Raw genomic sequence first — 92,523 nt, 5'->3', positions numbered from 1 at the left:
GGGGAGCGGTGGACGCGGATGCGCTTTTGACGAACAGCGCGTGAGGCGGACGGTTAAGTCGTGTGGTCCTGATGCCCCGATGCCGGCATCAAGTTCGCGATGATGCTTCGCATCACGCTGGCGACGGTGACAACAAAGCATGGTCTCGCCGGGGAGAGCACGAAACAGACCGTTAAAACCATTGCGCAGGGAAGGCCGGACTGCTTCCGCTGAACCTGTATGCTCGTGTGCGCTTTTTGTTTGCTACTTTTGCACATGAGACCGCGGGTGCAGCGCGCACCCGGTCTTCCCTGCACCCTCTCTTGAGGGTCGCCTGCGCCCTCTCCATTTTTAGGGCGAACGAATTTTGCAAACCTCGGGCGCAGCGCGTCGCGAGATCGCGAAGGCATATTCAGACATCATGACGCTGCCGGAGATAGAGCGCGGGTGCGCTGCCGATCAGTTGCTTGAACATCGCAGTGAAGGCGGCCGGGCTGGAATAGCCGAGATCGAAGGCGACCGTCGTTATCTTGTCGCCGGCCAGAAGACGCGGCAGCGCCCACAGCAGGCAGGCACGCCGCTGCCATTCCGAGAACGTCAGGCCGGTTTCCTGCTTGAACATCCGCGTCAACGTCCGGCGGCTCAAGCCGAGTTCGCCGCACCAGAGATCGACGGTGTCCTGCGCCGTCGGCGAAGCGAGAAAGCGCTGACATCTTGCCGCCAGCCGTGCTTCGGTCGGAAGCGGAAGACTGAGCGGCAATACCGGCGCGGCCGCAATCTCGTCGATCAACAGCGACATGATCTTGCCGTCGCGATCGCCGGGGTCATACTCCGGTGGTAGATCGACCGCTTCGATCAAGAGCTGCCGCAATAGCGGCGATACGCCGACCACCTGACATGATTTCGTCCTGCCGTGGGCGGCATTGTCGTTCAGATAGACGCTGCGGGTCGCGACCCGGCATAACATGGTGATGCTGTGATCGATGCCGGCGGGAATCCAGATCGCCTGCTGGGTCGGGACCAGCCAGGCTCCCTGCGCGGTTCGCACCAGCATCGTGCCGATTTCGGCGAACAGCAGTTGCGAGCGGCCGTGCCGATGCGTGGGATGCAGATGGCCGGCCGGGTAGTCGTTGCCGACGGAGACGATCGGCCTCGGCAGCGCTTCGATTTCCTGCGCGCGAATATTTCGGACCATGGCCCAATTCTATCGCATTCTGACCCGCTTTTGAAAGCGGGCCATCGCAGGCTTCGTATGCTGGGTTCACCGCAACGGCAATCGCGGGCGGGACAGGCATGGGCGGAACGATGACGGACAGCGAGGACACAGCGGGCGATGAAAGTGAAGTCGCATCCCGTGCCGTGAGTAAAAGTGAGCTGTTCTTCGGATTCCTGAAGATCGGCCTGCTTGGATTTGGCGGCATCGCCCCCTGGGCCAGGCGCGTGATTGTCGAAGAGCGGCAGTGGGTGACCGACAAGGAGTTCGCCGCGATCCTCGGCGTCGGCCAGATCTTGCCGGGCCCCCACACCATGAACGCCGCCGTGATGCTGGGAGACCGTTTCCAGGGCGTCACCGGCGTGTTGCTGTGTCTCGTCGGCCAGATGGTGATGCCGCTGGTGATCGTGACGTCGCTGGCGGTGGTCTACCAGCGCTTCGCGTCGATCCCGGAGGTGCGAGCCGCCCTGATCGGCGCCGCCGCGGGCGCCGCGGGCCTCGTGCTCGGAACCGCGCTAAAGATGACGCAAAAGATCAAGCCGTCGCGGCTGGCGCTGGTGGTGGCGGCTATCCCGTTCGTCGCGATCGGGCTGCTCGATTGGCCGCTGGTTCCGGTCGTCGTCACCATGGTGCCGCTGAGCGTCGCGCTCGCGGCAGTGGAGCGACGCGCATGAGTTTTGCCATGCTGTTCCGGATCGCGCATGTGTTCGCCATTCTCTCGCTGGTGTCGATCGGCGGCGCCAACGCGGTGCTGCCCGAGATCAGGCGACAGGTGGTCGAAATCCAGGGCTGGATGAACGACGCCTCGTTCGCCGATCTCTTCGCCATCTCGCACGCCGCTCCAGGTCCCAACATCATCATGGTGAGCCTGATCGGCTGGCAGCTCGCCGGCCTTGCCGGGCTTATGGTGGCGACGCTGGCGATCATGATCCCGTCCTGTTCGCTGGCCTTCATCGCCAGCCGCGCCATTGCAAGATGGTCCGACCGGCGATGGCTTCAACTGGGCAAGGAAGGCATCGTGCCGGTCGCGCTCGGCCTGATCCTGGCGAGCGGTGTGGCGATGATGCGAACCGCCGATCGCGACGGCGTCACGATCGGCATCAGCCTTTTCACCGCCGCGTTCGTCGTCCTGAGCAAGCGCAATCCGCTTTGGGCGCTCGCCGCCGGGACTTGCGCGAGCGTGATCGCGTTGCATTTTGGCGCGTTGAAAATGGGCTGAAGTTCGAGAAAATGCCTCCGCCGACCGCCGATGCGCGAACCAAACCCGGGTCTCAGGCGTTAGTCGGCCGATCGCCGATCCCGGCGAGGGAGCGCCCGGGTGACACGACCGTCGAACGAATTGGCCGCCAAAGCCGTATGGCCGCTGCTGTCGCTGAATTTCTTCATGGCCGACATGCAGGCTGGAATCGGCCCATTCCTCGGCGTGTTCTTGCTGGCGCATGGCTGGAAAAGCGGGCTGATCGGCACCGTCATGACGGTCGGCGGCGTCGCGGGCATGGTCATGACCACGCCGGCCGGCGCGGTCATTGACGCCACCAGGCGCAAAAAACTTTACGTCATCATACCCGGCATCTGCACGGTGATCGCTTCCGGCATCGTGTTGCTGTCGCAAGGCTTCTGGCTGGTGACGCTGTCGCAGGTCGCAACCGCGATCGCGGGGGCTGCGATCGGGCCGGCGGTCACCGGCATCACGCTCGGCATCGTTCGCCAGGCCGGATTCAACCGGCAGAACGGACATAACCAGGCATTCAACCATGCCGGCAACATGGTCGGCGCCGGCCTGTCGGGCCTGCTCGGGTGGCAGTTCGGGTTTACCGCCGTGCTCGCGCTGGCCGCTGCGTTCGGGGTGCTGTCGATCATCTCGGTGCTGATGATCCCGACCGATGCGATCGACGACGACGAGGCGCGCGGGCTCGACAGCGGCAAGGACGATGGCGTCGGCGTGGGCGGCATCACCGTGCTGCTCGAATGCAGGCCGTTGCTGATCCTGGCGGCGGCGCTGGCGTTGTTTCACCTCGGCAATGGCGCGATGCTGCCGCTTTACGGGCTCGCCGTCGTCTCGGCCAAACAGGCCGACCCGGCCGGATTCGTCGCGATCACCATCGTCGTGGCGCAAGGCGTCATGATCTTGGTGTCGCTGATCGCGATGCGTCTCGCCGAGAAGCAAGGCTACTGGATGGTGCTGCTGATTTCGTTCATCGCGCTGCCGATCCGGGGCGTCATTGCCGCGCTTGTGATGAACAAATGGGGCGTGTATCCGGTTCAGATATTGGACGGCGTTGGCGCCGGCTTGCAGAGTGTCGCCGTTCCGGGCCTCGTCGCGCGTATTCTGCAGGGCAGCGGGCGCGTCAATGTCGGGCAGGGGGCGGTGATGACCATCCAGGGTCTTGGCGCATCGCTAAGCCCGCTGATCGGCGGCTGGATCGCCCAGGAGATCGGGTATAGCGCGATGTTTCTCATTCTCGGCAGCTTTGCGCTCGGTTCGATCGCGCTGTGGCTCGGATTTGCTTCGATTCTTCGGCCGGCCTGTGCGCGGCGCGACGGTTCGATGTCCCGGGGCGTGCCGGCAAAATTGGCAGCGGCCGAGTGATATCAACCACCGATGCCGCCACCTGGGCGATCGCCGCGCTCGCCACCTTTGGCGTGATCGCGCGTCCGTGGAATTGGCCGGAATTCATCTGGGCGATCGCGGGCGCTGCGCTGCTGGTGGTGCTCCAGTTGCTGCCATGGCCGGACGCGCTCGCCGCCGCCGGCAAGGGCACCGATGTCTATTTCTTTCTGGTCGGCATGATGCTGCTGGCTGAAGTGGCGCGGAAGGAAGGTCTGTTCGACTGGCTGGCGGCGCAGGCGGTGCGCTATTCGCGCGGTTCGGCGAAACGTTTGTTCCTGATCGTCTATGTCGTCGGCACGCTGGTGACCGTTCTGCTGTCGAACGATGCCACCGCCGTTGTTCTGACGCCGGCGGTTTATGCGGCGACCCGCGCTGCGAAGGTCGAGCCGCTGCCATATCTGTTCGTCTGTGCGTTCATCGCAAATGCCGCAAGTTTCGTGCTGCCGATTTCCAATCCCGCCAACCTCGTCGTGTTCGGCACGCAGATGCCGCCGCTGGTCGAGTGGCTGCGCGCCTTCGCGCTGCCTTCCGCGGCCGCGATCGTCACGACCTATCTGGCGCTGCGGCTGACGCAACGCCGCGCGCTCGATACGTCCGTCCCCGCGATCGATTCGATTGCGCCGCTGACGCGCGCCGGAAAGCTCGCGGCATCCGGCATCCTGATGACGGCGATCGTGCTGCTCACGGCGTCCGCGATGGATCGCGATCTCGGGCTGCCGACCTTCATCGCCGGCGCGATCGTGACGGTGCTGGTGCTGGCGATCTCGCGACAATCGCCGTTGCCGGTGTTGCGGGATGTCTCGTGGTCGGTGCTGCCGCTGGTAGCAGGTCTGTTCATCCTGGTCGAAGGCCTGAACCACACCGGCGTGCTGCCGGCGCTGGCGCGTGTTCTCAAGCAGGCGTCGATCGCGGCGCCGCAGGCCACGTCCTGGGTCGCGGGGGTCGCGGTCGCCGTCGCATCGAACTTACTGAACAACCTGCCGATGGGATTGATCGCCGCGACCACCAGTCAGGCGGCGCAGGTCCCGACCCATGTCACCGGTGCCATCCTGATCGGGGTCGATCTCGGACCAAATCTTTCAGTGACCGGTTCGCTCGCCACGATTCTCTGGCTGATCGTCCTGCGGCGCGAAGGCGAACATGTCGGCGCCGCGCAGTTTCTAAAGCTGGGCCTGGTCGTAATGCCGCCGGCGCTGTTGCTTTCGCTGTTGGCGCTTGCCGTGGTGTCGCCGTAGCACGTCGCCGACGAATTGCGACAGTCAGACCAGAAGCGTCAGATCTGCGGCTTGGTTTCGGTGACCGTCGCCATCGCACGGGTGCGGAAATAATCCAGCACGAAAAGCCTGATCGCGGACGACAGGTTGCCTTGCTGGCGCTTGCTGTCGATCTCGCCCACCAATTCGGACAGCGTCATGTCCCGCAGCCCGGAGATTTCCTTCATGCCGTTCCAGAATGCCTCTTCGAGGCTGACGCTGGTCTTGTGACCGGCAACGACGATCGAACGTTTGACGACGGGCGATTTCATGAGGCGTCCTCGCCGTCGATGTGATGTTGATCGAGATGATCGTTGGCGCGGCTAGCGCGCTGTTCATCGAGCGCGCGTTCGGATTTGGTTCGGCCGAATCGAGCCCGGTTGGTGTCGGCCTGTTTCGCCGCTTGTTCCCGCTCACTGCGTTTCCTGAATCGCTTCAGGTTGACCAGATCCCCCATGGCTGCCCCCATCATCCGGCAAAGCAGGGGCAGGCGGCGCTTTCACGAAGACGTGAGCTGTCGCGTCGGGTGTTGGCCTGTTCGGTCGTCATCTAAGGAAATCCCCGTGGTCATTATCTAGATAGCATCAAAGAATGTGTTTCGCCCTGCGAAAACAAAATATTCTGTGCTGTACCACGCGGACGCGCAGCGGCAATAGCCGATCCGCCTCAGTCTTTAGCTGTTATGAGTCATAATTATATCGGCATTATATCGGCGGTCGTTGCGCCGTGAGCCGCGCCGAAATTACCCCGGATGCGTCATTTTGCTCGGCTGGACCAATCGATCGAATTCGGCAGCGGATACCAATCCAAGGCGTACAGCCTCTTCTTTCAAGGTGGTTCCGCGCGCGTGAGCGGACTTTGCGACCTTGGCCGCGTTGTCATAACCGATCTTGGGTGCCAGCGCGGTGACCAGCATCAGCGAGCGTTCCATCAGTTCCTGGATGCGCTTTTCGTTGGCACGTATTCCCTCGACGCAATGCTCAGTAAACGAGCGTGCGACGTCGGCGAGCAGTTGTAAGGAATGCATCATACAATATGCCAGCAATGGCTTGTAGACGTTCAGTTCGAAATGCCCCTGGCTGCCCCCGACCGTGATGGCGGTGTGGTTGCCGAACACCTGGCAGCACACCATGGTCATGGCCTCGCATTGCGTCGGGTTGACCTTGCCCGGCATGATCGAAGAGCCCGGTTCGTTTTCGGGCAATATCAGCTCGCCGAGGCCGGAGCGCGGCCCCGATCCCAACAGTCGAATGTCGTTGGCGATCTTGAACAGGCCGGTCGCCACCGAATTGACGGCGCCGTGCGCGAAAACATAGGCGTCGTTGGAGGCCAGCGCCTCGAATTTGTTGGCGGCGCTGGTGAACGGCAGCTTTGTGAGGCCGGCCACATGCCTGGCAAAGGCGCGGGCGAATTTCGGTTTCGAATTGAGTCCGGTGCCGACGGCGGTGCCGCCTTGCGCGAGCGGATAAAGATCCTTCACCGCAAGACGCAGTCGCGCGATACCGCTTTCGACCTGCGCGGCATAACCGGAAAACTCCTGGCCCAGCGTCAGCGGCGTTGCGTCCTGGGTGTGGGTTCGCCCGATCTTGACGATCTTGGCAAACGCCTTTTCCTTTGCGCGCAACGCGCGGTGAAGTGTCTCGAGCGCGGGAACCAGATCGGCGAGGATACGCGTCGCGGCGGCGATATGCATCGCGGTCGGAAACGAGTCGTTCGAGGACTGGCTCATGTTGACGTGATCGTTGGGATGAACCGGTTGCTTGGCGCCGAGTTTGCCGCCGAGCAGTTCATTGGCACGGTTGGCGATCACCTCATTGAGGTTCATGTTGGTTTGCGTGCCGGAACCGGTCTGCCAGACCACCAGCGGAAAATGATCGTCGAGCTTGCCGTCGATGATCTCTCGCGCGGCGCGGATGATGGCGCCGGCGCGGCGCTGGTCGATCAGCCCAAGCTCGCGATTGGTTTCGGCGGCGGCCAGCTTGACCATCGCGAGCGCGTGAATGATCGGCATCGGCATCCGGTCCTGGCCGATGCGGAAGTTTCGCCGTGACCGCTCCGTTTGCGCGCCCCAATAGCGATCGGCGGCCACATCGATCGGACCGAAGCTGTCGGTCTCGGAGCGCGTCGGATGTGATGAAGTCGCCGGATGGGCCATGAGGCAATATCCACAGGTGATGTCCGTTGCGCCGTCAACCGATGCAACGTTCATTCTAGGAGTTGAGAGATGTCTGTTGAGAAAGGTCTTGGGTACGGGATTATTTCTTGCGGAAGCGATCCAGCCGAACGACCTCGGCGCCTTCGCTCGGCTTAGCGGGGGCGTCCTGATTTTCGACAGCCGGTTCGGGAACCGTCAATGTTGCCGGCACCTGGGCAGCGGCGGGGACGGCGGGCAGATTTCCAGCCGGGCTCTCGGTCGCGACATCGGATGCCTCGAACGTCAGGCCAAACTGCACCGAAGGATCGAAGAAGCTCTTGATGGAATTGAAAGGTACCACCAGACGCTCGGGAATGCCGCCGAACGACAGGCCGACCTCGAAGCGATCCTCCAGAACCGTCAGATCCCAGAACTGGTGCTGAAGAATGATGGTCATTTCTTCCGGATATTGCGCCAACAGCCGCGGCGAAAGCTTGACGCCCTCGGCGGTGGACAGAAAGGTAATAAAGAAATGATGTTCCCCGGGCAGGCCATGCTCGGCCGCATCGATCAATACGCGCCGCAGCACCCCGCGCAGCGCGTCGCGCGCCAGCACGTCGTATCGGATATGATCGGTCGCCATTGATTGTCCTGTCGCGTTCAGAATGCTGCTGGTGGGATCGGCGGGCGCTGCCCAAGGCATGCCCAAGACCCGACTCGCACGATTTTAGCGATGCTACCCCGGCTGGCGGCCAAGGTCAGCACCGCCGGGGATGAATATTCCAGTACAAAGCCGGGTAAAAGGCCGATTCTTGATGGAATTAGCTTTATTGCGACAGCACTTTATGTCCGCAGCCGGCGAGCCGGCCGAGTAAATATAGGACGCAAAAGGCAGGAAAAACAGGGCCTCGGCAGCTCCCGGGCGAGTATCTCGGCAAGGGTCGGACGAGGACTTGGGCAGGTACGAGGACCTTGGCAGTATGAGGACCTGGGCAGTACGGGGGCCTGGGCAGGTATCTGTGGGCGGCATGGCAGCCACGAAACCGCCAGGCGTGGAAATCGGAGAATATCGGTTGGCCTCGCCTGATCGTCGTTCTAAGTCTGGGCCATGCCACCACCGGATTCAGCGTCGGTCGCCGTTCCTGTCCCAGGCCCTGTCTCTAGTCCTGCGCCGGACAGCCTGACGTCACCGCCGCCCAGCCTGCTCGAGCTATTTGTCGCGTTTGCCAAGATGTCCCTTGCGGGCTTCGGCGGCGTGCTGGTGTTCGCGCGGCGCGCCATCGTCGAGCAGCATCGCTGGATGACGGCGGAAGAATTCAACGAGACCTTCGCGCTGTGCCATTTTTTGCCGGGACCCAATATCGTCAACCTGACGATGGTGTTCGGCTCGCGGTTTCGTGGCCTCGCGGGTGGCCTCGCGGCCTTTACCGGCTTGCTCGGCCCGCCCACGACCATCATGACGGTGCTGGCGACGCTGTATGCGCGATTCGGCGACGTCGATGCGCTCAGGCGCATCCTGGCCGGGGTATCCTGCGTCGCGGTCGGCCTGCTGCTGTCGGTGGTGTTCCGGATGATGATGCCGCTCTTCAGGAAGCGCGATGCGGTCGGACTGGTGTTCCTGCTCGCGGTGTTTGTCGCGATCGGGGTGGCGCGGTTGCCGTTGGCGACGGTGCTGCTGGTCGCGGTCCCGATCAGCCTGGCCGTCACGATCGTGATGCGGCGGCGCGCGACATGAATGGGGAAGGCAATCCGCTTCTGACATTGGCCGCGACGTTCGGGCTGATGTCGCTATTTGCGGTCGGCGGGGCGAATTCCGCCGTGCCGGAAATGCACCGGGTTGCGGTCGAGGTCCATCACTGGCTGACCGACAAACAATTCGCCGATGTGTTCGCGATCTCGCAATTGTCGCCTGGACCGAACGTGCTGATCGTCACCCTGATCGGCTACGCCGTTGCCGGCCTCGGCGGCGCGCTGGTCGCGACGTTGGCGATGTGCCTTCCGACGGCGCTGCTGGCCTATGGCGTCAGCCGCTTTCTCGGGCGGTCGAGCCACGCGCGCTGGCCCGCCATCGTTCAGGCCGCGCTGGTTCCGCTGTCGATCGGATTGATGGCGGCGAGCGGCCTGGTTCTGGGGCTGGCCTCCGACCGGACCTGGGTGGCCGCCGCGGTGACCATCGGCGCCGCGGTTGCGGCCTCGCTGACCCGGCTCAACCCGCTCTGGCTGCTTGCGGCCGGCGGGTGCCTTGGTTTTATCGGCCTGATCGGCTGAGGGAACCGGGGACCGCCTCTTGCCGGACAGGGGCCGGATTTTCATTTTTCAGGGTATAATCCCAGGCGACCGCCGAATCGCCGCTGCCCGCGGCCCGACGGGTCGCTAAAGTTTTCGGCCTCCTCAGGACCGCCCACGCGCCATGAACCAGTATCACGACCTGCTTGAACGGATTCTCTCGGACGGTGCCGAAAAGCACGACCGCACCGGCACCGGCACGCTCTCGGTCTTCGGCCATCAGATGCGCTTCAATCTGGCGGCCGGCTTTCCGATGCTGACCACCAAGAAGTTGCCGCTCAAAGCCATCGTGCACGAGCTGTTGTGGTTCCTCAAAGGCGACACCAACATCAAATACCTCCAGGACAACGGCGTTTCGATCTGGGACGAGTGGGCGGACGCCAATGGCGATCTCGGCCCGGTCTATGGATCGCAATGGCGGTCATGGCCGGCGCCCGACGGGCGCAGCATCGACCAGATCGCCAACGTCATCGACATGATCAAGCGCAACCCGGATTCGCGGCGGCTGATCGTCAGCGCCTGGAATCCGGCCGAGGTCGACAAGATGGCGTTGCCGCCGTGTCATTGCCTGTTCCAGTTCTATGTCGCCGGCGGCAAATTATCGTGCCAGCTCTATCAGCGCTCGGGCGACGTTTTTCTCGGCGTGCCCTTCAACATCGCCTCGTATGCGCTGCTGACGATGATGGTCGCGCAGGTGACGGGTTTGAAGCCCGGCGACTTCGTGCACTCGCTCGGCGACACCCACCTTTATTCCAATCACCTCGAACAGGCCCGCCTGCAACTGACGCGACCGACGCGGCCGCTGCCGGTGATGAAGATCAATCCCGATGTGAAGGACATCTTCGCCTTCCGGTATGAAGACTTCGTGCTCGAAGGCTACGATCCGCACCCGCATATCAAGGCCCAGGTGGCCGTATGAGTCGCGGTGTGACCGCGACGGCCCAGGCTCTTGATGAAATCAGTGTGCGTCCAAAAATCATCCTCATCGCCGCGGTGGCCGAGAATGGCGTGATCGGTGCCAACGGCGCGATACCATGGCGGTTGAAATCCGACATGCAGCGCTTCAAGGCCATGACGATCGACAAGCCGGTGGTGATGGGCCGCAAGACCTTCGTCTCGTTGCGTCGCCCGCTGCCCGGACGTACCAACATCGTCATCACGCGCGATGCGGATTTTCGCACGCCGGGCGCGGTGGTGACGACGTCGTTTGCCGATGCCCGCGCGGTCGCGACCGGCGACGCGCTGCGGCGTTTAGCCACCGAGATCGCCGTGATCGGCGGCGCGGAAATCTACGCGCAATGGATCGGGTTTGCCGATCGCCTGGAGCTGACCGAAGTTCACGCCCGGCCTGCCGGCGATACATATTTCGCCGCAATCGATGCCGCTGACTGGCAAGAGGCCGCGCGTGTTCACAATCCAGCCGGTCCGGACGACAGTGCGGCGTTTTCCTATGTAACTTACATACGGCGGCCGACTTCTCCTATGTGACGTATATAAGGCGAAAGTCGCATTAACCCCGTCCGGTAATCTTTGGATTGACAATTGTAGCCCCAGGCTTAGCTGCTTCGAACCGGAAGCTTGCGTTGTAAGGGCCGGGGCCGTCCCCTATAAAGCCGTCCAGATTGCGAGGCCGGGTGTCGTATCCCGTGGGCCCCGCTGAGGAGAGTGTTGATGCCGTGGAAGAATCAAGGCGGAGGCCCGTGGGGCTCCGGTCCGAAAGGACCATGGGGCTCTGGACCGCAACCGGTGGGACCGAGGCCGCCCGACCTTGAGGATCTGCTGCGCCGCGCGCAGGACCGGCTTCAGCAATTGCTGCCGGGCGGATATTTCAGCGGCGTCGGGATCGCGCTTGTTCTGATTGCCGCGCTGGTGATCTGGGGCTTGTCCGGCTTCTATCGCGTGCAGTCCGAAGAGCAGGGCGTGGTGCTGCGGTTCGGCAAGTATGTCGGAGAAACCTTTCCCGGACTGAACTATCATTTGCCGTATCCGATCGAGACCGTGCTGCTGCCGAAGGCGTTGCGCGTCTCCACCTTGAGCATCGGCATGACGCTGATCGACGATCCGGCGCGGCGCGGCCGCACCATGCGCGACGTGCCCGAGGAAAGCCTGATGCTGACCGGCGACGAAAATATCGTCGATGTCGACTTTACGGTGTTGTGGCGGATCAAGCCGAAAGGCGTCGCCGACTATTTGTTCAACATCCAGAATCCCGAAGGCACCGTGAAGGCGGTCGGCGAAAGCGCGATGCGCGAGGTCGTCGGCAAATCAAACATCCAGCCGATCCTGACTGGCGCCCGAACCACGATCGAAGCAAATGTGCAGGAACTGATGCAGACGACGCTGGACCGATATGGCTCAGGCATCTTGATCCAGCAGGTGCAGATGCAGAAGGTCGATCCGCCGGCGCAAGTGATCGATTCCTTCCGTGAAGTGCAGGCCGCCCGCGCCAATCTCGAGAGCCTGCAGAACGAGGCTCAAGCCTATGCCAACCGGATCGTTCCAGATGCGAAGGGACGCGCCGCGCAAATCCTGCAGGCCGCCGAAGGCTATAAGCAGCAGGCGGTCGCTGAGGCCAAGGGCCAGAGCGCGCGCTTCCTGAAAGTCTATGACGAATACAAGAAGGCGCCCGACGTTACCCGGCAGCGCATCTATCTGGAGACGATGGAGCGCGTCCTCGGCGGTTCCGAGAAACTTATCTATGATGGCGGCGGAGCCTCCGGCGCGCAGGGCGTGGTGCCGTATCTGCCGCTCAATGAACTGACGCCGCGACGTCCGCCCACGGCGACAACGAGCACGGGCCAGCCACAAACTCAGGGCGGGAGCACGCGATGAGATCCCCGGTTACAGGTATTGTCGTGTTATTCTTGCTGCTGGCCGTCGTCATCGTCGGCTACAGCGCGGTGTTCACCGTGGATCAGACCGAACAGGCGTTGGTGGTGCGGCTCGGTGAGCCGGTCGGCGTCGTCACCGATCCCGGGCTGCATTTCAAGGCGCCCTTTGTCGATACGGTAATCCCGATCGACAAGCGTATCCTTGATCTGGAAAATCCGTCGCAGGAAGTCATCGCCTCGGATCAGAAGCGGTTGGTGGTCGATGCGTTTGCGCGCTATCGCATCAAGACGCCGCTGCGGTTTTACCAGACCGTCGGCTCGATCCAGGCCGCCAACACCCAGTTGACCACGATCCTGAACGCGTCGCTGCGCCGCGTACTCGGCGAGGTCACCTTCATCCAGGTGGTGCGCGATGAGCGCGAAGCCCTGATGAACAGGATCCGCGATCAGGTCGACAAGGAAGCCGACGCCTATGGCATCCAGGTGGTCGACGTCCGGATCAGACGCGCCGATCTGCCGGAGCAGAACAGCGTGCCGGTCTATAAGCGGATGCAGACCCAGCGGGAACAGGAAGCGGCCGAATACCGCGCTCAGGGCGCGCAAAAGGCCCAGGAAATCCGCGCCAACGCCGATCGCGAAGCCACCGTGATCGTCGCCGAAGCCAATTCGACCTCCGAGCAGGTGCGCGGCGACGGCGACGGCGAACGCAACCGGTTGTTTGCCGAGGCCTATGGCAAGGATCCGGACTTCTTCGCGTTCTACCGTTCGATGACGGCCTATGAGAACGGCTTGAAGAGCGCGGATACCAGGTTCCTGCTGCGGCCGGATTCGGAGTTCTTCAGGTTCTTCGGTAATGCATCGGGCACTCCGACTGCGGCCCCGCCGACGCCGGCGAAGCCGTAGCGCGCAAGTCGAAGCACCAACGGGTCGAAGCGGGACGCTGCTTCGGCCCCGATGTCAAAAAACAACGTCAAACGGGAGGTTCCAGTCCGATGAGGTCCATAGCGTTCGCCGACTTCCTCATCGGTGTGGGTATTCTGTTTGTGATCGAAGGCCTGATGTTCGCGGCCAGCCCGGCCTGGATGCGCCGGGCGATGAAGAGCGCGCTGGCGACGCCGGACAACGTGCTGCGCGTCGTCGGTATCGGATCGGCGGTCGCAGGCCTGATCCTGATCTGGGTTATCAGGCGCTAAAGCGTTTTCGAGCCAACGGGTCAAGCGAATGCGCGCCCGATGACAGGCTCCGTGGCTACCGGTTCGCATAGCAATCTGCGCAGATTGCGTAGACTTATCTGCGGTAGAAAACGCGTTAAAACAAAAGACCAGAGCCCCGTTCCGATGTATCGGAACGGAAAAGGCTCTGGAGCCCGCTCCGGTTGAAGCAAAAAAGACTGCGGGTTCAAAGCAGGGTGGGCCGCCGCGCCGATTTTTGCCGCATTCGGCCCTGCGCGCATGACGACGAAATGACCCCTCGATGCTTGCGCCGCAGCCCGGTTCGGGCGCACATTGCGCTGCAACGCCGTTCCGTTCTTGAAAGACAGAGAGAGCCCATATGACCGCCGCGATCCCAGCCTTGACTAAAGCGTTTTCGAGCGGAGTGGGAACCGGTCCGCGTGAAGAAAACGCGTCAGAGCGGAAAACTGGTGCGCGCTTGACGCGCTCCAGTCGCCTGCGCCCATGGTTGGCCGCGATCTGCCTCGGCGCAAGCTGCCTCGTGCTGGCGCCGCCGGCATTCGCGCGCGGCCCCGACGGCATCGCCGATGTCGCCGAGAAGGTGATCGACGCGGTGGTCAACATCTCGACCTCGCAGACCGTCGAGGCCAAGAGCGGCCCTTCCGGCGACGGCCGCGGCGCGATGCCGAAGCTGCCGCCGGGCTCGCCGTTCGAGGAGTTTTTTGACGATTTCTTCAAGAACCGCCGCGGCGGCCCGGGTGGCGGAGGCGGCGACCTGCAGCCGCACAAGACCACCTCGCTCGGTTCCGGCTTCATCGTCGACACTGCCGGCATCGTCGTGACCAACAATCACGTCATCGCGGATGCCGACGAGATCACCGTGATCATGAACGACGGCAGCAAGTTCAAGGCCGATCTGGTCGGCGTCGACAAGAAGACCGATCTCGCGGTGCTCAAGTTCACGCCGAGCAAGCCGCTGATCGCGGTCAAGTTTGGCGATTCCGACAAGCTGCGGCTGGGCGAATGGGTGATCGCGATCGGCAATCCGTTCAGCCTCGGCGGCACCGTGACGGCCGGCATCGTGTCGGCGCGCAACCGCGATATCAGCCAGGGCCCGTACGATAACTACATCCAGACCGATGCCGCCATCAACCGCGGCAATTCCGGCGGTCCACTGTTCAATCTCGATGGCGACGTTATTGGCGTCAACACGCTGATCATCTCGCCGACCGGCGGCTCGATCGGCATCGGCTTTGCCGTGCCCTCCAAGACCGTTGCCGGCGTGGTCGATCAGTTGCGGCAGTTCGGCGAGCTTCGCCGCGGCTGGCTCGGTGTCCGCATCCAGCAGGTCACCGATGAAATCGCCGAAAGCCTCAGCATCAAGCCCGCGCGCGGCGCCCTGATTGCCGGTGTTGATGACAAGGGTCCGGCCAAGCCCGCCGGTATCGAGCCCGGCGACGTCGTCGTTACGTTCGATGGCAAGGAGATCAAGGAGCCAAAGGACCTGTCGCGCGTCGTGGCTGACACCGCGGTCGGCAAGGCGGTCGACGTCGTCATCATCCGCAAGGGTGCCGAGCAGACCGTCAAGGTCACGCTCGGCCGCCTCGAGGACACCGACAAGCCGGTGCAGGTTTCCAACAAGACGCAGGAGCCGGCGGACAAGCCGGTGACGCAAAAGGTGCTTGGCCTCGACCTTGCGACCTTGAGCAAGGATTTGCGCGGCAAGTACAAGGTCAAAGACAGCATCAAGGGCGTCGTCATCACCAATGTCGACGGCAGTTCGGACGCCGCCGAAAAGCGCCTCAGCCCGGGCGAGGTGATCGTCGAGGTGGCACAGGAAGCGGTCAGCAACACCGCCGACGTCAAGAAGCGCATCGACCAGCTGAAGAAAGACGGCAAGAAATCCGTCCTGCTCTTGATCGCCAACTCCGACGGCGAACTGCGCTTCGTGGCGTTGAGCGTGCAGTAGCCTGCTCAGTGGAGCTGGTCGTTCGTGCCAAATAGGTTCGTCGTCCCCGCGCAGGCGGGGACCCATACCCCTGGCGCTTACGATGACGATGCGTCGTTTCAACAGGCACACTGACGCTGTTCGGAACATCGCCGACACGGCGTATGTGTCCCCGCGTTTGAGCCTGTGAAGCTATTTCGACGTCATCCCTGGGATGAACGCAATTGCGTTCACCCGTGAGGTGCGAGCTCTTGCGAGCCTCGAAGGATGGCCGCAAGCACCGAGCTGAACATCATCCTTCGAGACGCGGCCAAGTGGCCGCTCCTCAGGATGACGGTTCCGGTGGGTCCCGGCCTTCGCCGAGACGACACGAACCTATCCCCCGACAAACTCCTCGCGCCGGTAGCCCTGCGCATACAGCAATGCGGTGAGGTCGCCGTGGTCGATCCGCGCGGCGGCGGCCGCCGCGACCGCGGGCTTGGCGTGGTAGGCGACGCCGAGGCCCGCGGCCTCGATCATGCCGAGATCGTTGGCGCCGTCGCCGACCACCAGCGTGTCGAGATTGTCGAGATCGAAGGACTCGCGCAGTTCAATCAGGGTTGCGAGCTTGGCGGCGCGGCCCAGGATCGGCTCGGCAACCTCGCCGGTGAGCTTGCCGTCCAGAACCTTCAACTCGTTGGCGCGGTTCTCCTGAAAGCCGACCATGGCCGCGATCGCATTGGTAAATAATGTAAAGCCGCCCGAGATCAGGCAGGTATAGGCACCATGGGCGCGCATGGTCGCGACCAGTTCGCGGCCGCCCGGCGTCAGCGTGATGCGTTGCTTGAGGACCTCGTCGACCACGCCGACGGCCACGCCCTTCAGCAGCGCGACGCGTTCGCGCAGCGCCGGCTCGAACGCGATTTCGCCGCGCATCGCGCGTTCGGTGATCGCAGCGACGTGGGTCTTGAGGCCGGCGAAATCCGCCAGTTCGTCGATGCATTCCTGGCCGATCATGGTGGAATCCATGTCGGCCAGAAAAAGCTTCTTGCGCCGGTCGATCTGCGGCTGCACCACGACGTCGATCGGCAGATCGCCGCGCGCCTGCTTGAGCCGGGTGACGATGGCAGCGATTGGTTCGTCGCTTGCAAAGGGGATATCGACGGCGACCTCGTGAAACAGCCAATGCGCCGGGCCGGCTTCGCTAAGAATGGCGCGCGCGCCGTCGACGACCGTGCTATCGAGCGCGGGATTGGCGGGATGGCAGATCAGCGTGGCGACGAGAGACATGCGCGGCAATTCGCTTCAGGAGGCAGGCCAGACGGCAGACGGGCTTGCGCTGCTTATCGCAGGGCCGACCGCCAGCGGCAAGTCGGCGCTGGCGCTGGCGCTCGCCGAAAGGGCCGGCGGCGTCGTCATCAATACCGATTCGATGCAGGTCTACCGCGACCTCCGCATCATCACCGCGCGGCCGACGCCGCAGGAAGAAGCGCGTGTGCCGCACCGGCTCTATGGCCATGTCGACGCCGCGGTGAATTGCTCGGCGGGAAGTTGGGTGGATGACGCGGCGGCCGCGCTCAACGAGGCGCGCGCACAAAGCCGCTTGCCGATTTTCGTCGGCGGTTCGGGTCTTTACTTCAAGGCGCTGACGCGCGGGCTGTCGGCGGTGCCGCCGGTTCCATCCGGGATTCGCGACAGCGTCCGCGCCCGGCTCGAACAAAACGGCGTCGAGGCGTTGCATGCCGAACTGGCGCGGCGCGATCCGGCCAGCGCGGAACGCCTGAAACCGCGCGATCGCACGCGCGTCGCGCGCGCGCTCGAAGTGGTCGAGGCCACCGGGCGTTCGCTGACCGATTGGCATCGCGATGGTTTGCCGCCGCTGTTGCCGCAGGGGGCATTTCGCGCACTGTTTCTCGCGCCGGAACGCGATGCGTTGTACGCACGGATCGATGCGCGGTTCAGTGCGATGCTGGAAGCGGGTGCGCTGCAGGAGGTCGCGGCGTTGGCGGCGCGCGGTCTCGATCCGCTGCTCCCGGCCATGAAGGCGCATGGCGTGCCGGCGTTGATCCGCCATCTTGCGGGGGAGATCACGCGGGAGGAAGCCGCCGAGATCGGCCGCGCCGATACCCGCCACTACGCCAAGCGGCAATTCACCTGGTTCCGGCACCAACTGCCGGAATTCGAGTGGGTAGCGCCGGAGACGGCGCGGGGGTGGGCGGACGGGCTGTTCGCGTAGCCCGGATGACTCTTGCGATGTCCGGGATGAAGCGCATCCCCGGATGTCGCAAAAGCTCATCCGGGCTACGGCGTCTCAGCCATGCGCAGTACACGCCCGAAAAACACTCGCCCAACGCCCGGAACCCCGCTAAGCTCCCAAAATCGCGTTGAGCGAGCGCCTTGCCTTGACTTCTGGGGTTTCGGCGTTATGTTCCGCGCAACCTTCGGGAAGCTTGAGCCGCAAAATGCGTAATATTATTACCAAACTCCTTATCGTCGTCGTACCCAAGCGCACCGCCGGGGATGGCTAAGGCCATCCAAAATCGGGCGGTGTGCAGGGGTCCTTTCGGGCCCCTTTTTATTTTCCACCTCTTTGTATCGTCCAAGCTGACTGATCGAGACAACCCAACTGAAGAAAGCCGCTGACGTCTTGCGGATCCGGAGCCAGCCATGAGTGACAACAGCCACGACCCGAGCCAGATGACCGGTGCCGCCATGATCGTGCGCGCGCTGATCGATCACGGCGTCAAGCATATCTTCGGCTATCCGGGCGGCGCAGTGCTTCCGATTTATGACGAGATTTTCCAGCAAAGCGAAGTCGAGCACATCCTGGTTCGGCACGAGCAGGGCGCCGGCCATGCCGCCGAGGGTTATGCGCGCTCCACGGGCAAGCCGGGCGTCGTGCTGGTGACATCGGGACCCGGCGCCACGAACATGGTGACGCCGCTGACCGACGCGCTGATGGACTCGATCCCGCTGGTCTGCATCACCGGCCAGGTGCCGACACATCTGATCGGCAATGACGCGTTCCAGGAGTGCGACACCGTCGGCATCACGAGGCCCTGCACCAAGCACAACTGGCTGGTGCGCGACGTCAACGATCTGGCCAAGGTGCTGCACGAGGCGTTCTACGTCGCGAGCACCGGCCGCCCGGGCCCGGTCGTCGTCGACGTGCCCAAGGATGTGCAGTTCGCGACCGGCACCTATCATCCGCCGCGCAAATCCGACGTGCATATTTCGTATGCGCCGCGGGTCAAGGGCGATGCCGGGCAGATCCGCAAGGCCGTGGCGTTGCTCGCCTCGGCCAAGCGTCCGGTGATCTACAGCGGCGGCGGCGTCATCAATTCCGGGGTGGAGGCCTCGAAGCTGCTGCGTGAACTGGTCGAGGTTACGGGCTTTCCGATCACCTCGACCCTGATGGGCCTGGGAGCATATCCGGCGTCGGGCAAGAGCTGGCTCGGCATGCTCGGCATGCACGGCACCTACGAAGCCAACATGGCGATGCATGATTGCGACGTCATGCTGTGCGTCGGCGCGCGTTTCGACGACCGCATCACCGGACGGACCGACGCGTTTTCGCCGGGCTCGAAGAAAATCCACATCGACATCGACCCGTCCTCGATCAACAAGAACATCCGGGTCGATATCCCGATCATCGGCGACGTCGGCAACGTGCTCGGGGATCTGTTGCAGGTGTTCAAGGCGGAAGCCAAAAAGCCGGACATCAAGCCGTGGTGGCAGGAGATCGCGAAGTGGCGCGCGCGCAATTCGCTGTCCTACAAGAAGAACAGCGATGTCATCCTGCCGCAATACGCGATCCAGCGGCTGTTCGAACTGACGCGCGGGCGTGACACCTACATCACGACCGAAGTCGGCCAGCACCAGATGTGGGCCGCGCAGTTCTTCGGCTTCGAGGAGCCGCATCGCTGGATGACCTCCGGTGGTCTCGGCACCATGGGCTATGGATTGCCGGCAGCACTCGGCGTCCAGGTCGCGCATCCCGATAGTCTGGTGATCGACATCGGCGGCGATGCGTCGGTGCAGATGACGATGCAGGAAATGTCGACGGCGGTTCAACATGAACTACCGATCAAGGTTTTCATCCTGAACAACCAGTACATGGGCATGGTGCGGCAGTGGCAGCAACTGCTGCACGGCAACCGGCTGTCGCACAGCTATTCGGAAGCATTACCGGATTTCGTCAAGCTGGCCGAAGCCTATGGCGCGGTCGGCATCCGGGCCATCAAGCCCGGCGATCTCGACGGCGCGATCAAGGAGATGATCTCGGTCAAGCGTCCGGTGCTGTTCGATTGCCGGGTGGCGGCGCTGGAGAATTGTTTCCCGATGATCCCGTCCGGCAAGGCGCACAACGAAATGCTGCTGCCGGCGGAAGCCAATGACGAAGCCACCGCTGCCGCCTTCGCCGGCGGCAAGGCGCTGGTGTGAGGATGGCAACGACACAGACGTATCCTTCACCTCTCCCCGCGCGCGGCAGGGCAATCGCGTCTGGTACTAGCCGTCGCCGCGTCTCGTTCTCACCCTCCCCTGGAGGGGGAGGGTCGGCTCGCATCGAGCGTAGCGAGCTGCGAGGCGGGGTGGGGTGGGTTGCGGATGAACAAATCGCCACCCCACCCCGACCGCTTCTATCGAAGCGATCGACCCCAGAGAGCGAGCTTCGCTCGTCTCGACCCCTCCAGGGGAGGGTGAAAGGGAGGCGAGCAGATGTTTGACCTCGCCGAACTGGAGCGTGCGCAGCAGGTGGTCGGCCGTTCGATGCCGCCGACGCCCGCGCATGCATGGCCGCTGCTGTCGCAACGGCTCGGCGCCACCGTTGTCGTCAAGCATGAGAACCACACGCCGACCGGCGCCTTCAAGGTGCGCGGCGGACTGGTCTATGTCGATCGCCTCAAGCGCGAGCGGCCCGCCGTCGCAGGGCTGATTTCGGCGACCCGCGGCAATCACGGCCAGAGCCTGGCGTTTGCGGCGAGCCGCCACCGCCTGCCGGTGACGATCCTGGTGCCGCGTGGCAATTCGGTCGAGAAGAACCGCGCGATGCAGGCGTTTGGCGCCGACCTGGTCGAGCACGGCGACGATTTCCAGGCCGCGCGCGAAGAGGCCGGCCGCCGCGCCGAGGCCAGCGGATTCGAGATGGTGCCGTCGTTCCATTCCGATCTGGTGCTCGGTGTTGCGACCTACGCGCTCGAACTGCTGCGCAGTGCGCCCGACCTCGACACGATCTATGTGCCGATCGGGCAAGGCTCCGGCATTTGCGGCTGCATCCTCGCCCGCGATTTGCTTGGACTGACCACCGAGATCGTCGGCGTGCAGTCGACCCTGGCGCCGTCTTATGCGCTGTCGTTTGCCGCCGGCACCATCGTCACCACCGAGACCAGCAACACGCTGGCCGACGGCATGGCAACGCGAATCCCCGATGCGGACGCGCTCGAGATCATCCGCAAGGGCGCCTCGCGTATCGTGCAGGTCACCGATGCGGAGATCGCCGCGGCGATCCGTGCCTACTGGATCGATACCCATAACCTGGCAGAAGGCGCCGGCGCCGCAGCGTTGGCGGCAGCACTTGTGGAAGTTGCGAAAAACCGCGGCAAGCGCGTCGGCCTGATCCTGAGCGGCGGCAATATCGATTTCGATCTGTTTCGTCGATGGGTCGGGATGGATGTCGCCGTGGACACCGAACGACGGGTGGCGGTGTGATGAGTTCGAGAAAAAAAGCCGTCATGGCCGGGCAAAAGCGCGAAGCGCGTCTTCGCGCTGGACGTCCCGGCCATCCACGTCTTCCTTCTCGCTGAGAGTTAAGACGTGGATGCCCGGCACAAGGCCGGGCATGACGAACGAGAGATGAACGAGGATTTGAGATGAACCAGCCCGCATCCGCCTATTTCATGGAAGAGCGCCGTGATCCGGTCGAATCCCACACGCTCTCCATTCTGGTGCAGAACGAGCCGGGCGTACTCGCGCGGGTGATCGGGCTGTTCTCCGGCCGCGGCTACAACATCGAAAGCCTCACGGTCTCCGAGACCGAGAGCAAGAAGCACGTTTCGCGCATCACCATCGTCACCACCGGCACGCCGATGGTGATCGAGCAGATCAAGCATCAGCTCGACCGCATGATCCCGGTCTACCGCGTCGTCGACATGACGCTGACCGGCCGCTCGATCGAGCGTGAGCTTGCGATGGTGAAGGTGCGTGGCGGCGGCGACAACCGGGTCGAGGCGTTGCGGCTTGCGGATGCCTTCCGCGCCCGGGTGATCGATGCCACCACCGAAAGCTTCGTGTTCGAGATCACGGGAAATTCAGCCAAGATCTCCCAATTCATCGACCTGATGCGCCCTCTCGGCCTTGTCGAGGTGTCGCGCACGGGTGTTGCCGCGATCGGGCGTGGGCCCGAGGGGATGTGAATCATGCTGGCGCGCGACTGGTACTATAATGAACGGCGGCAGATCGGCCTCGATTCCGCGGTGGCTTCGATCTACGATTTGGACGACGACCGCGACAGCCGCGCCCGCGCGGCGCTGACCATGCTGGGCGTACAGCCCGGCTGGCGCGTCGCCGATATCGGCTGCGGCAACGGCGTGCTGGCCTGCGAGGCCGCCCAACTCGGTGCCGAAGTTGACGCCATCGATATCTCGCCGGCCATGCTCGCGCTGGCGAAGATCCAGGCCGGCGACCGCAAGGTCGCGATCCGCACCCAGTCGGCGGGGCTGCTGAGCTTTGCCTATCAGCCCAATTCCTACGACCTGATCGTCAGCGAGTTCACGCTGCATCATCTGCCGGATTTCTGGAAGGCGGTGGCGCTGTCGCGGATTTATAACGCGCTGAAACCGGGCGCCAGCTTCTTCCTGCGCGACATCGTCTTCGTCAGCACGCCCGATGGGTCCGAGCGCGACGTCGAGGCGTGGGCGGATTTCAATATCAAGAACCACGGCTTTTCGCGCGACAGCGTCGTCACCCACATGCGTGACGAGTATTCGACCTTCGGCTGGGTGATCGAGCGTATGCTGACCGATGTCGGCTTTACGCTGGTCTCGGTCGATTATCACGCGCCACTGCACGGCACATATTTGTTGCGCAAGCCCAAGCCCGGCGAGCAAAGCTGAGTGAGCATCGCATGTCGCAGCCGCTTCTGATCGCCTTTGTGGTGTTTGCCGTGGTGATGTTTTTCACGCCGGGGCCGAACAACATCATGCTGTTGTCGTCCGGGCTGACCTATGGCTTCCGCCGCACCTTGCCGCATATCGCGGGCATCACCGTCGGGTTCGCCTTCATGGTGGGCGCGGTGGGAGTAGGGCTTGGAACCATTTTCATCGCCTATCCGGTGCTGCAGACCATCCTGAAATATGCCGGCGTTGCCTATCTGGTCTACCTCGCCGCTGCGATCGCGATAGCCGAGCCGGTGATGCCGGAGCAGGATAACCGTCGGGGCCCAATGACGTTCTGGGGCGCGGCGATGTTCCAGTGGATCAACGCCAAGGGCTGGGTGATGGTGATCGGCACCATCACCGCCTATGCGGCGATCGCGACCTATCCCTGGAACATTACCATCCAGGTGGTGCTGAGCCTCATTCTGGGCGCGCTGTCGTGCACGGCCTGGGCGATGTTCGGCAGCTCGCTGCGGCCGATCCTGAGCTCCCGCAGGACGGTACGGGCCTTCAACGTCATCATGGCGGTATTGCTGCTGGCTTCGCTCTACCCGGTATTCATGCACGCATGATGCCGCAACGCGCCATGCGAGATGAGGGTTTCCCCTGAGGCCGAAAATGGACTAGACAACGCCGGAAATTTACCAAGCACATCGCTTAACCCCCTGACTTATAGGCCGATTGTGGCCGCTGAAGAGGAAACGACCATGCGTGTTTATTACGATCGCGACGCCGACCTGAACCTGATCAAGGGCAAGAAGGTCGTCATCGTCGGCTACGGCAGCCAGGGCCACGCCCATGCGCTGAACCTGAAGGATTCCGGCGTCAAGGACGTCGCCATCGCGCTGCGCAAGGGTTCGGCCTCGGCCAAGAAGGCCGAAGCCGCCGGCTTCAAGGTGATGGAAGTCGCCGAAGCCGCGAAATGGGCCGACCTCGTGATGATGCTCACCCCCGACGAGTTGCAGGGCGACATCTATCGCGAGCACCTGCACGACAACATGAAGAAGGGGTCGGCGCTGGTGTTCGCGCACGGCCTCAACGTGCATTTCAATCTGCTCGATCCGCGCGCCGATCTGGACGTGCTGATGATCGCGCCGAAGGGCCCCGGCCACACCGTGCGTTCGGAATATCAGCGCGGCGGCGGCGTGCCCTGCCTGATCGCGATCGCCAAGGACGTCTCGGGCAACGCCCATGATCTCGGGCTGAGCTACGCCTCGGCGATCGGCGGCGGTCGCGCCGGCATCATCGAGACCTCGTTCAAGGAAGAGTGCGAGACCGACCTGTTCGGCGAGCAGGTGGTGTTGTGCGGCGGCCTGGTCGAGCTGATCAAGGGCGGCTTCGAGACGCTGGTGGAAGCCGGCTACGCGCCGGAGATGGCGTATTTCGAATGCCTGCACGAAGTGAAGCTGATCGTCGACCTGATCTATGAAGGCGGCATCGCCAACATGAACTATTCGATCTCCAACACCGCCGAATATGGCGAATATGTCACCGGCCCGCGCATCGTCACCTCGGAGACCAAGGCCGAGATGAAGCGCGTGCTCAACGACATCCAGTCCGGCAAGTTCGCGCGCGACTGGATGCTGGAAAACAAGGTCAACCAGACCTCGTTCAAGGCCACCCGCGCCAAGCTCGCGGCCCATCCGATCGAGGAAGTCGGCGAGAAACTCCGCGACATGATGCCGTGGATCAAGAAGGGCGCGCTGGTCGACAAGAGCAAGAACTAAGGCCTGTTTCCCGGATGCAGCGCAGCGCGCCGCTTTGCGGCGTGGTGCGTTGCTGATCCGGGGTCCGTGAGCCGACGATGAAAGTTTGGACCCTGGCTCTGCGGAGCAGCGCTATGCGCTGCACCGCGTCTGGGACATGAGACGGTTCCAGCCCGCTCCCGCTACAAACCCTAGTTTTCAATTTTATTTGGCACGTGCCAGAAGCGCACGATGCGCTGGGCGGTTTCCGCCGACAGCTTACCGAAATCCTTCCAGGCGAGCTTCAGCGTTTGTTCGTCGATCCGCTGCTCGAGTGGCCGGCGGCGAAGGATGGTTTCGACCGTCAGCCAGTTCAATCGAACGTCACGCCGATCCGGTATCCCTTACGCCACATGATATGGCAGGGCAGATGCAATCCATCGCCGGGCACAACCAACGTGAATTTCTCAGGGATCCCGATTTGGTTGGACACCTCGATCGCCGCTCCGGTATTCGACAGGTTGCGGACAGTGCAATCGATTGCGCCTCCGCCAAAATCGATCTTTCCGGCCTTCAACACTCGATGACGTGGCGCGCGCCGCGTTTCGACCATCACGCTAGCTCCGCACGGCTGGACGCCGTCCAAAATCTATAGCCATGGCCGGTTAATGACTCCAACCCCCGCAGCCCCGTAAGACTACCGGAGTCAAGTCAGGCCAACCGGGAGCTTAATGCGTATCTTCGTTATATTATGTGCGAAATATTAATGATGCGGGGCGACGGTGAGCCGGTACTCGTTGTAACGCGGATTTGTGATGCGGGAAATCTATCGAAGGCTGGCCAGATCACCGGGATCGTCGCTGACGGTGCTTGGCGTCCTGCTTTCAGCCGCGACAATCGTTCTATTTCTCACGGACCTGGAAGCCCGGTACCGTGATACGATCGCGGCCGCAAAAACCAATGCCCAGAGCTTTGCGGCGATTCTCGCCGAGCACACCGCGCTGACATTTGAAGATGTCGATCGTGTTCTGCTTGAAGCGGCAGCCATTCGCAGAAATAGCCTGTCCGGAGAGTATGCCGCTCCCGGTGCAGCCAATGCTGCCCTGCGTCAGTTGCAAAAAGGCTCGCCCGTCCTCGTCGCCGTCGGATGGACCGACGCGTCAGGGGAGGTACTCGCTCATTCCTATGACCATGCGCTGCCACGCAGCAATATATCCGGAATGTCGCATTTCGTCGCGCAACGCGATAGCGCCAGCGATCGGCTATTTATTGCGCCACCCTATCTTTCAGCGGCTGGCGACAAATGGTTCACCGCGGCATCGCGGCGGCTAAGCAACGCCGACGGCCGTTTTGCGGGTATCGTCACCGCGCCGCTCGATCAATCGTATTTTACAAAGATCTACCGCTCCATCGATCTGGGTTATAACGGTTCAGTTCTGTTGTTGCATCGCAATGGCCAACTTCTTGCGCGCGAACCGGCGCTGGAGAGCGCGCTTGGAAAATCGTTTGCAAATGGCGCGCTTCTTACGGAATATTTGCCAAGATCGGAAGCGGGATCCTACGAGACGGTAAGCATTGTCGATGGAGTGCACCGTGTCGCTGGATACAAGGCGGTGCGTGGCCTGCCGCTGGTACTACTCGTCAGCTTTGCCCGCTCGGATGTTTTGGGTCCTTGGTACCGGCACCTCTATACATTCGGTCCGCTGGTTGTTGCGATCATCGTCGTCATACTATTCGGTACGTTTCTGCTGGTGCGGCAGACCAGTGCTCTCGCGGTGAAGACTCGTGCCCTGGCGAGGACGAATGACCGCTTCGACGTCGCCATCAGCAACATGTCGCAGGGGCTTTGCCTGTTTGATGCGGACAAGAGACTGGTGATTGCGAATAGCCGCTTCCAGCAGATGTATAGCCTGCCGGACGAACTGGTGATGCCGGGCACACCATTGAGCCGGATTTTACAACACTATGTTGACCGCGGTGAAACCAGCGAATTGACTGTCGATCAACATACCCAATTGATGCCAACGGAACCGAAGCAGAATTACGAACCGGCCGATGGCCGCAGGATATTTATTCAACGCAAACCGCTGCCGGACGGTGGCTGGGTTGCGACCCACGAGGACGTCACGGAACAGAGACGTGCCGAGCAATTGCTGGCCGAGAAAGCCACCGAACTTGAGGGGATCAACGAGCGCTTCGATGCCGCGCTGAACAATATGTCCCAAGGGCTCTGCATGTTCGACGCGGAGCAGAAGGTCGTGGTCTCAAATGCCCGCTATGCAGAAATCTATCATCTCAGCCTTGATCAGATAGAGCCGGGTACGTCACTGCGGCAAATTCTCGAATACCGCCGCGAGAAGGGCACCAATTTCGAGGTGGCTGCAGACACCTATGTCAAAAAAAACGTGAAGGAGGCGAAAGAAATCCAGGAACTCGCCGATGGCCGCGTGGTCGCGATCGCGCGGCATATGATGCCAAACGGCGGCTGGCTTACCACTCACGAGGACATCACCGATCGGGCGCGGAGTGAGGAGAGGATCGCCTTTCTTGCGCAGCACGATCTGCTCACCGGTCTGGCAAACCGCGCGCTGTTCGCCGAGAAACTCGACGACGCCGCGAAGCGGCTTCAGCGTCACGGCACCACGTTTACAGTCCTGGTGCTGGACCTGGACAAATTCAAGAATGTGAATGACACGCTGGGACATCCGGCCGGCGATCGGTTGCTGGTCGAGGTCGCGCGACGCCTCACGTCGTCGCTTCGCGATGCCGATGTGCTGGCTCGCCTGGGCGGCGACGAATTCGCAATCATCCAGGAAAACGAACGGAACCAGAGTGAGGGCGCCGCCGCGCTAGCGTTGAGAATCATAAAGACCATCGAAAAGCCATTCGATCTCAATGGCCATCGCATCGGCGTCGGGGCCAGCATCGGAATTGCCTTCGCTCCGGAGCACGGCGCCGACGCCGCTTCTCTCTTGAAAAGGGCGGATCTTGCACTTTACGCGGCAAAGTCCGGTGGGCGAAACGGCTTCCGCATATTCCAACCCGAACTTATCGAAGCGGCAGAAATTCTGAAGTCGACGGAAAGTGAGCTGCGTGAGGCGATATCGCAGAATGAATTCGAGTTGCATTATCAGCCCTTGATCAATATCAAAACGCGTCGGATGTGCGGGGCGGAGGCATTTGTTCGCTGGCATCATCCGTCGAGAGGCCTTCTGGCTCCCGATCAATTCCTCCCGCTCGCGGAATCCACGGGTCTGATGCTGCCGCTTGGAGAATGGATTCTGCAGCAGGCTTGCGCGGATGCCGCCGCCTGGCCTCCGCATATCAGTATTGCCATCAACATCTCCGCTGTTCAATTCAACAAGGGAAACCTTTTCGAGGTAATAACGCGCGCGCTGATTGAATCCGGCCTGCCGCCGCAGCGACTGGAGCTTGAAATCGCAGAGCTCTCGCTTCTGGAAAAAAGCCAGGCGACGCATCTGCAGACACTCAGGCAATTGAAAAATCTCGGTGTCTCGTTGGTCCTCGACAATTGCGGGGCGGGATACTCCTCCGCGGGTTACTTGACCGACTTTCCGTTCGACAAGATCAAGATCGACAAGGCTTTCACGCAAGGTTTTGCAAACCGCCGCGATTGTGCGGCGGTCATTGCTTCCGTGCTCGCATTGGCGCGCGGCCTCGATATCGCGACAGCGGCCAAGGGCGTTGAGAGTAGCGAACAGTTCGAGTCGTTGCGGGCCACGGGGATCGATTTTGCCCAAGGCTATCTGTTCGGCCATCCCGTTCCGCATTGCGAATTCGAAGTGGATGCAGCGGTACCATCGGCAAGGTATGTCGCCTGATCCGGGGGCTATGGCCGCACACCACGAAAAGTTGCGTCCCGGCTCGGCGGAGCGGTGCAAGCGCGCTACACCGGCCTTGCTTTACTCCCCGGTCTGCTTACCCTCCAAGCGGGAAAGTGTGCAGAACGATCTGCAGTCTCCCGGGGGTAAGCATCATGAGATCCGTTGTCATTACCGGGGCGTCCACCGGCATCGGCTGGGCTACCGCGAAAATGTTGCTCGATCGCGGATTTCGGGTGTTCGGCAGCGTGCGCCAGCAGGCCGACGCCGACCGTTTGAAAAGTGAATTCGGCGCCAATTTCACCCCGCTGCTGTTCGATGTCACCGATGAGGCGGCGGTATTGTCCGCCGCGCGCGAGGTTCGCGCGGCGCTCGGCGGCGAGACGCTGGCCGGCCTCGTCAACAATGCGGGCATCGCGGTGGCCGGTCCGCTGCTCGAATTGCCGATCGAGCAATTCCGCCAGCAGATGGATATCAATGTCATCGGGCCAATTCTTGCGGTCCAGGCCTTCGGTCCGCTGCTCGGGTCCGATCCGGAGTTGAAGGGACCCAAGGGGCGGATCGTGATGATCTCGTCGGTCGCCGGCAAAAGCGGTAATCCGCTGACCTCGGCCTACTCGGCATCGAAACATGCGGTCGAGGGACTTTCGGAAAGCCTGCGCCGCGAGCTGATGCTGTTCGGTATCGATGTGATTATTGTCGCGCCCGGCGCGGTGAAGACGCCGATCTGGGGCAAGAGTGGCGCAGCGGCTGCTCCCGTTGACAGCAACTCGCCGTACCGTGTCGCCCGGGCGAAGATGCTCGATTTCGCCAAGGAACTCAGCGAAATCGGATTGCCGCCGGAGAAAATTGCTGAGCGGATTCTGGAAGCCCTGACATCGCCGAATCCGAAAGTACGCTACCAGATCGCGCCCGATCCGATGCGGCAGCTGATCGTCTCGACGCTGCCCAAGCGCATGGTCGACAAGATCATCGCCAAGCGCCTCGGCCTGATGCCGCCGGCATGAGGCTGTCGAAGAAGATATTGCGGCTATTGTGACGACGACCGGCAAAAACAGCGCGGAGCTGACGCAGCTCGCGAACGAGGCGTTGCGCGATCAGCCGGGATGCGAAACCGCATCGGTTCCGGGTGTCCGGCGGCTTCCCGATGTCCGCGCGGGGCGTAACTGGGAAATGCCCAACGTCATCATCGGCGATAGTCTCATCAGCGACGTCGATCGGGCCGTGATCACCGTACACCATCGGCTGGGTCGGCAATTTCATTTAACGACGGAGGAGTAGCGCTATCTTGCGCCGCCGCGCCGGATCACTCCGCCGCCATCATCGGCCGCAGGCGTGACGACATCGCGATCAACCTGAGCGCAAAGACCGCGAAGAGCGGGACCAGAAAAAGCGCGTAAAGCGGCATGTCCGGGATCCGCTTGCCGAACGACACCGTGAACTGCAGCAGCAAATAATAGCCGCCGGACAGGTGCAGGATACGCCAGGTGCGCGCGCCGATCGCCGCGGCGCTGCGGTCGAACGAGGTCGCCGACATCGCGATGATGAAGGCGTAACCGATGCCGCCGAAGATGAAGGAGGCGGCCGACGTCGCTTCCCGGAACAGCGGCGGGGACATCACCGCAAAGCAGACGATGGCTGCGGCATGAATCGCATGCGAGGCGGCGAAGGTGACGCCGAGAAAGCGCCGGTTGCGGCGCTGCCATCGTGTCCAGGCATTCGGCCACAGCCGGGCCAGCGCGCCGGCGCTGAAAGCCAGGCAAAAGAAGAACAGTGAGGTCCGTGCCGTGAAGCGGATCACCATCCGCACGCCATCGACCTCGAATTCCCGCATGCCGGCAATCCAGACCGACAGGCCGACCAGAGTCAGCGCCAGCACCGCGAACAGCCGCCAGCCTTCGAACCAGTTTTGACGATGCGACGGCATTGTTTCCTCCGTGTCTGACAATGTAATCATCAGTTACATTTCACGGGGGCGTTACGTCAATCGTGTATGCAGTGCTTACATTCACGATCGGGTGATGCTATGGAGGCGGATGCCGAATTCCCGTAAGCCTGCCTCCAGCAAGTCCGTGCCTGCCAAGTCAGTTTCGGCCAAATCAGCTTCGGTCCGGCCGAAACGCCCGGCGGCCGGCCGCGCGGCGGCCGCGAGGCCCTACCACCACGGCGATCTCAAGCGCGTCCTGATCGACGCCGCGCTGGATCTGGCCGAGGCGGGCGGTCCTGAAGCGGTCAGCGTGCGCGAGGCCGCACGCCGAGCCGGGGTGTCGCCGGGGGCGCCGTTCCGGCATTTTCCAAGCCGCGACGCGCTGATGAATGCGGTGGCCGAGGAGGCGCAGCGGCGCTTTCGGGTCGAGCTGGAGGCCGCATTGGCGCGGGCGCCGGCGAGCGATCCGCTGGCACAGTTCCGCGGCCTCGGCCTCGGATATCTGCGCTGGGCGATGCGCAACCCGGCACATTTCGAGATCATCTCGACCGCGCGGCTGTTCGACCACGACGGGGCTGAGCAGTTGACGCGCGACAATGCCGAACTGATCGGAATGACCGAGCGGCTGTTGGCGCAGGCGTTCGCCGACGGCGTGCTGCGTGCTGCCGACCTGAAGGCGGTGCAGATCGCCGGCCGCGCGCTGGTATATGGCTTTGCGCGGATGAATATCGACGGTCATTTCGCGCGCTGGGGCGTCGCCGATGCCGAGGCGACCGGCGAAGCCATTCTTGATCTCTTCATCGACGGCATTGCCCGGCACCCGCGGCAGGGGTGAGGCGGCCTGGAAGCGTCAAATTTACCCGGCCGCGCAGGCCCACGGCAAATTCATTGCGCGTTCATGACAGTTGAATTACGTTTTTATGACACACCGCAGTCTCCGGCTGCGGCGTCGGCCTCCTGGCCATCGCCAGCCCAGGCTCAAGCTCCGCGCCGGGTCGTGTTGCGTTTAGCCCATGGCGCTCGCGCCAATTCCAGGCCCATCTGCGACGACGGCGACCGGCGGTCTGGCCTCGGTCGGGGTCTGGCGGTTGCTTGCCGTCGCGGCTCCGCAATTGGCGGCGCTCGCCGTGATGTTTCAGACTGAAACCGACCTCAGCTCGCGCACCGGCTTTCTGTTGTCGTGGGGCATCCTGAACTTCTTCTGGATCGCCTTGCTGCGGCGTCCCGCATTGTCGGGTGCGCTGTCGCTGACCCTGGTGGTGGTGCTGGTGCTGCTGTCGCGGCTCAAGCACGACGTCGTGCAGATGACGGCGAACTTCGTCGACCTGATGGTGATCGACCGCGACACCGCGGCATTTTTGTTCACGATCTTCCCGCATCTGCGCTGGTCGGTAATCGCTGCCGCCGTCGTCATCCTTCCCTTGATGTATGCGCTGTGGTGGCTCGATCCGTTCCGGATTCGTCGTCTGCCGGCGGTGGCTTGCGCGCTGGCGTGCCTGGCGGCGCTGGTCGGCTATGCCTTCGCCTGGCCGGATGAAGCCTGGCGCGGTTATTACGACGACGGCTATCTGTCGAAATTCTCCCGCTCCGGCGTCACCGCGGTATCGGATTTCATCCAGTATGGCTTCATGGAATCCGGCGTCGAGACCGGCGAGCATCTCAGCGTGCCGTTGCTGGATTCCTGCCACCCCGCCGGGCGGCGGCCGAACATCGTCATGATCCACGACGAATCCAGTTTCGATATTCGCCAGGCCGATGGCATCAAGGTGCCCAAAGGCTATGGCAGCTACTTCAATTCGTTCGACGGCAAGGAACGTAGATTCCTCGCCGAAAGCAATGGCGGTCCGAGCTGGTTCACCGAATACAACGTGCTCGCCGGACTGTCGTCGCGCTCGTTCGGCCGGTTCGCTTACTTTGTCACCCGCATCGCGTCGGGCAGGGTCGAACGCGGTCTGCCGCTGGCGCTGCGGCGCTGCGGCTACAGCACGCTCTCGCTCTATCCGGCCTACGGAGCTTTCATGAGCGCGCGCAGCTTCCAGGCCACCACCGGCATCGAGCGCTTTTACGACGCCCACGATCTCGGCGCCCGGGATGTCGAGCCCGACAGCTTCTTCTACGATAAGGCCTTGAACCTGATGTCGGAATACACGCCGGCGACGCCGCTGTTCGCGTTCGTCTATCTCGGCGCCAATCATTTTCCGTGGGAAACGAAATATCGCCCGGACCTGATGCCGTTCTGGCACAGCCCCGGCAACGGGCCCGTGGTCGACGAATATCTGCGCCGACAGGCGATGAGCGTCGGCGATTACACCGCGTTTGTCGCCGGGCTGAAGAAGAAATTTCCAGGCCAGCCGTTCCTGATCGTGCGCTATGGCGACCATCAGCCGGAGTTTTCGCCGCACCTGCTCGATCCCGGCCTGGACGAGGCCGCGATCGGCAACAAGCTGATGAATTACGACCCGCGCTATTACGCGACTTATTATGCGATCGACGCGGTCAATTTTGAACCGGTCAAGAGCCCGACCGAGATGGACACCATCGATGGCGCCTATCTGCCGCTGGTGATCCAGGAAGCCGCCGGCATTCCGCTCGATCCGTCGTTCGAGGAGCAGAAGAACATCATGCTTCGCTGCAACGGCGTGTTCTATGCCTGCAAGGACGGCGCGGAAGCCCGCCGCTTCAACCGGCTGCTGATCGATGCCGGCATGATCAAGGGATTGTAGCGTTCGTCAAACTTCTTCCGGCCAATACAGCCGCATCGGGTTGTCGACCAACAGCTTGCGTTGCAGTTCGGGCGTGGTGGCGATGTGCGGGATGAAATCGACCAGCAGGCCGTCGTCGGGCATGTGGCCCTTTAGATTCGGATGCGGCCAGTCGGTGCCCCACAGCACGCGGTCGGGAAACGTCTCGACGATGCGCCGGGCGAACGGGATCACGTCGCGGTAGGGGTGTCGTTCGCCGCCCAGCGCTGGTGGTCCCGCGATCGACAACCGTTCCGGACAACTGACCTTGGACCAGACATTCGGGTGCTGCTCCATGAACTTCACGAACAGGCCGAACTCCTCGCCATCGATCGGCTTGCCGAGATCGGGCCGGCCCATGTGATCGACCACGATGATGGTCGGCAGCGCGGTGAAGAAATCCCACAATTCAGGCAGATCGACCGCCTCGAAATAGATCACGACGTGCCAGCCGAGTTTGGCAATGCGGCCGGCGATCTCCATCAGTTCGTCCTTCGGCGTGAAATCGACCAGCCGCTTGACGAAGTTGAAGCGCACGCCACGCACGCCGGCTTCATGCATCGCCAGCAATTCGGCATCGCCAACGCTTTTTCTGACAGTAGCAATACCGCGCGCGCGACCATTGGAATGGGTCAGCGCGTCGACCATGGCGCGGTTGTCGGCGCCGTGACAGGTCGCCTGCACCACCACGTTGCGCGCGAAGCCGAGATGGTCGCGCAAGGCATAGAGCTGCCGCTTCGAGGCATCGCACGGGGTGTATTTACGTTCGGCCGCGAACGGAAATTCAGCGCCGGGACCGAACACATGACAATGCGCGTCCACCGCGCCGGCCGGCAGCTTGAACCGCGGTTTTGTCGGGCCCGCGTACCAGTCGAGCCAGCCGGGGGTCTTCTCAAATGCCATCGCCGCGACCGCTCACTTCTCGGGCTTGTTCGATTTGACCATGGCCAGGATACGATCGGCTTCGGTGCGCCAGTCGGCGCTGCGGGCAAAGCCTTGCGTGCCTTTTTCGCCGAACAGGCCTTCATCGGCGAGGTCGGCAACCCACGCCTGGCGTTCCGCGGTGCCCTGTGCCGACCACGGCGTCAGGCCGGCCTCGCGCACGGTTTCGGCGACTTCGCGGACCTCCTCGCTGCGCCGCCGGCCGTGTTCGATCACGCGCTGGAAGAAATAGGCGCCCTGTTTCTCCCAGTTGATGCTGGGAAAGGTTTCCGCCAGCGAGGCCAGCACCGCGTCCTCGACGCCATAGGCCCGCGCGGTGGTAAAGCTCTCGATCACCATCGCCTCCAGGCCCTTGATCATCACGCTGCGGCACATCTTGACGGCGGAGGCGACGCCGAGTTTATCGCTCGCGACCTTGGCGTCGAAGCCGAGCTCGACCAGCAGCGGCGCCAGTTCGCCGGCACCGGCGCCGCCCAGCAGCAACGGCACCTTGATCCGGTAAGGCGGGATCGACGTCATCACGGCGCCTTCGACGTAGCGGCCGCGGTTGCCATCGACGAGCGCGGCCGCGCGGGCCTTGGCGCCCGGCGAGGACGAATTGAAATCGAGGAAAAACGCGCCCGGTCGTATCGCCGGCGCGCAGGCCTGCGCGACCGGCACCGCCTGGCTCGCGGTGACCGCGGAGACGATGAAGTCGGCTTTTGCCGTGAGGTCGGCGTGCGACGCCGCCAATCCGACGCCGTGCGCTACGGCATGATCGCGCAGGCCCGCGGCCTGGTTGTTGCCAAGCTTGAGGTCGTAGGCGGTCACCTTGACGTCCTGCTTGCGCAGGTCCTCGGCGAGAATGCGGCCGACCTCACCGTAGCCGACGAGACCGATATTCCAGCGTTTTGGATGGGGCGAACTCTCGTTCATTCGAAACGATCTCCGGATCAGGAATGGTGTCCGCGAATTTTGGCGCGGTTACTGCTTTGGAATGCCGGCCTTCTCGATCACGACCCGCCATTTGTCGATATCGGATTTGAGCCGGGCCGAAATCTCCTGCGGCGTGCCGGCTTTGGCCTCGATACCGAGTTCGATCAGCCGCTTCTTGACGTCGGCGTCGGCGAGGATCTCCTGCAACGCGCCGTTGAGCGTCGCGATGATCTCCGGCGGCGTGCCGGCGCGGGCAAACAGTGCATTCCACGACACCACGTCATATCTGGCAAAGCCGCTCTCCTGCACCGTGGGGATATCAGGCGTGCTTTCCGATCGCACCGGACCCGACGACGCCAGGACGCGGAATTTCCCGTCGGCAAGGTTGCCCTTCACCAAGGAGTAGCCCTCGACCATGAGGTCAATATTGCCTTGCATCAGCGATACCAGGATTTCAGGCGTTGTCTTGTAGGGCACGATGGTGAAGTCGACGCCCGCCGCGGTCTTGAACAATTCGGCGGACAGGTTTTGCGTGCCGCCGACATTGATGGTGCCGACATTGAGCGCGCCGGGTTTGGCTTTGGCCGCGGCGACGAAGTCCGCCAGCGTCTTGAATTTCGAGTTGCCGCCGGTGCAAAACAGAAAATCGAAAAACCCAAGACTGGAAATAGGCTCGAAATCTTTTAACGGATCGAACGGCAGTTTCTCGAACAGGGAGACGCTGACCGCGGTTCCGTTGGAGAACAGCGCCAGGGTATAGCCGTCCGGCGGCGACGATAACACCGTTCGGGCCGCGGTGATGCCGCCGGCGCCAGCCTGGTTTTCGACATAAAAGCGCTGGCCGAGTTTGTTGCTGAGTTTGTCCGCGACGATGCGCGCCGTGATGTCGGCGAGGCCGCCCGCGGCAAACGGCAGCACGATGCGCACCGGCCGGTCGGGATAGTGCGCCTCCGCGTAAGCCGGAAGCTGCGAGCATGGCGCGCAGAGCGCAAGTCCGACGATAAGTCCGGCGAGAGCAATGGCGAATGAGCGGCGGGGGACGGCGCGATCAAAGGGCATGAACGACTTCTTGCTCGAAGTTTTTGTTGGTTGCAGAGGGGGAAGTCTATAGCATGGGGCGGTGCTGATCCAAAGCCTTTGACTCCCGCGCTGGTGGCGCATCCACGTCATTGCGAGCGAAGCGAAGCAATCCAGTGCTCTAAGCAAGAACTGGATTGCGTCGTCGCTTCGCTCCTCGCAATGACGGTTGGGGCCGCTCGCTACTTCCCGACCTGCTCCCACAACCACCGCGCCACCGCGTCCGGCGACGATTGGCCGTCATTGCCGGCGGCGCGCAGATTGGCCTCGCGCATCGCGGAGATGTCGATGCGGCCGAGCAAGGGATGCAGCGCCGCGCGCAACGCCTGATCCTGGGCGCGCTTCGGCGCAACAAGCACGATCGCATCGTAAGGCGGGATCGCGTGTTTGTCGTCGTCGAGCGCGACCAGATCGTACTTCGCGATCAGGCCGTCGCTGGTGTAGCCCGCGATCACATCGACTTCGCCGGAGGCGACCGCGGCATACATGAAGTCCGGCTGCATCTGCCGCTGCGGCCGGAATGCCAGCCCATAGGCTTTCTGGATGCCGGCCCATTCGGGGCGCGAAAAGAATTCATAATCGGCCGCCATCGACATCGCGCTCGCGTGCGACACCAGGTCGCTGATGGAATGAATGCCGAGCGCCTCGGCGCGCTTGCGCGGCATCACCAGCGCGTAGGCGTTGGCAAAACCAAGCTCGCCGAGCAGCGTGATGTTGCGCTGCGCCAGGATCGCTTTGAGTTCGGTGAGCAGTTCCTCGCGCGGCTTGATGTCGCTGTGGTGGAATTGATTGGCCCACAGCGTGCCGGAATAATCGACATAGACGTCGATATCGCCGGTCAGCAGCGCATCGTAGATCACGTTGGAGCCGAGGCCTTCGCGCGTCGAGGCTGACAATCCCGCCGCGCGCAGGCGCTGCGCCACCAGTGCCGACAGCACATATTGTTCGGTAAAGGTTTTTGCCCCCACGATATAGCTCGAGGGCGAGCGCGCCATCGTGGGCACCAGGGTCGCTATCACCAGCGCCGCGATGCCGAGGCCGCCGAGCGCGGTGCGAAGGCGGCTGCGCACGCGAACGCCGGTCTCGATCAGCGCCAGCAATTGATCGACCGCGAGCGCGAGCAAGGCGGCCGATGCGCAGCCGAACAGCACGAACACCCAGTTCTGGGTTTGCAGGCCTGCGAAGATGTAATTGCCGAGGCTGGTCTGGCCGATCGGCGTCGACAGGGTCGCGGTGCCGATCACCCACACCGCCGCGGTGCGGATGCCGGCCATCATCACCGGCAGCGCCAGCGGCAGCTCGACGGTGAACAGCGACTGCGACGGCGTCATGCCGACGCCCTCGGCGGCCTCGAGAATGGCAGGATCGACGCCGCGCAGCCCGGTGATGGTGTTGCGCAGCACCGGCAGCATCGAATAGAGCGCCAGCGCCAGCACGGCGGGCAGAAACCCGAACGCGGAAAAGCCAACGCCGAACCAGGACAGCGACAGCGCGGTGAGCGCCAGCAGCAGCGGATAGAACAGCGCCAACAGCGCCAGCCCCGGCACCGTCTGCACGATGCTGGCAAATCCGAGCAACGTGCTGCGCAGCACCGGCCGGTTGCGCGACGCGACCGCCAGCGGCAGGCTGACCAACAGGCCCAGCGCCAGCGCGGTGACGCTGACCCGCACATGGTTGCCGAGATAATCCGGCAGATGCGTCAACGCCTCGTGCCAGCGCGGATCGGTGAAGAAACTCATGCCGTGCCGTCCCTTGCATCCGGTGGCAACAGCACCTTGAGCCGCTCGGCCTGCCGCCGCGGCGTATGCAGGAGTTCGCCGACATAAGGGTCGTCGCTGCCGGAAAGCTCCGACGGCGTGCCCTGCGCCAGCAGCTTTCCGCTGCGCATCACCGCGATGCGATCGGCCAACAATATCGCCTCGGTCATGTCATGGGTGATCATGACCGTGGTCAGCCCAAGCTTGCGATGCAGCGCGTGATAGTCGTCGCCCAGCGCATCGCGGGTGAGGGGATCGAGCGCGCCGAACGGCTCGTCCATCAGGACGATGCGGGGCTTTGCCGCCAGTGCCCGCGCCACGCCAACGCGCTGGCGCTGCCCGCCCGACAATTCATGCGGTAGACGGTCGCGGTGCTGCGCGCGGTCGAGCCGCACCAGGTCGAGCAGTTCATCGACCCGCGATGAAATTTCGGGAGCCGGCGTACCCAGGAGCTTTGGCGTGATCCCGATATTGCCGGCGACGCTGATATGCGGAAACAGCCCGCCATTCTGGAATACATAGCCGATGCGGCGGCGCAACCGGATCGGATCGGCGGCGCGCACATCCTCGCCCTCGACGGTGATGTGGCCGCTATCGGCATCGATCAGCCGGTTGGCCAGCCGCAGCAGCGTGGTCTTGCCGGAGCCGGAGCCGCCGACAATCGCCAGGAATTCGCCCTCGGCAACCTCAAGCGAGACGTCGCTGACGGCCTGAACCCGCCCACCGTCAAAGCTCTTGCCGACATGCGCGTAGGCGATCAAAGGCGGGGTGGGCATGCAGTGAGGTCTCTATTCTTTCTTACCCTCCCCTGGAGGGGGAGGGTCGTCTCGCATGAGCGCAGCGAATGCGAGACGGGGTGGGGTGGCAAAGCGAGGAATGAGGCGTCAGCGTCACGATCCGTCGCATCGCCACCCCACCCCGCCGCTCATTTCATTCGCGTCGACCCTCCCCCTCCAGGGGAGGGTGAAGATCGGTCCAAACCGGCGACATAGGTAACAGATTAGACCGACGACATAGGTATCACGTCGGCGGCCTGCGTTGAACTTATCCTTCGTAACCGCTAAGGCATCACTCAAACATTGGAGGGGGATGGTGGATACGGTAATGCCAACGGCGGTCGCGCTGGACGATGCGACGGTGGCGTTTCGGCTGGCCGGTGACCGGGTCTATATCGCGGTCGAAAAGGCCAATCTCTCTGTCGCGCATGGCGAGTTCGTCGCCATTGTCGGGCCGACCGGCTGCGGGAAGTCGACACTGCTCAATATCGCCGCCGGGCTGCTCAAGCCGGCCTCGGGGGCTGTGCGGATTTTCGATACGCCTTTGGTCGGCCTCAACCCGCAGGCCGGCTATCTGTTTCAGGCCGATGCGCTGTTTCCGTGGAAGACCGTGATCGACAATGTCGCGATCGGGCTGGAGATCACAGGCACAGCTCGCAGCGAAGCGCTGGCGCGGTCGCAGAAATGGCTCGAGATGGTCGGGCTCGGCGGCTTCGCCGGCCGCTATCCGCATATGCTGTCGGGCGGCCAGCGCAAGCGCGTCGGCCTCGCCCAGGTCTTGATCCGCGATCCCAAGATCCTGCTGATGGACGAGCCGTTCGGGCCGCTCGATGCGCAGACCCGGCAGATCATGGGAAATCTGCTGCTGGAGCTGTGGAACGCGGATCGCAAGGCGGTGTTGTTCGTGACCCACGATCTCGAAGAGGCGATCGCGCTGGCGGACCGCGTGGTGATCATGTCGGCGGGGCCGGGCGCGCGCATCATCGGCGACTGGCGCGTGCAACTTCCGCGACCGCGCGATATCATGGAGGTCCGGCTGGACAAGGAATTTCACTCACTTCATCGTGAGATTTGGAGTGTTCTCAAGGATGAAGTGTTGAAGGGTTACGCGCAATCGGCGACAGGTTGAGTTGCCGGATGTGGCGAAACACCACTCCGATATTCGATAATTCCAACGCTCAGAAACCCCAACATTCAAGAACAAAGGGAGATGTCATGCTGGTACGCGGTTCACTTCTGGCTTTCGCCGTCACGCTCGCCGCCGTTACGCCTGCAGTCTTGGGCGGCACTCACGCTGCCAACGCGCAGGCCGCGTTCACGCTGTCGTCGCCCGACTTCAAGGACGGCACGCGGCTCGCGACCAAGAACGCCGGCAACAACAAGTCCAATCCCAATTGCGTCGGCGAGAATATTTCGCCGGCGCTGTCGTGGAGCGGTGTGCCCGAAGGCACCAAGAGCCTGGCGCTCTTGATGTTCGATCCGGAAGGGCGTCCGCCCGGCGGCGTCAGCCATTGGGTGGCCTATGGCATTGCGCCGACGGTGACCGGTTTCGCCGAGGGCGAAGTGTCGAAAGCGAGCGACAAATATGTCGGCGGCACCAGCACGCAGGGGGTCGGCAATTATTCCGGGCCCTGCACGCCGGCCGGCGCGCCGCATCACTACACGTTCACGCTGATTGCCACCGATCTCGAACCGTCGGCGCTCGCCCCGGGCCTGAAGCGGGACGAACTGATCAAGGCGCTCGACGGCCACGCCAAGGTCGCGACCGGCTTGATCGGGTTGTTTTCGAAGCCGTAAGGAGCTCTGCTCCCCTCCCCCTTGCGGGGAGGGGTCGGGGGTGGGGGTCAACACAGACTGAATCTCGTCAGCCGCCCTTCAGCATCCGAACATGAACGCGTCATACCTGATCGAAACAGATCCGCCATCCTTGTGGACCCCCACCCCCGACCCCTCCCCGCAAGGGGGAGGGGAGCAGAAAGAGCCGTGTCGATGTCACGCCTGATGCTTCTTGCCTGCCAGTTGATGGTCGCCGTGGTCGTGATCGGGCTTTGGCAATTGCTCGCGAGCGTGCCGGTGTTCGGCCGCGTGCTGCTGCCGCCGTTCTTCTTTTCCAATCCGGTCGACGTCGGCAGCCAGATCGTCGACTGGTTTGTCAGCGGCATCATCTGGAAGCATCTGGCGATCACGCTGTGGGAATCGATCCTGGCTTTCGCGATCGGCTCGCTCGGCGGCGTCGCGGTCGGCTTCTGGTTCGCGCGCCAGCCGCGGGTCGCCGCGATCTTCGATCCCTATGTGAAAATGGCCAACGCGCTGCCGCGCGTGGTGCTGGCGCCGATCTTCACATTGTGGCTTGGGCTCGGCATCTGGTCCAAGGTCGCGCTCGGCGTCACGCTGGTATTTTTTATCGTGTTCTTCAACGTCTATCAGGGTGTCAAGGAAGTCTCCCGGACCGTGCTCGATAACGGCCGCATGCTCGGCATGAACGAGGGCCAGTTAATGCGGCATGTCTATTGGCCGTCGGCGCTGTCGTGGATGTTTTCCTCGCTGCACACCTCGGTGGGCTTTGCGGTGGTCGGCGCCGTCGTCGGCGAATATCTGGGATCGGCCGCCGGCCTCGGCTATCTGATCCAGCAGGCCGAAGGCACCTTCGACGTCGCCGGCGTTTTCGCAGGCATGTTCGTGCTGTCCGCGTTTGTCATCCTGATCGATATCGGGGTGACGATGGTGGAGAAGCGCCTTTTGGTGTGGCGCCCGGCGGTCGAGGGCAGGGGGTAGAGACCGTCATTGCGAGGAGCACTTGCGACGAAGCAATCCAGTCTTGCTTGGAGCAATGGATTGCTTCGCGGAGCCTGTCATCGGGCGGGCATTCGCCCGACCCGGTGGCTCGCAATGACGATTAACTTCAGTTCAGCATCTTCGTATCATCCGGCGCCTGTGGCGGGGTCTTGATCGCGATCGCTTTCAGCGGGCGGCCATCCGGCTTGGTGCCGCCATGCGCGGTGCCCTTTGGGATCACGATGAGGTCGCCGGGCTTGACCGAAACTTCCTTGTCGCCGAGCCAGATCGTTCCGGTGCCCTCGAGGATGTACTGGATCTCGTTGGTGTTGGGATGCAGGTGCTTGCCGACATTGCCGTCCTGAATCGAGATGGTGGCGCCCTCGGCCGAGACGAACATCTTGGAATGCATGCCGCCGGCGTTGGCCGGGCCCAGCGCGTCGCCGGAAAAATCGCCGGTATGGATGATCTGCGGCATGATGCTCTCGGCCGCGATGGCCGGACGCAGTAGGTGCGTCACGCCGCAGCCGGCGGCAAACGCAAGCGCGATCGAGAGTGCGGTGGCGGTACGATTCATGGATAGTTCTCCCTTGTTTTATGGTTTCTTGTCGCGAGAGCGTATTTGACCTGACGATGCTTGGCCAGCGCACCAAAGTCGCCTTCTCAAGCCGCACGCGCTGCTCTATCCTGCGGCCGATCGAGTGGAGGAAATCATGAGAGCGATGGTTGGCCGGCTGGCCGGGATGCTGTTGGCGCTGCTGTTGGGTTCAGGGCTCGGCTCGGATCCCGCCGCGGCACAAAGCAAGATCACGATCGCGGTCGGGGGCGGCGCCTGCCTGTGTTATCTGCCGACCGTGCTGGCCAGGCAACTCGGTGAATTCGACAAAGCAGGGCTCGCGGTCGAACTGGTCGATCTGAAGGGCGGCTCGGATGCGCTCAGGGCCGTGCTCGGCGGCAGCGCCGACGTGGTGTCCGGCTATTTCGACCACTGCGTCAATCTCGCGGCCAAGAAGCAGGAACTGAGGGCGTTCGTGGTGTATGACCGCTATCCGGGCCTGGTGCTGGTGGTATCGCCCTCGCATAACGGCGAAATCAAATCGATCAAGGATCTCGCCGGCAAGAAGGTCGGCGTCAGCGCGCCGGGCTCCTCGACCGATTTCTTCCTGAAATTTCTCTTGAAGAAAAACGGCCTCGATCCGGCCGGCACTTCCGTGATCGGCGTCGGCCTCGGGGCGACCGCGGTCGCGGCGATGGAGCAGGGCCAGATCGATGCGGCGGTGATGCTCGATCCGTCGGTCACGGTGCTGCAAGGCAGCCATCCTGATTTACGAATCCTCAGCGATACGAGGACGCAAAAGGATACGCTCGACATGTTCGGCGGCGAATATCCGGGCGGCGCACTCTACAGCACGACGGCGTGGGTTGCCGCCCATGACAAGGAAGTCCAGGGCCTGACCAATGCGATCCTGAATACGCTGGCATGGATTCATTCGCATTCGGCCGAAGAGATCATGGAGAAGATGCCGCCGGAGATCGTCGGCAAGAACAAGGAGCTTTATCTGGCGGCGCTGAAGAATACGATTCCGATGTATTCGGAAACCGGCAGGATGGATCCCAAGGGCGCCGACGCTGTGCTCGCGGTGTTCAGCGAGGGCTCGCCGGAAGTCGCCAAGGCCAATATCGATGTCACCAAGACCTATACCAACCAGTTCGTCGAGCAGGCCAAGAAGACCACGGGGATGAATGCGAAGTAGACATCGTTGATGACGCCGCCGGTCATTCATCGCGTCACGGCGCTTGATCTGCCGGTGCGGCCATGGTCCTGGCCGTTCGCGCAAGCAAAGCGCGCCGAGATCGATGCGCATTTCGCAGCCGAGCAGCGCAAGCGGCCGGCGCTGTGGAACGGCCGCGTGCTGCTGGGACGCCATCCGCATTTTTCGAGCGATCGCCTCGTCGCCGATTATTTCGAGACCGATTTTGCCAGCTTCCTGGCGTGGCGGGACTGGGGCTTTCCGGACAACGGCGTGTTCAACGGGTTTGGCATGGGGGCGCTGCTCAGCAACGACGGGGCGTTTGCGCTCGGCGAAATGGCGGATCACACGTCCAATGCGGGACGGATCTATTTTCCCTCGGGCACGCCGGATCTGGATGATGTACGGGGCGGCAGACTGGATATCGAAGGCAGCGTTAGCCGCGAGATCGAGGAGGAAACCGGTCTTCGGCCGGGCGATTATCGCGCCGAGCCGCATTGGGATTGCGTCGCCACCGGCGTTGCGATCGCTGCGATCCGGATCCTGCATGTCGACATGACCGGCGAGGCGCTGCGCGCCCGCATCGAGGCCAATCTCGCTCGTCAAAAGGAGCCAGAACTGACCAGGATCCATCTGGTGCGTGGACGGGGCGATCTCAGCGCGGCGATGCCGCGCTTCGTCACGGCCTATCTCGATCGGCAATTCTCTTAAGGAAGCGGCTCGTTCACGTCGTCGCGAGGAGCTACACTGACGCCGATTCCGTCCACGCCGTAGCGCTTCGCGAATACAGGAAATTTCAACATGGACAACAAACCTTCACCCGCTTTCGCGGCAGACCTGAAACGCTTCGTGGCGCCGTTTCGCGTCGATGGTTCGAGCGAGTTCCACCTGAAATCGCACAAGACCGCGGAGAAGGGCGGTCTCGACAAGGACAAGGGCTCGAAGATCATCGAGACCAATCGCAAGCGGTTGAATGATTTTCAGGAGAAGCTTTACGCCCAGGATCGCTGGTCGCTGCTGCTGGTCTTCCAGGGCATGGACGCCGCCGGCAAGGACAGCGCGATCAAGAGCGTGTTCGACGGCGTCAACCCGCAGGGATGCGAGGTCACCTCGTTCAAGCAGCCGTCGAGCCACGAACTCGAACACGATTTCCTGTGGCGCAGCACGGTGGCGCTGCCGAAACGTGGCCGCATCGGCATCTTCAACCGCTCCTATTACGAAGAATGCCTGGTGGTGCGGGTGCATCCGGAAACCCTCGCCAAGCAAAAAATTCCGGCAAAACTGGTCACCCGGAACATCTGGCGCGAGCGGTTCGAGGACATCTCCGCGTTCGAGCGCTACCTCGCACGCAACGGCACCGTGATCCTGAAGTTTTTCCTCAACGTCTCGAAAGAAGAGCAGCGCGAACGCTTCCTCGACCGGCTCGACGAGCCCCCCAAGAACTGGAAGTTCTCGATGGCCGATATCAACGAGCGCGGGCACTGGGGAAAATACCAGGCCGCCTATCAGGAAGTCATCCGGCACACCGCCAGCCGCGCCGCGCCGTGGTTCGTGGTGCCGGCCGACCACAAATGGTTCGCGCGGGTGGTGATCGGTTCGGCCATCGTCAGCGCGCTGGACGGGCTCGACCTGAAATTCCCCAAGGTGGACACGGCCATGCTGGAGGAGTTCAGGGTGGTGCGCAAAGCCCTGGAGGACGAGGACAAGAAGCCGGCAGTGGTGAAGAAGGCGGTGGCGAAGACGGCCGGCGCGAAGGAGGCGTCCAAATAGTTCGTCATGGCCGGGCTCGTCCCGGCCATCCACGTTCTTGGGCAACTGTTATTTCCGTAGCCGTCGTCACCAATGCTGTAGCTCCCAGAATCTGACTCAAAAAGAAGCGAATGAAATAGGGCTTTTCCAGCAATCTCGCCCGGGCTTGTCCCGGGCATCCACGCCTTGGGTGCGTCAGACAAGAAGGAAGGACGTGGATGGCCGGGACGAGTCCGGCCATGACGAAAAAAGGAGCGCTTAAATAAATGGAGCAAGGCCGAAAACGCTAGGCGTTTTTCGGCCAGACTTCAGATAATCGTCTCGTACAAATCGTTCCATTCGGGATTGTTGGCCAGTATCAATCTTACTTTCCATTTGCGTGACCAATGCTTCATGTTGTGTTCGCGCTGGATCGCAACCTGAATTGTCTCGTGGTGCTCGAAGTAGACGAGGCGCTTGATCAAATATTTTTTGGTAAAGCCAGTGACCAGCCCGTTTCGGTGCTCGTAAGTTCGCCGCACAAGATCGTTCGTCACCCCGATATACAAGATGCCGTTCGGTGCACTCGCTAGGATATATACGTATCCACCCAACACGCCCCGATAGTGAAGTACGTGGATGCCCGGCACAAGGCCGGGCATGACGGAGAGACGAATTAGGTCAGCCTTTCTGACCATCTTCTGGCCATCTTTTGGCATTGCGGCGGCGGCGCTTTCTCGTCTAGAACGGGGCACGAAACGCGTCGCCGGCAACAAACCGTCAATGGTTTTGGCCGAGAATGCGGTTTCCCAAGGGTCTGGCAATGCTGACGAACAGCGACATGGTTGGAGTTCATGGTGGGGCGGCGCAAGCCGTTGGTCCCCAGAACGCTCCGGCTGCGTTCCTGCCCACCCTGATTATTGGCGGGCTTCTGCTTCTTATCGGCCCCTGAGGGCCGTCTGGGCGCTGTGCGCCTGGGCACTCAGGGGTAGGCGAGACCGACAGAAACCCCTCAGCGCCTGGAACGACGGCGCATCAGCCAAAGGAACTCTCCCATGACTTCAGCGAAAAAGTCCGACAAGGACCGCGTCATCATATTCGACACCACCCTGCGCGACGGCGAACAATGCCCGGGCGCCACCATGACGTTCGAAGAAAAGATCGAGATCGCCGAGATGCTCGACGATATGGGCGTCGACGTCATCGAGGCCGGTTTCCCCATCACCTCCGAAGGCGATTTCCAGGCGGTCAGCGAGATCGCCCGGCGTTCGAAGAATTCGGTGATCGCGGGGCTGTCGCGTGCCAATCCAAAGGATATCGACCGCTGCGCCGAAGCGGTGAAATTCGCCCGGCGCGGCCGCGTTCATACCGTGATCGCGACCTCGCCGCTGCACATGCGCGTCAAGCTCAACATGACGCCGGAGCAGGTGATGGAGCTGTCGATCGCCAACGTCGCCCGCGCCCGCAACCACATCGACGACGTCGAATGGTCGGCCGAAGACGCCACCCGCAGCGAGATGGACTACCTCTGCCGCATCGTTGAGGCCGTGATCAAGGCCGGCGCCACCACGGTCAATCTTCCCGATACCGTCGGCTACACCACGCCGGAGGAATACACCCACTTCATGCGCACCTTGATCGAGCGGGTGCCGAACTCCGACAAGGCGGTGTTCTCGGTGCATTGCCATAACGACCTCGGTATGGCGGTAGCGAATTCGCTGGCCGGCATCGCCGGCGGCGCGCGCCAGATCGAATGCACCGTCAACGGGATCGGCGAGCGGGCGGGCAATGCCGCGCTCGAGGAAGTCGTGATGGCGATCAACGTCCGCAACGACAAATTCCCGTGGTGGAACCAGATCGACACCACCATGCTGACGCGGGCCTCGAAATTGGTGTCGGCGGCGACTTCGTTTCCGGTGCAGTACAACAAGGCGATCGTCGGCCGCAACGCCTTCGCGCATGAGAGCGGCATCCATCAGGATGGCGTGCTGAAGGACGCCTCGACCTACGAGATCATGCGCCCTGAGATGATCGGCCTGAAGAAGTCCTCGCTGGTGCTCGGCAAGCATTCCGGGCGTCATGCCTTCGTGCACAAGCTGGAGGAGATGGGCTACAAGCTCGGCGCCAACCAGCTGGAAGACGCGTTCGTGCGGATGAAGGCGCTGGCCGATCGCAAGAAGGATATCTATGACGAGGATATCGAGGCGCTGGTCGATCAGGAAATCGCGGCCTCGCATGACCGCATCAAGCTGACCTCGCTGACGGTGATCGCGGGCACCCACGGGCCACAGCGCGCCACCATGAAGCTCGATGTCGACGGCCAGATCAAGATCGAGGAAGCCGAAGGCAACGGTCCGGTCGATGCGGTCTTCAACTGCATCAAGGCGCTGGTGCCGCATGAGGCCAAGCTGGAACTCTACCAGGTTCATGCGGTCACCGAAGGAACCGACGCGCAAGCCGAAGTGTCGGTGCGGCTCGCCCATGAGGGCCGCTCGATGACCTCGAAGGCGTCCGATCCGGATACGCTGGTGGCCTCCGCCAAAGCCTATCTCGGCGCACTCAACAAGATCGTCATGAAGCACCAGCGCGACGTGCCGGCGCAAGCGGCGAGCTGATCGCTCGTTCTGCTCGCGGAGTTCAGCCCACCTCTCCCCATCGGGGAGAGGTCGAAATTCGCAAAGCGAATTTCGGGTGAGGGGCTGAGGGAAACGAGAGACCGTAACCCCTCACCCGAATTGCGCCGGACGATGCTTCGCATCGCCGGAGCAATTCGACCTCTCCCATCCAACTCGGGCATGCCCGAGTTGGATGGGAGAGGTGAAGCGAGAATCTGCGCTGCACGGTTCAATCAGAACGACGTGCCGCCGCCGAATTTGAACTGCTGCACGACGTCGTATTTGCCCTGGGTGATCGGGATCGCATAGTCGAAGCGCAGCGGGCCGAACGGAGACGCCCAGATCAAGCCGATGCCGACCGACGAACGGACGACGTTGCTGTCATCATATACCATCGCGCACGAGCAATACTTGCCGTTGACCAGGCCATTGATTTCACCGGTGGCGGCATTCGAGGTCGGCCCCTGATAATCCCACAGCGATCCCGCGTCAGCATAGACCGCGCCCTTGAGGCCGACTTCCTTCGGCAGGAACCAGAACGGCATCTGGAATTCCATTGACGCACCCCAGTATTTGGTACCGCCGAGCGCATCGCCCGTCCCCGTGAAGGGGAAGAAGGTGAGATCGCGCGGCCCGATACCGTTGGGTGCAAAGCCGCGGACCAGATTGGGTCCCATCTGGAAGTTGTCCAGCATGCGAAGCGGGCTGCTACCCACTTGGTTCAGGGTACCGGCCTGCACGTGGACGATGCCGACGATGTCGGCGACCAGCGGCGCGTAATACTTCCCATCGATGGTGGACTTCAGGTAACTGACGTCGCCACCAACGCCGGCGAAGTCCTGCTTGAAGTCGAGCAGCAGGCCGTCGGTCGGGTTCTTGTTGTTGTCCAGCGTGTTGTAGTTCAGCGTGTAGCCGACCGACGAAACCCATTCCGCGCCCTGTGTCAGCTCCTCGCGAACCGGTAGCGACGATTCACCGTCCGCCAAACAGCCCGGCACGAAGCCATTCTGACTGTTGCCGGTCGGGTCGACGCCGCCCAAGACTTGATTGATATAGGTCGGCGTCGGCAGGAAATTCGGTCCGGCCAAATTGTCGCAATTGTCGAGCGTGGACGGCAGCGTGATGGACTGCTGATAGAGCGAATAGCGCAGTTGCAACGACAGATCCTCGCGCAGCGCAAATCCCAATCGCGGCGAGAAGCCGATGGTCGTGGTGCCATACGAAATATCGTCGTTGGCAAGCTGCTGGCGATAGTACACGTCAAGCCCGGCGGCGACGCGGTAGTCCAGGAGATACGGCTCGACGAACGACAGCGACACACCGCGTGCGTATTCGCCGTAGGTGACTGATGCCTTTGCGAACAGGCCGCGGCCGAGGAAGTTCTTCTCGGAAATACTGACCTCGGCCAGCGGGCCGTCGGTGGTCGAGTAACCGCCGGATACCGAGAAGTCGCCGGTGGACTTTTCCTCCAGATCGACAATGAGCACCACCCGATCGCTCGATGAGCCAGGTTCGGTCGTGATCTTGACGGTCTTGAAGAAGTCGAGGTTTTTCAGGCGGCGTTCGGCGCGATCGACCAGCGCGCGATTATAGGCATCGCCCTCGGAAATATCGAATTCGCGGCGGATAACGTATTCTCGGGTACGCGTGTTGCCCTTGATGTTGATGCGCTCGATGTAGGTCCGCGGGCCTTCGTCGATGGTAAAAATGATCGAAACGGTATGTGCCTCGAAATTGCGGTCGCCACGCGGCTTCACCACGGCGAAGGCATAACCGCGTCGCGACGCCTCGATCTGCATTTCCTCGACGGATTTCTCGAGCGCCTCGGCGTTGTAGAGCGATCCGACATAGACCCGCGAGAAACTCGATAGTGTATTGCCGTCGAGCGTGGCGATGCTGGACTGGAAGTTGACGGAGGCAACCCGATACTGCTGGCCTTCCTCGATCTTGAAGCTGACCAGAAAACCCTTCTTGTCCGGATCATATTCGGTCAGCGCGGCCACCACCTGCACATCGGCGAAACCGTGGCTCAGGTAAAAGCGACGGATCAGGTCGCGGTCGGCCTCGATGCGGTCCTGATCGTAGACGTCGTTACCGCCGAGGAAGCTCAGCAGGTTCGACTCGCGGGTCTTGATGACGTCCTTGAGGCGATAGGACGAATAGGCGACGTTGCCGATGAACTCGATCGATTTGATGCCGGTCTTCTCACCCTCGGTGATGGTGAAGATCAGGTCGATCCGATTGTTCGGCTGCTCGATGATCTCAGGCGTAACGTGAACATCATAGCGGCCGGAGTGGCGATAGATCTCTGCGATACGCTCGGCATCGGACTGCACCATCGGTCGCGAAAACGTTCCGCGTGGCTTGGACTGCACTTCCGCCGAAAGCTGCTCGTCCTTGACCTTCTTGTTGCCTTCGAAGGCAACGCGCCCGATCACCGGATTTTCAACGACGCTCACCACCAGATGGCCGTGGACGTTGTTGATTTTGACGTCCTGGAACAGGCCGGTCTCGATCAAGGCCTTCAGGCCGTCATCGATCGTGCCCTGGTCAAGATGTCCATCGGACCCGGGCTTGAAATAGGAGCGGATGGTCTCGACTTCGACGCGACGGTTGCCTTCGACTTCGATCGTGGCCACGGTTTGCGCGGCGGCAGGCGAAGACATCACCATGGCGGCCAGCGTGCCAGCCACCGGCGCGGCGAACAGAAGCAGAGTGGCCAGCAGGCCTCCCCGTACTCGCATTCCAACATTCATCCGCAACGCGCCCTTGCTGCCCCAGATGGCAACTACTGGGCAGTTGTGGCCAAAAAATCTTCAAACGATTTCTGATCGTTTCCGATCGCGTAACGTAATGTTCGCAGCAGCAATGAAGCGACGATCGACATCAAGCTCAACGCGCATTGGAATGAGAAAAGGTCTCAACCGATGGCCGGTCGAACCAGAGCCTGGCCGAGCGAGAACAGCACCGCGGCGAGCGCCGACGCTGCGGCGTCGGGCCGCTTCCTTTCGTAGATCGCAGACTCGAGATCCGGCAAAGCCGGCAAGCCGCTTTCGACGCCGAGCACGCGAAGTCCGGCAGTAACCGCGCTTGCCGGAAGTGGCGTGATCGCGAGACCGGCCAGCGCGGCAGCGCGGACCCCGGTCAGGCTGGGGCTGGTGTAGACGATCTGCCATGTCCATTCGCTGTCGCGTAGCGCCGTCAGCGCCGCGTCGCGTGTGACCGAACGCTCGCGATATAGCGCCAATGGCAGCGCGGCATCCGCGACAAGTTCGAATGTTTCCGCAGCGGCCCATACCATCGGCTCCCGCCACATCAAGCGTCCCCTCGATGTCCCCCGCGGGCGCTTGGCGAGCACCACATCCAGTTTCCCGGCGTCGAGTTGCTCGATCAGCGGCGCGCTGACGCCGATCTGGACTTCAAGCTTCACATTCGGATGCGAACTGGCGAACCGGCCCAGGGCCAGCGGCAACGAACCGCTAGCGACTTCCTCGACCGCGCCAAGGCGCACGGTGCCTGACAGAGGCGGGGCGGCCAGGCGGCGGCGCGCGGCTTCTTCCAGTTGCAACAGGCGGCGGGCATCACCCAGCAGCATCTCGCCGTCATCGGTCAGGGCGACCGTTCGGGTGGTGCGGCGAAACAGCGGCCGCTTGGTGATGAGCTCGAGCCGTTTGATCTGCTGGCTCACGGTGGATTGCGTGAGGTTGAGCTGTTCGGCGGCGCGGTGGAAGCCGCCGCATTCCGCCACCGCAACAAACGAGCGCAGCAGTTCGAATTCCATCATGGCGATTGATCCAATTATACGATCAATCATATTACAAAATATCGCTTCTGTAATCAATCCGGCAGGCCTAGGTTTTGGTCGTGAAATGGCAACGCTAGAGGAGATGACGATGACAGCAGCATCGGGGAAGCGCGCCGCGAACCGCAGTGAACGGTTGGCCAGGGCCGCCGCGATATGCGGCGCCGGCTCGAAGATCTGTCCGCCGCAGCGGACCACGGAATTGCTCGAGGCGGTCATCGAGCCCGGCGACCGGGTCGCGATCGAAGGCGACAACCAGAAGCAGGCCGACTTCCTCGCAGCAAGCCTCGCCAAAGCCGATCCGGCGCGCCTGCATGATCTGCACATGGTGCAGTCGGTGCTGGCGCTATCAGATCATATTGCCGTGTTCGAGCGGGGCATCGCCAACCGGCTGGATTTTTCCTTTGCCGGCCTGCAAAGCCGCAAGCTGGCCGAACTGGTCGCGTCCGGCTCGCTGAAGATCGGCGCGATCCACACCTATCTCGAACTCTATGCCCGCATGCTGGTGGATCTGACGCCGCGCGCGGCGCTGGTCGTCGCCGACAAGGCCGACCGGCACGGCAACCTCTATACCGGGCCGAACACCGAAGACACGCCCGTGATCGTCGAGGCCACGGCGTTCAGCGGCGGCGTCGTGGTGGCGCAGGTCAATGAGATCGTCGACCATCTGCCGCGGGTCGACATTCCCGGCGGCTGGGTGGATGTCGTGGTGCAGAGCCCGACGCCTTATGCGATCGAGCCCTTGTTCACGCGCGATCCCGCCAAAATTCGCGAAGACAAGATCTTGATGGCGATGATGGCGATCGCCGCGGTCTACGAGCCCTACGAAATCCGCCGGCTCAATCACGGCATCGGCTATGCGACCGCGGCGATCGAATTGATCCTGCCGACCTTCGGCGCCGCGCGCGGCCTCAAGGGCAAGGTCGCAACCAACTTCGTGCTCAATCCGCACCCGACGCTGATCCCGGCGATCGAGGCCGGCTTCGTCGAGGGGGTCTATTGCTTCGGATCCGAGCTCGGAATGGAGCGCTATGTGTCGCAACGCGCCGACATCTTTCCCGTCGGCGCAGACGGCAATCTGCGATCGAACCGCGCGTTGGCCCAGGTGGCCGGCCAATATGCCTGTGACCTGTTCGTCGGCGCGACCCTTCAGATCGATGCCCAGGGCAACAGTTCGACGGCAACCAAGGGACGGATCGCAGGCTTCGGCGGCGCGCCCAACATGGGCGCCGATGCGCGAGGGCGCCGGCATTCCAGTCCGGCCTGGCTGCGCGCAGGCCAGCAGGCGGGCGACACGACACGCGGCCGCAAGCTCGTCGTGCAGATGGTCGACACCCGCCAGCCGGACGGCACGCCGAGCTTCGTGGAGCGGCTCGACGCGGTCGACCTCGCAGCGTCGGCGGGATTCGCCGTGCCGCCGGTGATGGTCTATGGCGACGACGTTACTCACGTTATCACCGAAAAGGGCGTTGCAAATCTTTTGCTGTGCCGTTCGCTGGCGGAACGGGAAGGGGCGCTGCGCGCCATCGCGGGCGACACTGAGTTCGGCCAAGCGCAGTCGCCGGACATGACACGCGAGCTGCGCGCACGCGGCATCGTGATGCTGCCATCCGACCTCGGCATCGACGTGAGGGATGCCAGGCGCGAGCTGCTCGCGGCGCAAACCATCGACGATCTCGTGACCGCGTCCGGCGGCCTGTACGCGCCGCCGGCCAAATTCCGCAAGCATGCCACGGCCGGCGCAGAAGCCGGCAAGCCCGGCACGGCCAGTTGAGCCAGAGGAGAGTGAAATGACACCGAATGTTGTGGAAACATCGACCGCTGCGACTGGCCAACTCGGCCGCGCCGAAGCGCTTGCGACGTCGCTGCTGTCGCAACGCGGCGAAGCCTCCGGTGCGGCGATCGCCCGCCAACTGCACGACGTGCTTCGCAAGCTTGCCGCGGAGGATCGCCGGAAGTTTCAGCGATTTCTCGCGACCGGCTTTACGCCCGATGCAACGCACCTTCGTGCTGCGGCGGAGACTTATCTGTCGCAGCCGTCGGCCGAAGCCGCCGCGTCGCTGGCGCAGGCCGCCGATCCGCCGCGGCAGGAACTGTTGCGACGGATGAACATGGCTCCCGGCGGCACCAGCGCCCTGGTGGCCATGCGCAAGGAAATCGACGGACGTTTGCGCGCGGAGCCGGAACTGCGGCCGCTCGACAGCGATCTCAAGCATCTGTTCGCGTCATGGTTCAACCGCGGCTTTCTGCAACTGCGCCGCATCGACTGGCGCTCTCCGGCCGTCGTGCTCGAAAGACTGATCGCCTATGAAGCGGTGCATGAGATCCATGGCTGGGACGATCTGAGACGCCGGCTGGCGCCGGACCGTCGCTGCTTTGCCTTCTTTCACCCGGCACTGCCGGACGATCCCCTGATTTTCGTGGAAGTGGCGCTGGTCGAGGGATTGGCCGGCGCCGTTCAGCCGCTGTTGGTCCAGGAGGGTGACGACGATGCCGCCCGCGAACGGGCCTCGCGCGCCGACACCGCGATCTTTTATTCGATCTCCAATTGTCAGGACGGTTTGCGCGGAATCTCTTTCGGCAATTTCCTGATCAAGCAGGTGGTCGAGGAGTTGAAGGCTGAACTGCCGCATCTTCGTCAGTTCTCGACATTGTCACCGGTGCCGGGATTCCGGCGATGGCTGACCCGGCGCGCCGCAGCGAACGACGATCCCGCGATCGCAGCGCTGGCCCGAACCGAGACCGGTCCCGGATGGCTCGAAATCGCGAGAGGCGATCCATCGCTGAAGCAGACCATCATGCGCGTCTGCGCAAGCTATTTGACCCGCCGCGCCTCGGCCGAGGATCGCGCTGATCCGGTGGCGCGCTTTCATCTGGGAAACGGCGCGCGCCTGGAACGGATCAACTGGCTCGGCAACACCGCAGCCCGCGGCATCGCGGAATCGTTCGGCATCATGGTGAACTACCTCTATGATGTCGCCACGATCGAGCGCAACCATGAGGCGTTCGTCAATGACGGAACGGTGATGCGTGCCGCCGAGGTCGATGCGCTGCTGGCCGCCGATCCGGTTTCGACGCCGAACCAGGGGTCTCACGCAGTCACGACGCCGTGACATTCGCGTAACAATGCTGCTCCGGCTTTCGAACATAGAGACAAGAAAAGCCTGGGCGAGAAGCTCTCATGAAGCGACCGAGGACGGCAAAATTTCAGAGATAGCCAACTCCAACTTGACGCAAAGGATGACTGATATGACGAGCCCAGACGATGTTCGCAACGCGCATGCCATGAACAGACGCGCATTCGTGGGCGTGGTGGCCGCGGGCGCCGCCACCACACTTCTTGCGGGCCATGCCGCTGTCGCCGCACCCGCACCGAAGGCCCGCAACGTCGTTCTCGTGCATGGGCTGTTCGCCGACGGCTCATGCTGGTCCGAGGTGATCGCGCGATTGCAGAAGGCGGGGCTCAATGCCACCGCCGTGCAAAACCCGTTGACGACGCTGCCGGAGGCGGTCGCTTCGGCGGAGCGCGTGCTGGCGCGGCAGGATGGTCCGACCGTGCTGGTCGGGCATTCGTTCTCCGGAATGATCGTGAGCGAGGCCGGGATGCATCCGAACGTCTCGGCGCTGGTTTATGTGGCGGCGCGGGCGCCGGACGCGGGCGAGGATTACACCGCACTGGCCAAGACCTATCCGACGCCGCCGGCGTCCGCCGGCATCGTGTTCGACGGCGACGAAGGACGTCTCAGCGAAGCAGCCTTCCTGCGCGATTTCGCCGGCGACCTGCCGGAAGCCAAGGCGAAAGTGCTCTATGCGGTGCAGCAGCCATTCCAGAAGGCGTTGCTTGCCGGCAAGACCACGCAGGCGGCCTGGCGCTCGAAGCCGAGCTTCTACGCGGTTTCGACCGAAGACCGCACCATCAACCCCGATCTCGAACGCTTCATGGCCAAGCGCATGGGCGCCAAGACCATCGAGGTGAAGGCGAGCCATCTCGCGCTGATCTCGCACCCCGACGAGATCGCGAAACTGATCCTGGAGGCCGCCGGGCAGGGCTAGACGAAGGATGACGCGAACGCGCCGATCCGCAAAGCCTGCGCTATCGGCGCTGTCAGCGGTTTTGAACCGCGCGGCGCCCCGCCTGACATAAGACGATAGCGTTATGATCTGCATTGGTGCAGGTTGCGCCAAAGGCAATGTCGGGAGAGCCATCATGGGACGGAAATATCAGAGTATCCTTGAGACGATTGGCAATACACCGGTGGTGCGGATCAATCGGCTGGCGCCCAAGGGCGTCAATCTTTTTGTCAAGATTGAAGCTTTCAACCCGCTCGGCTCGGTCAAGGACAGGCTGGCTCTGGGCGTGATCGAGGCGGCGGAAAAATCCGGAGAGCTGAAGCCCGGCCAGACGGTGGTCGAGGCCACCAGCGGAAATACCGGAATTGGCCTCGCCATGGTCTGCGCCGCCAAGGGATATCCGCTCGTGATCACCATGGCGGAGCCGTTCAGTGTCGAACGGCGCAAGCTGATGCGGTTCCTCGGCGCCAGGGTGATCGTGACGCCTGCCGCGGAACGTGCCGTGGGCATGATCAACAAATGCATCGAGCTGGCCAAGGCGCACGGCTGGTTCATGACCCGGCAATTCGAGAATGAAGCCAATCCGGAGATTCACGCGCGCACCACGGCGCGCGAGATTCTTGACGATTTTGCCGGAGATCGGCTGGACTATTGGGTGACGGGGTATGGCACCGGCGGCACGTTGAACGGCGTCGCCCGGGTGCTGGCCAAGGAGAGCCCGGCAACCAAGATCATCGTGTGCGAACCGAGCGATGCCCAGCTATTGGCCAGCGGCATCGCGCAGTCGCGCAACCCCGACGGTACGCCGGCGGCGGCGCATCCGACGTTCAAGCCGCATCCGATGCAGGGCTGGACACCGGACTTCATTCCGAAGATTGCCGGCGACGCGGTGGCGATGGACGTCATCGACCAGATTCTTCCCATAGCCGGACCCGATGCCATCAAGTGCAGCCAGGATCTCGCGAAACAAGAAGGCATCTTCGTCGGAATCACCTCGGGCGCTACCTTCGCCGGCGCGCTCAAGATCGCGGCCGAAGCCGAAAAAGGCGCGAACATTCTTTGCATGCTGCCGGACACCGGCGAGCGCTATCTGAGCACGCCGTTGTTCGCGGACGTGTCGGCGGATATGAACGCGGAAGAACTCGAGATCTCGCGTTCCACGCCGGGCGCCCAGATCAAGGTCTGATCTCGCCGGCCAAATTTAGAACGCGGCGCCCTCGGCGTCGCGTTTTGCGTCAGGAGGGTCGATCCGGAATCATCCGCGCCCGAACCGAAAGAACGAGGTGGTCTCGCTTTCTTCGGCTTGCAGCTTGGCGCGCACCCGCATCAGATCCTTCCAGCCGATATATCCGACCAGCCGCCGATCCTCGCGCGAAATCACCGGAAGGTGCGCGACGTTGACCTGCGAGAGGCGGTCGGCGAGACCCGCCAGATATTCGTCCGGATAGGCAAAGGTGATCTTGCCGCCCGCAAGCAGCGCGTGCAGCGTGGTGGTGCGGTGCTTGCCCGCCCGCCGCCAGCGCAGCACCGATGGCGGGTCGATGATGCCAAGCACGTGCTCGTTTTCATCCACCACCGGGAAGCTCGGGTGATTTGTCCGCGGGTTGGTGAGGAACGCCGCGGCATGGTGCAGCGTCATGGTGGACGGCACGGTCTCGACATCCGTGGTCATGACCTCGCGCACCTGGGTCAGCGCAAACGGATCGATGCGATATTCGCGCACCAGATGGTGGCCGCGCCGCGCCACCTTCTCGGTCAGGATCGAGCGTCGCATCAAGAGAACGGTCACGGCATGGGCGGTGCCGCAGGCCGCGATCAGCGGCAGCAGCACATGCGTATTGCCGGTCAGTTCGACGGCGAAGAATGTCGCGGTCAGCGGCGAGCGCATGGTGCCGCCCATGGTCGCGGCCATCGCCAGCAGCGCCCAGAAGCCGGGGCTCGCCTGCGGCAGATAGAAACTGAGCGCGGTGCCCATGGCGCCGCCCATGATCAAGAGCGGCGCCAGCACGCCGCCTGACGTGCCGGAGCCGAGCGCGACCGACCAGATGATCGCCTTGACGACCAGCAACAACAGGGCTGCCTTCGGCACGATGTCGCCTTGCAGCATCCCCGAAATATTGTCGTATCCGACGCTGAGGGCGTGCGGGTCGACCAGGCCGCCGATGCCGACCACCAGGCCGCCGATCAGCGGCCACCACATCCAGTGGATCGGAAGTTTGAGGAAAAGATCTTCGCAGCCATAGACCATTTGCGTCAGAACGCCGGACAACAGCCCCGCGAGAATTCCGACCAGCACCCACGCGCCAAGCTGAAGCAGCGAAATCTCCACGCTGCCGCCGAACGGAAACAGCGGCGCCGGCATATGAAGAAAGCTTCGCTCCACCATGGCGACGACGGCGGCGACGGTGACCGGAATGAAGCTGCGTGGCGTCCATTCGAACAGCAGCAATTCGACCGCGAGCATGATGGCAGCGATCGGTGTCCCGAACACGGTGGTCATGCCGGCCGCGGCACCCGCCACCAGCAATGTCTTGCGCTCGTTGTCGCTGACCGGAAGCATCTGCGCGATCAGCGAGCCGATCGCGCCGCCGGTCATGATGATCGGGCCTTCGGCGCCGAACGGGCCGCCGGTGCCGATCGCGATCGCCGATGAAAGCGGCTTGAGAATGGCGACCTTGGCATCGAGCCGGGAGCGGCCCAGCAGGATCGCCTCGATGGCTTCGGGGATGCCGTGGCCACGGATCTTCTCGCTGCCGAAGCGGGCCATCAGGCCGATGATGAGCGAGCCGACCACCGGCACGCCGACGGCCCAGAGGCCGAGCGGCGAGTCCTGCAACCTCACTTCGGCGACACTGAAGCGGCCGAAATAGGCGATGTTGGTGGCAAGCTTGATCAGCTGAAGCAGGCCGACCCCGGCCAGCACACCCGCGGTCGCCACGATCACGGCAATTCCCGCAATCACCAGCACACGCGGGTTGGTGGTGAAGTCGCCGAGATGGTGACCGGCTTTGACGGGAATCTTCGATTTGGCGGAAAGAACGCTCATGGGGATGCTGGCCTAGAATAGGGAAATGATGCTGTCCTTTTATATCGCATTGCGATATAATCAAGCTCGATCAGGAAGCCGAATGGCAGCAATGAAAAAACGCGAGAAACCCTCTGCTGGAGGCCGCCAACGACTGCCGACGCAGGCGGATTATGAGGCGCTGTCCGAGTTCCGCTACCAGATCCGCTGTTTCCTGGAATTCAGCCAGGATGCCGCCAAGGCTATCGGGCTGGTGCCGCAACAGCATCAGGCACTGCTGGCGATCCGGGGCTATCCGGGCGGCGCGCCGGTTGCGATCGGCGATCTCGCTGAACGGTTACGCGTCAAGCATCACACCGCGGTGGGGCTGATCGATCGGCTGGTTGCTGCGGAACTGGTCAAGCGTGTCGTCGATCCAGCCGATCATCGGCGCATTCTACTGAAGCTGACGCGCCGGGCCGAGAAATATCTGGCCGATCTGTCCGCCGCGCATCTGGGTGAATTATCTCGAATCGAGCCGTTGCTGACACAGATTTTTTCCCGATACGCGAAATAGGGGAAAAAAGGCGCCGCGATGCGGCGTCCGTTTCGCAGCGGTCAGCGATTGATTTGATCTGCATTTTCCGGGCGGATCGCCGGCCAGACGTTACCGTTGGGCGCGACGTATTTTCCGGTCTTTTCGCAGGCGGCCAACCTGAACGAATCGTAGCAGGCGTTGCGCGGTGCGCCCCATCGCGTGACGCAATTGAGCGCTCGCTCGCGGCACGATGCGCTCCCAACTTCGAACGGTACCAAAAAGTAAAACACGAAGATCACCACAGAGAGAACGATTTTCATTTTCGCCTCCTCGATCACCGCAGCGTTGGCTCTCCCGGGGTCAGGATCGGCATCGGCTTGTCGAGCCCGCGCAAGGTGTGCTCGCCGAGCGGCTGCCACGGACACGCCACCACATCGGCAAAAGGCCCGGTCGCGAGAACCGGATGGCCCAGCGTCTTGGTGAGGTCCTGCACGCGAACGACTTCGTTGACCGCGGATCCGACCAGGGTGAATTGCAGACGTTCGGGCACCCCGACATTGCCGTAGATGACCTCGCCGAGGTGAAGCGAGATGCCGAAATCGAATGCGAGGTCGGCCTCCGCAGTTGATGGCAGGCCGAGCCGGCGGCGCGCTTCGTTGGCGGCCGCGAGCGCCCGGCCGCAGGCCTCCTCGGGCGCGCCCTCGATGCGAAACAGGCCAAGAACCGCGTCGCCGATCAGCGAGACCACTTCGCCGCCGTGATCCAGTACTGAAGCTGCGGTCATCTCGAAATAGCGGCCAAGCAGATCAAGGAAGGCCTCGGCCGAGAGCCGGTCGGAAAGTTCCGTCGAGCGGCGCAGATCGCTGTACCACAAGGCGGCGGTGATCTTTTCTCCGTCGCCGCGCCGGATCGAGCCGTTGAGCACGGCCTGGCCGGCGCGCTTGCCGAGATAGGCGTGCGCGATGTTCTGCGCGACGTTGCGTTCGATCTTCGACTTCAGCGCGATGCCGAGTTCGCGGGTCACGCGCTGCAATTGCACGATTTCGCCATCGGTAAACCCGGACGCGCGGTCGCCGAGCCAGGAACAGATGATACCGGTTTCACTCACGCGATCGAAGCCCACCCGGAAGGCAATATAATCGGTGCCGCCCATCGCGCGTAATTCATCGAGCATATCGAAATCCAAGAGCGCCGTGTCACCGGTCAGCCGACGACGAAACGCCGGCAGCCGGTGGGCCAGAATATGACCGAGCGGGCCGCGCACGAACCGATCATTTCCGCTCTCTTCAGGACGAAAATGTTCGACGACGACGCCCTTCCCGGCCGTCCAGTTCAGCGTGCTGGCGTCATAGAGCGGGTGCAGCACCCGGAAGGCCACATGGAAGCGCGCCAGCGGCAGGCCGACGCCACGCAGGCGCAGGCACAATTCGTTGCAGAGTGTCGCGGGCTCGGAATCCTGCAACGCCTCATCGGCCAGCCACTCGACGATGGCGTTGCCCAAAACTTCCGTCTCTGTCGCTTGCTGCTCCATGGCACGAAACTATAGCCGAGTTTCCAGGCGCCGCCAGCGATGTGAGCGCCGCCAGCAGTGGCGATGGTTGCCGGCAACCCTCGCCCGGCATCGCGGCAAGGCGGAAGCAGACCCAGCGGTTCAGCACCGGTGTGCTGCCAGGACGCTCGACAGGAAGCTGGCACGCGCCAGATCACACACCATCGGTTTGGCGAACGAGGCGCCGAACCATTTACGCGTCACCGAGCCATCGGTGTCGGCCCAGGGGATCGGTGGCAGGTGCGGCAGATAAGATGCATAGGGCAGCACTTTCGCAAGCATTATTCTGCCCGGAAACCGTGCGAGGAAGGCCTTGTTCATTCCGCCGTCCAGTCCGCTGTAGATCGGCGCGGCTGGCACGTTGTCTTGCAGCAATTGCGCGTATTCGAGCTCGTCGGCGCGTTGTTTCTCCAGCGCCCGCCGCGCGATTTGCGGATTGACGACAAAGGCGGGGCATTTACCGGTGGGATTGAACACAAGCGGGGTGTGCGAATTGGGCGGAGGTTGCGAATCGAAGACATAGAGGCGATCGCACACATCTACTTTGGGTTCGAGATGCGTCGTCTCGAAGTGATCGTTGCCGATCTTGAGCATGTTCCAGAAGGCCAGGTTCGGACTGGTTCGATGCCGCGCCAGGTTCGCCGGCGTCAAGCGGAACGGATAGGCCTGGACCTGAAATGACGGCCGGCCACCGAGGAATGAGTCGCGCGCCAGCGCGTAGATCTCGCTGATCTGTTCGTCGGTCATCGCATAGCAACCGCTCGATGAGCAGTCGCCGTGGATCATGAGCAAGCTGCCGTCGCGCTTGTTGGCTTTGTCGAAGCTGTTGGGAAAGCCGGTGTTGATCGCAAGATAGTAGTTGGAGTTGGGATTCATCAGCCCGGGCGTAATCGAATAAAACCCCTCTGGAGTCTGACGGTCGCCCGCCTGCAACTTCGGCCCGAGATCGCCCGACCACCGACAGATCGGATAGGTCTTGAGGATCTGGAAAAGGCCGCTGGTGTCCTGTTTCCAGACTTCGAGCTCCGCCTCTTCCTTGAAAACGCGCATCACGATCGGCGAATATTTCGGCATGTTCTTTTGCCGGAGCAGCGCGAGCAACTCGGCCGGCAGCTCCCTGGTTGCCTTGGCCGGCAACGGATTGCCGGTTTCGCCAAGGCAGGCGACCGGCGTCAACCCCGCGGCAAAGGCCGCCATCAGCACAAGTGCACGGAGTACCGTGGCGCGGATCATTGCTGCACCTCTGGCGTCGAACTCTTCCTGTCTCGATAGCCTGTAGTCGGTGGCTTTCGTAAAGGCAAACCAGGATGGGTGCATCAATCATGAATCTGATGCGCGAGAGTCCTCAAGCTGCGTTGACCTTTGGTGAAGAGCGACACCAATCTGACCGCTGATCGCGGCGAGTTCCCCGCCCGACGGGCAAATCACCTTCGCCCGCTGAATCCTGTCCAGCCCCTGCGCGAAAAATATTCCGCTTTGTTTTTTACCCAACTCAGTTGCTTATTTCTTGCCATCCCGCCCGAGCGAGGGGCGTTTCGCGATCGTCACGAACGTGGGTTGGGATGCGGTGGACGCGACGGTGTCAGGCGCGAGAGGTGGTCGCAGGGCGGGTTTCCCGTGAGCGGCAACCGGGCGCGCAGACGAATGACACAGGTTGCGGACGGCGAAGTCGTGTGGTCCTGACGCCCCTTTGCCGGCGTCAAGTCTTGTGGAGGTGCATCCAGCCCGACCGGGCTCGCGATGTGCCAGCTTCCGCAAGGCGACGGTGTCAACAAAGCCTGGTCGCCGGGGAGAGCACGAAATAAGCCGTTAAAACCGTTGCGCAGGGAAAGCCGGACTGCTTCCGCTGAACCTGTATGCTCGTGTGCGTTTGCTATGTGCATTCTGGCACGCGAGACCGCGGGTGCAGCGCGCACCCGGCTTTCCCTGCTCCCTTTCTTTCGGGGAGTAATGTTCGTGCAAACCTCGGGCGCATCGCGCCGCGAGAAGGCGGCTTCATGTTCGATGCTGACGCAAATCCCCCCGATTGAGACGAAATTCATTATCGAGGCCGCGTATTGGAATCATTTCCCAATTGAAGGGACCAATCGGCATGAAATTGGGATTTTTGCCGTGACCGATGCGGGTAGGCTCGCTTATTCACCAGGCTCGGAAACGCTTCAGATGCCGCTCGTATCCGTCGATCTCGATTCACCGTCAACGCAACGCACGCTTGGCGCCGCCGACAACGCGCTGCTGCGGCGCATCGATCTCACCACGTTGCGATTGTTCATCGCGGTGTGCGAGGAAAAAAACCTGACGCGGGCGGCGGCGCGCGAAGGCATCGCGGCCTCCGCGGTCAGTAAGCGGATGAACGATTTCGAGGTTGCGTTCGGGGTCAGCCTGTTCGAGCGCTTGGCGAAGGGCATGGCGCTGACGCCGGCGGGCGAAGCCCTGCTGCACCACGCTCGCGTCACGCTGCTCAATGTCGAGAAGATCGCGATTGAACTCGCCGAATATTCCAATGGCGTGCGCGGTCATGTCCGCATGCTCGCGAACCTGTCGGCGATCGTGCAGTTCCTGCCCGAGGATCTCTCGGCGTTTTTCCAGGCCCACGGATTGCTGCGGGTCGACCTCCAGGAGCGGCCAAGCGGGCAGGTGGTGCGCGGCATCGAGGAGGGGGCGGCCGAGATCGGCATCTGCTCGGCCGCCGCCGAGACCCGCCGTTTAGAGGGATTCCATTATCGCACCGATCATCTCGTCGTGGTGGTGCGGCCGGATCATCCGCTCGCGGGCCACGATCGGTTGTCATTCGCTGAAACGCTGGATTTCGATCATATCGGCCTGCATGCCGCGAGTTCGATCTACCTGCGCTCGCAATACGCGGCGACGGAGGCGGGCAAGTCGATGCGGCTGCGCATCAACGTGCCGGGGTTCGACGCGGTGTGCCGGATGGTGCAGGCCAATATGGGCATTGGCCTCATTCCGGATCGCGCCTTCGAGGTGATCGGCGCCGGGATGAACCTGCGCGCGATTCCCTTGCGCGACGAATGGGCGCGACGCGAGCTCAAGATCGTGGTCCGCTGCTCGCGCCAGCTATCGACCACCGGGCGCCTGATGCTCGATCATTTGCAGGCGGCGGAGGGTCAGGAGCCGGAAGGGGAAGGCTCAGGCGCCGACACCGCCGCACGGCACCGAGGTTGAAACGCGACAGCATTCTCACCCGGAGAATGGAGCGTTAGCCAACGACCATTAGACGGCCACAACCACACCTGCCAGCAAATCCGAATGGAAAATCGGCTTCGCATATCTTCGGCATGTGCTCGGCATATCCTCGGCATATGTCGTGACGGGTTTTCGAAAGGCAGCAACGCCGTCGAGAGGGAATCGCGAGGTGCAATCGAGGCTGACGTCTCGTTTTGCACTGCAACAAAACCGACAAAATAGCCCCTGCTAAAGGGGCAATGGCATTTGCAGCGGCTTGTCTGTATTGGTGCCGCAGGCAAGGCTGGGGCTGCGTCGAAGCGCACCTCGTTAATATTCGCGCGGGAGGAAACATGCGTAAATTGATTTTGGCTGCGGCATCGGTCGCGGCATTGGCATTGACGGGATTATCGAGCGGCCCGGCGTCGGCGCAAGCGCCGATCGTGATCAAGTTCAGCCACGTCGTCGCCTCCGATACGCCGAAGGGCAAGGCCGCCGACAAGTTCAAGGAACTGGCCGAGAAATACACCGACGGCAAGGTCAAGATCGAGGTCTATCCGAACTCGACGCTCTACAAGGACAAGGAAGAACTCGAAGCCCTGCAACTGGGCGCGGTGCAGATGCTGGCGCCGTCGAACTCCAAGTTCGGGCCGATCGGCATCAAGGAATTCGAGGTGTTCGATCTGCCCTACATCCTGCCCGACCTCAAGACGCTGCGCAAAGTCACCGACGGTCCGCTCGGCGCCCGGCTGCTCAAGCTGCTGGACTCCAAGGGCATGACCGGCCTCGCGTACTGGGACAACGGCTTCAAGCAGATGAGCGCCAACAAGAAGCTGCTGGAGCCGTCGGACTACAAGGGGCTCAAGTTCCGCATCCAGTCATCGAAGGTTCTGGAAGCCCAGTTCCGCACGCTCGGCGCGATCCCGCAGGTGATGGCGTTCTCCGACGTCTATCAGGCGTTGCAGACCGGCGTGGTCGATGGACAGGAAAACACCTGGTCGAACATCTACACCCAGAAGATGCATGAAGTGCAGAAGTTCATGACGACCACCAATCACGGCTATATCGGCTACGTGGTGGTCGTGAACAAGAAGTTCTGGGACGGCCTGCCGGCCGACATCCGGGAACAGTTGACCAAGGCGATGAAGGAAGCCACCGAGTTCGGCAACAATGCATCGGCCAAGGATAATGATGACGCGCTCGATCTGATCAAGAAGTCCGGCAAGAGCGAGATTCTTTCGCTGACGCCTGAGCAGGACGAGGCGATGCGCAAGGCGATGATGCCGGTCTACAAGGACGTGGCGTCGCGGGTCGGTCAGCCCTTGATCGACGAATTCCTCAAGGAAACCGGCCGTAGCCCGATAAACTAGGGCTCTTCCGTCATCCTTCGAGACCCGGGAAGACGTGGCACCTTAAAGGATGACGGTTTTGGTGTGTCCCGCTATCGAGGCACTGAAACTATCTCGGCCGTCATCCCCGGGATGAACGCAATTGCGTTCACCCGTGAGGTGCGAGCTCTTGCGAGCCTCGAAGGATGGCCGCAAGCACAGAGCTGAACACCATCCTTCGAGAAGCGGCGAAGACGCCGCTCCTCAGGATGACGTCGAGTGTGGACAAACGCTGTCATGGTCCGCGGACGGGCTGATCGCGGAACGAGGTACATGGTCGGGCGGCGCTAAGCCGCCCGATTGGGCTAAGGTCTCTTGGGGGGACATGGATGTTGTTACGTATTCTCGACCGGCTTGAGGAATTCATCATCGCCGCGCTAATGGGCGCGGCGACGTTGCTGACCTTCATCACCGTCGTCCATCGCTTCCTGGTCAACATTCCCGTCCTGTACCCGTTCCTGTTTCCGATCCGGCTCGCCTGGTCGCAGGAATTGTGCATCTACATGTTCATCTGGATGGCGAAGTTCGGCGCCGCCTACGGCGTGCGCACCGGCATCCATGTCGGCGTCGACGTGCTGATCAACCGCCTCAACGACACCTGGCGCAAGGGCGTCGTGCTGTTCGGCCTGCTCGGCGGCGCGCTGTTCACCGCCATCGTCGGCAGCATGGGATTAAAATTCGTCGTCGAGCTGATGGGCACCGACCAGGTATCGCCGGACCTCGAACTGCCGAGCTGGATCGTCTACGCCTGCATCCCGCTCGGCTCGTATCTGATGTGCTTCCGCTTCCTCCAGGTCTGCTGGGCCTATTGGCGGACCGGCGAACTGCCGCACCACGACGCCACCAATGTCGACGGCATTGAAGTGACCAGCGCCAAAGCGCCTATCGCGATCGGAGAGGCGTGATGAGCGCGGCCATTATTTTCGGACTGCTGTTTGCCCTGATGCTGACGGGCATGCCGATCTCGATTTCGCTCGGCCTCACGGTGCTGACCTTCCTGTTCACCATGACCGAGGTGCCGATCGAAAGCGTCGGCCTGAAGCTGTTTTCCGGCCTCGACAATTTCGGCATCATGGCGATCCCGTTCTTTATCCTGGCCGGCACCTTCCTGACCCGCGGCGGGGTCGCGCGGCGCATGATCGCGTTCACGACCTCGGTGGTCGGCCATCTCAACGGCGGGCTTGGCCTTGCCGGCGTGGCGGCCTGCGCGATGTTCGCCGCGATCTCCGGATCGAGCGTCGCGACCGTGGTAGCGATCGGCTCGATCATGATGCCGGCGATGGTCGAGCACGGTTATCCGAAGCGGTTCGGCGTCGGCGTGATCTCGACCTCGGGCGCGCTCGGCATCCTGGTGCCGCCGTCGATCATCCTGGTGCTGTATGGCGTCTCCACCAACACCTCAATCGGTGCGCTGTTCATGGCCGGCATCGTTCCCGGCATCCTGCTGGCGCTGATGCTGGCGGCGGTCACCTGGTTCATCGCCAAGCGCAACAATTACCCACGCATGGTGAAGGCGACCTTCAGCCAGCAGGTCCTGGCGTTCCGCGAGAGTTTCTGGGGCCTGGCGCTGATCGCGATCGTGCTCGGCGGCATCTATGGCGGCGTTTTCACGCCGACCGAGGCCGCCGCGGTCGCCGCGGTCTACGCCTTCTTCATCACCGTGTTCGTCTACAAGGAACTCAAGCTCAGCGAGGTGCCGAAGGTTCTGCTGCAGGCCGCGTCGATGAGTTCGATGCTGCTCTACATCATCACCAATGCGGTGCTGTTCTCGTTCCTGATGACCCATGAGCAGATCCCGCAGGAGATGGCAGCGTGGATCATCGACAAGAATCTCGGCGTCTGGACCTTCCTGCTGGTGGTGAACCTCATTCTGCTCGCCGCCGGCAATGTCATGGATCCGTCGTCGATCCTTTTGATCATGGCGCCGATCCTGTATCCGCTCGCCACCAAGCTCGGCGTCAATCCGGTGCATCTCGGCGTGCTGATGATCGTGAACACCGAAGTCGGATTGTGTCATCCGCCTGTCGGGCTTAACCTCTATATCACCAGCGGCATAGCCAAGATGGGCATCAGCGAGATCACGGTCGCGGTGCTGCCGTGGCTGTGCGCGATGCTGATTTTCCTCGGGCTGATCACCTATATTCCCGAGATTTCGTTGTGGCTGCCGCGGCTGCTCGGCATGATCTGAAATATTTGGAATAGATTAATGAGTGTTCAGTTTCGCCTGGAGCATGGATAATCTCTAAAAGCCTTGATTACATCTTGGCAAGACGGACTACTCTTTCCAAACTGTAAGTTGATCGGACGCGAAAGGACGCTCATCCTTGATCCACCTTGCAAAGGAGGTTCGTATGAAGAAAGTTCTGCTCGCCGGCGTTGCCGCACTCGCGATCGCCGGTACCACCGTGGTCTATGCCCAGCACCGTCCGTGGTTCGAGCATATGCGCATGAACCCCGAGGACAGGGCGGCTTTTGCCGATGCCCGCATCGCTGCCGTGCATGCCGGCCTCAAGCTCACGCCGGACCAGGAAAAGCTGTGGCCGCCGCTCGAGGCCGCGGTGCGGGATTTCGCCAAACAGCGGATCGATCGCGCCAATGCCCGTATGACGGCCAAGCCGGATGATGCGCAAAAGGCGGACGATCCGGTGGCGCGCCTGCGCGAGCGCGCCGACAATATGACGGCCTCGGGTGCTGCGCTGAAGAAGATCGCGGACGCGGCCGACCCGCTCTACAAGACGCTGGACGAGGGCCAGAAGCGCCGCCTCAAGGTCCTGACCCATATGGAACATCGGGCCGACGGCGAGGGCTGGCGGCACCGTGAATTCGAGCGGGATCGCGACGGCGGGGAGCGGGACCGCGGCTATGACCGGGATGGCGGCCAAGGCCGGGACCAGGGCAAGGATCAAGGCCGGGACCATGGCAACCGGGGCGGCCCCGAGCGGCTTTGACGACACGGCCGGGCTCACTTCCCAAACCCCTGAAAAGCCGCCGGAATCCGGCGGCTTTTTGGCGATCGACGGATCCCCGTCAGGGCCGGGAAAACTCCGTCGGTTTGCTGGACATCGGGGAATCGCTTTGCTAAACGACGCCCTCTTGCGAAGGCTTTCCCGGCCAGTTCCGGGCGCATAGCTCAGTTGGTAGAGCAGATGACTCTTAATCATCGGGTCCCAGGTTCGAGCCCTGGTGCGCCCACCAAGCCCTTCAAGCACTTAAGCTCACTCTGGGAATCTCATTCCGGCAGGTGGGTCGGCGGGCGTTGCGACGCTTGGTCTGAGCTGTAGCCACAACGCCTCCGCAACCGTGTGATCGAGTTGTTCGACTTCCTTCAAATCGACCGGGCCCATTTCCTCGGCCTGTCGTTGGGCGGATTCGTAGGCCAGTGGCTGGGCATCTATGCGCCTGACCGCTTCGAGCGCCTCATTCTTTCCAACACCTCGTCCTATCTCGCCTCGGAACTGCCCTTCGATGAGCAGATCCGCACGGTCCTGGCCGCCAAGGACATGACGGCCATCGCAGACGGGTCATGCACAACTGGTTTCCCGCCTCGATGCTGGCTGGACCAAACCAGATCGTCGATGCGTTTCGCGCCATGGTGCTGACTACTCCCCCGAAGGGACTGGCGGGATGCTATGCCGCCCTGCGTGACACGGATCTTCGCCGGACGATCTCGCTCATCACGGCGCCGACGCTGGTCATCGGCGGCGAAGACGATACCGTGACGCGAGCCAGTCACAGCGAAGCCATCGCTGCAACAATCCCGCGCGCCGCCCTTACGCTGCTTCCTGGTGTCCACATCCTGAACATCGAGCAGCCAAAGCGATTCCTGCGCGCCGTCTTGTGCTTTCTGCAATCTGATTAGCGATGGCTGCAGGCTGGCAGCGGATTTTGCTCCGCCGTTGGGAGGTTCGATTCCGACGGCCCCCGGGCGCGGTACCGGATTTGACCTTGTCGCTCCCTGATGTATTCTCCAGCGAAAGGCCAAGCCATGAAATTTGCAGCCGTGAATTTTAGGTGGTCCTATGCAATGGTCGACAAAGGCGATTGAGGCGGATCGGCCCTTCGGAAGTTGGGCGGAGGATTTAGCCGACGCTTTCGTTCAGCTCGAACCGCGGAAAATCGCCGAGCAGCCCTTCCACGGGATGATCTCGCGAGCCGACGTCGCGTCGATCCAGATTTCCCACGTCGAGGCGACAAAGCACGTGGTGATGCGGTTGCGTTCGCACATCGCGCGAAGCATCGGTGATGTCTACTTTGTCAATCTCCAACTCGATGGTGTTGGTCGCTATACCCAGCGCGGCCATGTGCAGGTCTGCGGCCCCGGAGACCTTGCCGTCGTCGACACCACCGAGCCTTTCGAAATCGCGAATTGCAGGAATTTCAGCTTGTTTTGCTTTGCGGTGCCGCGACAGCTATTGCCAAAAACTCTGGCAGAGCGGCCGCGGTTCAGGCTCTCCGCGACCGAGGCCGGCCGCGCGTTGTCCCGGACTCTGGCGGGACATGCGGAGCTTTGTCTTCGTTCGGAGCAAAACTCGGGAATCTCGACCTTCGGCGCTCAACATGTCGTTGACCTGATATCGCATGCGCCCGGCATTTTGGAAGAACGACCGCCGGAGCGGGCGGGTCTGTCCGTCATGCTGTCGATGATGCTCGACCATATCGATCGCCATGCGGAGGACCCCGAGCTGAGTGCGGTCGGGCTGGCGCTCAAGTTCCACTGCTCGCAACGATACGTGCATAAGCTGTTCTCAACGACGGGGCGCTCGGTCGGAGAACACATCAACGGACGGCGTATCCTGGTTTGTACCCGGAATTTGCTGGATCACGCGCATCGCCACGCGACCATCGCGGAGATCGCATTTAACGCCGGTTTCCGGGACATTTCGTATTTCAACAGGCTGTTCAAGCGCAGCAGCGGCCTGGCGCCGCGGGAATTTCGACGTTCGATGAGCCCGGCCGATAGTACACGGTAGGCTAAGAAATCGGTTCACCACCGTCCAAGACTTTCTCTCATGAGCAAGTTAGTCCTCAGCTGAACGCGGCCGGACGCCGCCGAAGATGAGGAAGCTTTCAATCGTGATTGATTTTACGCTCACGGCGCAACAGCGCGATCTGCAGCTTACCTCCCGCAAATTTGCCAAGGAGGTGCTCAGCGGGGCCAAGGCGGCCGAGTCGTTGCCAACGCCGGAACAGCGCTTTCTAGCGACCAAGCCGATCTACGAGGCGATGGTGGCGGCCGGCTATTTGCGCAAATGCATCCCGGCGCCGGCCGGTGGCGAGAATGCCGGCATGATAGACATGGCGATCCTCGCGGAAGAATTTTACAGCGTGAACGCGAGTGTGACGCTGACGATGCTGGGCACCGTGCTCGGCCTGTTGCCGCTTCTGCTCGGCGGCACGCCAGACCAGTGTATGCGGCTGCTCGGACCGTTTCTCAAGACAAGCGGCGCGCCGCTCGCCGGCTTCTGCTTCAGCGAACCTGGAGGAAGCGCCAATGCGGCATCGCCTGCCCCGGGCGAGGGCGTTCGTACCACGGCGAGGCGAGAAGGCGACGACTGGATCATAAACGGCCGCAAGAAATGGGTGTCGTCGGCCACGGGCTGGAATCGCGAAGGCGCTAACCTTCTCTGCGTGGTGTGCCGAACCGATCCGGTGGCAGCACCCGACGCCGCGATCTCCATCATTGCGGTTGAAGGACCGGTATCGGGCCTTGTATTCGAGCGGGCGATCGACACGCTCGGTCATCGGGCGCATCTCGTACCGGAATTCAGCTTCCAGAACGTCGCGACACCCCACCACAATCTGCTCGGGCAGGAGGGGTCAGGGCTCGCGCTGACGGCTGGGGCATTCACGGGCACCGCGGCACTCGTGGGTATCTTCGGCGTCGCGTTGATGCGCGCCGCGTTCGAATCCGCGCTGCATTTTGCGCGTACGGAAAAGCGTGGCGGCGTTCACCCGATCATCGAGCACCAGGCGGTCGGATACGCCTTGGCCGATGCGAAGACCACGATCGAAGCGGCGCGCTATCTCAGCTGGCGCGCCTGCCATGCGCTCGACACCCAGTCGCCGTCGGCCGAGGAACTCGCGGTTCAGGCAAAGATTTTCGGTTCCGAAGCTGCGGTGCGTGTGATCACCGATCTCATGCGCGTGGTCGGCATCGACAGCTATGATCATGCGGCTCCGTTCGCTGGTCTGCTGCAGGATGCACTCGCGCTGCCGATCTTCGACGGCGGCAATATGGGTATCAGGCGGCGCCAGTTGCATACGCTGTTCAAGCGAAGCGATTATGATCCGCTTGCCGCGAGCGGAGCGGCGTAGTGGCCGTTGATTTTCGACTTACCGTGCGCCAACGCGAACTGCAGCTTCATTCCCGCCAGTTCGCCAGGGAAGTGCTTGCTTCGGCTTTGGGGGCCGAGAAGCTGCCGACCGCGGAGCAACGGTTCGCCGCGACCAAACCTGCTTACGAAGCCATGATAGCAGCCGGTTTTCTTCGCAAATGCATTCCTCTCTCGGCCGGGGGAGAGAGCTCCGGTCTGATCGATACGGCGATCATGGTCGAGGAGCTCTACGCGGTGAATGCCAGCATTACCCTGACTTTGATTGGAACGCTCCTTGGATTGTTGCCGCTCCTGATCGGCGGTTCGCAGAAGCAGAAGAGCCGGTTGCTGCCGCAGTTCCTCAAAGAGGCTGGAGCGCCGTTGGCGGGGTTTTGCGCCACCGAGCCTGGCGGCAGCGCCAATGCTGGCTCGCCTCCGCCAGGCGAAGGCGTTCGTACCATGGCGGCACTTCGGGGCGACGAATGGATCATCGAAGGTCGAAAAAGCTGGGTTTCTTCGGCCACCGGTTGGGATCGCAAGGGGGCCGACCTTCTAACGGTACTGTGCCGAACCGATTCTGATGCGCCTGCCGAACGGGGTATCTCGGTGATGATCGTGGAGCGCCCGGCGTCGGGGCTGATCTTCGAGCGTGCGATCGAGTCAGCGGGGCACCGTGCCCACCTGTTGCCGGTGTTCAATCTTAGGAGTGTCAGCGTAGCCGCAGACAATGTCTTGGGCAGCCTCGGCGGCGGTCTTGCGCTGACGGCGGCCTGCTTCACCGGCGCGGCAGCCCTGGTCGGAATCTTCGCCGTGGCGCTGATGCGGGCGGCGTTCGAGTTCACGCTCGGCTTCGCGCGCACCGAAAGGCGAGGCGGCGTTCACCCCATCATTGAGCATCAAGCCGTCGGATACGCGTTGGCGGACGCCAAGATGGCGATCGAAGCGACACGTTGCTTGAGCTGGCGGGCATGCCAGGCGGTGGATGTGCAATCGCCCGCTGCGCAGGAACTGGCGATCGAGGCGAAAATTTATGGTTCGGAAACGGCCGTGCGGGTGCTGACGGATCTGATGCGGGTCGTCGGAATAGAGAGCTACGATCATGCTCTGCCGTTGGGGCGTCTGCTGCAGGATGCGCTGGCGCTTCCGCTGTTTGGCGGCGGCAACATCGGTGTCCGGCGTCGGCAACTCCACGCGATCCTGAAACAACCGGCGTACGATCCGCTGATGACTGGCGGCGAGGCGGAAGTCTGAGCAAATGCGAAGCATCGTTGAAAGGGGTGAATCATGAGCACAGAGCAGAAAGTCGTCGTCATCACCGGAGCATCTCAGGGGATCGGTGCGGGTATTCTCCAGGCGTTCAGGGATCGCAATTACCGGGTCGTTGCGACATCGCGGTCGATCAAGCCGGCCGCTGACAAGGATGTCGTGACCGTCCAGGGCGACATCGGTGCCGCCGACACGGCCGAGAGGGTGTTCAAAACGGCGATCGAGAAGTTCGGCCGTGTCGACACGCTGGTCAACAACGCCGGTATCTTCATGGCGAAGCCATTCACGCTCTATTCGCCGGAAGACTATGCGCTCTACATCGCGACAAACGTGACAGGCTTTTTCCACATGACTCAGCGGGCCCTGGAAGTGATGGGCAAGCAGGGACGCGGGCACGTCGTCTCGATCACAACGAGCCTTGTCGACCAGCCGATGAGCAGTGTCCCGTCCGTATTGGCCTCTCTCACAAAGGGAGCGATAGCGGCTGCAACGCGATCGCTGGCCATCGAGTATGCGAAGACCGGCATTCGCGTCAATTCGGTGTCGCCCGGAATCGTCAAGACGCCGATGCATCCCGCGGAAGCATATCAGGCGTTGGCGGCGCTGCATCCAATGGGTCGGATGGGAGATATCTCCGACATCGTGGAAGCGATACTCTACCTGGACGGCGCGGAGTTTGTTACCGGGGAGATCCTTCACGTCGACGGCGGGCAGGCTGCCGGCCACCACATCGTGCAGGGCGCCTAAGACGGGGACGGCTCGGTTGAGTTCGGCCCGGCGGCGCTCGTGATCGCGGCAGGCCGGGCAACGTTCAGTGTGCGCCGTCAGCTGTCTTCGCAACTGCGAACGAATAGAAGCGGAATGACATGGGCGTGGCCCGCTCGGAACCTTGACCGCACTGCGCGGTAGGCGGCCATGCGGCAGCCACATGTTTCCTTGTATGGCCTCAAAGGCTACGAAGGTTGACGGCGGCCGGCGGCTGCAGCAACAATCCGACATCCAAGCTCGTGGAACTTGATCGCAAACGATCATTCGAGAAATCGAGATCGCATGCGAAACAGTCAGCGTGGCAGGCTGCGTTGCCACGCCAAAAACGAGCCTTGACCTTCGGGAGGAAACACATTGTCGGCATCTGACTTCGAGATATTGGACGAGCGTTTTGCGAGGTTGCCCTGCACAACGGCGACGATCCACAAGCTGTTCGACAAATGCGACTGGGCGGAAGGGCCGGCTTATTTTCCGGCCGGGCGCTATCTGGTGTGGTCCGATATTCCCAATAATCGCATGCTGCGCTTTGACGAGACCAACGGCGTGGTCAGCGTGTTCCGCAATCCCTCGAACAATTCCAACGGCAATACCGTGGATCGGCAAGGCCGGCTGGTGACCTGCGAGCACGGCACGCGCCGCGTCACCCGGACCGAGCACGACGGCACGATCACGGTGCTGGCCGACAATTATCGAGGTAAGCGGCTCAACAGTCCCAACGACGTCGTCGTGAAATCCGATGGATCAATCTGGTTTACCGATCCCACCTATGGCATCGATTCCGATTATGAGGGCAACAAGGCAGATAGCGAGATCGGCGCCTCCCACGTCTACCGCATCGATCCCCATTCGGCGGAGATCAGCGTGGTCTGCGATGATTTTGTAAAGCCCAACGGTCTGGCCTTCTCGCTCGACGAGAGCCTGCTGTATGTTGTCGATACCGGCCGCACCCACGGTGCGCAACATCCGGCCCATATGCGCGTCTTCAACGTCGAACCTTCGGGGCGACTGTCCGGCGGCCGTGTCTTTGCCGACAGCACCAAAGGCCTTTTCGACGGCTTCAGATTCGATACCGAGGGGCGGATCTGGACCTCGGCCGCCGACGGCGTGCACGTCTATGATCCCGATGGCACGCTGATCGGCAAGATCCTGATCCCCGAGGTCGTCGCCAATGTCTGCTTCGGCGGCCCGAAGCGCGACCGCCTGTTCATCTGCGCCACCACCTCGCTCTATTCTGTCCGACTCTTCGTGAACGGTGCCAAAACCTTCTAGGCTAAAAAGACCTTCTAGCTCAAAAGACTTTCTAGCTCAAAACGGGTTCCAGGCTGCGCGGCAGGGGCGTGTCCCAAAAGGGATACGTCTCAAAACCGTCATGCAGGCCTGTGGGTGGTCTTTCCAAATCGATTGAAGGTATCCTGGTTGACACTGGGGAAATTCAACGTTGTTATCGCGCGAGCGATGACACAAAAAAATTCGCGATCGAAAAAAGATCGGAATACAGGGAGGACGACCATGCGATCGATACGATTTGCGTTGCTGGCGACGGCTGCCACTTTTGCGGGCTCGGTGGTGCAAGCGCAAGCCGAAACCAAGGACATGAGGATCGCCTTCTCCAATAACTACGCCGGCAATTCGTGGCGCCAGGCCATGCTGAAGTCGTATGACGCCGAAACCAAGAAGGCCGTCGCCGACAAGATCGTTGGTGCTGCCGACGTCTTTACGACGGCCGACAAGGAAGTGCCGACCCAGGCGGCTCAGATCCAGAATTTGATTCTGCAGGGCTATAACGCCATCGTGATCAACGCGGCGTCACCTGACGCGCTGAACGGCGCGGTCAAGCAAGCCTGTGACGCCGGCATCGTGGTTGTCTCGTTCGACGGCATCGTCACCGAACCCTGCGCTTACCGGGTGACGGTCGATTACAAGGATTTGGCCGAGAAGGAGGTCGATTATCTGGCTCAGCGTCTTCCCAAAGGTGGCAACCTGCTCGAGATCCGCGGTCTTGCCGGCACGTCCATCGACGACGATTTCCACAACGGTATTCTCGCAGGGCTCAAGAAACATCCGGAGTTCAAGGTCGTGAACGCGGTTGAAGGCGACTGGGACGAAACCACCGCCCAGAAAGCCGTTTCAACCGTATTGCCGTCCTTGCCGGAAATCGTAGGCGTGGTCGATCAGGGTGGCGATGGTTACGGCGCAGCCCAGGCCTTCAAGACCGCTGGACGGCCAACGCCCATCATCATCCTCGGCAATCGTCAGGATGAGTTGGCGTGGTGGAAGGAACAGAAGGACGCCAGTGGCTACGAGACCTGGTCAGCCTCCAGCGCGCCGGGTGTCTCGACCTTGGCGTTTTGGGTGGCCCAGCAGGTGCTCGATGGCCGCAAGGACATCCCGCATGATCTGGTTGATCCCTATTTGGCGTTCACCCAGAAGACGCTCGATGCAGCCTTGCCCAAGATCCCGGTTGGGGGCGTGGCGAGCATTGAATACAGCCTCGACGATGCCAAGCAAATCATCAACGCCAATTTGAAGAAATAGCCTCTCGATCCGAAATCCAGATCTTTTGGTCCCGGATCGGCGTGCGGCTTCGCGTTGCCGGTCCGGGATGAAGCACGCTTGGCCATCTCCGGTCAGTCCCAGCATCGGAAATATCCCACCCAAGATGTCTATACCTAAGCTCGTCATGCCCGGGCTTGTCCCGGGCATCCACGTCTTTTGGCGTCGGCTGTAAGAAAGACGTGGATGGCCGGGACAAGCCCGGCCATGATGAAAAATGAACCATTTTCAAACATTTAGAAACAGCCTTAAAATACTGGCTGCATTTTCGGTCAGGCTCTAAGATGTCCCAGTCCCCCGTTGTTATCCAGGTCGAGGGCGTAGCGAAGAGCTTTGGCGCGGTCCGGGCGCTTGACGGTGTCGACCTCGCCATCGCGACGCACGAATGCGTCGGCCTGATCGGCCATAACGGCGCCGGCAAGTCGACCTTGATGCATGTGCTGGCGGGCACGCTGACGCCCGACAAAGCGGCGATCCAGGTCAATGGCGACGCGCAGCCGGGCTACGGCATCGAACTCGCGCACAAGCTCGGCATCCGCTGTGTGTTCCAGGAACTGTCGCTCTGTCCCAATCTGACCGTGGCCGAGAACGCGCGGATCCTGCATCCCGCGCTGCGCGGCTTCGGCTGGCGGCGGCGCGCCGGCGCCCTGATTAAAGCCAAGCTCGACGAGGTGTTTCCCGGGCACGGCCTCTCCGCCGATGCGGTGGTGAGCGATCTGGCCATCGGCCAGCGGCAGATGATCGAGATCGCGCGCGCCTTTACGGTGACGTCGGAACCGCTTCGTCTCGTCATCCTGGATGAGCCGACGTCCTCGCTCGACGGCCATACCGCCGCCCAGCTCTTTGCCTTCATCCGGCGCAGCGTCGAGGCGGGGCTGAGCTGCATCCTGATCTCTCATCTTCTCGGCGAAATCCTCGGCACCTCGGATCGGGTGGTGGTGATGCGCGATGGCCGCGTCGTCACCAGCGGCCCCACCGCAAGCTTCGATCGCAACAAGCTCGTCGCCGCCATGGGTGGCGCCGAAGCCCACTCGGGTGCGGTTACGGCGGCGACCCCATCGACCGGGCTGGTCAGGGTACGGATTCGCCCCAAGCGGCAGCCGGACGGACGCGAACTGGTAGCCCGGGAGGGTGAGGTGATCGGGCTTGCCGGCCTCGCGGGCCATGGCCAGACCGACTTGCTGCTGGCGGTGTTCGACGCGGCCGGGCAACTCAAGTCCGGTCAAGCGGAAGTGACGGAGCCGGTAGCGCTGGTGGCCGGCGACCGGCAGAGCGACGGCGTGTTTCCGCTGTGGTCGATCGCCGAGAACATCGGGGTGGGCTCGCTCAAGAATTTACGCCGCGGATTGCTGATTTCCGAGGCTGCGGAGGATGAGCTGGCGGCGCAATGGCAAAAGCGCATCAACATCCGCACCCCCGACATGCGCCATTCGATCCTGTCGCTGTCCGGCGGCAATCAGCAGAAGGCGCTGTTCGCCCGCGCCCTCGGTTCGGATGCCCGTATCGTGCTGATGGACGATCCGATGCGAGGGGTCGATATCGGCACCAAGCTCGACGTCTACGATCTGGTTCGGGGCGAAGCCCGGGCCGGCCGGACCTTTCTCTGGTACACGACCGAAATGGATGAACTCAGTTACTGCGATCGCGTCTACGTGTTCCGCAACGGCGTGATCGCGGCCGACCTCATGCGCAGCGAAGTGAGCGAGGACAGCGTCATCGGCGCCTCCTTCGCGGAGGTCGGGTGAGCGTGCAGTCACAGGTCGCGCCGACGTCGATCGGCATGTCGCGTCTTCATGATGGACGCCGTCTGTTGCGGGCCGTGCTGCCGGCGCTGTCGCTGGCGCTGATTATTTTGGCGATCTGGGCGCTGAATCCCCGCGCCATCAGCTATTTCGGCCTGACGCTGATGCTCAGTCTGGCGGTGCCGGTCGCGCTCGCGACGGTGGGCCAGATGATGGTGATGGCGGTCAACGACCTCGATCTGTCGATCGGCAGCTTCGTCGGCCTGGTCGGCTGCGTCACGGCGACCTGGCTGCGCGATGAGCCCCTCATTGGCGTGCTGATCCTTGTAGGCCTGGTGCTGGCCTATATGTTGGTCGGCGCGATGATCCATTTGCGCAACCTGCCGTCCATCGTGGTGACGCTCGGCATGTTCTTTGTCTGGCAAGGCCTCGCCATTTTGGTGTTGCCGAAACCTGGCGGCCATGCGCCCGATTGGCTTCATGGCCTGATGGCCGTGAAGACGCCCTTGGTGCCGTTCCCGATCGTGGCCGCTCTGGTGATCGGGATCGTGGCCTATGTCGGGCTGATGCGAACGTCCTATGGCGTGATATTGCGCGGCGCCGGTGGCAATCCCGTGGCGGTGTCGCGTGCCGGATGGTCGCTGTTGCGCGGCAAGATGATCATGTTTGGGCTCGCGGGCTTCTGTGGCGTCCTGGCCGGCATGGCGCTGATCGGGTTGACCACCTCGGCCGATGCCAATCTCGCCAACGGTTACACGCTGCTCTCGATCGCGGGCGTCATCCTCGGCGGCGGCGAATTCGTCGGCGGGCGGGTGTCGCCGATCGGGGCGGTGATCGGGGCGCTGACCCTGACGCTAGCGGGATCCTTGTTGAACTTCATGCATATCTCGCCGGACTGGCAAGTTGCCGGGCAGGGCGCAATCCTGATCGTCGTGCTGGCCGCCCGCACCCTGATCAACCGCGCCGGAGTTTCCGCATGACCGGAAGCCGGATCAAGCTTCTCGCCCAGCCTTTGTTTTCGCAACCCTGGCTGTGGTCCTTTGTCGGGGCCGTGTCGGTGTGGATCGCGGCGATCACCTACACCGGCGGCTACGGCGCCGGCGGCATGGTGTCGGCGACCATCGCGCTCGCCGCCTTCTCGGCGATCGTCGGCATTGCGCAAATGTTCGTCGTGACTCTTGGGCCGGGCAATGTCGACCTGTCGCTCCCGGCCAATATCGGGTTGGCCAGTGCGGTCGCGATGAAGGTGATGGGCGGCGACGACAGCATGATCGCCGCGGGGCTAGCGGCCGCCATCGCGTCCGGAGTGGGGATTGGCCTCGCCAATTATCTCTTGATCCGGCTTTTGCGCATTCCGCCGATCATCGCCACGTTGTCGGCGAGCTTTGTCATCCAGTCGATCGGCATCAGCTATGGTCGGGGACTTCAAGTGAAGCCGCCGCCGGGCTTCGCGGCCGCGACCAGCGATCAGGTCGGCGGCATCTCGCTGCTGGCCATCGCGGCCGTAGCATTCAGCGTGCTGATCGGACTGCTTCTGCACCGTACCGCGTTCGGGCGCTCGGTTGCCGCGATCGGGCAGAACGCGCGGGCCGCGCGCCTCGCCGGCCTCCCGGTCGAACGCGTGCGCCTGATGACCTATGCGCTGAGCGGCGCGCTTGGCGGACTATGCGGCGCGTTGCTGGCGGGCTATTTCCGCGGCTCCTCGCTCGATATCGGCAACGAATATCTGCTCACTTCGATCGCGGTCGTGGTGATCGGGGGTACCTCGGTTGCGGGCGGCAAGGCCAATGTCACGGGGGTCTGGGGCGCCTCGCTGTTCCTGGTGATGTTGCTGACCATGCTCAACACCTTCGGCGTCAGCGCCGGCGTGCGGCTGCTGGTGACCGGCCTCGTCATTATCGCCGTGATCGTCGCCGCCGGAGGGCCGCGCAACACCCGATAGCGCAGAGCCTCAACAGGCTGCTTCAACAGTTCGCCTGGGACTATCGAAAAATTCCGCTGATCCTGGCCCACAACGAGTTGCCGGTTTGCGCGGCATCATGCCTTGAAGAACTCGGCTGACTCGCGCTCGGCGGGTCCGAAGCGGGAAAAGACCCAACGAGACCCGACAGCAGCCTGTCATGCGTCTTTTTGTCTTCTGCCGCGGCCTTCGCCGGATCCGCCGCATGCCGGTCGTGGGGCGCGGGGTCAAATTTTTCAGCCATGGCCAATCCTCCATTTGCAGCGTCTTCGCCCTCGCGCTGCCGTTCTCTCGCGACACACGTTTCAATTATTTTTCCGGCTTGTGCTGCCTATCAAGCGGCATCACGGATTTGTCGCTGTTCGGCATCGCGTCTCGGCCCTGATCTCCATTGGCGTCGCTTCCGCCTGATGTCGACGTGCCGCTGCCGCTCTTGTTCGGAGCCATTCCTGTCGTATCGGAGGAGCCTTTCGAGCTCGCCGAACTCGCGGCCGGCCGCGGCGTCCCGGGACCTCCTGGGCTGCTTTGAGCGAACGCCAACGGGCCGGATACCAGGAAAGCCATTGCCACGGTGATTGCGGTGAGTTTCATGTGTGGAACTTCCTTTGACAGCCTGACAAAGGCAAACGGCAAAGCCGCTGCGATGTTCCAACGCCAAGAGTAATCGCCATGGAAAGTGAGCGGGGGATAGAGCTGCCGCGATGTCTTGGGAGACGCCGTCAGTCGATCCCGCGGCCAAGCTTGTCCAGAACAGCATCCATTTGCTGCGCCACGATGGCCGCGGAGCGTTCATCCATGTGGGCGGCATCCACCCAGCGCAGGCTCGGCACGGGATAATCCAGTTGCGGCCACTGTTCCGGATTTGGAAACGCGCGGTGCACCAGGGTTCGCGCGGTTACGGCGAAATGCGAGTTACCCAGATTTCCAGGATAAGGCAGTTCATAAAAGTAAACCCTGCATCCGCGCGCCTGCAAAATCGACACCAGGCGCGCCATCGTTTGGGTGTTGTCAGCCATTGCGCTGTCGAAATTCGAGCGGGCATATTCCGCCGCCGCCTGCTCCACCGAAGTCGAGATGTCGTAGGTCGCGGGAGCCGAATTTCGAAGCGCGGCAACATTTTCGGATTTATATTTGATCCAATAATAGACGAATGAAATCACCGCCCGGTAAGGCCGGAACCACTGAAAAGAGGCGGCGTCGATCTTGCCGAATTTTTCGATCAGCTCGGATTCCGCCGCCCGGGACATGATGTTGGTTTCGACCAGCACGACATGCGGGACCGAGGGATAGCTTGCGAGTATCGCAAGTCCGGTCAACGGCGACCCGCCCGATATCGAGACATTGCGCAGGCGTGTTCTGAAATACCCCTCATAGATTCGAAAGGTCATCGAACTCCCGACCAGCGCGATGTCGGGCGTTCGCTCCAGGGCGTACCGGCTCAGCGCCGGAAAACGCCGGTCATCGTAGACCCGCGGATACAGGCTCGAAAGATTGAGCAGCACCGGCGTCATCATTGCGACGATCGCCAGCGCGATCGCGATCAGGATGGTGCTGGCTGTGCGGCGCATCGCGGCTCACCATCGATCTCCGCGCGTCAGCGAAGAGAAAGCCCCGTCGCCGCCTCGAGTTCGCGGATCGCTTGCGGCGCATTGAGTACCTTGATGGTGGTCATGCCCATCTCGCGCGCGGGTTTCAGGTTGACGCCGAGGTCGTCGAGATAGACGCAGCGTTTGGGGTCGACCGCCAATGCCTCGATCATCATGCCGTAGATGCGTGGATCTGGTTTGCGCAGGCCGATCTTGGCGGATTCGATCACATGATCGAACAGCGCCATCACTTCGGCGACATAGAGCGACCGGCCGCCCTGGCTGCCGATGCTGTTGGCCGGAAGGTTGTTGGTGATGCAGCCGGTCTTGAATTTGGCCTTGACGCGCCGCAGCGCCTCGACCATCTCCGGCCGCAAATCCCCCGATAGCAGCGGCAACACGTCCTTGCCGCGGACCTCGGCGCCCAGCGCCAGTGACTCGGCCGCGAACAACCGGTCGAAGGTTTCGATGTCGACCTCGGCGCGCTCGAATTTGGCCCAGGCGTTCTCCCAATGGTTCGCCGCATTGGTGCGCCGGATGATATCGGCGGGCAGCCCGCGTTCGCTCTCGAACCGGGCAAAAGCCTCGAACGGCGACGTCGTCAGCACGCCGCCAAAATCCCAGATCACAGCCTCGATCATCATTCCCCGCCGACCCAAACCAACCCTATCAAGATCGCCTAACATGGCGGCGAGGGCCGGACCAGTGCAGATACGTGCCTCGATCGCTTTGAGCGTCGCGCTGTCGATGACCCGCCGGCGAGTTCCGCAGTCGCCGACGAGTAGCCTGGTCGCATCAATCTGCGAGACTTCATTGGCGGATCAGGCGAACTACATCCTGCCGCAAGAGATACAGCGAGACCGCCAGCAGCACGACGTCCTTCATCAGGAAGGGGACGTTACCCGTCATGGCGGGGAATCCTCCCGCGGCCACATCCCAGCCTTCCGGCATGACCGGAATGATCGTGACTGTCGCGATGAAGGTGCCGGTCGAGCCGAGGGCCCCGAGAACGCCGAGCCGCTTGTGCCAGAAGCCGGCGAGCAACAGGATTCCGAAGGTCCACTCCGAGGTGCCCAGGAAATAGCTGGCGCCGGCATGGCCAAAGACGGGATACAGCCACCAGATCAGCGGACCGTTGCTGATGAACGGCACCAGTCGTTCGAACTCGTAGGGGAACCACTTTTGGTATCCGAAGAAGAGAAACATGATCACCATGGCGCCTCGGACGACATGGTAGTCGAGATCGTCCGCCAGCAGGCCGGACCTGGTGAGCGCGCGGACGAGCCGATTTTGCATGGTGTTGGTCGTCGTGGTCATGGTCGTGATCCTTTCATTTGAGGGTTTGATGGGGCGTGGTCGCTTCACGCGACCGGCGGGAAATCGATCTCGGTGTCGTTGATGCGGTTGAAGACGTTGGTGAAGACGGTGGTCGCAAAAGCCAGGCTGACGTCGACCAATTGCGCGTCGGTGTAGCCGGCGGCCTTGATCGCGGCGAAGTCGGCGTCGCTGACGGTGCCGCTCGATGCCGCGAGTTTGCGGACGAAACGGATTAGCGCGTCGCGTTTGTCGTCGCCGGTCGGCAGCCGATCTCGGATCCTCTTCAGCTCTTCCGGCTTCAAGCCAGCGAGCTTGCCAAGCAGGCTGTGCGCGGCCACGCAGTAATCGCAGCCGGCTACGCCGGAGATCACGAGCTTGATGGTTTCCTGGTCACGCTTCGACAGCGGGCCGGCGGCAAGCACGCTGTCGGCGAGCAGGACGGCTTTGAGCGCATCCGGCCGATAGGCGCCGATCGCGGCAAAGATGTTCGGCACGCTGCCGACCGCCTTCTTGATCTGGTCGTAGATTTCGGCGGTCGCGCCGGTTGCGGATTCGATACCGGGGACGGAAAGACGGGACATGTTGGCACTCCTTGCTGTGGGTTGGTGAATGATTGCGGAGTGAGGATAGGATCCGGGATCGATACCTTGAATACGTATTTTGCTCGAATATATGCTACATCGTCTCACGTCGGACGTATTCAGGAGGCTGCGATGGATTGGCTGAGCCGGCTGTTGGAAATGATGCCCGTGCGCGGGCGGCTCGACCTGCGCTGCTCCTACGGCACGCCATGGCGGATCGAGCAGGGGCCTGGCGAGGCCAACGAAATTCCGTATCACGCCGTGCTTGCCGGCTCGGCGATACTGGAAGATCGGGCGGGCGGCCGACCGCTGCGGCTGAACCCGGGCGACATCCTGCTGCTCCCCGGCAATCCTCGTCACGTCATGCACGACGGCGGCGGGGCCGCGCCGCTGCCGGCCCGCAACCGTGCGTCGCTCAACTTTACGATCAGCGAAAATCCTGGCTCAGAGCAGCGACTCGATCTGCTATGCGGACACCTCGCGGTCGCTTCCCCGCACGATCGCCTGCTGCGCAGCTACTTGCCGCAGCGCTTGGTCGTGCATGCCGGCACACACGCGGAACAGAAGGATACGGCTGCCCAACTCGCTGGCCTGGTCTCCCTGATGCGCAGCGAAACCGCAGACGATCATCTCGGCGGCCTTGCGATGCTGAACGCACTGTCGACCGCGATGTTTGCGCTGGTGCTGCGGCTTGCCAGCGAGACGGACGACGCGCCCCGCGGCCTGCTTGCGTTGGCCGGTCATCCGCGCCTTGCGCCCGCGGTGGCCGCATTGTTCAACGAGCCCGCGCGCGCATGGTCGCTGCCCGAACTTGCGCGCTTGTGCAATATGTCGCGGGCCACCCTCGCGCGGCAGTTCCAGGAGAAACTCGGGCGCTCGGCCAGCGATCTCCTGACCGATATCCGGATGGCGCTTGCGGCGAATGAACTGAGGAAATCTTCGCTTTCGACCGGCGCGGTCGCGGAGGCGGTCGGGTATCAATCCGAAGCGGCGTTCCAGCGTGCCTTCAAGAGCCACATGGGCGTTACGCCAGCGCAGTGGCGCAAAATCGAGGAGCCGTCCGGCCGCGATATCTTCGCAAGACCCGCCGCCGTCCAATCATCGGAGAACAACGCCGCCAAATAGCGCGGCCCGTGCTACTCGCGTTTTTCCAGTCGCGGATGCGATCCTTCGGTGAGGCGGAAGCGGGACAACACGTCGGCACGAATGGCGCTGCGCAGGATCTTGCCGATCGCATTGCGTGGCAGTTCGTCGAACGCCAGCATCAGGCGAGGACGTTTGTAGTCGGTGATGTCCCGCATCACGGCATCGATGCGCTGCTCCCAGCCCGGAGACGGGCGCTCGATCGCCGCCAGGATGACCTCACCCCAATAGTCCGAGGGGATGCCGACAATGGCGACTTCCGACGGTTGCAGCGCCGGCGCCAGCATCCGTTCGACTTCTTCCGGCGTGATCTTGTAGCCGCCCGACTTGATGACGTCGGCGGTGCGGCCGGTGAGGTGCAGCCGTCCCTCGGGATCGACATAGCCGAGATCGCCGGTGTCGTGGAATTCGCCGGGGGCCAGCGGACTAAAGCCATCGGCGGTAAGGTATCCCGCCATCAGATGTTGCGCGCGGATCATGACCTCGCCGTCATCGCCCGCCGCCGCCGGCGTGCCGTCCTCGCCGCGAATGACGATCTCGACGCCCGCCGCCGGCCAGCCGACGCAGGCATCGCCGCCGCCGGACGCATACCAGGCCTCGGTCTCGTCAGCCTCCAGCACGGTGATGGGATTGAACACTTCGCTTTTGCCGTAGGTGACCCGCACCACCGGGCCGAAGATCGCTTTGGCGCGGGCGTAGAGTGTCGGTTTCAGAGCCGCCGTGCCGCAGAATATCGTGCGCAACGAGGAGAACCGGCGCTCGCCCGCCGCGGCCACGATCTTTGCCAGCACGGTTGGCGGCGCAAACATGGCACCGCATTCGCCGCGCTCGAGAAGGCCCAGCACCGTCGGAGGATCGACGCCATCGAGCAGCGTCACCGAGCCGCCCGACGACAGATAGGCATGCGTCGTCAGCGAGGCGCCGTGGGAATACGGTGTCATCAGAAGAATGCGGCCGCCGGCATCGGGCCGAAATGGCAGGCTGGCGCGCAGCAGGACATTGGCGGTCCAGCGGCCGTTCTGGCTGTGAACCGCGCCCTTCGGCCGACCGGTTGTTCCCGACGTGAAAACGATGCGCGCCGCTGCGTCGCCGTCGACAAGAGGAAAAGCGGCGGGATCGAGCGGCGTCTGCGCTATGTGGTCGATGTACAATATCGTTCGGCCGTCGGCGATCAGATCGTCGGCCAATCCCGCGCTGGTGATCACCACCCGCGCATCGGAAATCGTCAGGCAATGCACCTTCTCGGCCGTGCTGAGCGCCGGGTTAAGCGGCACTTCCACCGCACCCGTCATCATGACGCCGAAGTTGGCCGCGACGGCGTCGGCGCCGTTGCGAAACAGCGTGGCGATCTTGTCGCCGGGACCGACGCCCGCGTTCATCACGGCATGTCCGACACCGGCCGCCTTCGCTAATAGTTGTGCATAGGAAACGGTGCCGTCCTTGTCCGCGACAGCCGGCCTTTCGCCATAGTGCTGCGCCAGAGCACCGAATTCGGAAGCCCAATGGATGGATGTCAACAACGCCTCCACACCTCAAATCGTCATCGAACCGCGACCCCGATCCGGTTCATAAAATCCGGTTAGCTAATCAGCGTGCGAGCGGCGACACGTCGGAGATCGTCGCCGGGCACCAATACTGTCAAAACCCCGATACCCCGGCCGTCATCCCGGCCGGCCCTGACGGCGCGCCTTCGCGGCACCGCGGATGCGGAAAGGTGGGCCGCCGTGGAAGCCATTCGACATGAGTGAAACGTTTCATTTCCTGCCCATTTCCTCTATTCCAAGCTTCCCAGACCATCAGCGGCAAATCCCGCAAAAAATCCTGCAAAAAGGATGCCTAAGCCGGCCAAATGAATTTGGCCAGTCTCACTTGGTCGCATATCAGAAGTCGCGTTATTGAATGAAACGTTTCATTGACGGAGATTTCTTCCCGGCATAGCGTTCTCAGGTCGAATGACCGTGCGCTTGGCGATATCGGCACGCATCCTGAGGCAATTGCCGAACTCGGGATAAAGTGGCGGGCGTCCGTGTCGGCAGCCGGGAGGATCTGATGGCCCAGAATCTGATGGCCGATGTCGACAAACCGTTGGCGGGCATCACGGTGGTCGAGCTCGGTCACAGCGTGGCCGCGCCCTATGCCGGGCTGATCCTGGCCGATCTCGGCGCGCGCATCATCAAGGTCGAAAACCCCGACGGCGGGGATTATGCGCGGGGCTGGGGTCCGCCGTTCTGGAAGGACACCGCCACGGTGTTTCACGGTCTCAACCGCGGCAAGCAGGGCATTACGATCGATTTCGGCGATCCCGGCGATTGCGCGAGACTGAGGTCGCTGATCTTGCAAGAGGCCGACGCGGTGATCCAGAACCTGCGGCCAGGCATTCTCGGAAAATTCGAGTTGACCGCGCAAGCGCTGCGCGCGGAGAAACCGTCGCTGATCTGGTGCGACATCGGCGCCTTCGGCAGCAATGGTCCGCTGGCCGGCAAGCCCGGTTATGATCCGCTGGTCCAGGCCAGCACCGGCATCATGAGCGTCACGGGCGAGGGTGGGCGGCCGCCGGTGCGTGTCGGCGTGTCGCTGGTCGACATGGGATCCGGCATGTGGACGGTGATCGGCCTGCTGGCCGCCCTCGTCGCCCGCAACAATGGCAGCGAGGGGCGAAGCGTCTCGACCTCGCTCTACGAAACGGGGCTGGCCTGGATGACCGTGCCTCTTGCCGCCCACGCCGCCTCGGGCGAAGTGCGCAAGCCTTACGGCTCGGGCACCGCGGAAATCGCGCCCTATCAGGCCTTCGAGGCCTCCGATGGCTGGTTGATGATCGCCGCGGGCAATGACAATCTATTCCGCAAACTATGCGGCGCGCTCGAACTCGAGGCGTTCGCCCGCGATCCAGATTTCGCGACCAATGCCGCACGGGTCGTCAACCGCGAACGGTTGATCCCGCCAATCGAGGCCGCCGTGCGCCGCTATTCGGCCGAAACCCTTGGCAACATTCTTGATGCGGCGGGCGTTCCCAATGCGCCGCTGCTTAACGTCGATCAAGTCGCCAAGCATCCGCAAACCCGTGCGCTCGGCATGATGGCGCGCTGCGCGGACGACGACATCGAGCTTGTCGGCATTCCGCTTTCCTTTGACGGCGCGCGGCCGCGCGCGCGCACGCCGGCGCCCGCGCTCGGCCAGCACAATGCCGTCTTTCGTACACCTGCCTGCAAGGGAGCAACTGATGCGGAGTGATTTCGAAACCATCCTCGCCGAGAGGCGCGACGATCATATCCTGGTCGTCAGCTTGAACCGGCCGGAATCGTCCAATGCGCTGAACACCCAGATGGGGCTCGATCTGGTGGAGCTGTTCGAGGGGTTCTCCACCGATATCGAGGGGTTGCGGGCGGTGATCCTGACCGGATCCGGCAGCAAGGCGTTTTGCGCCGGCGGCGATCTGAAACAGCGCAACGGCATGACGGATGAGGCCTGGCACGCGCAGCATCTGGTTTTCGAGCGGATGCTGCGCGCCGTGCTGGGCTGTCCGATACCGGTGATCGGCGCGGTCAACGGCGCGGCCTATGGCGGTGGTTGCGAGATCGCAGCGGCGACCGACTTCGTCTATGCCGCGACCCATGCGCGCTTTGCGCTGACCGAAGTCACACTCGGGATCATGCCGGGCGGTGGTGGAACGCAGACGCTGGCGCGGGCGGTCGGCGAACGCCGCGCCAAGGAGCTTATCCTTTCGGGGCTGCCGTTCTCGGCCGACGAGGCTGAACGCTGGGGTCTGGTCAATCGCGTGCTGCCGCCGGATGAATTGCTGCCGGCGGCACTCGCCATTGCCGGCCGCATCGCCGCCAACGGCCCGATTTCGGTGCGGCAGGCCAAGCAGGCCGTGCATCGCGGTTTGCAGATGTCGCTGGCCGACGGCCTCGCCTTCGAGATCGAGGCCTATAACCGTCTGGTCCCGACCGCGGACCGCCGGGAAGGCGTGCTTGCCTTCAACGAACGCCGCAAGCCGAACTTTCAAGGAAAATAATAGCGGTAAATAATAGAGGCAAATAATCAAGAGGTGCGAGATGCGTGAGAAAGCTCATGTTCGCGAAGTCGGGCCCCGGGACGGGATTCAGGTGGTCAAGACCATCCTGCCGAGCGCGCAGAAACTCGCTTGGTGCCGGGCGACCGCCGCGGCCGGTATCCGCGACATCGAGGTGACGTCATTCGTGCCGCCCAAGGTGATCCCGCAATTCGCCGACGCCGAGGAGGTCGCGCGCGGCGCGGTGGCGATGGGAGGCTTCCTTGCATCGGTCCTCGTGCCCAATCTGAAGGGCGCGGAGCGCGCCTTCGCGCTCGGTGTGCCCGTAGTCAATTACGTGCTGTCGGCAAGCGAAGCGCATAATCTGGCCAATGTCCGCCGCAGCACCGAGGAATCGTTGCAGGATTTCGCCCGCATCGCCGCGCTGCGCGATCAGCGTCCGGGCCTGCGCATCGCGCTCGGCGGCGGTATCGCCACCGCCTTCGGCTGCACCATCGCAGGCGCGGTGCCGGAAGCCCGCGTGGTCGAGATCGCGGTGCGGCTCGTCGAGATGGGCGCGGACGAACTCATTGTTGCCGACACCGTCGGCTATGGCGATCCGCGCCAGGTGCGCCGGCTGATGACGGCCGTGATCGCCGCCGTCGGCCGCGTGCCGGTGACCTGCCATTTCCATGACACGCGCGGCCTTGGTCTCGCCAATGTCACTGCCGCGCTGGAAGCCGGCGTGCGCGCCTTCGATGCGTCGCTCGCAGGCCTCGGCGGCTGTCCGTTCGCGCCGGGCGCAACCGGCAATATCGACACCGAAGATACGGTTTTCCTGCTGGAGCAACTCGGTTTTGACACCGGGGCCGATGTCGACGCGCTGGTCGCCTTGCGCCGCGAGGTCGAGGGCTGGCTGCCGGGCGAGCGCTTCTCTGGCGCCATCGCGCGCGCCGGATTGCCCAAGACCTATCGCGCGCAAGCGCAGGCTGCCGCCTGATGAGGATATTTCATGACCTATCATGACGCCAATCGCGAGGCCGACACCGATGTCAGCGTCGTGCTCGGCGAGGATTTCCCGGAGCTGCGCCATGCGGTTCGTCGCATCTGCGAAAAATTCCCCGGTGAATATTGGCGGGCGCTCGACGATTGCAGCGGCTACCCGACCGAATTCGTCGCCGCCTTGACCGAAGCGGGCTTTCTCGGGGCGCTGATTCCGGAAGCATATGGCGGCTCGGGTCTGCCGCTGCGGGCGGCGGCGGTGATCCTCGAGGAAATCAATGCCAGTGGCTGCAGTGCGAGCCCAGCGCATGCGCAGATGTACATCATGGGTACGCTGCTGCGTCACGGCAGCGAACAGCAAAAGCGCAGCTACCTTCCGGAGATCGCGGCGGGAAGACTGCGGCTACAGGCGTTCGGCGTCACCGAGCCCAACACCGGGTCCGATACCACCCAGCTCAAGACCCGCGCCGAGCGGCAGGGCGATGTTTATGTCGTCAACGGTCAGAAGGTCTGGACCTCGCGCGCGCTGCATTCCGATCTGATGCTGCTTTTGGCCCGCACCACGCCGGTCGATCAGGCGCGTGGGCGCACCGACGGGCTCTCGGTCTTTCTGGTCGATCTGCGTGAGGCCAAGGGCAACGGCATCGAAATCCGCCCGATCAAGGCGATGATCAATCACAACACCACAGAAGTGTTCATCGAAAACCTGAAAGTGCCGGCGGCCAATTTGATCGGCGAGGAAGGCAAGGGCTTTCGTTATATTCTGGACGGCATGAACGCCGAACGCATCCTGGTCGCTTCCGAATGCGTCGGCGACGGCCGCTGGCTGCTCAACAAGGGCGTCGCCTATGCCAATGAACGGCAGGTGTTCGGCAGGCCGATCGGCCAGAACCAAGGCATCCAGTTTCCGCTGGCGCGCGCCTATGCCGAACTCGAGGCGGCCGACATGATGTGCCGCCGCGCCGCCGCGCTGTTCGAGGCCGGGCGGCCCTGCGGCGCCGACGCCAATATCGCCAAGCTGCTCGCCTCCGAAGCGACCTGGAAAGCGGCCGACACCACGTTTCAGACCCTCGGCGGATTCGCATTCGCGCAGGAATATGATGTCGAACGCAAATGGCGCGAAGTGCGAATTTACCAGACTGCCCCGATCTCGACCAATATGGTGCTGGCCTATGTGGCCCAGCACGTCCTTGGCCTTCCGCGTTCTTATTGAGGAGATGCAAGATGCTGGAGTTCACCCGCCAGGTCGCCGGCGTCTACCATCGCAAGATCGGCGACGTGCTCGTCACCGGCCTCAGCGACGGTTACGTCGACATGGGCTACACCATCTTCCGCAATATCCCCGAGGAGGAGACCAAGGCCATTCTGGCGCGCGATCACCGCATCTCGCCGCCGCGGATCTCGGTCAATGCGTTCGCTCTGCGCATGAACGGCCGCACTTATTTGATCGACTGCGGCTCGGCCGACATCATGGGCCCGACCTGCGGCCGCCTGCCGGCCAATCTCGCCGCCACCGGCATCGACCCGGCCTCGGTGGATGGCGTGCTGTTGACCCATGTGCATCCCGACCATTCCAACGGGTTGACCGATGTCGCGACCGGCGCGCGGCTGTTCCCCAATGCCGAGGTCATCGTTCATGAGAACGAGATCAATCACTGGTTCAACGACGAACTGATGGCCAAGGCGGCCGAGCGTCCCCGCCGCCGCTATTTCGAGGCCGGGCGCACCCAGCTCAAACCCTATATGGCCGCCGACCGCGTGCGCACCTTCCGCAAGGGTGAGGTGCTGCCCGGCGTGACCGCGATCCCGATCGCCGGCCATACGCCCGGCCACACCGCTTACGTCATCGCCTCCGGCGGCCAAACGCTGATCGTGTGGGGCGACACGGTGCATGTGCCGGAAATCCAGGTGGCGCGCCCCGAAGTCACGATGGAATTCGACAGCGATCCGCAAGCGGCAGCCAGCGCGCGCCAGATGGTGTTCGACATGGTGGTGTCCGACGACATGCTGATCGGTGGCATGCATTTGCATTTCCCCGGCTTTGGCCATATGCGGCGTGAGGCAGGGCGATACAGCCTGGTCGCCGAGCAATGGGCCTTTGAGATCTGATGCGCCCGCAAAACCGATGACAGAACGGCCAACCATAAATCGCGCAAGCAAGCTGACCATCCGCGACGTTGCGATCGCCGCGGGGGTCTCGACCGGCACGGTGTCGCGTGTGCTCAATGCCAACGCCACCGTTCATCCGGATATCCGCCGCAAGGTCCAGCGTGCGATCGACGATCTGGGTTATTCGCCGAACGCCGTGGCGCAGAGCATGCGGCTGCGCTCGACCCACACGATCGGCTGCATCCTGCGCGAGATCAACATCCCGCAGCTCGCCGGCTTCGTCAAAGCCGCTCACGACGTGCTCGATGAGGTCGGCTTCTCGCTGCTGATATCCAACTCCGAGGGCCGCAAGGAGCGCGAGCGGGAATTGCTCGGCCGGTTGTCGCGCCGGCAGGCCGACGGCGTGATGATGGGGCCCTACACGCCGATCGCCGGCGAGTTCGAAGCCTTCTTGCGCGGTTTCGACATTCCCATCGTGCTGATCGACCGCGATCGGCCGGAGTGGGCCGATGCGGTGATGGCCGATCATGCCGAAGGCATGCGCCTCGCCGTCGGCCATTTGCTCGGGCTCGGTCATCGCCGGGTGGCCCTGATCACCGGCGAATCCGGGCTTTATCCCGCGCGCGAACGCGTACGCGGATATCGCGAGGCTTACGCCTTGCGCGGTCTCGACGCCGATCCTTCGCTGATCCATCCGGGAAGTTTTCTGCCGGGCTCAGGCTTCCGCATCACCTCGGCGCTGCTCGGCCAGCGCCATCCGCCGACGGCGATCATCTCGGGCGGCATCGACATGCTGTCAGGCGTGTTGCGCGCGGTGCGGGGACGCGGCTTGCGGATACCGGAAGATGTCTCGCTGGTCGCCTCGGGTCATTCCGAACTCGCCGAACTCGTGACGCCGCCCATCGCGGTGATCGGCTGGGATCAAGCGGAGGTCGGCCGTATCGCAGCCGGCATGCTGCTCGACCGCATCAGAAGCGACGAGGTCCACGAACCGCAACGCGTGCTGGTCCCCAACGAATTCATCGCGCGCGCCTCCATCGGTCCGCCTCGGCAGACATGACGAGCAAAACATCTCGCCAAGCGTCATTTATTGGGGCAAAACTTCCGTTCAACAACGGGGAGAAAATCCTCGCATCAAAGCTGTCAGGGAGAAACAGATGTCGGCACGTCTCAGCCTTTTCGAGGATGTCTACAGGAATGAAGCGGCCGCCAGCCTGTCCGCCGGCGCGCGGTTCTTTTTCGTCGTGCACGGCGCGATCCTGATCGACGGGCAAGAGATAACAAGCGGTGGCGTGTGGTCCGGCGAGGGAACGGTGACCTGCACCGGTGGCGCCGAGGGTGCCACGGTCTGGCGCTGGGAGCTCTCGCGCGGCGAAGCCGCGGCCTTCAACGCCGCAGGCGTCTCCACCAGGCTCAAGCTGTCGGCGAACCTCGATACGCTTCCCGAAGGCGAATTGCTGTTGCGCGGGGATAGCGTGGCGTTTCCGCCCGGCGGGACCGCGCTGACCCACACCCATCAGGGGCCGGGAATCCGCTGCATGATCGAAGGCGGCATCCGCATCGAT

88 protein-coding genes, 1 tRNA gene and 1 pseudogene (1 of these 90 running past the window's edge) are annotated in these 92,523 nt (G+C 62.6%); 62 read left to right on the top strand and 28 right to left on the bottom strand.

Going from position 1 to position 92,523, the window contains the following annotated elements; all coding sequences use genetic code 11:
- Window positions 1-391: 391 nt before the first annotated feature.
- Window positions 392-1,174, bottom strand: coding sequence for an AraC family transcriptional regulator (locus GSQ88_RS24525; RefSeq protein ID WP_159010322.1), 783 nt, complete (start codon window positions 1,172-1,174; stop codon window positions 392-394).
- A 110-nt stretch (window positions 1,175-1,284) separates the two neighbouring features.
- Between GSQ88_RS24525 and GSQ88_RS24520 the strand changes: the two genes are divergently transcribed.
- From GSQ88_RS24520 to GSQ88_RS24505, 4 genes are all read left to right on the top strand, one after another.
- Window positions 1,285-1,866: a chromate transporter gene (locus tag GSQ88_RS24520; protein WP_210253880.1), complete on the top strand. Its 582-nt coding sequence runs from the start codon at window positions 1,285-1,287 to the stop codon at window positions 1,864-1,866.
- Complete coding sequence (locus GSQ88_RS24515) at window positions 1,863-2,411, top strand: chromate transporter (protein WP_159010320.1); 549 nt, start codon at window positions 1,863-1,865, stop codon at window positions 2,409-2,411. Before GSQ88_RS24520 ends, GSQ88_RS24515 begins: the two co-directional genes overlap by 4 nt.
- A 99-nt stretch (window positions 2,412-2,510) precedes the next feature.
- Window positions 2,511-3,782, top strand: coding sequence for an MFS transporter (locus tag GSQ88_RS24510; RefSeq protein ID WP_349628238.1), 1,272 nt, complete (start codon window positions 2,511-2,513; stop codon window positions 3,780-3,782).
- Window positions 3,779-5,038 carry an arsenic transporter gene (locus GSQ88_RS24505; RefSeq protein ID WP_246784983.1) on the top strand — a complete coding sequence of 420 codons (1,260 nt, stop codon included), beginning with the start codon at window positions 3,779-3,781 and terminating at the stop codon, window positions 5,036-5,038. The genes GSQ88_RS24510 and GSQ88_RS24505 overlap by 4 nt, the downstream gene beginning before the upstream one ends.
- 38 nt (window positions 5,039-5,076) lie before the next feature.
- On the opposite strand, the gene GSQ88_RS24500 is transcribed toward GSQ88_RS24505, so the two are convergent.
- The 4 genes from GSQ88_RS24500 to GSQ88_RS24485 form a co-directional block, all read right to left on the bottom strand.
- Entirely contained in the window at window positions 5,077-5,328 is a 252-nt protein-coding gene (locus GSQ88_RS24500) for a ribbon-helix-helix domain-containing protein (RefSeq protein ID WP_159010319.1), read from the bottom strand.
- Window positions 5,325-5,513: a DUF4169 family protein gene (locus GSQ88_RS24495; RefSeq protein ID WP_159010318.1), complete on the bottom strand. Its 189-nt coding sequence runs from the start codon at window positions 5,511-5,513 to the stop codon at window positions 5,325-5,327. Before GSQ88_RS24495 ends, GSQ88_RS24500 begins: the two co-directional genes overlap by 4 nt.
- Before the next feature lie 285 nt (window positions 5,514-5,798).
- Window positions 5,799-7,211: a class II fumarate hydratase gene (gene fumC / locus GSQ88_RS24490; protein WP_159010317.1), complete on the bottom strand. Its 1,413-nt coding sequence runs from the start codon at window positions 7,209-7,211 to the stop codon at window positions 5,799-5,801.
- Window positions 7,212-7,311: 100 nt separating this feature from the next.
- Window positions 7,312-7,833 (bottom strand): SspB family protein, encoded by a 522-nt coding sequence (locus tag GSQ88_RS24485; protein WP_159010316.1) that lies wholly within the window; start codon window positions 7,831-7,833, stop codon window positions 7,312-7,314.
- Window positions 7,834-8,298: 465 nt separating this feature from the next.
- On the opposite strand from GSQ88_RS24485, the gene GSQ88_RS24480 reads away from it, so the two are divergent.
- The 8 genes from GSQ88_RS24480 (at window position 8,299) to GSQ88_RS24445 (ending at window position 15,448) form a co-directional block, all read left to right on the top strand.
- Window positions 8,299-8,925, top strand: coding sequence for a chromate transporter (locus tag GSQ88_RS24480; protein ID WP_159010315.1), 627 nt, complete (start codon window positions 8,299-8,301; stop codon window positions 8,923-8,925).
- Complete coding sequence (locus tag GSQ88_RS24475) at window positions 8,922-9,458, top strand: chromate transporter (RefSeq protein WP_159010314.1); 537 nt, start codon at window positions 8,922-8,924, stop codon at window positions 9,456-9,458. Before GSQ88_RS24480 ends, GSQ88_RS24475 begins: the two co-directional genes overlap by 4 nt.
- Before the next feature lie 142 nt (window positions 9,459-9,600).
- On the top strand, window positions 9,601-10,395 hold the full coding sequence (locus GSQ88_RS24470; protein WP_159010313.1) for a thymidylate synthase: 795 nt from the start codon (window positions 9,601-9,603) through the stop codon (window positions 10,393-10,395).
- A 44-nt stretch (window positions 10,396-10,439) separates the two neighbouring features.
- Window positions 10,440-10,964, top strand: coding sequence for a dihydrofolate reductase (locus tag GSQ88_RS24465; RefSeq protein WP_246784979.1), 525 nt, complete (start codon window positions 10,440-10,442; stop codon window positions 10,962-10,964).
- A gap of 183 nt (window positions 10,965-11,147) precedes the next feature.
- Complete coding sequence (gene hflK / locus GSQ88_RS24460) at window positions 11,148-12,308, top strand: FtsH protease activity modulator HflK (RefSeq protein ID WP_159010311.1); 1,161 nt, start codon at window positions 11,148-11,150, stop codon at window positions 12,306-12,308.
- Window positions 12,305-13,210, top strand: coding sequence for a protease modulator HflC (gene hflC, locus GSQ88_RS24455; protein ID WP_159010310.1), 906 nt, complete (start codon window positions 12,305-12,307; stop codon window positions 13,208-13,210). Before hflK ends, hflC begins: the two co-directional genes overlap by 4 nt.
- 89 nt (window positions 13,211-13,299) lie before the next feature.
- Entirely contained in the window at window positions 13,300-13,500 is a 201-nt protein-coding gene (locus GSQ88_RS24450; protein ID WP_159010309.1) for a DUF2065 domain-containing protein, read from the top strand.
- A 457-nt stretch (window positions 13,501-13,957) separates the two neighbouring features.
- On the top strand, window positions 13,958-15,448 hold the full coding sequence (locus GSQ88_RS24445) for a Do family serine endopeptidase (RefSeq protein WP_246784977.1): 1,491 nt from the start codon (window positions 13,958-13,960) through the stop codon (window positions 15,446-15,448).
- A 354-nt stretch (window positions 15,449-15,802) separates the two neighbouring features.
- Here GSQ88_RS24445 and serB read toward each other — a convergent pair whose 3' ends face one another.
- Window positions 15,803-16,696, bottom strand: coding sequence for a phosphoserine phosphatase SerB (gene serB / locus GSQ88_RS24440; protein WP_159010307.1), 894 nt, complete (start codon window positions 16,694-16,696; stop codon window positions 15,803-15,805).
- On the opposite strand from serB, the gene miaA reads away from it, so the two are divergent.
- The 7 genes from miaA (at window position 16,695) to ilvC (ending at window position 24,287) form a co-directional block, all read left to right on the top strand.
- Window positions 16,695-17,642 carry a tRNA (adenosine(37)-N6)-dimethylallyltransferase MiaA gene (gene miaA / locus GSQ88_RS24435; protein ID WP_159010306.1) on the top strand — a complete coding sequence of 316 codons (948 nt, stop codon included), beginning with the start codon at window positions 16,695-16,697 and terminating at the stop codon, window positions 17,640-17,642. The two genes, serB and miaA, sit on opposite strands and share 2 nt — an antisense overlap.
- Before the next feature lie 431 nt (window positions 17,643-18,073).
- Window positions 18,074-19,849: an acetolactate synthase 3 large subunit gene (locus GSQ88_RS24430; RefSeq protein ID WP_159010305.1), complete on the top strand. Its 1,776-nt coding sequence runs from the start codon at window positions 18,074-18,076 to the stop codon at window positions 19,847-19,849.
- 276 nt (window positions 19,850-20,125) lie between these two features.
- Window positions 20,126-21,115: a threonine dehydratase gene (locus tag GSQ88_RS24425; protein WP_159010304.1), complete on the top strand. Its 990-nt coding sequence runs from the start codon at window positions 20,126-20,128 to the stop codon at window positions 21,113-21,115.
- A 161-nt stretch (window positions 21,116-21,276) separates the two neighbouring features.
- On the top strand, window positions 21,277-21,819 hold the full coding sequence (gene ilvN / locus GSQ88_RS24420) for an acetolactate synthase small subunit (protein ID WP_159010303.1): 543 nt from the start codon (window positions 21,277-21,279) through the stop codon (window positions 21,817-21,819).
- Window positions 21,820-21,822: 3 nt separating this feature from the next.
- Window positions 21,823-22,518, top strand: coding sequence for a class I SAM-dependent methyltransferase (locus tag GSQ88_RS24415; RefSeq protein WP_159010302.1), 696 nt, complete (start codon window positions 21,823-21,825; stop codon window positions 22,516-22,518).
- 11 nt (window positions 22,519-22,529) lie between these two features.
- The gene (locus tag GSQ88_RS24410; RefSeq protein WP_159010301.1) at window positions 22,530-23,132 is read left to right on the top strand and encodes a LysE family translocator; all 603 of its coding nucleotides are present in this window, start codon (window positions 22,530-22,532) and stop codon (window positions 23,130-23,132) included.
- Window positions 23,133-23,153: 21 nt separating this feature from the next.
- Entirely contained in the window at window positions 23,154-24,287 is a 1,134-nt protein-coding gene (ilvC, locus tag GSQ88_RS24405) for a ketol-acid reductoisomerase (RefSeq protein ID WP_283810702.1), read from the top strand.
- A gap of 170 nt (window positions 24,288-24,457) precedes the next feature.
- On the opposite strand, the gene GSQ88_RS24400 is transcribed toward ilvC, so the two are convergent.
- On the bottom strand, window positions 24,458-24,622 hold the full coding sequence (locus GSQ88_RS24400; protein ID WP_159010299.1) for a hypothetical protein: 165 nt from the start codon (window positions 24,620-24,622) through the stop codon (window positions 24,458-24,460).
- On the bottom strand, window positions 24,619-24,858 hold the full coding sequence (locus GSQ88_RS24395) for a PilZ domain-containing protein (protein WP_159010298.1): 240 nt from the start codon (window positions 24,856-24,858) through the stop codon (window positions 24,619-24,621). Before GSQ88_RS24395 ends, GSQ88_RS24400 begins: the two co-directional genes overlap by 4 nt.
- Before the next feature lie 202 nt (window positions 24,859-25,060).
- Here GSQ88_RS24395 and GSQ88_RS24390 point away from each other — a divergent pair, with 202 nt between their 5' ends.
- From GSQ88_RS24390 to GSQ88_RS24380, 3 genes are all read left to right on the top strand, one after another.
- Window positions 25,061-28,087, top strand: coding sequence for a bifunctional diguanylate cyclase/phosphodiesterase (locus GSQ88_RS24390; protein WP_159010297.1), 3,027 nt, complete (start codon window positions 25,061-25,063; stop codon window positions 28,085-28,087).
- Between the two features lie 155 nt (window positions 28,088-28,242).
- On the top strand, window positions 28,243-29,094 hold the full coding sequence (locus GSQ88_RS24385; RefSeq protein ID WP_159010296.1) for an SDR family oxidoreductase: 852 nt from the start codon (window positions 28,243-28,245) through the stop codon (window positions 29,092-29,094).
- A 28-nt stretch (window positions 29,095-29,122) separates the two neighbouring features.
- A complete protein-coding gene (locus tag GSQ88_RS24380; protein ID WP_159010295.1) occupies window positions 29,123-29,368 on the top strand; it encodes a hypothetical protein in 246 nt (81 codons plus the stop codon).
- Between the two features lie 25 nt (window positions 29,369-29,393).
- Here GSQ88_RS24380 and GSQ88_RS24375 read toward each other — a convergent pair whose 3' ends face one another.
- A complete protein-coding gene (locus GSQ88_RS24375; protein WP_159010294.1) occupies window positions 29,394-30,014 on the bottom strand; it encodes a hypothetical protein in 621 nt (206 codons plus the stop codon).
- Window positions 30,015-30,123: 109 nt separating this feature from the next.
- Here GSQ88_RS24375 and GSQ88_RS24370 point away from each other — a divergent pair, with 109 nt between their 5' ends.
- Both GSQ88_RS24370 and GSQ88_RS24365 read left to right on the top strand, forming a co-directional pair.
- A complete protein-coding gene (locus tag GSQ88_RS24370) occupies window positions 30,124-30,849 on the top strand; it encodes a TetR/AcrR family transcriptional regulator (protein WP_159010293.1) in 726 nt (241 codons plus the stop codon).
- Between the two features lie 178 nt (window positions 30,850-31,027).
- A complete protein-coding gene (locus tag GSQ88_RS24365; protein WP_159010292.1) occupies window positions 31,028-32,737 on the top strand; it encodes a sulfatase-like hydrolase/transferase in 1,710 nt (569 codons plus the stop codon).
- 6 nt (window positions 32,738-32,743) lie between these two features.
- Here the strand turns inward: GSQ88_RS24365 and GSQ88_RS24360 are convergent, their stop codons facing one another.
- The 5 genes from GSQ88_RS24360 to GSQ88_RS24340 all read right to left on the bottom strand — a co-directional run bounded on the left by GSQ88_RS24360 (window position 32,744) and on the right by GSQ88_RS24340 (window position 38,222).
- Window positions 32,744-33,658, bottom strand: a complete 915-nt coding sequence (locus GSQ88_RS24360; protein WP_159010291.1) for an amidohydrolase family protein — start codon at window positions 33,656-33,658, stop codon at window positions 32,744-32,746.
- Window positions 33,659-33,670: 12 nt separating this feature from the next.
- The gene (locus GSQ88_RS24355; RefSeq protein ID WP_159010290.1) at window positions 33,671-34,612 is read right to left on the bottom strand and encodes an NAD(P)-dependent oxidoreductase; all 942 of its coding nucleotides are present in this window, start codon (window positions 34,610-34,612) and stop codon (window positions 33,671-33,673) included.
- Window positions 34,613-34,660: 48 nt separating this feature from the next.
- Window positions 34,661-35,671 carry a Bug family tripartite tricarboxylate transporter substrate binding protein gene (locus tag GSQ88_RS24350; RefSeq protein WP_159010289.1) on the bottom strand — a complete coding sequence of 337 codons (1,011 nt, stop codon included), beginning with the start codon at window positions 35,669-35,671 and terminating at the stop codon, window positions 34,661-34,663.
- 200 nt (window positions 35,672-35,871) lie between these two features.
- On the bottom strand, window positions 35,872-37,428 hold the full coding sequence (locus GSQ88_RS24345; protein ID WP_159010288.1) for a glycine betaine ABC transporter substrate-binding protein: 1,557 nt from the start codon (window positions 37,426-37,428) through the stop codon (window positions 35,872-35,874).
- Complete coding sequence (locus GSQ88_RS24340) at window positions 37,425-38,222, bottom strand: ATP-binding cassette domain-containing protein (RefSeq protein WP_159010287.1); 798 nt, start codon at window positions 38,220-38,222, stop codon at window positions 37,425-37,427. Before GSQ88_RS24340 ends, GSQ88_RS24345 begins: the two co-directional genes overlap by 4 nt.
- A gap of 328 nt (window positions 38,223-38,550) precedes the next feature.
- Between GSQ88_RS24340 and GSQ88_RS24335 the strand changes: the two genes are divergently transcribed.
- The 3 genes from GSQ88_RS24335 (at window position 38,551) to GSQ88_RS24325 (ending at window position 40,997) form a co-directional block, all read left to right on the top strand.
- Window positions 38,551-39,351: an ABC transporter ATP-binding protein gene (locus tag GSQ88_RS24335; RefSeq protein WP_159010286.1), complete on the top strand. Its 801-nt coding sequence runs from the start codon at window positions 38,551-38,553 to the stop codon at window positions 39,349-39,351.
- Window positions 39,352-39,437: 86 nt separating this feature from the next.
- Window positions 39,438-40,019: a YbhB/YbcL family Raf kinase inhibitor-like protein gene (locus GSQ88_RS24330; RefSeq protein ID WP_159010285.1), complete on the top strand. Its 582-nt coding sequence runs from the start codon at window positions 39,438-39,440 to the stop codon at window positions 40,017-40,019.
- A gap of 192 nt (window positions 40,020-40,211) precedes the next feature.
- The gene (locus GSQ88_RS24325; RefSeq protein WP_159010284.1) at window positions 40,212-40,997 is read left to right on the top strand and encodes an ABC transporter permease; all 786 of its coding nucleotides are present in this window, start codon (window positions 40,212-40,214) and stop codon (window positions 40,995-40,997) included.
- 127 nt (window positions 40,998-41,124) lie between these two features.
- Here the strand turns inward: GSQ88_RS24325 and GSQ88_RS24320 are convergent, their stop codons facing one another.
- Window positions 41,125-41,574: a cupin domain-containing protein gene (locus GSQ88_RS24320; RefSeq protein WP_159010283.1), complete on the bottom strand. Its 450-nt coding sequence runs from the start codon at window positions 41,572-41,574 to the stop codon at window positions 41,125-41,127.
- Between the two features lie 136 nt (window positions 41,575-41,710).
- Here GSQ88_RS24320 and GSQ88_RS24315 point away from each other — a divergent pair, with 136 nt between their 5' ends.
- The 3 genes from GSQ88_RS24315 (at window position 41,711) to GSQ88_RS24305 (ending at window position 44,518) form a co-directional block, all read left to right on the top strand.
- Window positions 41,711-42,751 (top strand): ABC transporter substrate-binding protein, encoded by a 1,041-nt coding sequence (locus GSQ88_RS24315; RefSeq protein ID WP_159010282.1) that lies wholly within the window; start codon window positions 41,711-41,713, stop codon window positions 42,749-42,751.
- A gap of 9 nt (window positions 42,752-42,760) precedes the next feature.
- A complete protein-coding gene (locus GSQ88_RS24310; protein ID WP_159010281.1) occupies window positions 42,761-43,459 on the top strand; it encodes an NUDIX hydrolase in 699 nt (232 codons plus the stop codon).
- A 90-nt stretch (window positions 43,460-43,549) separates the two neighbouring features.
- Window positions 43,550-44,518, top strand: a complete 969-nt coding sequence (locus tag GSQ88_RS24305; protein ID WP_159010280.1) for a polyphosphate kinase 2 family protein — start codon at window positions 43,550-43,552, stop codon at window positions 44,516-44,518.
- A 287-nt stretch (window positions 44,519-44,805) separates the two neighbouring features.
- Here the strand turns inward: GSQ88_RS24305 and GSQ88_RS24300 are convergent, their stop codons facing one another.
- Window positions 44,806-45,138: a GIY-YIG nuclease family protein gene (locus GSQ88_RS24300; RefSeq protein ID WP_174248102.1), complete on the bottom strand. Its 333-nt coding sequence runs from the start codon at window positions 45,136-45,138 to the stop codon at window positions 44,806-44,808.
- Between the two features lie 393 nt (window positions 45,139-45,531).
- Here GSQ88_RS24300 and GSQ88_RS24295 point away from each other — a divergent pair, with 393 nt between their 5' ends.
- Window positions 45,532-47,091: a 2-isopropylmalate synthase gene (locus tag GSQ88_RS24295; protein ID WP_159010279.1), complete on the top strand. Its 1,560-nt coding sequence runs from the start codon at window positions 45,532-45,534 to the stop codon at window positions 47,089-47,091.
- A 233-nt stretch (window positions 47,092-47,324) separates the two neighbouring features.
- Here GSQ88_RS24295 and bamA read toward each other — a convergent pair whose 3' ends face one another.
- On the bottom strand, window positions 47,325-49,847 hold the full coding sequence (bamA, locus tag GSQ88_RS24290) for an outer membrane protein assembly factor BamA (protein ID WP_159010278.1): 2,523 nt from the start codon (window positions 49,845-49,847) through the stop codon (window positions 47,325-47,327).
- Between the two features lie 164 nt (window positions 49,848-50,011).
- Window positions 50,012-50,875 (bottom strand): LysR substrate-binding domain-containing protein, encoded by an 864-nt coding sequence (locus tag GSQ88_RS24285; RefSeq protein ID WP_159010277.1) that lies wholly within the window; start codon window positions 50,873-50,875, stop codon window positions 50,012-50,014.
- Window positions 50,876-50,984: 109 nt separating this feature from the next.
- Here GSQ88_RS24285 and mdcA point away from each other — a divergent pair, with 109 nt between their 5' ends.
- From mdcA to cysK, 4 genes are all read left to right on the top strand, one after another.
- Window positions 50,985-52,667: a malonate decarboxylase subunit alpha gene (gene mdcA, locus GSQ88_RS24280; protein WP_210253879.1), complete on the top strand. Its 1,683-nt coding sequence runs from the start codon at window positions 50,985-50,987 to the stop codon at window positions 52,665-52,667.
- A gap of 16 nt (window positions 52,668-52,683) precedes the next feature.
- Window positions 52,684-54,006, top strand: coding sequence for a malonyl-CoA decarboxylase (locus GSQ88_RS24275; protein WP_210253878.1), 1,323 nt, complete (start codon window positions 52,684-52,686; stop codon window positions 54,004-54,006).
- Between the two features lie 136 nt (window positions 54,007-54,142).
- Complete coding sequence (locus GSQ88_RS24270; RefSeq protein ID WP_246784975.1) at window positions 54,143-54,946, top strand: alpha/beta fold hydrolase; 804 nt, start codon at window positions 54,143-54,145, stop codon at window positions 54,944-54,946.
- 154 nt (window positions 54,947-55,100) lie between these two features.
- On the top strand, window positions 55,101-56,150 hold the full coding sequence (gene cysK, locus GSQ88_RS24265; RefSeq protein ID WP_159010274.1) for a cysteine synthase A: 1,050 nt from the start codon (window positions 55,101-55,103) through the stop codon (window positions 56,148-56,150).
- A 69-nt stretch (window positions 56,151-56,219) separates the two neighbouring features.
- Here the strand turns inward: cysK and GSQ88_RS24260 are convergent, their stop codons facing one another.
- Window positions 56,220-58,010, bottom strand: a complete 1,791-nt coding sequence (locus GSQ88_RS24260; protein WP_159010273.1) for a chloride channel protein — start codon at window positions 58,008-58,010, stop codon at window positions 56,220-56,222.
- 91 nt (window positions 58,011-58,101) lie between these two features.
- Between GSQ88_RS24260 and GSQ88_RS24255 the strand changes: the two genes are divergently transcribed.
- Window positions 58,102-58,545: a MarR family winged helix-turn-helix transcriptional regulator gene (locus GSQ88_RS24255; RefSeq protein ID WP_159010394.1), complete on the top strand. Its 444-nt coding sequence runs from the start codon at window positions 58,102-58,104 to the stop codon at window positions 58,543-58,545.
- A 41-nt stretch (window positions 58,546-58,586) separates the two neighbouring features.
- On the opposite strand, the gene GSQ88_RS24250 is transcribed toward GSQ88_RS24255, so the two are convergent.
- The 3 genes from GSQ88_RS24250 to GSQ88_RS24240 all read right to left on the bottom strand — a co-directional run bounded on the left by GSQ88_RS24250 (window position 58,587) and on the right by GSQ88_RS24240 (window position 61,288).
- Entirely contained in the window at window positions 58,587-58,844 is a 258-nt protein-coding gene (locus tag GSQ88_RS24250; RefSeq protein WP_159010272.1) for a hypothetical protein, read from the bottom strand.
- Window positions 58,841-60,037, bottom strand: coding sequence for an adenylate/guanylate cyclase domain-containing protein (locus GSQ88_RS24245; protein WP_159010271.1), 1,197 nt, complete (start codon window positions 60,035-60,037; stop codon window positions 58,841-58,843). The genes GSQ88_RS24250 and GSQ88_RS24245 overlap by 4 nt, the downstream gene beginning before the upstream one ends.
- A gap of 120 nt (window positions 60,038-60,157) precedes the next feature.
- Window positions 60,158-61,288 (bottom strand): L,D-transpeptidase family protein, encoded by a 1,131-nt coding sequence (locus GSQ88_RS24240; RefSeq protein ID WP_159010270.1) that lies wholly within the window; start codon window positions 61,286-61,288, stop codon window positions 60,158-60,160.
- Window positions 61,289-62,218: 930 nt separating this feature from the next.
- On the opposite strand from GSQ88_RS24240, the gene GSQ88_RS24235 reads away from it, so the two are divergent.
- The 18 genes and pseudogenes from GSQ88_RS24235 (at window position 62,219) to GSQ88_RS24160 (ending at window position 79,211) form a co-directional block, all read left to right on the top strand.
- Entirely contained in the window at window positions 62,219-63,238 is a 1,020-nt protein-coding gene (locus GSQ88_RS24235) for a LysR family transcriptional regulator (protein ID WP_159010269.1), read from the top strand.
- Window positions 63,239-63,591: 353 nt separating this feature from the next.
- Entirely contained in the window at window positions 63,592-64,608 is a 1,017-nt protein-coding gene (locus GSQ88_RS24230) for a TRAP transporter substrate-binding protein (protein WP_159010268.1), read from the top strand.
- Between the two features lie 347 nt (window positions 64,609-64,955).
- Window positions 64,956-65,531 (top strand): TRAP transporter small permease, encoded by a 576-nt coding sequence (locus GSQ88_RS24225; protein ID WP_159010267.1) that lies wholly within the window; start codon window positions 64,956-64,958, stop codon window positions 65,529-65,531.
- Complete coding sequence (locus GSQ88_RS24220; protein ID WP_159010266.1) at window positions 65,531-66,814, top strand: TRAP transporter large permease; 1,284 nt, start codon at window positions 65,531-65,533, stop codon at window positions 66,812-66,814. Before GSQ88_RS24225 ends, GSQ88_RS24220 begins: the two co-directional genes overlap by 1 nt.
- Window positions 66,815-66,977: 163 nt before the next feature.
- Entirely contained in the window at window positions 66,978-67,574 is a 597-nt protein-coding gene (locus tag GSQ88_RS24215; RefSeq protein ID WP_159010265.1) for a Spy/CpxP family protein refolding chaperone, read from the top strand.
- 171 nt (window positions 67,575-67,745) lie between these two features.
- Window positions 67,746-67,821: transfer RNA gene (locus GSQ88_RS24210), tRNA-Lys, on the top strand.
- Window positions 67,822-67,937: 116 nt separating this feature from the next.
- Window positions 67,938-68,225: an alpha/beta fold hydrolase gene (locus tag GSQ88_RS35330; RefSeq protein ID WP_210253877.1), complete on the top strand. Its 288-nt coding sequence runs from the start codon at window positions 67,938-67,940 to the stop codon at window positions 68,223-68,225.
- Complete coding sequence (locus GSQ88_RS35325; protein ID WP_210253876.1) at window positions 68,150-68,485, top strand: alpha/beta fold hydrolase; 336 nt, start codon at window positions 68,150-68,152, stop codon at window positions 68,483-68,485. The genes GSQ88_RS35330 and GSQ88_RS35325 overlap by 76 nt, the downstream gene beginning before the upstream one ends.
- Before the next feature lie 160 nt (window positions 68,486-68,645).
- Window positions 68,646-69,146, top strand: a pseudogene (locus GSQ88_RS36220) (cupin domain-containing protein); the annotation flags it as partial.
- Window positions 69,147-69,257: 111 nt separating this feature from the next.
- Window positions 69,258-69,596 (top strand): helix-turn-helix transcriptional regulator, encoded by a 339-nt coding sequence (locus GSQ88_RS35790; RefSeq protein WP_246784972.1) that lies wholly within the window; start codon window positions 69,258-69,260, stop codon window positions 69,594-69,596.
- Between the two features lie 85 nt (window positions 69,597-69,681).
- Window positions 69,682-70,941, top strand: coding sequence for an acyl-CoA dehydrogenase family protein (locus GSQ88_RS24195; protein ID WP_246784971.1), 1,260 nt, complete (start codon window positions 69,682-69,684; stop codon window positions 70,939-70,941).
- Complete coding sequence (locus tag GSQ88_RS24190) at window positions 70,941-72,191, top strand: acyl-CoA dehydrogenase family protein (protein WP_159010263.1); 1,251 nt, start codon at window positions 70,941-70,943, stop codon at window positions 72,189-72,191. Before GSQ88_RS24195 ends, GSQ88_RS24190 begins: the two co-directional genes overlap by 1 nt.
- A 33-nt stretch (window positions 72,192-72,224) precedes the next feature.
- Complete coding sequence (locus tag GSQ88_RS24185) at window positions 72,225-72,953, top strand: SDR family NAD(P)-dependent oxidoreductase (protein WP_159010262.1); 729 nt, start codon at window positions 72,225-72,227, stop codon at window positions 72,951-72,953.
- Between the two features lie 375 nt (window positions 72,954-73,328).
- Window positions 73,329-74,243, top strand: a complete 915-nt coding sequence (locus tag GSQ88_RS24180; RefSeq protein ID WP_159010261.1) for an SMP-30/gluconolactonase/LRE family protein — start codon at window positions 73,329-73,331, stop codon at window positions 74,241-74,243.
- A 240-nt stretch (window positions 74,244-74,483) separates the two neighbouring features.
- The gene (locus GSQ88_RS24175; RefSeq protein WP_159010260.1) at window positions 74,484-75,509 is read left to right on the top strand and encodes an ABC transporter substrate-binding protein; all 1,026 of its coding nucleotides are present in this window, start codon (window positions 74,484-74,486) and stop codon (window positions 75,507-75,509) included.
- A 302-nt stretch (window positions 75,510-75,811) separates the two neighbouring features.
- Window positions 75,812-77,272 (top strand): sugar ABC transporter ATP-binding protein, encoded by a 1,461-nt coding sequence (locus GSQ88_RS24170; protein ID WP_159010259.1) that lies wholly within the window; start codon window positions 75,812-75,814, stop codon window positions 77,270-77,272.
- Between the two features lie 35 nt (window positions 77,273-77,307).
- Entirely contained in the window at window positions 77,308-78,249 is a 942-nt protein-coding gene (locus tag GSQ88_RS24165; protein ID WP_159010392.1) for an ABC transporter permease, read from the top strand.
- Window positions 78,246-79,211 carry an ABC transporter permease gene (locus GSQ88_RS24160; RefSeq protein ID WP_159010258.1) on the top strand — a complete coding sequence of 322 codons (966 nt, stop codon included), beginning with the start codon at window positions 78,246-78,248 and terminating at the stop codon, window positions 79,209-79,211. Before GSQ88_RS24165 ends, GSQ88_RS24160 begins: the two co-directional genes overlap by 4 nt.
- A gap of 327 nt (window positions 79,212-79,538) precedes the next feature.
- Here the strand turns inward: GSQ88_RS24160 and GSQ88_RS24150 are convergent, their stop codons facing one another.
- The 5 genes from GSQ88_RS24150 to GSQ88_RS24130 form a co-directional block, all read right to left on the bottom strand.
- Window positions 79,539-79,820 carry a hypothetical protein gene (locus GSQ88_RS24150; protein WP_159010256.1) on the bottom strand — a complete coding sequence of 94 codons (282 nt, stop codon included), beginning with the start codon at window positions 79,818-79,820 and terminating at the stop codon, window positions 79,539-79,541.
- A gap of 128 nt (window positions 79,821-79,948) precedes the next feature.
- On the bottom strand, window positions 79,949-80,797 hold the full coding sequence (locus GSQ88_RS24145; protein WP_159010255.1) for a hypothetical protein: 849 nt from the start codon (window positions 80,795-80,797) through the stop codon (window positions 79,949-79,951).
- 26 nt (window positions 80,798-80,823) lie between these two features.
- On the bottom strand, window positions 80,824-81,459 hold the full coding sequence (locus GSQ88_RS24140) for an HAD-IA family hydrolase (RefSeq protein WP_159010254.1): 636 nt from the start codon (window positions 81,457-81,459) through the stop codon (window positions 80,824-80,826).
- A gap of 166 nt (window positions 81,460-81,625) precedes the next feature.
- Window positions 81,626-82,132, bottom strand: coding sequence for a YkgB family protein (locus tag GSQ88_RS24135; RefSeq protein ID WP_159010253.1), 507 nt, complete (start codon window positions 82,130-82,132; stop codon window positions 81,626-81,628).
- A 44-nt stretch (window positions 82,133-82,176) separates the two neighbouring features.
- Complete coding sequence (locus GSQ88_RS24130) at window positions 82,177-82,713, bottom strand: carboxymuconolactone decarboxylase family protein (protein WP_159010252.1); 537 nt, start codon at window positions 82,711-82,713, stop codon at window positions 82,177-82,179.
- A 132-nt stretch (window positions 82,714-82,845) separates the two neighbouring features.
- Between GSQ88_RS24130 and GSQ88_RS24125 the strand changes: the two genes are divergently transcribed.
- Window positions 82,846-83,838: an AraC family transcriptional regulator gene (locus tag GSQ88_RS24125; protein ID WP_159010251.1), complete on the top strand. Its 993-nt coding sequence runs from the start codon at window positions 82,846-82,848 to the stop codon at window positions 83,836-83,838.
- 11 nt (window positions 83,839-83,849) lie between these two features.
- Here the strand turns inward: GSQ88_RS24125 and GSQ88_RS24120 are convergent, their stop codons facing one another.
- Window positions 83,850-85,373, bottom strand: a complete 1,524-nt coding sequence (locus GSQ88_RS24120) for a class I adenylate-forming enzyme family protein (protein WP_246784970.1) — start codon at window positions 85,371-85,373, stop codon at window positions 83,850-83,852.
- A 532-nt stretch (window positions 85,374-85,905) separates the two neighbouring features.
- Between GSQ88_RS24120 and GSQ88_RS24115 the strand changes: the two genes are divergently transcribed.
- The 7 genes from GSQ88_RS24115 to GSQ88_RS24085 all read left to right on the top strand — a co-directional run.
- Window positions 85,906-87,087 (top strand): CaiB/BaiF CoA transferase family protein, encoded by a 1,182-nt coding sequence (locus GSQ88_RS24115; protein ID WP_159010249.1) that lies wholly within the window; start codon window positions 85,906-85,908, stop codon window positions 87,085-87,087.
- On the top strand, window positions 87,077-87,871 hold the full coding sequence (locus GSQ88_RS24110) for an enoyl-CoA hydratase/isomerase family protein (protein ID WP_174248095.1): 795 nt from the start codon (window positions 87,077-87,079) through the stop codon (window positions 87,869-87,871). The genes GSQ88_RS24115 and GSQ88_RS24110 overlap by 11 nt, the downstream gene beginning before the upstream one ends.
- A gap of 40 nt (window positions 87,872-87,911) precedes the next feature.
- A complete protein-coding gene (locus GSQ88_RS24105) occupies window positions 87,912-88,847 on the top strand; it encodes a hydroxymethylglutaryl-CoA lyase (RefSeq protein WP_159010247.1) in 936 nt (311 codons plus the stop codon).
- Between the two features lie 12 nt (window positions 88,848-88,859).
- Window positions 88,860-90,062 carry an acyl-CoA dehydrogenase family protein gene (locus tag GSQ88_RS24100; protein WP_159010246.1) on the top strand — a complete coding sequence of 401 codons (1,203 nt, stop codon included), beginning with the start codon at window positions 88,860-88,862 and terminating at the stop codon, window positions 90,060-90,062.
- 11 nt (window positions 90,063-90,073) lie between these two features.
- Complete coding sequence (locus GSQ88_RS24095) at window positions 90,074-90,958, top strand: MBL fold metallo-hydrolase (RefSeq protein ID WP_159010245.1); 885 nt, start codon at window positions 90,074-90,076, stop codon at window positions 90,956-90,958.
- A 16-nt stretch (window positions 90,959-90,974) separates the two neighbouring features.
- Window positions 90,975-92,018, top strand: coding sequence for a LacI family DNA-binding transcriptional regulator (locus GSQ88_RS24090; RefSeq protein WP_159010244.1), 1,044 nt, complete (start codon window positions 90,975-90,977; stop codon window positions 92,016-92,018).
- 97 nt (window positions 92,019-92,115) lie between these two features.
- Window positions 92,116-92,523: the 5' portion of a cupin domain-containing protein gene (locus tag GSQ88_RS24085; protein WP_159010243.1), read on the top strand. It continues 240 nt past the right edge of the window; the window shows 408 of its 648 coding nt (coding positions 1-408); its start codon is at window positions 92,116-92,118; its stop codon lies off the right edge, out of view.

This window comes from Bradyrhizobium sp. S69, from assembly GCF_009766005.1.
In the GTDB taxonomy this organism is placed as follows: Bacteria; Pseudomonadota; Alphaproteobacteria; order Rhizobiales; family Xanthobacteraceae; genus Bradyrhizobium.
This window is presented reverse-complemented; position numbering and strand designations above follow the sequence as displayed.

What these genes read in the sequence shown, in the direction of transcription:
- GSQ88_RS24525 (WP_159010322.1), bottom strand. Translation starts at nt 1,174, where the DNA reads ATGGTCCGAAATATTCGCGCGCAGGAAATCGAAGCGCTGCCGAGGCCG.
- GSQ88_RS24520 (WP_210253880.1), top strand. Translation starts at nt 1,285, where the DNA reads ATGACGGACAGCGAGGACACAGCGGGCGATGAAAGTGAAGTCGCATCC.
- GSQ88_RS24515 (WP_159010320.1), top strand. Translation starts at nt 1,863, where the DNA reads ATGAGTTTTGCCATGCTGTTCCGGATCGCGCATGTGTTCGCCATTCTC.
- GSQ88_RS24500 (WP_159010319.1), bottom strand. Translation starts at nt 5,328, where the DNA reads ATGAAATCGCCCGTCGTCAAACGTTCGATCGTCGTTGCCGGTCACAAG.
- GSQ88_RS24495 (WP_159010318.1), bottom strand. Translation starts at nt 5,513, where the DNA reads ATGGGGGATCTGGTCAACCTGAAGCGATTCAGGAAACGCAGTGAGCGG.
- fumC (WP_159010317.1), bottom strand. Translation starts at nt 7,211, where the DNA reads ATGGCCCATCCGGCGACTTCATCACATCCGACGCGCTCCGAGACCGAC.
- GSQ88_RS24485 (WP_159010316.1), bottom strand. Translation starts at nt 7,833, where the DNA reads ATGGCGACCGATCATATCCGATACGACGTGCTGGCGCGCGACGCGCTG.
- GSQ88_RS24480 (WP_159010315.1), top strand. Translation starts at nt 8,299, where the DNA reads ATGCCACCACCGGATTCAGCGTCGGTCGCCGTTCCTGTCCCAGGCCCT.
- GSQ88_RS24475 (WP_159010314.1), top strand. Translation starts at nt 8,922, where the DNA reads ATGAATGGGGAAGGCAATCCGCTTCTGACATTGGCCGCGACGTTCGGG.
- GSQ88_RS24470 (WP_159010313.1), top strand. Translation starts at nt 9,601, where the DNA reads ATGAACCAGTATCACGACCTGCTTGAACGGATTCTCTCGGACGGTGCC.
- hflK (WP_159010311.1), top strand. Translation starts at nt 11,148, where the DNA reads ATGCCGTGGAAGAATCAAGGCGGAGGCCCGTGGGGCTCCGGTCCGAAA.
- hflC (WP_159010310.1), top strand. Translation starts at nt 12,305, where the DNA reads ATGAGATCCCCGGTTACAGGTATTGTCGTGTTATTCTTGCTGCTGGCC.
- GSQ88_RS24450 (WP_159010309.1), top strand. Translation starts at nt 13,300, where the DNA reads ATGAGGTCCATAGCGTTCGCCGACTTCCTCATCGGTGTGGGTATTCTG.
- miaA (WP_159010306.1), top strand. Translation starts at nt 16,695, where the DNA reads ATGCGCGGCAATTCGCTTCAGGAGGCAGGCCAGACGGCAGACGGGCTT.
- serB (WP_159010307.1), bottom strand. Translation starts at nt 16,696, where the DNA reads ATGTCTCTCGTCGCCACGCTGATCTGCCATCCCGCCAATCCCGCGCTC.
- GSQ88_RS24430 (WP_159010305.1), top strand. Translation starts at nt 18,074, where the DNA reads ATGAGTGACAACAGCCACGACCCGAGCCAGATGACCGGTGCCGCCATG.
- GSQ88_RS24425 (WP_159010304.1), top strand. Translation starts at nt 20,126, where the DNA reads ATGTTTGACCTCGCCGAACTGGAGCGTGCGCAGCAGGTGGTCGGCCGT.
- ilvN (WP_159010303.1), top strand. Translation starts at nt 21,277, where the DNA reads ATGAACCAGCCCGCATCCGCCTATTTCATGGAAGAGCGCCGTGATCCG.
- GSQ88_RS24415 (WP_159010302.1), top strand. Translation starts at nt 21,823, where the DNA reads ATGCTGGCGCGCGACTGGTACTATAATGAACGGCGGCAGATCGGCCTC.
- GSQ88_RS24410 (WP_159010301.1), top strand. Translation starts at nt 22,530, where the DNA reads ATGTCGCAGCCGCTTCTGATCGCCTTTGTGGTGTTTGCCGTGGTGATG.
- ilvC (WP_283810702.1), top strand. Translation starts at nt 23,154, where the DNA reads ATGAGGGTTTCCCCTGAGGCCGAAAATGGACTAGACAACGCCGGAAAT.
- GSQ88_RS24395 (WP_159010298.1), bottom strand. Translation starts at nt 24,858, where the DNA reads ATGGTCGAAACGCGGCGCGCGCCACGTCATCGAGTGTTGAAGGCCGGA.
- GSQ88_RS24390 (WP_159010297.1), top strand. Translation starts at nt 25,061, where the DNA reads ATGCGGGAAATCTATCGAAGGCTGGCCAGATCACCGGGATCGTCGCTG.
- GSQ88_RS24385 (WP_159010296.1), top strand. Translation starts at nt 28,243, where the DNA reads ATGAGATCCGTTGTCATTACCGGGGCGTCCACCGGCATCGGCTGGGCT.
- GSQ88_RS24375 (WP_159010294.1), bottom strand. Translation starts at nt 30,014, where the DNA reads ATGCCGTCGCATCGTCAAAACTGGTTCGAAGGCTGGCGGCTGTTCGCG.
- GSQ88_RS24370 (WP_159010293.1), top strand. Translation starts at nt 30,124, where the DNA reads ATGCCGAATTCCCGTAAGCCTGCCTCCAGCAAGTCCGTGCCTGCCAAG.
- GSQ88_RS24365 (WP_159010292.1), top strand. Translation starts at nt 31,028, where the DNA reads ATGGCGCTCGCGCCAATTCCAGGCCCATCTGCGACGACGGCGACCGGC.
- GSQ88_RS24360 (WP_159010291.1), bottom strand. Translation starts at nt 33,658, where the DNA reads ATGGCATTTGAGAAGACCCCCGGCTGGCTCGACTGGTACGCGGGCCCG.
- GSQ88_RS24355 (WP_159010290.1), bottom strand. Translation starts at nt 34,612, where the DNA reads ATGAACGAGAGTTCGCCCCATCCAAAACGCTGGAATATCGGTCTCGTC.
- GSQ88_RS24350 (WP_159010289.1), bottom strand. Translation starts at nt 35,671, where the DNA reads ATGCCCTTTGATCGCGCCGTCCCCCGCCGCTCATTCGCCATTGCTCTC.
- GSQ88_RS24345 (WP_159010288.1), bottom strand. Translation starts at nt 37,428, where the DNA reads ATGAGTTTCTTCACCGATCCGCGCTGGCACGAGGCGTTGACGCATCTG.
- GSQ88_RS24340 (WP_159010287.1), bottom strand. Translation starts at nt 38,222, where the DNA reads ATGCCCACCCCGCCTTTGATCGCCTACGCGCATGTCGGCAAGAGCTTT.
- GSQ88_RS24335 (WP_159010286.1), top strand. Translation starts at nt 38,551, where the DNA reads ATGCCAACGGCGGTCGCGCTGGACGATGCGACGGTGGCGTTTCGGCTG.
- GSQ88_RS24330 (WP_159010285.1), top strand. Translation starts at nt 39,438, where the DNA reads ATGCTGGTACGCGGTTCACTTCTGGCTTTCGCCGTCACGCTCGCCGCC.
- GSQ88_RS24325 (WP_159010284.1), top strand. Translation starts at nt 40,212, where the DNA reads ATGTCACGCCTGATGCTTCTTGCCTGCCAGTTGATGGTCGCCGTGGTC.
- GSQ88_RS24320 (WP_159010283.1), bottom strand. Translation starts at nt 41,574, where the DNA reads ATGAATCGTACCGCCACCGCACTCTCGATCGCGCTTGCGTTTGCCGCC.
- GSQ88_RS24315 (WP_159010282.1), top strand. Translation starts at nt 41,711, where the DNA reads ATGAGAGCGATGGTTGGCCGGCTGGCCGGGATGCTGTTGGCGCTGCTG.
- GSQ88_RS24310 (WP_159010281.1), top strand. Translation starts at nt 42,761, where the DNA reads ATGACGCCGCCGGTCATTCATCGCGTCACGGCGCTTGATCTGCCGGTG.
- GSQ88_RS24305 (WP_159010280.1), top strand. Translation starts at nt 43,550, where the DNA reads ATGGACAACAAACCTTCACCCGCTTTCGCGGCAGACCTGAAACGCTTC.
- GSQ88_RS24300 (WP_174248102.1), bottom strand. Translation starts at nt 45,138, where the DNA reads ATGCCCGGCCTTGTGCCGGGCATCCACGTACTTCACTATCGGGGCGTG.
- GSQ88_RS24295 (WP_159010279.1), top strand. Translation starts at nt 45,532, where the DNA reads ATGACTTCAGCGAAAAAGTCCGACAAGGACCGCGTCATCATATTCGAC.
- bamA (WP_159010278.1), bottom strand. Translation starts at nt 49,847, where the DNA reads ATGAATGTTGGAATGCGAGTACGGGGAGGCCTGCTGGCCACTCTGCTT.
- GSQ88_RS24285 (WP_159010277.1), bottom strand. Translation starts at nt 50,875, where the DNA reads ATGATGGAATTCGAACTGCTGCGCTCGTTTGTTGCGGTGGCGGAATGC.
- mdcA (WP_210253879.1), top strand. Translation starts at nt 50,985, where the DNA reads ATGACAGCAGCATCGGGGAAGCGCGCCGCGAACCGCAGTGAACGGTTG.
- GSQ88_RS24275 (WP_210253878.1), top strand. Translation starts at nt 52,684, where the DNA reads ATGACACCGAATGTTGTGGAAACATCGACCGCTGCGACTGGCCAACTC.
- GSQ88_RS24270 (WP_246784975.1), top strand. Translation starts at nt 54,143, where the DNA reads ATGACGAGCCCAGACGATGTTCGCAACGCGCATGCCATGAACAGACGC.
- cysK (WP_159010274.1), top strand. Translation starts at nt 55,101, where the DNA reads ATGGGACGGAAATATCAGAGTATCCTTGAGACGATTGGCAATACACCG.
- GSQ88_RS24260 (WP_159010273.1), bottom strand. Translation starts at nt 58,010, where the DNA reads ATGAGCGTTCTTTCCGCCAAATCGAAGATTCCCGTCAAAGCCGGTCAC.
- GSQ88_RS24255 (WP_159010394.1), top strand. Translation starts at nt 58,102, where the DNA reads ATGAAAAAACGCGAGAAACCCTCTGCTGGAGGCCGCCAACGACTGCCG.
- GSQ88_RS24245 (WP_159010271.1), bottom strand. Translation starts at nt 60,037, where the DNA reads ATGGAGCAGCAAGCGACAGAGACGGAAGTTTTGGGCAACGCCATCGTC.
- GSQ88_RS24240 (WP_159010270.1), bottom strand. Translation starts at nt 61,288, where the DNA reads ATGATCCGCGCCACGGTACTCCGTGCACTTGTGCTGATGGCGGCCTTT.
- GSQ88_RS24235 (WP_159010269.1), top strand. Translation starts at nt 62,219, where the DNA reads ATGCCGCTCGTATCCGTCGATCTCGATTCACCGTCAACGCAACGCACG.
- GSQ88_RS24230 (WP_159010268.1), top strand. Translation starts at nt 63,592, where the DNA reads ATGCGTAAATTGATTTTGGCTGCGGCATCGGTCGCGGCATTGGCATTG.
- GSQ88_RS24225 (WP_159010267.1), top strand. Translation starts at nt 64,956, where the DNA reads ATGTTGTTACGTATTCTCGACCGGCTTGAGGAATTCATCATCGCCGCG.
- GSQ88_RS24220 (WP_159010266.1), top strand. Translation starts at nt 65,531, where the DNA reads ATGAGCGCGGCCATTATTTTCGGACTGCTGTTTGCCCTGATGCTGACG.
- GSQ88_RS24215 (WP_159010265.1), top strand. Translation starts at nt 66,978, where the DNA reads ATGAAGAAAGTTCTGCTCGCCGGCGTTGCCGCACTCGCGATCGCCGGT.
- GSQ88_RS35325 (WP_210253876.1), top strand. Translation starts at nt 68,150, where the DNA reads ATGCACAACTGGTTTCCCGCCTCGATGCTGGCTGGACCAAACCAGATC.
- GSQ88_RS35790 (WP_246784972.1), top strand. Translation starts at nt 69,258, where the DNA reads ATGCTGTCGATGATGCTCGACCATATCGATCGCCATGCGGAGGACCCC.
- GSQ88_RS24195 (WP_246784971.1), top strand. Translation starts at nt 69,682, where the DNA reads ATGAGGAAGCTTTCAATCGTGATTGATTTTACGCTCACGGCGCAACAG.
- GSQ88_RS24185 (WP_159010262.1), top strand. Translation starts at nt 72,225, where the DNA reads ATGAGCACAGAGCAGAAAGTCGTCGTCATCACCGGAGCATCTCAGGGG.
- GSQ88_RS24175 (WP_159010260.1), top strand. Translation starts at nt 74,484, where the DNA reads ATGCGATCGATACGATTTGCGTTGCTGGCGACGGCTGCCACTTTTGCG.
- GSQ88_RS24170 (WP_159010259.1), top strand. Translation starts at nt 75,812, where the DNA reads ATGTCCCAGTCCCCCGTTGTTATCCAGGTCGAGGGCGTAGCGAAGAGC.
- GSQ88_RS24165 (WP_159010392.1), top strand. Translation starts at nt 77,308, where the DNA reads ATGTCGCGTCTTCATGATGGACGCCGTCTGTTGCGGGCCGTGCTGCCG.
- GSQ88_RS24160 (WP_159010258.1), top strand. Translation starts at nt 78,246, where the DNA reads ATGACCGGAAGCCGGATCAAGCTTCTCGCCCAGCCTTTGTTTTCGCAA.
- GSQ88_RS24150 (WP_159010256.1), bottom strand. Translation starts at nt 79,820, where the DNA reads ATGAAACTCACCGCAATCACCGTGGCAATGGCTTTCCTGGTATCCGGC.
- GSQ88_RS24145 (WP_159010255.1), bottom strand. Translation starts at nt 80,797, where the DNA reads ATGCGCCGCACAGCCAGCACCATCCTGATCGCGATCGCGCTGGCGATC.
- GSQ88_RS24140 (WP_159010254.1), bottom strand. Translation starts at nt 81,459, where the DNA reads ATGATGATCGAGGCTGTGATCTGGGATTTTGGCGGCGTGCTGACGACG.
- GSQ88_RS24135 (WP_159010253.1), bottom strand. Translation starts at nt 82,132, where the DNA reads ATGACCACGACGACCAACACCATGCAAAATCGGCTCGTCCGCGCGCTC.
- GSQ88_RS24130 (WP_159010252.1), bottom strand. Translation starts at nt 82,713, where the DNA reads ATGTCCCGTCTTTCCGTCCCCGGTATCGAATCCGCAACCGGCGCGACC.
- GSQ88_RS24125 (WP_159010251.1), top strand. Translation starts at nt 82,846, where the DNA reads ATGGATTGGCTGAGCCGGCTGTTGGAAATGATGCCCGTGCGCGGGCGG.
- GSQ88_RS24115 (WP_159010249.1), top strand. Translation starts at nt 85,906, where the DNA reads ATGGCCCAGAATCTGATGGCCGATGTCGACAAACCGTTGGCGGGCATC.
- GSQ88_RS24110 (WP_174248095.1), top strand. Translation starts at nt 87,077, where the DNA reads ATGCGGAGTGATTTCGAAACCATCCTCGCCGAGAGGCGCGACGATCAT.
- GSQ88_RS24105 (WP_159010247.1), top strand. Translation starts at nt 87,912, where the DNA reads ATGCGTGAGAAAGCTCATGTTCGCGAAGTCGGGCCCCGGGACGGGATT.
- GSQ88_RS24100 (WP_159010246.1), top strand. Translation starts at nt 88,860, where the DNA reads ATGACCTATCATGACGCCAATCGCGAGGCCGACACCGATGTCAGCGTC.
- GSQ88_RS24095 (WP_159010245.1), top strand. Translation starts at nt 90,074, where the DNA reads ATGCTGGAGTTCACCCGCCAGGTCGCCGGCGTCTACCATCGCAAGATC.
- GSQ88_RS24090 (WP_159010244.1), top strand. Translation starts at nt 90,975, where the DNA reads ATGACAGAACGGCCAACCATAAATCGCGCAAGCAAGCTGACCATCCGC.